This window comes from Kordia sp. SMS9 (assembly GCF_003352465.1).
GTDB lineage: Bacteria > Bacteroidota > Bacteroidia > Flavobacteriales > Flavobacteriaceae > Kordia.
On the sequence record NZ_CP031153.1, the window covers coordinates 2,268,500 to 2,383,842 of the forward strand.

The following is a 115,343-nucleotide window of genomic DNA, read 5'->3' on the forward strand; positions in this document are numbered from 1 at the left end:
ATCACCTACAGAAACAATTTCAAAAGCTGAATCAGCTACCGAAGACAACACAGAAACAACCAATACCAGTGCTCCAAAACCATCGGAACCCAAAAAAGAACGCAAGTCGATCTTTGAAAAATGGGCCGATAAGTTGAAAGATTTTTTAGATAACGCAGAATAATAAAAAAACAGTTTTAAGAATTATGAGTAGCAACACAGAATTCGGAAACATTTCATTTGATTTACCAAAAAATCAATCAAATGTAATTAAAGTGATCGGTGTAGGTGGCGGTGGAAGTAACGCTATCAACCACATGTTCCAGCAAGGAATAAAAGGTGTAGACTTTGTGATTTGTAATACAGATTCACAAGCACTACAAAACAGTCCCGTGCCTAATAAAATACAATTAGGAGTTTCGTTGACGGAAGGATTGGGCGCAGGAGCCAACCCAGACGTTGGTGAAAAAGCGGCTTTAGAAAGTATTGATGATATTGGTACAATGCTCGATACGAATACGAAAATGGTATTCATTACGGCAGGAATGGGCGGTGGAACTGGAACCGGAGCGGCGCCAGTCATTGCAAAATTAGCCAAAGACAGAGACATATTAACCGTTGGTATTGTAACGATTCCTTTTAAGTTTGAAGGAAGAATGCGAAATACACAAGCGCGTGTTGGTGTGGAAAAATTACGTTCGCATGTAGATTCGCTCATTGTGATCAATAACGATAAACTACGAGAAGTATACGGAAACTTAGGTTTTAAGGCAGGATTCTCCAAAGCAGATGAAGTTTTATCGACAGCTTCAAGAGGAATTGCAGAAGTTATTACGCATCACTACACGCAAAATATTGACTTGCGCGATGCAAAAACGGTGTTATCTAATAGTGGAACCGCCATCATGGGATCTTCGAATGCTTCTGGTGCAAACAGAGCGAGCGAAGCCATTATGAAAGCCTTAGATTCTCCATTATTGAATGACAATAAAATTTCAGGAGCTAAAAACGTACTGTTGCTTATCGTTTCTGGTTCTGAAGAAATCACGATTGATGAAATCGGTGAAATCAACGATCATATTCAAAATGAAGCTGGTGGAAGCGCCAATATCATTATGGGAGTTGGAGAAGATGAAACCTTGGAAGATGCAATTTCGGTAACGATTATCGCCACGGGTTTTGATGTAGATCAGCAGGATGAAATCGTGAATACAGAATCAAAAAAAGTAATTCACACGTTAGAAGATGAACAACCAGCCGTACAAGATTTAACACCAAAATCGACAGCTGTAGTTACTCCAACTATTCCTCAAAAACCTTCAGAAGATCTAAAACCAGAAGCGAAAAAAGTAATTCGTCATACCTTGGTGGATGATACTGTGGAATTCAATTTAATTCCGACGACGGAAATCATCAAAAACATGTCTGTCATTTATGAAGAAGTAAAGGCGACAAATATTCAAGACGAATTCATTATTACGAATATATCGGATGAAATTAAAGACATTGAGGTAAATGATCCGGAATTTGTGGTAGCTCAACCAAAAGAAGATGAAGAGAACCAAATTTCTTTTACTTTTGACATGCCATTAGCAAATCCTGCAAAGGAAGAAACGCAGATGCAAGAGGAAAATATTACACGATTCGATTTGTCGGAAGATGTAAGTTCTATTGAAGTGAATGATCATGTGGAAGTGATTCCTGTGACAGAAGTGCATGACAAAGGTGTTACGCGTTACAGTTTGGACGACTATATGGACGAAGAATCCACTTCTGAAAAAAATAGTGCGCAAGCAGCCGAAGATGGTATAGTTTTTGAAAAGAAAACTGTGGAAAGTCCAGCGGATGAAACTCCAACTACAGATACTGTTGATCCAGTGAATTGTACAATTGAAGAGAGTTTAAAAAGCAGAACGGACGAACGAAAGCGAAAGTTAAAAGAGTTTAATTATAAATTCAATAACAATAATGTCAATCGTATTGAAGAAATTGAGAAGCAACCTGCTTATAAAAGAGCAGGAATTGAGCTCAATGATGCTAAAGCGACAGACAATAAAGCTTCCCGAACCAGTTTAGGTACGGATAGCAATGATGATATGCAACTGAGAAACAATAATTCTTTTTTGCACGATAACGTTGACTAATTTGATTTAGTACTATTATATATGTTTTTTTAAACCCGGAAATTGCTGTTCGATTTTCGGGTTTAATTTTTTATCTTCGCGTATTCAAAAAATAAAGACCATGGGATTACAACAAGATATAATGACGGCAATGAAAACGGCAATGAAAGCAAAAGACCAAACGGCTTTGGCGGCATTACGTGCGGTAAAATCTGAACTTTTGTTAGCAAAAACGAGTGGATCAGGTGAGGAGTTGACGGAAGCAGATGAAATTAAGATTTTGCAAAAATTGGTAAAGCAACGTAAAGATAGTGCTGCCATTTATTTAGAACAAGACAGAAAAGATTTGGCGCTTCCTGAGATCGATCAAGCAGAAGTCATCAGTCAATTTTTACCAGAAGCGTTGAGTGAAGAAGAAATAGAAAAAGTAGTTGTCATGACTATTGACGACATTGGTGCTTCAGGCATGAAAGACATGGGAAAAGTAATGGGAATCGTTTCCAAAGAATTGGCAGGACAAGCAGATGGAAAAACCATTTCTACCATTGTAAAGGCAAAATTATCGAATTAACATAATAGGATTCCCGATTTCGCGGGAATTCACTTGGCCTCGTGGCGCAACTGAATAGCGCACTGGATTTCGGCTCCAGCGGTTGCAGGTTTGAATCCTGCCGGGGTCACAAAAATTGCAAAAACCTGTAATTTAAAGCATTACAGGTTTTTTGTTTTTATACCCGGGCGGACGGATTTTTATAAATATTTGAATTTTAAAAAAATCTAAAAGTTAGATTACTTACAATATTTACAAGAGTATAGTAAGTAAATTCCCCTAATTTTAAAAAGAAATCAAATTCTTATGGCTACTTCTTAGTACTTTCATAAAGTAAACCATAAATTATAATCTCTATGAAACGTATTATGCTCTTAAACTTCATTTTTATTATTTGTAATTTTTCAAACTTATATGCACAAGATTTTGACATAGAACTCAAGAAATTAGCAGAAACCATTGCTGCTAAATTAAATGGAAAAGAAAAAAAGAAAATTGCTGTTTGGGGATTTGTTACCGAAAATGGGGAACGGACTTCTTTAGGGAATTATATTACCGAAGACTTTTCAATTTATATTACCAATGCAGGAGAGCAATTTGAAGTGATAGATCGCAATCACTTGGACACGCTTTTAAAAGAACACAAACTCAACTCAGAAGGATATATAGATGATGCAACAGCCAAAAAACTGGGAAAAATTATTGCGGTAGATGCTGTTATTACAGGAACTTATAGCGTTTTGGACAAAAATATAAAAGTCCGTGTAAAAGTACTAGACACCGAAACAGCTTTACAATTTGCAGCAGCCATTTCAAAATTAGCCATCAATGAAGATGTAGCATCTTATCTTGGTGTTAATGTCAATGGAAGCAATACAAAAAATAAAGGCTTTAACAGACCGTTAGCTTCGGGTGAATCGGTTAACAATCCTGAAACTGTAGATCCAAAATGTAGAGAAGGGAAATTTGGCGATCTGTGTTTTTATAATTCTACAAATAAAAAAGTGATAGTAGTTGTAAAGTGTCATATTTCAAAAAATACGTTCAATCCTACAATTAAAAACTTTTTTTTACAACCTAAGGAAACTAAGTGTGTATACGGACTCAAAAGTATAGAGTCTCAGTTTTTTATAGCTACTTGGACTAAATTTAATAAGGAAATCAGAGGAAATGTACGTTATCTTACCAATGATAGATATAGAAAATACCTAAAAGATTTCGGCGAACTCAAAGTAGAAACTTGTAAATCGAAGACTTACACGATAAAATAATCAACGTTAGAGTTTAAGAATGGTATTCGCTTGCGCTTCTTTCTTGGTAAACCCATGAGCACGTATATTTTGTGTATTTGAAAGTTTTGAAAGAAAGTTTCCTTCGTTATCATACGTAGTATACTGTAATTGAAGCTCACATATTATGAGTTGCGTATTTGTTTCTGCCTGTCTAAAGTTATAGGAAACCGTACCAATACAATAATAATGTGAGCTTTTATTTTTGATACTATTGATATCTCCCTGTTGCAACTTTTGTAATGTAACTGCATTTATATTTGAAAGCTGTATGAATGTAATCTTGTAATTTTTAAAGAGGTTTTCTTGTAATTTTCTAGTTATGTTTAAGTCTAAACTACCATTGTGAAAAATTCCTAATTTCACTGATTGTTCAATTATTTTTTCTTCCTGTTTTTTTACTTGCTCAGTCAACTTAGAACTATCTTTTTTTATTTCTGATGTTACATTTTTTGTAGTGTCAATTCCTGTTTCATTGTTATTGTAGTTAATATTGTAATTATTCCATACAATAGTGATTCCTGATGTAAAAAAAAAGATTCCAAAAATGATATAAATCATTTTCCTTGTTCGCCTATTTTTCTGCGGTAACTCATCTTCATTTTTAGAAATCACAGAAGAGTTTGTATTTAAATAATCTTGATAATTTTCATATCCTAAATACATACATAATAAATCTACAGTTACAATTCCAGGTGTAGAAACTTCTTCTTTTTGGTAGATATATTTATCAAACATTCTTGAAATAGTCTTAACACTTAGTTGCTCATTGTATTTTTCATCTAGAACTTCATGAACGTGTTTAGCAAATCTAGTTTTGTTATCTCTTAAACAATTCTGTTCTGCTTTTAGATAAACTTCTTCCACTATTTTTTTAATATTTTCTTCTGAAAAACTCATGTATTGTTCAAATTTTAATTGTTTTCTATAGATTTAAAATAGCTGTAATCCTTTGTCCTTATTGGTGTCTACAACTTGTCCAAAAGTTGTCGATGTCTTGTCTACACATTTCTACACTTCTCATTGTTCATTTGTACCAAGCATAGAAATCGTGGTGTATAGCTAACACTGCTTGTACAGTTTGTATGCTTCGGAAATCACTTTGTGTTTGACGTATAGAAATTGGGAACTCCGTACTTCATCACATTTTGATTTCCATTTCCCAACTAAGGAGTACTCCTAACTCTAAAGCATGTCAATTTTTAAAACTGACAGCGCACATTCAATAATTAAAAAAAGAAACAATGAGAACATTTATATTTTATATACTTATTACAATATGGTTTACAAGTAGTATTTCTTGTACTCCAGAAGCGTTGGATTGTGAAACTTCTGCGGATGATACTTTACAAGCGCAAGTAGATCCTCAAACAGAAGAAGAAGACGATGAACTTGAACCATCAAAATAATTCATTTAATGCGAGCGTACTTTTAAGGTATGCTCGCATGATTATTTCTTAAAAGGTGCCGTAGTATCATCTATATTCTCACGAGTGGCACTTTTATAACGAATATATTTGGTAATAAGCTCTACTGAATTTTTCACTTCATGTCGCTTACATAAATTCCTGATATGATTTTCAACTGTTCGCGCAGCTATAAATAATTTTACTCCAATTTCTTTTTGTGTGAGTCCTTCCGCCAATAATTGAATAACATCTTTTTCTCTAGGAGAAATGTCCATCCATCGTCCAATAGTTAGCATTTTGGAAATATTAGCATCAATATATTTTTCATGTTTTAACACTTTATCAATAGCAATAAATGTTTCCTCTATACTCAATTGTTTATCCAAATACGCATCCACATTACATTCATCAAATAGTGTTTCATAATGATCAATTTGTGCATATTGTGTAAGTACCATGATTTTTATTTTTGGATATAATTTTTTTATTTTTTTGGCGATTACAAAGCCATCATATTTTACGGTGTCAAAGTTTAAATCTAACAAAACGATGTCAACAGCATTCGATTGTAAATACTGCATGGTTAACTCGTATGTATGTTTTAAAGTGATGTTTTCTATGCGCTTGTGTTGTGTTAGAAGCATTTGTAAACCCTCAGCAAACATGATAGAATCGTCTACTATTAATACATTTATTTTTGATTTCATAGCATATTTTGTGTGTAGTTTAATGGAAATTGTATTTCAGTAGTCAATCCTTTCTCTGTAGATTGAAAAGAAATCGTTCCTTGCAATAATTTTATACGCTGTTTCATATTTAAAATACCAATACCTTCAACGCTTTTTTCTTGTATTCCAATTCCGTTGTCTTGTACTTGTAAGAGATAAGTTTTGGGATTGATTATTTTATTTTCAATACAGACCTCTGTAGCCTGAGAATGTTTTGAAATATTATTCAGTAACTCCAAAAAGATTCCATAAAAATTGGTTTGATCGTCTAAAGAAATCTGATTTAGTTCCTGTGAGAAAGGTGTCTTCAAAGTCACATGGATATTACCAAACAATTGAAATTCTGATAAACGTGCTCTAATAATCTCCGTGAGTTTATATTTTTTTATTTTATCATCTAAAGGAGATAATCTATGAGAGATGAGTCGTACTTGTTGATTTAACTCTATAATTTCTTCGGATATATGATTTGCTATTTTTTTTGTTTTAACATCATACATTCCCAATGAAAGTACTTTGAGACGAAGTCCGTCAAATCCTGAAGCGATGATGTCATGAATGTCTTTTCCTATCTGCTTTCTTATCACTTCTTGTCCATCAAAAATTGCTTTCAAATTTTGTAAGGCTACTTCCTTTTTTTGTGCTTTTTGACGTAATCTTAAAAAGAAGTACGTTCCAATAAATGCGAGAAATAGAATTAAAAAAATCAATATGTACAGATTTTTCTCTTTTATTTTTTTTGTTTGATTTAGAATTGTATTCTCTTGTTTTACTGTTTTTAAAGAAAGTTTTAAAATATCATTTTGTTTTTGCTCGGTTTCATATTTTTCTTGTGCATTGAAGATGCGTTCTGCTTGCTCCTCATCATATAAATTGGTGTAGATATCTTGATATATTAACTGCTTTTCGTAAGCTTTTTTATATTGTTGTAGCTTTACATGATACAGCGTTTGTAATTTTAAATTCCGCAATTGAAATACTTTATCATTACCAGTATTAAATATAGATTGTGTTGCGGCAATATATTTTTTCGCGATAGGTAATCTATTTTCATCCAGAGCAATCGCTAATAATTCATTATGTGTATATCCAATAGAAAGCGAATCTTTAAAGCGTTTTTTATTTTCTAAAGCTTCCAAATACGTTTTTTTTGCTAGCGTAACATTTCCTTTTTTATAATAACTAATTCCAATATTATGAAGTGTAATACCATATGATTTTGAAGTTCTTTTTTTAAGTTTTAGCGCCTTTTTGTAGTAATTAATTGCACTATCAAAATCATTGATTTCTTTGTGAAAATTGCCGAGATTATTAAAACTTTTGGCAATACTAGCGGTATCTTTTAGTTGCTTTCTTAGTTGTAGTGCTTCGGTATAGTAATCCCTAGCTTTTTCAATATTACCTAATTCCCGTTGTATTTCAGCAATGGCATTTTTAGTAGCAGCTAACTTTTTATAATCTTTCAAAACCTCAAATCCCGATGCAGCTTTGAGTAAATTTTGGGTTGCCTTGTCGTAGTGTTGTTTGTTTTTATAGATAATTCCAGCATTCAAAAATGAGTTGAATGTTTCTTTCTCATACGGAAATCGCTCATACAATTGTAATCCCTTTTCAATATTGGGAAGAATACTATCTCCATTTTTTAACTTTCTATGAACTAACCCCAACGCACTATAAGCATTAGCTGAAGCATAACTTATTGGATGAAGTTGAAGTGTTTTTTTATATGCTATTTTTGCAGTTTCATACTTTTTTAAAAAATAATAAATAGCACCTATCTTATTGTGAATTAACGCGGAAGTTCCATTATTGTTACTCTTTTCTGTAATTGAGAGTGCTTTTTTATAATAATCCAGTGCCTTTTGATATTGTTTTACTTTTTTTAAACTATCTCCTTTAGAAACTAATACATCAAACTCACTATTCTCAGCATGAACAAAAACTGAAAATAGCATACACAAGCAACAAAAGCATTTTACAAATAAATATTTCACATTATGTTTGTTAGTTGCTCTAAATTAATCATTTATAAAGTACTCTCATAATGCTCTTTCTATTATTGAGGGAATTTACCTATTGATTTAAGTCTTTTTTACGGATAGTTTTACAATTGAACATCAGCATTGTGATTTCAAAAAAGTAGTGCAAAAATAGAAGAGAGTTTTTTTATTCTAAAAACACAAAATATTATTTGTTTGGATCAATATAATCATACTGCTCATTATTTTTTAACATTCAATTTATTCTAATTAAATCTTATAAGTATGAAAAAAGTAACCGTATTCATGATGATGCTATCATTTTTAATTACCAGTTGTGGTTCTATAGAGAGCGATGCTGAAAAATTAGCTAAGCTAAAGTGCAAAGCTGTAAAGCTACAACAAAAGGCAATGTCTGGAGATTCATCATTGCTTTCCGAAAGTAAAGAACTAGCTCAAGAGGTGGCAACTTTGGCGATGGAGTTTACCCAAAAATACAACTCCAAAGACGATGCGTTAAAGTTTCAAGCAGCATTACAAAAAGCATCACAAAATATAAATTGCAACTAATATAAAAGGATCATGAAAAAAATATTAATCTTGATGTTATTGACTTTAATTAGTTGTGATTCTGGGAATTTAACCAATTCAAAAGCACAAAAAATCATTGAACTATGTTTGGAGAAAAAACCATTACAACGAACTGTTCAACTTCAGATAAATAAAACACGGTTTTACAAATCTCAAATAAAGGAATTACTCCCAAAGTATGAAAAGCTCCAAGAAAAGGGTCTTTTAGAAATAAAGTCTTTAGAAAAAAACAAAAGAAAGTTCGAAGTGACTATCACAGAATCAGGAAAAAAGCTTATTGAAGAACTTCGAGAAGGAAGTAATTTTGTCCTTATGAGAAGTCATAAATATGAGGTTGATGAAGTTTTAGAGGTCATAGAAAATCCTATGCAAAATACAGCAGTAGTTAAAGTTCAGTATAAAGCAATAGATATTACACCTTTTTCTATTCTGAATAGAAGCGATATGAATGAATTCATCATACAAGATATAAAAATGATTAAGACTTCAAATGGATGGAAGTATTGTGATAACTATTAATAAAAAAACTTGAAAAACAATATCCTATGAGTTTAAAAAAATTAGATTACGGACAAATATTATTAAAAGTGTTGAGGCTAGTTATTTTAGAGCCTTTACTATTACCTTTTAATATTTATAAAAATGCGCTAGTAAAACTTTCAAATAGCAAAGCAGAAGATTCAGAAGAACGTAACCTTTCAGACGATTTTCCTTTGTATATATGGTTTCTTGGGATCTTTAATGCTATTATCGTACTCACATATCCTTTAGGAATTATTTTGGCAATTATTACAGCTATTTATGCCTATGGAAATGGATTTTCTATTTTCCTAATTATTATAATTTACACATATTTTGCACCTTTATTTTATGGATTGATTCGAGAAATTTATATGATTCCTCTGAAGGGAATCTTATATTTAAAACTCATTTCTAAAAAATAAATTCTTAATATACTCTTGATTAATAAGTGTTTAATAATACGAAATGGTCATTAACAAACAACCCAATCTCCCGCAAATCCTCCACCAAAAAGTTCGAACGTTGAAGGTTCGGGGTCACAAAAATTATAAAAACCTGTAATCTTTTAAATTACAGGTTTTTTGTTTTTATATCTAAGAGCACAAGTAATGACATATTGCCATTGCTATTCACTATTATTTTGAGATGGTAATTTTAAATCGTCCTTCGGTAATTTCTACTGTATCAGCACTGTCGTCTTCATTATATAATTTTGCTGAAAACTCACCTTCAATCAATTGACTTTGCGTGATTAAATTCCCCAATAAAAACGTATTGGTATCTTGAGAACTTGTAATTGAAAATGAATTGCTTGAGTCAAGTACACCATAAGATTGGTAATATGAATCACCCGTAGCAATTGGTGCATAGTTAATCCCTATTTGTCTCATGGTTCCAGACGATGCGTCATCCATAGCAAATTCATAACTACCTAACGCAAATAAATCATTAAAAACCTCGGTGGAACTTTGTGGATCAGAACATCTGTAAAATCGTACAAGTTCAATTCCAAAAGTTGGTTGCGTATCTTCGTTGTCAAAATTTGGATACACTGAAGAGCCATAACTCACCTTATAATCCAATCCTTGATCTAAACTAGCCGCGCAAGTTGCAGCTTCTAAAGGGATACTATATACCGTTTGATAATTAAGCACGGTGTCGTCAAAGCGCTGTCCGTAAAAAAAACTTTCACCATTAACTTTTCCAGAAATAAAATAGATATACTCAGAACTGTCAAAATTTGAACTTTGATCAGAATCAGCAGCATCATCACTGCTACATCCAAATCCAAGGCTTGATAAAATTAATACGACTAATAATTGACTTTTTTTGATCATTTTTTGTTTTGTTTAATTGTTGGTAACGTTATTTGTGTATGGTATTTACACGATGAAGCGGCTAATTTACCAAACTAAAACGAACTAAAGAGAATTTTGAAAGAATATTGTAATACCAATTTTATAGTTTAATTGGTATAAATATATATTTAGTAAGGCAACAATAGAAGTTGTTGAATCGTATTTTATGTTAGGAAGTATAGTTATAAAACTATTGACACCGAAAAGAAGCTTACTTTTTAAGTTTCTACGAAGTTGGACTTATTTTTCTCGAATTCATTCTACTTTCAATATCATATTGCAAAACAGGAAGCATAACGTGTGCGGAAACTTATTTACATATCAGTTCGTGTCATCTATTAAAGTTAACAATTCGGCTTTTGAATATTTCATTTCCTTTTTCAAAGCTTGCAAAGCCGTAACTGTACAACCATCGCAAATGGCTCTGTTTTGAATACCTCCAGCAATAAGTGCTTTGACAAGTTTTTTATTTTTACCACAAATAACACAATGGTCGTGATGCAAACGTTTTGTTATAGAGCCGCTTTCTCGCATCAGTTGAACTCCATCAAATTCACCAAAAATGACTGTTTCAAAATCTTTTACATAATTAATTCCAAAACCTTGCCTTTTGTTATTAGACCATTCGCCAACATAATAGTCGCCCGATTCCCATTTATACATGCCAATTCCTTCTCTCTTTCTATTTTTAAAATAGCCCAAGTACACGTCTCCACTTTCAAATATCGCTTCTCCAAATCCATTAGGTTCATCATTTTTCTGTTCACCTCTAAACACAAAAGATTCCCCGTCTTGATCCGTTAATTTGATTTCTTTTTCTAAGTTAAACGCTGAATTGATATCAGCATCTTTTCGTTTGGTAAAAAGTCTTTTAATAGCGTTGCTTAGATTCATAATAATAGGTGAATTTGATATTAAATATAAGAAACATATATGTAATGAGAACTTTTACTATTTCTGTACTAACAAAAATTAAATAATCAATCCAGCATTCTTCAAAAACTGTCAAAAAATCTAAATTATATGACCAAAATCATTTTTTAAGAACTATTTCTGTTACGGTAACCAAAGTAACTTTTAAATAGTTGATTGTTAACTAATTTTATGTCTATAATCTTAAATCTACCGAAAAATGAAAATAGAACAAATTTATACAGGATGTTTAGCACACGCCGCTTATTATATTGAAAGTAATGGTGTTGCAGCAGTTTTTGACCCGCTAAGAGAAGTGCAGTCGTACCTAGATCGCGCCGCAAAAGACAATGCCAAAATTAAGTATGTTTTTGAAACACATTTTCATGCAGATTTTGTCAGTGGTCATTTAGACCTTCAGAAAAAAGCAAATGCAGAAATTGTTTTTGGACCGAATGCAAAACCAGCGTACAAAGCTACAATTGCAGAAGACGGACAACTATTTGAAGTGGGCGATTACAAAGTCAAAGCAATTCATACGCCAGGACATACCATGGAAAGTACCACCTATTTACTAATTGACGAAAACGGAAAAGAACACGGAATCATTACAGGAGATACTTTATTCATTGGCGATGTTGGGCGTCCAGATTTAGCACAACACGTAGTTTCTGAATTAACGGAAGAAAAACTTGCGGGTTTATTATATGATTCTTTACGAAACAAAATCATGCCTTTATCTGATGATCTCATTGTATATCCAAATCATGGTGCAGGTTCGGCGTGTGGAAAAAAAATGAGCAAAGAAACTACAGACACACTTGGCAATCAGAAGAAAACAAATTATGCCTTGCAAGACATGACAAAAGCAGCATTCATCAAAGCATTGCTTACAGGATTGACCGCGCCTCCAGGATATTTTCCACAAAATGTACTCATGAATATCAAAGGATATGAAAGTCTAGACACCGTGATGGAAAGAGGAACAAAAGCCTTAAATCCAACCGAATTTGAAGTAGTTGCTAATGAAACAGGTGCGTTGCTTTTAGATACGCGTACTGCTTCCGACTTTGCCAAGGGATTCATCCCGAACAGTATCAACATTGGATTAAGCGGTAATTTTGCCCAATGGGTTGGAGAAATGATTCCGGATGTAAAACAGCAAATATTACTCATTACAGAAGCTGGTAAAGAAGAAGAAGCCATTACCCGATTATCTCGTGTAGGATATGATTATGCAATCGGATATTTACAAGGAGGATTTGCTGCATGGAAAGAAAGTGGAAAAGACATCGAAACGATTGATCGTATTTCTGCAACCGAATTTGAAAAAGTATATGCTTCCGAAAAGCCACTCGTGATTGATGTGCGTAAAAAAAGTGAATTTGACTCCGAGCATGTCATTGGCGCTACCAACATTCCACTCAATCAAATAAATCAACATATAGCGGAAATTCCGAAAGACCAATCGTTCATAATTCATTGTGCTGGTGGCTATAGAAGTATGATTGCCGCTTCCATTTTAAAACAACGCGGCTGGAATGATTTTGTCGATGTGACCAGCGGTTTCAAAGGAATTGCAGAAACTAATACTCCAACATCCGATTATGTATGTCCGACGACATTGCTCTAAAAATTTGAAATAAAACAGGAATTTAAAAAGCTGTTTATCTTTAAGAGTTGTCCTGGAAAGAACAACGGTTTCTAGTGTTTCATTTCAGGACAACAGATCCTTTCAAGAATTAATTTCGTAAAACAACACTAAAATGAGAACTTCAATTATCATACAAAATCTAAAATGTGGTGGTTGTGTCAAAACCATCATTACAAAACTGGCAGAGTTGCCTACTATTTCAGAAATAGAAATTAATACTAAAACTTCAACAGTGTCTTTTACAACTACAAATACAGATGACGCTTTGGAAGTAAAGGCAAAATTAAAAGCACTAGGATATCCTTCTATTGAAGATGCCAATAGTATTTTAACCAAAGCAAAATCCTTTGTGAGTTGTGCTTCTGGAAGAATGAAATAAGCAACGAAGCTATAAAGATTTTTTACCATTCAAGTGATTGTTTGTAGTGTGAAAACAACATTCCAAATAAAAGCTTGCAAAACAGCTTGTGTCTTTTTGAAAAATAATAATCATGAATAATATTCTGTAAATCAGGCGATTAACGTTGAAAACAAAAAAATGAACGAGTTTATAAACATCATTTTATGTGTAAATTGGTATAAGAATAAAGAAAAAAACGATAACTAAAATCTATAAAAAATGAATACAGAAAACCCAGTACAAGAACAGGTAATTTCCATGCCTAGAATTGGAGATGACGCTCCAGATTTTGAAGCAATTACCACCAAAGGAACCATTAAAATGTCTGAATTCGCCAAAGGGAAATGGACGGTTATGTTTTCACATCCAGCAGATTTTACGCCCGTATGTACTACCGAAATGAGTGGTTTTGCCGAGCGAAAAGCAGAATTTGAAGCACTCAATACAAAACTGCTAGGACTAAGCATTGATAGCATTCACGCGCATTTAGGTTGGGTGCAAAATGTGCGAGAAAATACAGGCGTATATTTTGACTTTCCTATCATTGCCGATTTGGATATGAAAGTGTCCAAACTATACGGAATGTTACAACCCAACGAAAGCGAAACCGCAGCTGTCCGTGCCGTATTTTTTATTGATCCAGCTAAAAAAATTCGCTTAATTATGTATTATCCGCTCAATGTAGGACGTAATATGGACGAAATTCTTCGTGTGTTAGATGCTTTACAGGTTTCCGATGAACACAAAGTAGCGATGCCATTAAATTGGAAAAGAGGCGACAAAGTTATCTGTCCACCACCAAAATCGTTAGATGCACTCAATGAAAGACTCGCAGATGATTCTGTAGAAAAAGTAACGTGGTATTTGGCGAAGAAGAATATTTAAAATAATAAAAATTGCTGTCTGAAAAGCGTTGAGAAACGTCATTTTGAACTTGTTTCAATGTCAAGTTTGGTTTGGCAAAATTTTACGCTTTTCAGACAGCTTTTTTGTGTAAATTGGTATCAGCTATTCTCTCAACAAACTAAAAGCCCCTTTTGTTAAAAATTGCGTTCCCGAAAAGCGTTCAACATCTTTTACAATGGTATATCCATTACTACTTTCTCCAATTTGTAATTCTCGTTGTTCAAAATGGTAAATATCAGCTTCTTTCTTTACCAATATCAATACGTATGCTTTCTCGTCAACCACAACGATTGCTTCATCAGGTACTGCTTTTGCTCTCGATGAATTTGTAATAATAAACGCTTCCACAAACATACCTGTTAAGAAACGGTGATCGGTTTCATTTTCAATATGCGCATGCACTTTAATCGTTCTATTTTCTTCAATTGAGCTTCCAACCAAATGCACTTTTGCAGTAAAATTTTCAGTACTAGCTTCTGGAATGTTGAATTTAATTTTCTGCCCTTTTTTCACACTCATAATATCTTTTTCAAACACGGAAAGTTCCAAGTGAATGTGACTATTATCAACGATTTCTACAATGGGATTTGCTGGCGAAACATACGATCCTTTAGTTACATTGACTTTGGTAATACTTCCCGAAATGGGCGCATAGATAGGCGCAACCGCCGTAATAATTCCTTTTTCAACGGAAGTTGGCGAAATATGCAACAGCTTCAATTGCGCTTGCAAACCGTTGTAGGTTGCCAAAGCTGTTTTGTATTCACTTTCGGCTTTTAAAAAGCTTTTTTGCGAAGTAATTTTTTCTGCAACCATCGTTTTTTGGCGTTCATATTCTGATTTCAAAAACGTAAGTCGCTCGTGTATTTCTGAATAGTTTTGCTGTAATGTGACAAACTCAGGATTTTCAATAGTAAGCAAGCGTTGCCCTTTTTTAATAAGATCACCTTCCAAAAAAGGCATGCTTTTCACATAACCGCCCATGGAAGCATTGACAACAGCTTTATTTTCGGGTGGCACATCTACGATTCCGCTGACTTGAATGGTATTTGGAAATAATTTTTCTTCCAAAACACCTAAGTGCATTTGGTTGGTTTCGAATTGTGTTTGCGAAATCTGAATGGTATTTCCTGGATGTTCATCAGATGGAACTACAGTTTTTTCACGTTCGTTTTTTCCACAATTGTAAAAAGAAAAAAGAACGCTTAAAAGTATGATTTTATAGTATGTACGTTGCATAACGTGGTGTTTATAAAGTTAAATAATTAATGGCAATTACGGTTTGATTGTACTGTTCAAGTTTGTCCAAATAGTCTAACTTTACCTCGTACGCGCTTTCCAAACTTTGTATATATTGATAAAAGTCAATTTCTCCATTTTTGAAACTTCCGTTGGCTGTTTTTAAAATTTCATCTGAAAGTTTAGCACCTTCTTCATCAAAATAAGTCAAGCTTTTTTCCAATTGAAGCAACTGTAAATCAAGCGTTTTATATGTGGCTTTTAACTGTGTTTCGTATTCAATAGCTTCTTCATTAGCAATATCTTCAGCAATGCGAGCCGCTTTTATTTTGGCAGACTGTCCGCCAAAAAGCAACGGAATTTTCAAGCCAAATTGATAACCATACAAATTGTCATTCAATTGCGGATTTGATCCTTGAAAGTAATTAACAGAAATATCGGGTAATAACTTTTGTTTCTCAAAACTCCGTTTGGCTTTTGACAAAGTAATACGTTGTTGATAATACGCTATTTCAGCACTTTTATTTAGGGAAATAGAAGTTCGGGCAACTTTTAAAAACGGTATTTTTTGGATGTGTAAACTATCTTCTGTTTGTACAAATTTCAGCAAATTTTCATACGCTTGTTGTGCATTTTTCAGTGCATCCGCATACGCGAGATGAATTCTTTTTTGCTTAGATGCTGCTGTAATTTTTTCTAAATAATTCGTTTCACCCAATTCGAAGCGTCTTGCTGCTATTTTTGAAAAATCAGTATACAAACTGTCTAACTCTTCATATAAAATGGCTTTTTCATTTGCAATTAGATAGCTGTAGAAACTAGCCGTCACATTTCGCGTCAGAGCTTTTTCTTCAACCGCGAACTTACTTAAAATCAACGCTTTTTCTGCATTTCGCACTTTCTTCTCAGAAAAATATACCGTTGGGAAACGAACATCTTGCTGTATGCCAAAAACTCGCAAGGGTTTATTATTTGCCGCTAAATTGTTTTGATCTAACGAATAATACACATACGTTTTATCAAACGTAAACGCCGTTTTTACATTCGTTTCTGCTTGCTGAATTTCTAGTGAATTCGCTTTAAGTCCCGAATTATTTTCTTTCGCTAATACGATCAAATCATCCAAAGTGACTTCTTTTACTTCTTGACTAAAAACACTAAACGTGCAACATAGCAACACAACGCTGATTCCTTTTTTAGACATGGTTTTGTTCTTTTTTTTGTTCGTTTGAGAACGATGAAACATCGCGTATAAAACAGGCAATACTACTAATGTGAGTAAGGTTGCTGTGACCAATCCGCCAATAACGACAGTTGCCAACGGACGTTGTACTTCTGCACCCGCATTTGTGGATATCGCCATCGGTAAAAAACCTAAAGCTGCCGCAGAAGCTGTCAACAACACAGCTCTCAATCGGTCTTTGGTTCCTTGTTTTATCAATGTTTCCATAGTATCAAATCCTTGTTTTTTTAATTCTTTAAAATGTTCTATCAACACAATTCCGTTGAGAACTGCAATTCCGAATAGTGCAATAAATCCTACACCTGCCGAAATGCTAAAAGGTAAATCGCGCAACCATAGCAATAACACGCCGCCAACCGCCGCAAGTGGAATGGCTGAATAAATGAGCAAGGCTTCTTTGACAGATTTGAACGCAAAATAGAGCAATACAAATATTAAGATCAATGCAATAGGTACGGCAAGCAACAATCGTGATTTGGCGCTTTGTAAATTTTCAAACTGTCCGCCATAGGTAATAGAATAGCCAACAGGCAACTTTATATTGTTTTCAATTAAATGTTGTACATCATCCACAACGGATTGCAAATCGCGATTACGCACATTAATTCCAACTACAATTCTTCTGCGTGTATCATCACGGGAGATTTTGGCAGCTCCTTTTTGGTAACTAACCGTTGCCAATTCCCGCAAAGGCACTTTTCCGCCAGCAGGCACATCTACATATAAATTTTGAAGATTTTCAATGTCTTGACGTTTCTGTCGGTCCAAACGAACGACCAAATCAAAACGTTTTTCACCTTCAAAAATATGTCCCACCATTTTTCCCGCAAACCCCATGGAAATCATCTCATTCAAGTCTTGAATATTCAATCCGTAGCGCGCAATTTGTGAACGATTGTATTGAATGTTCATTTCTGGTAATCCCGCAATTTTTTCCACAGAAATATCTGCGGCTCCTGAAACGTTTTGTATCAAATTGCCAATTTCGTTTCCTTTTTTCGCTAAAATTTCTAAATCTTCTCCAAAAATTTTAATTGCAATATCTGCACGAACACCAGTAATCAATTCGTTAAATCGCATTTCGATAGGTTGGGTAAATTCTACTTCCATGCCTGGAATTACAGCGAGAGCTTCTTTAAATTTATCTGCCAATTCGTCTTTAGAAGTTGCCGAAGTCCATTCACTTTTAGGTTTTAGCACAATAATCACATCACTTTCTTCCATCGACATAGGATCTGTCGGAACTTCTGCGGCGCCAATTCGCGTGACAACTTGTTTTACTTCTGGAAATTCTGCTAACAGAATTTTTTCAATTTTTGTGGTAATTGCAACGGTGTTTTTTAACGATGTTCCTGTTTTCAATACAGGTTGAATCACAAAATCACCTTCATCGAGCGTAGGCACAAATTCGCCGCCCATAGTACTATAAATGTATCCAGAAACGACTAGTAAACCAATTGCAATTGCTAGAATCAATTTTTTGCTTTGCAACGCAAAATCAATTACGGGTTCGTATAGTTTGTGAATCCATTTCATTAGACGAACAGATATGTTTTTATCACTTGCTTTCGTAGGTTTTAAAAATAACGATGCTACCACAGGAACATAGGTAAAACAGAAAATCATGGCACCAATCAGGGCAAAACTGAACGTGAGTGCCATTGGTTTAAACATTTTTCCTTCTACGCCACTCAGTGATAAAATAGGAATGAAAACAATCAAAATAATCAATTGTCCAAAAATGGCAGAATTCATCATTATGGAAGCTCCTGTAAATGTTATTTTGTCTTTAAAATGTTGCTGTTCGATTTTTGATAAAGTTTGAATTTCTTCACTTTTCTGCGTGATGTTGAATGCGATAAATTCTACAATAATCACAGCGCCATCAATGATAATTCCGAAGTCAATTGCACCCAAACTCATCAAGTTTGCATCCACACCAAAAATATACATTAAAGACAAGGCAAAAAGTAAACACAACGGAATTACAGAAGCAACGACCAATCCCGAGCGCAGATTTCCTAATAGTAAGACTACAATAAAAATAACGATCAAACAGCCTAAGATTAAATTTTCTGTGACAGTAAACGTGGTTTTGGCGATTAATTCGCTTCGGTCCAGAAATGCATTGATGTACACACCTTCCGGTAAGGATTTTGAAATAGAAGCAACACGCTCTTTTACGGCTTCGATCACTTTTTTTGAGTTCGCATTTTTGAGCATCATTACTTGTCCCAATACTTTTTCGCCTTCACCATTTCCTGTAATGGCTCCAAAACGCATGGCACTTCCAAAACCAACAGAAGCAACATCTTTTACATAAATTGGCAGTCCGTTTTTATTTGCAACGACTACATTTTTAATATCGTCTACGGATGCTATCAAACCTTCGCCTCGAATAAAATATGCTTGATTTACTTTTTCAATATAACCTCCGCCAGCGATATTATTATTCGTTTCCAACGCTGTAAAAATTTCCTTTGCCGTGATATTCATAGCATTCAATTTTTCAGTCTTGATGGCAACTTCATACTGTTTTAAAAAACCGCCCCAAGTATTTACTTCAACCACGCCAGGAATTCCTGAAAGTTGCCGTTTTACAATCCAATCTTGAATCGTACGCAGTTCTTGTGCATCGTATTTGTGTTTGAATTCGGGTTTTACATCCAAAATGTATTGATAAATTTCTCCCAAACCAGTGGTAATCGGTCCCATCTCGGGCGTTCCAAACCTTTTTGGTATTTTTTCGGAAGCAGATTTTATTTTTTCGGCAATCAATTGACGCGGCAAATACGTGCCCATCTCGTCGTCAAAAACAATGGTCACTACCGAGAGTCCAAATTTAGAAACAGAACGAATTTCCTGTACGCCAGGCAAGTTTGCCATTTCTAATTCAACAGGATAGGTGATAAATTGTTCCATATCTTGCGTAGACAAGTTTCGAGAAGTCGTGATGACTTGTACTTGGTTATTGGTCACATCTGGAACGGCTCCAATAGGAATTTGCGAAAGTGAATACAATCCAAATCCGACGATAAAAACGGTCGCTAAAAGAACAACAAATTTATTCTTTAAACTGAAATTAATAATATGTGATAACATGTTTGTCTAAAATAATCATAGTGAGTATGCTTCTGAATGAATGATCAGAAGAATGAAAATAAATGAAGTCAGATTATTTATGAAAGCCGTGGAGGCTGAATAAGCTTTTGTGAATGTAAAGAAGATTCACTTGGCTTGTAGTGAAAGTTGCCATTGCGCGACTCTAAAAATTCAATGAAATTCAAGGATATTTCAGTAGCGTTTAGTATAAAAATAGTGATAGTAGTCACTTGAGAAGTCTGTTGAAACGGTAGTTTTTCATGATCTTTCCGTTCTTCCTGATGTTCTTGGTCATGCGCAACTTTTAATGCTCCGTAATGTTTGGAAACAAATTCAAAAAAAGTATCGCCATATTGCTCATTGTGATAGCTTGCATGTTCGATGAATTCACCAAGCTGCAACATATCAGTACCTTTAAAGCCTATGCTTTGTAGTAACATGACAAACGCTAATATGATTGAAAAAAATATACGCATGTACGTAAAGATACGTATTTGCTGAGATCTTTTTGTGACCTAAGTTACATCACTTCAATTTTAATAAAAAAAATAATGTTATGTGATTTTTGTCACATTCAGAATTAAATTTTCATATTACTTTTGCCCGTGATGAAAATTACACGCCTTGCCATACCATATTTGTTGGGATGTATCGTTTTTATAAGTACGATAAAAACAGCATTGGTGTATTCGTATTATTTTGTAAATCCGGATAATTTCATTGCGCTTTTTTGTGAAAACACAGATAAACCTGAACTGGAATGTGATGGAAAGTGCTATTTGAAAAAAGTAAGTCTCAATCAGCTTGAAACGACTCAAAATGACAACTTGCCCAAAGTCAACATTGACCTAGAAAATATTCTCTTGTATGTAGATACATTGGCAGATTGGCAGTTGACTTCCCTAGAAACTACACAGAAGAAAGCCTCTTTTTTCTACCAAAATTTATACACTTCAGAGGTGAGTTTTGCTATTTTTCATCCACCAAATCATCGTTTTAATTCTATAATATAAATTCCTTTCGAATGCTTTGTGGACTTTCTTCAAAGTAATCTTCTTATGGAAAAAATAAAATTTTAAAGAGCAGTTTTTACAATTGCTCTCATACCATTTGTTGTTTGAATTTATTGAAAAAGAAAACAATGATTTTTTTCTTTATTCGAACTAAAAAACGAAAGCATAGCCTTAGTTACGGTTTCTTTTTTTGGTAAAGTAGAAAGGAAAAAAGGGTGTTTTATTCCAATAAATTCAAATGATGAAAGGTATTATTTAACTATTGCAATAAAACGACAATGAAAAAAATGATTTTAGTGCTTTTGTGCACTAGTGTTGGCTACATGAGTTATGGGCAAGAAAAAACACCGACTCAAAAAGATTCAACAAAAACGAAAACGATCAAATTAAACGAAGTTTTCATCCAAGGAAATCCAAAAAGAGATCCTGTACTTACGATGATAAAAACAGAAACAGAGAAAAATATTGTTCAACCTAAAAACATCGCAGATTTATTTAGTTATCTCAACGGTTTTTCATTAATTAAACGTGGAAATTATGCCATTGATCCTTCTTTTAGAGCTTCACAATACGAACAACTCAACATTCAGTTTGATGGTGGAACGAAAGCTATGCACGCGTGTCCAAACCGAATGGATCCAATTACAACACACGTTATTCCTGAAGAAATTGAAAAGATTGAAGTCATCAAAGGACCGTATTCAGTACGTTATGGCGCAACCTATGCTGGTGTTGTAAACTTGGTAACTCAAAAAACGAATCTTCAAGAAAAAGGCTGGCATGGAGCTGTAAGTTCAGGATATGAAACCAATGGAAATTCGTTGGTGACGAGTGGAAAACTTCAATATATCACCGACAAATATGACATTACGGCAAATGGTGGTTATCGCGATTTTGGAAACTATGAAGATGGCGCAGGATTGGAGATTCCTGCTGCTTTTAGAAGTACTGATTATGGTGTAAAAGTAGGTTTCAATCCAAACGAAAATCAACGGTTGCAATTGCATTGGCGACAATCCTTTGGACGCGATGTGTTGCATGCAGGTTTGCCAATGGATACCGATGAAGACAACAGTAGTATTGTTTCCCTTGATTATAAAATACGTCCAGCATCCAAACTTTTAGATGAGTTTAATGCAAAAGCCTATTATTCGTATGTAGATCATATCATGACCAACAGAAGACGTCCAAATTTTATGATGACAGAAGCTATTTCTACAATTGACGCGCGTACTGCTGGTGGAAAAGTAGAAATGACGTTAACGCCCTCAAAAGAGGTCACGATTTTTACAGGAATTGATGCTTTTTTGGTTGCTAGAGATGGAAGCAGAAACCGTTTGGTAAAACTCAATATGATGGGAATGGAATTGCCACAACCTATGAATTTTACGGATAAAATTTGGCAAGATTCCTATGTAAACGACTTTGGTGTATTTACCGAAGCAAAATACGCTTTGAACGCTTCCACAATTTTTACGGCTGGATTGCGATATGATTTGGTCGTTTCGGACATAAACGATCCTGAAAATGATTTTGCTGCCTTGTATGATTTGGAGAAGCGAAATGAACACAATATTGCAGGAACGGTTTCGGTGAAAAAGTATCTTTCTGATCAAACGATTTTGGAAGTTGCATATGGTCGTGGTGTGCGATCGGCAAATATGATTGAACGTTTTATCAATCATTTTACGGTGGGACAAGATCCTTTTGAATATGTGGGGAATCCAAATTTAAAAGCTGAGGTCAACAATCAGTTTGAAATTGGCTTGAAAGGAAAAGCTAAACTTTCAGAAAATGCAACAGATGTTAATTATTCATTTTCTGGATTTTATTCAGATGTAAACAATACCATTGTAGCTGTGGTAGATCCGAATCTTTCACGAAAATTCATGCCAAATGCACAACCGCAAGAGGTCAAGCGCTTTACAAATATTGAAAATACTTATAAAACAGGTTTTGAAGCCAGTGTAGGTGTTGATATTGTACACGATCTTACGTTTACAACAGATGTAGCGTATGTGTATAGTAAAAATGAAGATTTAAACGAAAGTTTACCATTGACGCCGCCATTGACAAGCAATTTTGAACTCTTGTTTGAAAAAGAAGAGTATTGGATTCGTGCAAATTACAGCATCACTTCTCGACAAGATCATATTTCACCTTCTTTTAGAGAACAAGAAACACCTGGCTATAATGTTTTTGACGTGCGTTTGGGCGTAAAACCGATAAAAAATGTCACACTAGGATTGGCAGCTTTGAACATTTTTGATGCTGCTTATAACAATCACTTGAATTTTGCTTTTCGAAATTTAGCAGGTTTTACCAATGAACCGATCAATGATCCTGGACGGAATTTTTCAGCTTATATTAAATACAGATTTTAACGATAACGTATAGCATTTACATTAAAAGACCATTACAAAAACTAAGAAACTACGTCAATTGATGTGGTTTCTTAGTTTTAAATATCTTTCTACGATCTACCGTATGTTGTTGCAGTTATTATGCTTCTTTTTGTTTCTTTACTTTAGGGTATTTTCAAAACCTTAAAAAACGCAGGTGAAAATGGAAACTCATCTTTCCAAACATGCGATCATTTTCGTTGTAGAACTACATTTGAATGCCATATTGTTCTGGAATTGGCGCTGGAATTTCGGCTTCGTCGTCTTCAATCATTTGTCGGATGTCAATTTCAATGCCGCGTGCCATGGTGGTAATAGGGACATCGTTGGCAATGCCTTCAAACGGATTTTCAGAGACTTCTCCAATGCGTTCCATGGTGTGAAAGATCCAAGAAATGATCACGCTAAACGGAATGGTAAACCATACAAAGTTGGCACCAATCCATTCAATAATATAGTGAAATCCGCCTTCAGGATACGGTTTCCAAGTTTGTGCTAAGGCAACTACTTCTTGTCCAATTTTGTCAAACTCATGCATCATTCCGTACGGCAATAAAATGACAAAAATCCAGATGAAAAAGCGGTTTAACGTCGCAAATTGTCTCGGATATGGGAAGTTTTTAATGCGTTCTACTTTTCCTTGTAAGGTGAAAAATTCCACCATCATTTCTTCCATTTGTAAAAAAGAAAATTCCCAAATATGACCACTTTCTTTCAATGATCGCAATTGTTTAGATTGTAAGTTGATACAGGCCGTTTGTTTGTTCTTTTTGCTTAAAATATATTGCTTTTCTTCTTCACTCACATAGCCTTCTAGTTGATCTGATAGTGAAAAAGCACGTTCATGAATGTGAATTTTTTTCATGTATTCTCTATCTGATTTGTTTTTATGCGAATATTCCCAAGGCTTTGTCACTCGGAGTGCATGTCGCAATGAAGTCATCCACGCCACATGACGCATGATGAGTTGTTTTCGCACTCGAAATAATTCTTCATCAGCATATTTTTCTTTGGCACGTTCGTTTGTAATAAAATCATTCACCATAATGGTAAACGAGCGTGAAGCATTCACGATACCGCCCCAAATTTTACGCGCTTCCCACAAGCGATCATACGAAGCATTATTTTTAAATGAAATGATAAACGCCAACGCCGTACCAACCAACCCAATAGGAAGCCAGGGCAAGTGCAACCAATACCATCTAAAAACCGCATATAATAGCACAGGAATGAGCGATAGAATGATGAAAACTAAGACGTAACGCCTTGTCCAACTAAACATTTCTCTGATGGAGTAGTTTCTTCGTGTAAGCATGATGTGAAAGTGTATGGTGTATTTACTTGGTATTAAATGTACTACTTTTAATTGAAATTAACTGATATTGGCTTCTTCGGCGTCTTTGAATTGTTGATAGAGTAGTGGATAATAATTTTTAAAGGTTTCTTTGATGAAATTTACGGGAACACTACCACGCAAAGTAGATTTGATATTAGTATAGAAGTTGAGGAGGTATTGTTACCTATTTTGAGCTAACAGGGAGAATGTTTACAACTAGTTTTATCAATGCTGAGTTTAAAAAATGTTGGATTTAGCATTTGTAGTTTAGTACATTAAAATCAAATAACGAAAAATAACTAAGGTTAGGTTTTAAACTTCAAAACCATATGTGTCTTTTAGATATTTTATGACTTCTGGAGTTGGCTTTTCTCCATATGAACTAGCGACAACAGCTCCATAATTTTCTAAGTCGATTGTACCATCGCCTTGTATTGCTTTCAAAAACGCCTCTTCCATTTCATTTTCTACATATACAAAATAATATGCCCACCTTCCAGTAGTATCTTTTGCTTTGAGTTTATGTATAAGATGTCCTTTTCTTTTTATGTGTAAGTTGTTAATTTTTTTAAGAAGAATATTCATTTGTGTTCCTTTTAAACTACTCATGCTTTTAGAATATTTTCGTTCTTCTTTTAGCAGATTTATATCAATTCCAGAAATTACAATATTATTAATATAGTTTAATCTATCGGTTGTATTAAAATATAATAAGCAGACTAATAAGTAAAGTTGAACTTCTTCAGAAAGATTTTCACCCTCGTTGTTCAAAAAATCACTTAGTAATTTATATGCTTCTGGAATCCTACTTTTGGCAAGTCGAATTATAATTTCTAAGCGTAGTTTATCTGTAGTTTTACTATCAGCTAAAATTTCCTTAATATTTTTCTTCATGTCGGAATTCCAAACATCTATTTTTATGAATAATGATGTAAGTTTCCTTTTGTATAAGTTTGGTAGTGTAGGCTTTTTATAGAGCTTTAGTAGATTTTGTTCATTTTCTTTTTGTATTAGTTTTGTTGGAGAATTATATTGAAAGTCTGTTCTGAAGCCTTGGGGAGCTTCTGCAAACCATGATAAAATTTCAAAATCTTTATATATGGTTTTGTACAATACTCCAATTGTAAGGCATAAGGAATCAAAGACAGTTTTATTTTGTGTTTTTTTTAATAATATATTTATAAGTATAGCTCCATATTGTTTGCGAATTTCTGTTGTTTTTGCAGTGTTCGTAATCACTTTTACAATCCAACGAAAAGCAGATGAACCAGCTAGTACATAAGAATTTGAGGTAGATTGTATGAGTTCTATTAAACGGATTAATATATCGGGATGATTCCCTATGGTATTGTATTTTGGAGTCCAACAACTATGTATTATCATAAAACAACTGTAAATTACCTTTGTAGGCTCAGGAGATTTTAGATAATCTGATACAACGTTTACAAACCTTTCTTCGTCTAAAATACGAATGCTACCAATAGGATATATTTCATTTTTTGCAGCTATTGACTTTTTCTTGATTGTACTTTTCAATTCATCGGAACCAATAAAAATGTCGATAAGTGAAGCCCAATAAAATCTTGTATTTTTTGTAATTGGAGTATTGATATGGATTTCTTGAAGGTATTCTGACCAGCCATCAAACGGCATATTTTTATGAAAACAAAACGTAATAATGTTTCTGTATACTTCGTCACTTTGATTTTCATTAAGCAATAGACAGTTAGCACATATTGTAGCTCTTATCTTTGCAAGTTGATTAAATTTATTATTGATTGACTGAGATGGCATTTCTGAGATCAAAGTATGAAACAATATCTCTAAAACATTCGCTTTGTTTGAAAATTTGAATTTGTCACCTATGATTAGTTGAAAAATGTCGGCAGATAAATTAGATTTATTGTGCAGACTACTTTCCTCTCTCCACATATTTGTCAAACGCGCTAAAACACTATCAGGAAAGCGAGAAACAACTTCTTGTAAGAGTTGGTTTTGATCACTTTTTGTTAAGTAATTTGTAAGTCCTGCATAAATTATCTCAAAAGCAAAAAGATCTGGTTCTAAGGCTGGAATATAATCATTCAGATATTCTTTAGACCTAGAGAATAATTCTGAAAGTTTACTTATGTTATTTGTTGTTGGTGCAATTTTAGCTCTTTCAAAATCAGTTATAGTACCAGCTAAAGCGGTCGTAATTAGAAGACGTATTCCATCATTTCCAAATAAAATAGCTGCTTTTTTTAGCTTGTCATCTGCATAACTAGCTAATTTATTTCTCCAATCTTTTCTGTATTTTCCTGCTAAAGCAATAAATGCAGGTCTGCCATCACATTGCTCAATCAATTTTTCTTTGTCAGATACTGTAATGCTTTCAATAGACGCAACTGAAGTCAAATCAAATAACCTACTTTTTTCTTCATTATCAGCTATCGGATGTATTTTTAGACCTAGTATTTTCCTTTTATTCGTGTATGGATCTATATATAACTTATGGGTTAACTTTTCTAAAACTTTATTAATTGATGAATTTATAGAATTTGGTTGAAGATTGACATGTGATACGAGAAGAATCTTTATCTGTACCTCTCTTTCCTTCCATTCCGAATAAATATTGTATAAAAACTCCCAAATATATGAATCATGACTCCATACATTATCAATTACAAGTGCCGTGTTTTTATCAGGAATATATTCGGTAATTTTTTGAAGTTGATTTGGTATATATTCCACAAAACCAGTAGCCCAATCTTTTTCTTTTTCTAATTCTTTTAACCATTCTATTGCCAATCTTGATTTTCCAACACCGTGTCCTCCATGAATTGTATACCATACCATATTTTTATCTGTAGCTACTTTAGGAAATGCAAAGTCTCGTAATGAATCTAATTCTTTTTTTCGTCCTACAAGTTCAACTAAATTAAAGAAGTCGCTCCATGCATTTACATCATAGGTAAGTGTAGTAAGGTAGTGGCTTAGTGAGTTTTCAGAAGGAAAAGCTTTCTGAGTAAGCTTCAGTTTTTCTGCGGCATTATTGTTTTTCTGTGGTATTAATGATTGAATAAAACGGGTTAAATCTTCATATTTCTCACCGTATGAAACAACTTTTATATGTTCCTCAACTTTGTGTTCAGTGCGATAATTAGTAACTTCTGAAGCTATAGCCAAGCGATAATGCTTGACTCTAGGATTTTTAAATATTGTACTAGCCCATTGCCTAAAATTTTCAAAATTAGGATCTGCAATACCTTCACCAACTCCAATGAAAATAATAGTTTTTAGCGACCAAATTGCTTTGAGGAATGTTTGAATTTTAGGATCATTCACTACTTTTGAATAGGACTCTAGTCCCATAATTACTGACTCTGGTTTGTCAAAATACCCATGAAGGTGAATAATATGATTCTTAAAGTAATCGGTTTGTTGTTTTAAGATAGAACCGATATTTTCAGAATCTCTCCAAGTAGCGTGATTGTATCCTGATACTTTTTCAAGTAGGTAGTCATAATTAGTGGTGATGATTGGGGCATTCAAATTAAGAATTGCTTTAATTAGCAAATCATCTTTGACTTTTAGATCGCCAAGAGCAGCATTAAGCCAACTAGAAAATAGATCATGCCGTTTAAGAATGCGTTCAATTTTTGAAGCAACAGCTAACAAATCATCAATATCGTCAGACTCTAATTCAGCAAGGATTCTTATACTCCATTCATAGTCATATTTCCCCGCTATTTCTTCAATAATATAATCAATACTGTGTAAAAAAAGACCTTTCCAGCTGGTGACACTATTTCCTTTGGTAGTCGCAATTGATACTCCAGCACCAATAAAGATCACAACTTCATTTTTTTCAATAGCAGTTTGTAATTCATGTAGGGTATATACCATAATGAGATCATTTCTGGGTTCAGAAATTTAATAAACGTATAAATGTTGTATGAAAGTTACTCCAAAATTCTCTTATAAAAAAACTTGTGTGAGCAGTATTATGAAAAAAATTAGATTATATTTTTGGAATTTTATAAGTATAAGATACTTAATTTTGATGTGATAATGTTTGTTGATTCATAAACAAAAAAATCCCTACGAACGTAAGTTGGTAAGGATTTTAAAATTTGTAGGTGTCTATATTTCTCGTTGAAAATTTAATTTAAAATGTGTGATGCACACTAAACTGGAGTTGCCCTTTTTGCCAGTTGTTAGTAGTTTGTTCCATCCAACCGAGTTGCACTCTGAGTTTATTGCTAATGGCATATCCCAATCCTAAATATGTACGATTTCGATCAAAAAATTGCACGCTTCTTCCGTCTCCAATGTCACGTTGTCCATTTAGGAAAATTTCATTGTAAAAGGCAAAATAGTAGGTGTTTTTAACGAGTTTCGTATTGTTAAAAGGAACATTGATAAAGAGATTGTAACGGTAGCGCGTTCTAAAATCTTGATCTTCTACCCAACGTTGCTCATAACGAAAACGATGCGTTAATAACACTCTTTTTAAGATGGTATTGGAAATTAGAGCTTCTTGATAGATACGATTTTCTGAAATAGGATTGTCAATATCGTTGCCAAATTGTCCTGTCGTAATATTGGCAAATCCGAAGGTGAATTTTACACCAGCATCTTTTGGCGTATACGTTATTCCTGAACGTAACAGTAATTGTTCTCGATCTCCAAGACCGCGCCAATCACGATATTGAAAGTCTCCTTGAATTCCCCAATTGGATTCTTTAAAATTTGCACTGTAAAAATACATGTACCAAGCGCCTAATTGATCTTCATCAGGTGATTGCGCATGACTAGTTCCTAAAAAAGTAACGAGAAGCGTAAGTAGTAGCAGTATTTTTTTCATAATGGTTGTTTGTTGATGATATTCGCCGTAAAAATAAGCAAATATTATATAGGAAAAATTTACGCGAGTGTAAGTATTGTTTTTAATTTTCTGGCAACTGTTCCATAATTTGATAGGTGCTGAAGTTTAAAAAAGTTGAGCTGCTATTTTTACATTTTATTCCAAGGATATTTTTCTTTTTTCATAATTACGAATATGGACTGGTTCGTAGGATAACGTATTTTATACAAGGTTGTTTTTGTTTGTGAAGTTGTATGAATCAAATTTCAAGATTAAAATGACAGTATCAACTCCAAATGCTATTGAGTCTAAACTGTCTAAAACTTCATTCATACTTCAGTATGCGTCATTCACATCATATTTTTAAGCGTTGACTACATTTTATTATAGAAAAATGTTTTATTTATAAATATTAGATTCATTTAAAGAAAATTCTTCTTTAATGATGAGATTGTATTCTTATTTTTTTAGAAGATATATCTTTAAGATGTAAAACTGTCATTCATTATACTTGAATTAGATTATCATTATTTAGACTTTTCAAAACCTACCAAATGCGTACAATCAATGTCTTTCTAGTTAAAGAAAAAGATGAGAAAGTAACAATATTAAAAAAGCTATTAGACTCGCATTCATATCATGTAATTGGAATCGCTAATAGCTATCAAGAAGCACTACTACTGTATCCGAGATTTCTGGTAGATATTATCATTACAGATATTATGCTTAACGGAAAACCTGATGGAATAGCTTTTATTGAAAACCTTTTATTTTCAAAGGAAAAATTATGTCCCTTTATTTACTTAACAGGTTTTGAAAACCGACATTTATACCAACGTGCCAAGCTTACAAAACCTTTTGCTATTTTGCATAAACCTTTCAATGAAATTGCTATGCTTTACACATTGGAGAATGTTATTGAAAAATTACAAACACGCACGGATGATCATCTAAAAAGTTATCTCACCTCAAAAATAGATGAACATAGTTTCTTTATCAAGAAGAAAAATACATTGCATAAGGTATTGCTAAAAAATATCATTTATATAGAAGTAGAAAATCGGTATTGTAACATTGTAACGCAAAAGGAAAAGTTTGTCGTACTCATTTCATTGGGTAAGATAAAAGAGTTTCTAGATGCATCAGTATTTCTACAAATCCATCGTAAATATATCATCAATAGTTCGGCTATCGAACAAATTATTCCGAAAGATAATTTAATCATCCTAAAAGGAAATCATAGTGTTACGCTAGGTGTTAAGTACAAAACAATCCTTAGACAATTGGTTATTATAAAGTAAGATATATCTTGAAAAAGTGGTTTTTTAGTTCACTACAGTAAAAAGTGAATTGGCAACATAAAAAGGAACTATTGGCATCATTTTTTCCATCTGCTGTTTCGTTCATTCATAGTTTAGTATAAGAAAATTAATAAATGTAAAGAGTTAAAGTACTCTTTTTTAATTAAGATTTTAAAGCTAAAAATGAATAACTCATCTAACATTATCACCATGCTTCCAGGAATTGAAGCACTCTGGAAAAATACCAAAGGCGATCCTACTATTAAAATTGCAGTTTTAGATGGTCCTGTCGATTTACAACACCCAACTTTAAAAGAAACTCATATCCGATCATTGGATGTCCCTACACGCAAAAATGTACGCTCTACACATGGAACGTTTGTGAGCAGTTTAATTTTTGCGAATCATAACAGTGGTATTTTAGGCATAGCTCCAAATTGTTCAGGTTTGGTAAAAAGTATTTATCAAGAAGATGAAAATGGCAAGTTGCTCAGTAGTTCACAATCAGATATTGAACAAGGAATTCGTATGGCTTTGGAGCATGATGCAGATATCATCAACATTAGTGGTGGAGAAAAATTAAATAAAGGTGATAACATCATTTCTTCCTTAGCAGCAGCGTTGGAATTATGCGAAAAGAAAGGTGTGTTGGTAATTGCTGCTACAGGGAATGAAGGTAATAATAGCATACACGTACCTGCTAATTATCCGACAGTATTGGCCGTTGGCTCTATAAAACCCGATGGAGTTGCATCTAACTTTAGCAATTGGAGTACATTATTTCCTGAAAAAGGATTGGTTGCTCCTGGCGAAAATATCATTGGAGCTATTCCCAGTGGAGATAACCAAAAAGCAATTGCGAACGGAACTAGTTTTTCAACGGCTTTAGTAAGCGGAATTGCTGGGCTCCTGGCAAGTCTACAAAAGAAAAAAGGGATGCCAAAAGACCTTCTGGCCATACGTCAAATTTTATTGAATAGTGTGACACCTTGTACAGTTGACGAAAATATAAACTGTGATCCAATTATGGTAGGACGCTTACATATTGGCAATGCCATCCAACATATCTTAAAAGCAGGTATAAAACCGCAAAATTTTTTAACTCTAAATAATACAAACATGCAAAACGAACCAGAAGTAATGCCGTTATCGGCAAACAATGACCAAACCGATGCAGTAATACCACAAGAAGCATCGACACCAGTGGCAGAAGTTACGCCATCAGAAACAGCAATGCCTGTAGCTACGCCAACAGTAACTACGGCAGCTACTGCAGAAGTAGCACCTTCCGCTTGTGGGTGTGCAGGAAATGTAACACCATCTCAAGCACCAACTATGTATAATCCTGCTATAAATCCGGGAGGTTATCCTACTTTTAGAAATACGCAATTAGTGAATGCTATAGGGCAACCGTCTTATGATTTTGGGACACAAAATAATTTAGATACGTTTAGAGCATTAATGAAAACGTGGTATGACAATCTTCCTAAAGAATTACAAGATGAACTGACTGATTCTCCTCACGACCATAAAGCGATGGCAGCATTTTTATTGTTCAAAGAAGGAGGAAGTTACCAAAATATCTTTATGTCAAGTCAATTAATTTGGTTGTTGAATATCAACTCAACACCAATATATTCAATTAGTCCAAGACTTTCGACTTTCAGTGATCCAATTTATTTGTTTATGGCTCAATTTCTAGGAGACAATACAGAAATTAATCATGATAAATATTCGCAGCATACAGCTAATTTAAGGACTTCAGAAATATCACTAGATGAAATTTTTGGAAAAGAAGAAGAAGAAGAAAAAAGCAAAAAGAAACCTGATGTGATGCGAATGGTATTGCCTGGGTTTGTTTCAGGAGAATCAAAGTTAATGAACGGGAATTATGTGGAGGCTGTTACACCAGTTGCTTATGGACTAAGAGACTGGACCTTAGAAGCCTTGCTGAAATCTATGGAAATTAATAACTCTGAATTTAAAGAGCAATTAATTTCAGTTTTAAATCGTTTGTATGTGACTACGCTGAACAGAGGAAAAACGCCAGAAGATCGTGCCTTAAATTATTCGTTATACAATATTTTAGAACTATCAGATATTGTGAAGGAAGCAACTAAGAAAAAACTTCAATTGAGCAGTCACAGAGTATTACCTTCAAAAATAGAAAGACAAAATTCAATTGTAAGAGAAGTACAATTAACATTCTTTGATCCAGAAAATACTAATAAAGCATCCACTACATATTCAATGCAAGTAGATGTAAGTGGTGTAACGCCAATCATTATTGGTGACAGAGAAGAATGGTATGCTCCAGTAAGTGTAACTATTGCAAGCTAATCACTTTTCTTTTTACACATAAAAAAAATAAATCAAGATAAGTAAGTAGTTTTCAGTACTACTTCCTAGGATTACTTTCTTGATTTCATATGAAAGCTTTAATAGGTTAGGCCAAAGTCATAGCACTGATTGCTTTTTTAAAAATAACATGCTTTTAACTCTCATTAAAGTGAGTCAACAGGGAATCAATATTCCCAACATATTTAATTATTAACATCTAATTTTTTTATTATGAAATTACCAAATCAAACAAAAGCAGTAGAACGTAAAACGTATAACCCGAACGCTGTTGCAGTAGGAGCAAATGCTTCATTCTCTTTTGGAAACTTGCTAAAAGGAGCTATTGGAGGCGCGTTAAGTTCTATTTAATTTTTAAACACAAATCTTGGATAGGGATTATTTCCCTATTCAAGGTTCTAATATTTTTTTATTATGAAATTACCAAATCAAACAAAAGCAGTAGAGCGTAAAACATATAACGCAAATGCTTTTACTATTGGAGCAAATGCTTCCGCAGCTTTGACACCAATGATAACTCGAACATTATTCCCAGGAATGAATTTTTAGAAATCTTTTTTAAGATTAACTACAATTAAACGTCAATATGTAGGGCAGATTCGACGTAGGTTTGGAGACTGCTACAAATGAGTAGTGGTCTCCTTTTTTAACACAAGTGCTTTAAAAAAAGTATCAAACTACACAATCATTTCAATCATCATTAATAGTATGGGACAAAGTGGATATCTAACCTTAGTCAATAGTACTGATACAGCTTGGAGAAAAACGTATCAACATTCGTATCAAATGAATATATGGGATTTTCCGAATGTCATTGCAGCACAAACCAGTATCAGTGTCTATATTGAGTGGAATCAACATTTTTTTAACGATTCTTCAGATGATGCAGGAGAAGTTGTCTACTCATTAGAAGGCACCAGTGATTTTTTTGAAATCCAGGCGAGTGCCACAAGTGGATTTGACATAAAGGTATATTTTGCGAATTTAAAAATATATTCCAATCAAAATGAAGCATTATTCTCTTTAGGATGGCAGCGTAAAGGATATGTATCTTTTATTCTTTCAGGAATGCAAGGAAAATATTCATCAACAAACCTAAATGGATCTTCATGGATGCAAGACAATATTTCGATTCTTGGAACAAAAGAATTGAGTGAAATTTGTATGCTAGGTGCGCGTCACGCTGGAATGAATGTTCGTACAAGTAATACCTTCGGCGCGAGTGATTGCAACGTGATAACACAGACTAGAAATATACGAGAGCAGCTTCAATTGGGTGTTCGATATTTAGATATTCAACCAGTATTAAGAAATGGTGATTTTTTTACAGGAAATTATCATAAAATAGAAGCAATTTCTATGTGGAGAGGTGCTACAGGTCAATCTATAGATCATGTAATAGAAGATGTCAATACATTTATTGCGGTTCGTAAAGAACTTGTAATAATAAAGCTATCCAATTCATTACATACCTACACTGACAATGGAAACTACAGAGCGTTTAATAAGAGTGAGTGGAATAGCTTATTAAAAAAAATGTCAGGAATCAACTATTTATATTGTTCGTTACCTACTATTGACTTGGCGGTAAAAACGGTGCATGACTTTATTTCAGAAAGACCAGCAGTCTTCATCCTTGTGGAAGGAGTAAATAATTTAGGATCCTTTGACGGAAAGGGCTTCTTTAAGGAATCATGTTTCAATATGTACAAGAAGCAATCCAATACCAACAACACACTAAAAATGGCCATTGATCAGCTGCAAAGCATGCGTGCCTACAAAGATGAATATTTTTTACTGTCGTGGATCGTAAAACAAAATGCTGTACAAGCTGCTATGTGTTTTTTAGAAGTAGCTTCAGGCATAAAAAAACTTGCCAATAAAGCAAACCAACAACTGCCTAATTTGATGTACTCCAAAATTACACATTCAACATTTCCAAATATGATAATACTAGATAATATTTTAACCTCAGAGGCAGCAGCATTTGCCATGGCAATCAATTGGAAAATACATACTGTCAAAAAAACAAATGACACATTCAACAATGTAGAAAAAATAACAAATTAACTTTTTATCATGATTGAATTTAATTGGTTGCTTTTTACTGAGTGCTATTTGACTGTAATGAAATAGCGATACAAAACTCGTGTACTACTGCTTGGATAGCACTCATGCAATTAATAATTGTTCACAGTTCAAAATTAGGTTATGTAAAACAAACATCAATTTCTAAGACAGATTTGAGGTAGGTTTTGAAGACTATTACACTGGAGTGTGATAGTCTTTTTTTCGATTTTAAAATAAAAAAAGCCAGATGGTATCATCTAGCTTTTCTGTGAGTGCTATTTCAAATTTATGGTAGGAGTGGAGCTAACACTTCTAAATAGCGATTGGCAATAAAACTGGCACCAGCTTCGCTATAATGTACATCGTCCGCCAAATACGCGTCAATAAAATTTGTAGACATATCAACCGTTAAAACGGAAGAAGTTGCTGTGGTTTTATTGGTAGCTACTTGCGGAAGTGTATTTAATGCTTGATTGTAAAAAGCTAGAAACTCTGGAGTCTGTTCACTGGTCATAGCTGGCGCAGGCAACTCTAAAAATATGGTAACGTTTGGGTTTCTGGCTTGAAAAATATCAATAATGGCGTTGACGTTAGCTACAGTTTGATTCAAATCGGTAAAACCATCATTTCCGCCTGGCGAGCTAAACAAAACAATATCAGGTATATTCGTTAGATCGTTTAGCCAAATATCAAGTTCAGCCAAAATTTCACCAGAAGTAATTCCACCACGACCTTCATGATCTCTATCAAAACTTTGACCGTTGTACATAGGATAGTCGGCAGGATCAGTTTCTGTTCCAATAAAATCAAAATCATAATTCCCGTCAAGGAGTAATTTCCAAAGTTCATATCGGTAACTTTCATATAACGGTCTTGCGCCAGCGACTCTTGACGCTCCTAACGGCATAATTTTGGTAGCTGTGCCACTTGGGTTTGTTGGTGTTGTTGGATTGGGCGTAGTTCCATTATCATCAGAACTGCAAGCAATAAAAACAACGATTATCATAGCAATTGTTGCTAGACTAAAAATATTTTTGAAGAATTTCATACTCATAAATAATTAAATGTTAAAGGTATTTATGGTAAGAGTACGAAGATTTCAGCGTCTTAGTATACAGTGCTGAGGTCAATAATAGCAGTAGATGTCCGAGATTCTTCTATTTAAAATATTACAGGACAACATTTACTTTTTTTTGAAGGTTCCCGGCGAAACCCCAACTTCTTTTTTGAAAGTTTCATAAAAGGTGCTTCTTGATTTAAAACCAACTTCTTTCCCAATAGCTTCCAACGAAAAAACATGAAAACGTACATCGGTTAGCATTTCTTTGGCTAACTGAATTCGGTACTGATTGATGAAATCCTTACAACTAATCTGCCCTTCTTCTTTCAAAATTCTAGTGACAGAACTGACGCTTAATCCTAATTTTTCGGCTAAAAGTGTTCTATTTAAAGAAGGATCTCTGAAAAGTTCTTCGTCACGCATCAACAACTGCATATGTTCAAAATGATTCAGTGTTACATTATTTTTTACGGCTGTGGTAGATTTTTTAGAATTTGAATATATCTTCTGAATCGCTTTTTGATCTTGTTGAATCTGTAATTTTTGAATACCAGTATATGAAATTCTCACAAAAAACAAAGACATAATCACACCAAAAGAACCCCAAAGCTCAACGTCAAACAATAATTCAATCACTTCTAAAATTAAAAAGAAAAGCATCACAACAATCAAACTCCAAGAAATAGCAAACAACCATTTCCTTACATCAAACTCCGCATTGCTTCTATAAATTTTTATCATAGCTAAGGTTACAACAAGGACATTAAACGTAATAATAATATATGTTTCAAAAACCTCAAAGCCTTCCAAAAAGGTTTCAAGCGAACTATTTTCAACAGCAATACTGCCAATATAAAGTGACGAAAGCAGCATAAAAGGGCTGAGAAATAGTATAAAAGTTGTTTTTGATATCTTTTCTTTTATGACTTCACAAACGTACATGTACAGAAAAACTGAAAACAAATACTCAATTCTCAAAAAACATAAAATTTCAAAAAAAAGGGTTTCTTCAAATATCGCATTGATACGGAGCATCAACAGGGAAAGTGTAATTAAGCAAGCTGTTAATAAGTGATTGGCACGACTTTTATATCGTTTCGATGTAAGTAATACTGTTGCAAAAAACAACACAATTATAATCCCAATACTACTGATAAAATGATCGGTTTCCATCCTTAAAAATAAGGCTACATTTTCTATTAAATCTATTTTTAGTAAAATATTTTTTAGCAAGCAATTTGTAAGTCTCATACGATCAATTTGATACTCAAAACAATGGTATTTGTATGTTTATTGCTAAATTGATATATTTATGCTAAATTACTATATATGAAAATAGACTTATGTCCAAACTGCGGTTCAGATCAATACATAAAAAGCGGAATTGTCAATAATAGGCAACGTTACAAGTGCAAAAAGTGTAGCTATTTTTTCTCTGTAAACAAGCTAGGGAAAAAGATTGATGACTATTACGTCAATAAATCACTTCAGTTGTATTTAGAAGGATTAACCTATCGTGAAATAGAACGTATTTTAGGAATTTCACACGTTAGTATCATGAATTGGGTAAAAAAATACAACATCAAACGCCCGTATAACTCTAGTTATCATCCTACCTACAAAATCTTAAATGCAGACGAACTCGGAACGTACTTTCAAAATGCGGAAAACATCAAAGGTGCTGGTGTGATTGTAACAGAATTAGGCGATAAGTTTATGTTGATAAAATGGGAACGCTTTAAAGATTAATATAACAAATTAGCAAAAAAATATAGTAGTTTTTATTTATCTCACTGTTTTTTGGAGTTTAGTACTGCACACAAAACCAATGTAACACCAACTAACCTTTTTACAACAATGAGAAAACAAATTCTTTTATTGGTAGGAATATTTTTAATAACTTTCCAATATACAAACGCCCAAGGCGCGCCAGATTACAATGGCGGAATGAAAGTAAAACTCAATGAAGATGGTTCTAAATACTTCCGAATCATCTCATGGGCGCAAATATGGGCACAACACAATTCAGACAGACCTTTAGACGCAAACGGAAACGAACAAAGCGATCTCAATTTTAGTTTGCGTAGGGCACGTGTACTCATGTATGCACAAATCAACAAGCGTTTCCTAATTCTCACACACTTCGGACTCAACAGTCTAAACGGAGACAACTTATCACCTACAGGGAAAGGAGACAGTTCACAACTCTTCTTTCACGATGTTTGGGGACAATTTACGCTGACAGACGATCACGCAATCGGTGGTGGTTTGCACTATTGGAACGGAATTTCCAGAGCCAACAACCAAAGTACGCTGAACATGATGACGCTCGACAACCAACGTCAAGCGTGGGCAACCATTGGACTTTCCGATCAATTTGCACGTCACATGGGCGTATACCTCAAAGGAAAATTTGGAAAACTACAATACCGCGTCTCTATCAATGATGCTGTGACAAACAATTTGCAAGAAGCTGTAACGCCGACACCTGACGGATCAGCTGTATACGCAGGGAGACGTTTGTTAGGGTCCAAAGATGCTGGAAGAACGTACGCAGGATATTTTGACTATAATTTTTTAGACCAAGAATCGAACTTCTTACCGTACAAAGTAGGAAGCTATTTAGGCGGAAAAAAAGTATTCAACATTGGCGCAGGTTTCTTCTTCCATCCAAAAGGATCGGTTATCGCAAATACTGCGGGCGAGTTGGCAGGAGAAGACGTATCTATCTTTGCAGTAGATGCCTTTTACGATGCACCAATTGGGAAAAAAGGAGCTTCCTTAACAGCGTATGCACTGGCACAATTCAGTGATTATGGAAAAGATTTTACCTTAGGAAGAACTTATGAAACAGGTTCTTTACTGCACGGACACGTTGGATATGTGCTTCCAACAGAAAAAGCGACAAAATTTCAGCCATATATACAATTCGACACCAGACAAATTGATGCCATTGATGACAATGCCACTTCTTTTGGTGTCGGAATAAATACATACCTTAGTGGACATCATTCCAAACTAAGTTTAGAATATTTCAATACAAAATATGGGAATGCTGATGCTGTGGGAACACTCACGCTTCAAGCCATGATTTACCTGTAAAAACCAACCAACTATGAGTGAAAAACAAAAACACGCAACAGCGTACTGGAAAGAAAATCTCAAATACCTTGTTATCTTACTATCAATATGGTTTATCGTTTCCTACGGATGCGGAATCTTATTCAGAGAAGAACTCAACCAATTTAGACTTGGTGGATTCAAACTAGGATTCTGGTTTGCACAACAAGGATCTATCTACGTATTCGTAATTCTTATCTTCGTATACGTACGATTAATGAACAAATTAGACAAAAAATACGGTTTCGACGAGTAACCCTAACTAAAAAAATATAAATTATTATGAGTGTACAAACGTGGACTTGGATCTTAGTAGGGATAACTTTTGCCCTATATTTTGGAATAGCAATTTGGGCGCGAGCAGGCTCAACAAAAGAATTTTACGTTGCTGGTGGAGGTGTTTCTCCATTAGCCAACGGAATGGCAACAGCCGCCGATTGGATGAGTGCCGCCTCTTTTATCAGTATGGCAGGTATTATCTCCTTTGCAGGATATGACGGTTCTGTATATTTAATGGGCTGGACAGGCGGATATGTATTACTAGCATTATTATTAGCGCCGTATCTGCGGAAATTTGGAAAATTTACCGTGCCCGATTTTATTGGAGATCGCTATTATTCAAACGCGGCAAGAACCGTAGCAGTGATCTGTGCGTTGATCGTATCATTTACCTATGTAGCAGGACAAATGCGTGGTGTGGGAATTGTATTTTCTCAATTCTTGCAAGTAGATATCAATACAGGAGTAGTTATTGGAATGGCAGTGGTATTAACGTTTGCTTTTTTAGGAGGAATGAAAGGAATCACGTATACGCAAGTAGCACAATACTGTGTACTCATCTTTGCGTTCATGGTACCAGCATTTTTTATCTCCATGCAAATGACAGGAAACATCATTCCACAAATTGGAATGGGCGGAGAAATCGCAGAAGGCGTACCATTACTTGATCATTTAGATCAATTACACACCAAACTCGGATTTAACGAATATACCAGCGGAACCAAATCTACGTGGGATGTATTTGCAATTACCTTAGCATTAATGGTAGGAACTGCAGGATTACCACACGTAATTGTACGTTTCTTTACGGTGCCAAAAGTAAAAGATGCGCGTAAATCTGCAGGATATGCACTATTGCTCATCGCTATTTTATATACAACAGCACCTGCAATTGCAGTTTTTTCAAGAACGAATTTAATTGAAACCGTAAGTGAAAAACAATATTCGGAAATTCCACAATGGTTTAAAAATTGGGAAGACACAGGATTAATCGCTTGGGCTGATAAAAATGGTGATGGAAAAATTCAATACGTTGCAGGAGATGCATTAAAAGGAAAACCTAAGTACACTGAGGAAAGAGGCGCACATGGAGAACGTTTGGTTTCTAATGCAAAAGCGACTGAGATGAACGAGTTATATGTAGATAGAGATATCATGGTATTGGCAAATCCAGAAATTGCAAACTTGCCAAATTGGGTCATTGCTTTAGTAGCAGCTGGTGGATTGGCAGCAGCGTTATCAACCGCAGCAGGATTATTATTGGTAATATCTACGTCGATCTCTCACGATTTAATCAAAAAACAAATCAATCCAAATATCTCTGACAAAGGCGAATTAAAGTGGGCACGAATCTCTATTGTAATTGCAGTAGTAATTGCTGGACTCTTCGGAATTTACCCGCCAGGATTTGTCGCCGCCGTTGTCGCCTTGGCATTCGGGTTGGCAGCCGCCTCGTTTTTCCCAGCCATTATTTTGGGAATTTTTGATAAGCGAATGAACAAACAAGGTGCGATAGCAGGAATGGTTGTCGGAATCGTATTAATGTTATTCTACATGATTCGCTACAAAACAGGACTTATTGGTGTCATGGATCCATTACCAAAAAGTGAATGGTGGTTTGGAACCTCACCAGAAGGTTTCGGAACGATTGCTATGATTGTAAACGTAGTAGTGTCGGTTGTCGTTTCAAGATTAACACCAGTGCCACCAAGCGATGTACAAGAAATGGTGGAAAGTATCAGAATTCCTTCTGGAGCAGGAGAAGCTTCCAGTCATTAACATATTTTTAGATTAAAAACAATTAAAACGAAAAAAGAGGCTGTCTAAAGAACCGAAATTTTGTCAAATTGAATTTGATTCAGATTGACGCTTTCAAAAGCTTTCCAGACCGTCTCTTTTTTTCTGTCTTACGGAATATATTAATTCAATAACTTATTCCCTTTAACTTGATCTCCAAATTTGGATTGGAATATTTTAGCATCGTTTTGCAACATCTTTAATAAACGTGCATCATCAATTGGAGTACTTAATTCTCTTCCTTTGTAAGAAGTATAATTTTTTCCATTCAAATGATAAATGTTCACATTCAAGTTAGGAACATACACAATTTTTAAATTACGATATTCTTCACGCTTCATGCTATTTGGTAATTGGTTTAAGGCTTTGTGATACTGATGGTCAATAAGTTCAATAACTTTAAATTTACCTTCTTTTTCTTGTTTTGCCACACCTATAGTAGTGATCAATTTGGTATCTTTAATGAGTGGAATTATTTTTTTAATTTCTGCATTTAACAAATCCTCCATCTTTCTGGAATCGTTGTAGTTTAAAAGCTTTTCAAAATTCATTTCATAGTAGTTCAAAGGAGAAGCAATACGTGCGTTTTTTACATCGTTTGCATCAATTCCAAAATTAAACTGATCTCCTGTTTCTGTTAAGATTTGTACTAAATCAGCTTTCCCTTTTTCAGCAACTTCACGAATTTCTTTTGATTGATTTTGACTGTTCATGCTCATCGTCACTAAAATTACGCACAAACTCATGTATATATTTAAATGTTTCATAATTTACTATTTTAGTATATTAAATGTAATCAATTATTTTTTACTTGTTTTATACCAAGTTGTCCAATGAGTTCTTGGCCCAGATGGATCTAAATACTCAGCATACGTTATAACACGTTCAGAGCCTGTACAAGGAGACCAAGGATCGTTTAGCACAACATAATCTGTGCCGCCAATACTGAAATATCCTTTTACAACTACCACATGTCCTACAACTCCTGGCGTACCATACGCATATCCCAATACATCTTTGGAACAATAAATACTTTTTCTTAGCTGTGCCAATGAGAGTCCAGCATTAGATGTTGAAAAATTAACACCTGCAAAATCTAGTTCTAGCCAACCTGGAGTTCTGCAATCGTTTGTTTTTGGACAACTCTGTCCTGCATTTTCAAAATCACAACAGTTTGTTTTACCAAAACGATGATTTGCTAAGTCGCATTGTGTTACAAATTGTCCTTCATTTTCAGCGATCATTTGCGTTACCGCTGCCCAACACCATTGACTGGTTTCTTGCGGGCGCAGTATATTATTGACATTACCAATTACTGTACTTGGTGTACAACAACTTTGTATGATAATAGTCAAAAAGACTAATTTTAGAAATAATAAAAATTTTGTTTTCATGTTTTGTATATTTAATGGTTAGTAGTTGACTTTTGAGTAGTAAAACAAGTATAACTTTACACTTCTCTTTTACAGTATCATCAGTACGGTACAAAAATCTATGTATTTACTAGAAGTTTCAAGGGTTAAAAAAAGGTATGTGAATAGGTTTTTTCCTATTTTATACATAGTGTTTTACTTCTAATATGCAGTCAACCAAAAAATCAACCAATAATGATGAATTTGAAAAGGATCAACCAACCAACGAATCTCTACTTTGTAAAGGGTATTTTTTTTCTTAATTTTAAAAACACCAAACTAAGTCAATGAAAAAACGACACGAACAAAAACTGATTGTCCTTGCCATTGCGTTGTTTTTAATATTCAATGTGCCTTTTGTACTTACGTTCAGTGTAGATGGTGCTTTCTTGGGAATTCCGACATTTTACTTTTCTATCTTTTCGGTTTGGTTGCTCTCCATCATCATTTCGTACATTGTTTTAAAACGTTATTATGAATAATTACACGCTCGTTTTTATCATCATAAGTTACCTCGCAGTGCTTTTTTATGTAGCGTTTTTGGCGGAAAAAAGGCGACAAAGCAAATGGGTGAACAATCCGTATGTATATACTTTTTCACTCGCAGTGTACTGTTCAGCGTGGACGTATTACGGAAGTATTGGAATTGCTGCCAATTCAGGTATCAACTTTTTACCAATCTACCTCGGGCCAGTCATTGCAGCCCCTTTGTGGATTATCGTGTTGCGGAAAATCATTCGGATTTCCAAACAACACAAAATATCTTCCATTGCCGATTTTATTTCTCTTCGCTATGGAAACAACCGATTTTTAGGCGCGTTAGTCACGATTGTTTGTTTATTGGGAACCTTGCCATACATTTCGTTACAACTAAAAGCGGTTTCGGAAACCTTTGAAATTATGGCAGATGAAACCAGTTATATTTCCACCTCTGTTTTTGACGATTCTACGTTTTATGTGGCGTTACTTTTGGCGATTTTTGCAACCTTTTTCGGAACACAAAATACCGATGCGTCGGAAAAGCACAAAGGAATCATTGCCTCTGTAGCGTTTGAATCTATTATAAAACTAGTGTTCTTTTTGATCATTGGCGTGTATATTACATTTTATTTGTTTGATGGAACCACAGATATCTACAACCAAATGTCTGCCAGCATGGAAAACTTTCAAGAATTGGTGACTCTGGGAAGTGTGGAAAATGGATTTGATTGGTTTTTTATGATTGCACTCGCATTCATCGCCATCTTTTTATTGCCACGACAATTTCAAGTTTCCGTCTTAGAAAATACACGTGAAAAACATTTAAAAAAAGCCATTTGGTTATTTCCATTGTACTTATTGCTCTTTAATTTCTTTGTCATTTTTATCGCTTGGGCGGGAAAACTCACGTTTGGCAACACACAAAATGCCGAATATTACACCTTGTTACTTCCGTTGGAAAATGGCAACTCATTCTTAGCAACCTTGGTATTTTTAGGAGGATTTTCTGCTGTGATTTCTATGGTGATTGTTTCTACCTTAGCGTTATCGACCATGGTAAGTAACAACTTGATCATTCCGTATGGCTTCTTAGATAAATTCATCAAAAATCAAACAGAGCGAAACTCAAAATACATCAAAAATATTCGTAGAATTTCCATCTTTCTCATCATCATTGGCGCATATTTCTTTTATGTGTCGTTTTCCAAAGAACTCTCGTTGTATTCTATCGGACTCATTTCTTTTGTAATCATTGCACAATTAGCGCCTTCATTTTTCATCGGATTATTTTGGAATCGTGGCGCTTCAAAAGCAGCGATTATCGGAATCATTGTCGGAACACTAATTGCAATGTATACGCTCATATTACCATTCATACTACAAGCATATACAGGAACAGACGATTTTATTCAGTATGGACTCAACGGAATTTCAATGTTAAAACCGTATGCGTTGTTCGGAATCGACTTTTTAAGTCCGCCAGCACATGCATTCTTTTGGAGTATGAGTTGTAACATTCTCTGTTATTTGGTGTTTTCACTCGTCTCAAAAGGAAATTACCGCGAACGAAATTATGCGGAAATGTTTGTAGACAGTCGCAACTTCACCACCTTGCAAGACAGTGCATTGGTTTGGAAAGGAGAAGCCTATGTGGCAGATATCAAAAATGTATTGGTGCGTTTCTTGGGAGAACAACGCGCAACACGTGCCTTAAAAATCTTCTTCACCAAATACAATCTATCACCCAATACACAATTAGCCGATGCACGATTGATCAACTTTTCAGAAAAACTTCTAACGGGAAGTATTGGTGGTGCTTCCGCGAAAATTCTCATTGCCAGTGTGGTGAAAGAAGAACAAATCAGTTTGGTAGAAGTGTTGAAAATATTAGAAGAATCGAAAGAAAATATCGTCAACAACAAAGTACTTCGCGAAAAATCTGAAGAACTCTCGCAACTTTCATCCAAACTTAAAAATGCAAATAAAGAACTCATCACCAAAGACAAACAAAAAGATGAATTTTTAGACACAGTTGCGCATGAATTAAAAACACCAATTACAGGAATTCGTGCGGCAACAGAATTATTGATGGATGATGAAGATGACATGCCGAAAGACCTGAAAAATCAATTTCTAAAAAACATTCTACAAGATTCTGATCGCTTGGCGCGATTGATCAATAATATTTTGGATTTTGAAAAACTAGAAACAGGTCGTTTACACTTGAACATGCAGACGAACGATCTTCAAAAAACCATTGCAAAAGCGGTCGGAAGCATTCAGCAAATCGCTTCCAAAAAAAATATAAAAATCAATAACAAAACGGCACATGCTATCACCATTATCTATGATGAAGATCGCATTCTGCAGGTATTGACCAATTTACTATCAAATGCAATCAAATTCTGCCCAAAAGAAAACGGAAAAGTCACCATTGATTACAAGCTTGGAAATGGGGAAGTTGAGGTATTTGTAAAGGACAATGGAAAAGGAATTCCAACAGAAGATCACGACTATATTTTTGACAAATTTTATCAATCAAAACACCAAAACATCATCAAGCCACAAGGCAGTGGATTAGGGCTCGCCATTACAAAACAAATTGTGGAAAAACACGGCGGAAAAATATGGGCAAAAAAAGGGAGAAAAAATGGTGCAACACTTGTTTTTACGCTACCTTTTGACTAAATTGGTGTCAGTTTAAAAATAATGAAGAAAATTTTAATTGTCGACGATGAACCTAACATCGTAATGTCGTTGGAATATGCTTTTAAAAAGCAACAATTTGAGGTGTTTATTGCACGTGATGGAAGTGAAGCCTTAGAGATTTTACAGCACCAAATTCCAGACGTTGTTTTGTTAGACATCATGATGACAAATGTAGACGGATATCAAACGTTGACACAAATTAAGGAAAATGACAGTTTGCAACACACAAAAGTGGTGTTTTTAACTGCTAAAAATAAAGCTTCAGACGTTGAAAAAGGATTAAAACTTGGAGCAGATAAATATTTAACAAAACCTTTTTCAGTAAAAAAAATAGTTTCAGAAATTCTGGAATTAGTCACTTAGAAATAGTCTTCTAAGTCTTATTAAATGTTGGTTTTGTGTGCAAACAAACAATATTTAATTAAAGTTTTGAAGACATGAAATTACGTATCAATCCATTAGCGTCAGATATTATCATAACGATGTACGCTGTCGTAACACTTTTTCTTCGGTTTAAGTTTGAAAACGAAGCATCTGTTAGTACTATGAACTCTCTTGTAATGGGCATTTGTTTTGTCGTGATTATTTGGGCTTTGATAAAGCTTAAAGTATTGAATCCGAATTGGTTCGGGCTGTTCAATTCCAAAAAGTCAAAGTCATGAACTATCAAGAATTCTATCAAAAAAGCATAGCTTATCCCGAAGTTTTTTGGCGTGAACAAGCAAGTACTTTAGACTGGCATACACTGCCAAAAACAATCCTTTCCAAAGATCAAAACAACTATTATCAATGGTTTGAAGATGGCAAACTCAACTTGAGTTATTTGTGTATTGACAAGCATATTTTAGCTGGTTTTGGAACGCAAAATGCGATCATTTACGATTCGCCCGTCACAGAAAAAAAGCAATACATTAGCTTTAACGAATTGCATGCTGAAGTCGCCAAATTAGCAGGCGCTTTGCAGCAATTAGGACTTCAAAAAGGCGATACATGTATCATCTACATGCCAATGATTCCACAAGCGATCTATGCCATGTTAGCGTGTGTCCGAATTGGCGTAATTCATTCGGTAGTTTTCGGCGGATTTGCACCACACGAACTCGCCATTCGTATAGATGATTGCAAACCAAAAGCAATCATTACCGCTTCTAACGGAATTGAAATACAACGGATCATTCCTTACAAACCTTTTGTAGATGAAGCGATTGAAAAAGCACAACACAAACCAAAAAATGTGATCGTTTTTGATCGAAAATTAGGTGTAAAAATTCCACAAAAAGTCTATGATATTGACTATGCTACTTTGGTTGAAAATGCGGAATCTGTAGAAGCAATTCCGCTAGAAGCCACACATCCATCGTACATTCTATACACTTCCGGAACCACGGGAACTCCAAAAGGAATCATTCGCGATACAGGCGGTTATGCAACAGCCTTAAAATTCTCCATGAAATATGTATATGGTGTGGATGAAGGCGACACGTATTGGGCGGCGAGTGACGTCGGTTGGGTTGTAGGACATAGTTACATTGTATACGGACCTTTATTAAATAGAAATACAACAATTTTATTTGAAGGAAAACCGATCAAAACGCCAGATGCTTCTACGTTTTGGCGTGTGATTAGTGAACACAATGTAAAAGTGATGTTTACGGCACCAACAGCTATTAGAGCCATCAAAAAAGAAGATCCTAATGGAAATCTAGCAAAGCAATTTGATTTGTCTTGCTTAAAGTATCAATTTTTAGCAGGCGAACGTTGTGATGTTGCAACGCTGAATTGGACGAAAGAAAAACTCAACGTTCCCGTAATTGATCATTGGTGGCAAACCGAAAGTGGCTGGCCCATGTTGGCAAATATGGCTGGCGTAGGATTGCAACCGATCAAAGCGGGTTCGGCAAGTTTTCCCGTGTGCGGATATGACATTCACATCGTAAATGAAGCAGGCGAGAAGGTTTCTGCTAACACAGAAGGCTATGTGGTAGCCAAATTACCATTGCCACCAGGAACGTTACAGAATCTTTGGGGAAATACAGAACGATTCCGAAAAGGATATTTAGAACGTTTTCCAAACTATTATTTTTCGGGCGATGGCGGATACAAAGATGAAGATGGTTATGTGTTCATCACAGGTCGCGTAGACGATATTATCAACGTAGCAGGACATCGTTTGTCTACGGCTGAAATGGAAGAAGTGGTCGCATCTCACAAATCTGTTGCGGAATGCGCCGTTTTTGGTGTGCATTGCGACATAAAAGGTCAAAAACCATTGGGTTTGGTCGTTTTAAAATCTGGCGAAAGCCTTACAGAGACACACATTCAAAAAGAAATCGTTCAAGACGTACGTCAAGAAATTGGTGCAGTAGCATCGTTCAAAGATGTATTGGTCGTCAATCGTTTGCCAAAAACACGCAGCGGAAAAATTCTACGGAAGTTACTGCGAAATATTGCTGACAAAAACGAATATAAAATTCCATCTACCATAGATGATACTACTATAATCAACGAAATACAAGCCATTTACAAAAATCACCGTATTGGCATTCACAAATAAAAAATGAAACAATCATGAGTAATTATCACATAAAACACCTAGAAGAATATTACCAAGTTTATCGTAAATCTGTCCGAAATCCTGAAGTTTTTTGGGAAGAAATCGCCGAAGAACATTTCATGTGGCGTAAAAAGTGGGACAATGTATTGAGTTGGGACTTTACCAAACCAGAAGTCAAATGGTTTGAAGGTGCGCAACTCAATATCACCGAAAACTGTATTGATCGTCATTTGCACATTCGTGGCGATAAAACCGCGATTATTTTTGAGCCAAACAGTCCCACAGAAGAAGCACAACACATTTCATACCGTCAGTTGCACGACAAAGTATGTCGTTTTGCAAATGTTTTAAAAGAAAAAGGCATTCAAAAAGGCGATCGTGTGTGTATTTATTTACCGATGATTCCTGAATTGGCAATTTCAGTACTCGCTTGTGCGCGAATTGGAGCAATTCATTCTGTAGTTTTTGCAGGATTTTCATCCACAGCATTATCTACTAGAATCAACGACGCCACCTGTAAAATGGTTATTACGAGCGATGGTTCGTATCGTGGAGCCAAAACGATTGATTTAAAAGGAATTGTAGACGAAGCGTTGAAAGATTGTGCATGTGTAGAAAGTGTGTTGGTTGCGAAAAGAATCAACACGGAGATTCACATGGAAGAAGGACGTGATCATTGGCTGCAACCATTACTGGACGAAGCCTATCACGATTGTGTACCAGAAGTCATGGATGCGGAAGATCCATTGTTTATTCTGTACACTTCAGGTTCTACAGGAAAACCAAAAGGAATGGTGCATTCTACCGCAGGATATATGGTGTACAGTGCGTATACGTTTAAAAATGTATTCCAATATCAGGAAAAAGATGTGTATTGGTGTACGGCAGATATCGGTTGGATTACAGGACATAGTTATATTGTGTACGGTCCGTTGTGTAACGGCGCAACCACCGTGATGTTTGAAGGTGTGCCAAGTTATCCCGATTTTGGACGTTTTTGGGAAATTGTCGAAAAACACAAAGTGAATCAATTTTACACGGCGCCAACTGCCATTCGTGCATTGGCAAAAGAAGGAATAGATCATATTGAAAAGCATGATTTATCTTCGTTAAAAGTATTGGGAACCGTTGGCGAACCAATCAACGAAGAAGCATGGCATTGGTACGATGATAATGTTGGGAAACGAAAAGCGCCAATTGTAGATACATGGTGGCAAACTGAAACAGGTGGCATTATGATTACGCCAATTCCGTTTGCAACACCTACAAAACCAACGTATGCAACCTTGCCGTTTATCGGAATTCAACCTGCGTTGATGGACGAAAACGGAAAAGAAATCAAAGGAAATCAAGTAGATGGACGTTTGTGTATTAAATTTCCTTGGCCAAGCATGGCACGAACGATTTGGGGAAATCACCAGCGGTATAAAGACACGTATTTTTCAGCATACGAAAATAAATATTTTACGGGTGATGGTGCGTTGCGCGATGAAGTTGGTTATTACCGAATTACGGGTAGAGTAGACGATGTCATTATTGTTTCTGGTCATAACTTAGGAACCGCACCGATTGAAGATGCCATCAACGAACATCCTGCGGTGGCGGAATCTGCCATTGTAGGTTTTCCACACGATATCAAAGGAAATGCCTTGTACGGTTATGTAACGTTGAAAGAAACAGGCGAAGGAAGAAATCACGATAATTTACGCAAAGAGATCAATCAGATTATTACGGAGCAAATTGGTCCGATTGCGAAGTTGGATAAAGTACAATTCACCAACGGATTGCCAAAAACACGTTCGGGGAAAATCATGCGTCGTATTTTAAGAAAAATTGCAGGAAAAGATACGAGCAATTTAGGAGATACAAGTACGTTGTTAAATCCAGAAGTTGTACAGGATATTATGGATAATGCGTTGTAGGAAGTGTTTTTATGAAAAAAATATGTGCAAAGTCGGGAGACTTTGCACTGCTGTTATTAACTTTACATTGTCAATTCAATAGTTAGTCATTTAGTAAAGACTTCGATTGTGCTAAAATGTCTTGTTGGCTATCTTGTGTGAATCCGCTATGTTCCGCTTTTTCTAGTTTTGCACGAATCAAGTCAATTTTTTTCTGCTGTTTTCGTATTCGTTTTGTCAAATCATCCATAAATAAAAATTAAAAAATCACCCAAAAACCAAACTACTCCGCACATTCACATCCAACAAAACCTTCCGCAAAATACGCTGTACATCTACATTGTCTTTTTGCTTGATGAGATGATTTTCCAATTCGTCCGTGTGACTGATTTGCAAATCGTGATCTACAAAACCATAACCGAGATACAAACCGTTTTTAACCAAGACAAACGCTTCTTCATCTACGTTTCTGCCTGTTTGTTTGATGACCAAATTTTGAGAAGATTCTCTGCTATGATCAATGGCTTGTTGTACACGTTCGTTATAACTTTCTACTGCTTCTTCGCTTTTGCAAATTCCTTGACAAGATTGAATCATAAAGTGCGAACATTCTGAAACGTTTTCCTGCAAATGACAGTATTTCGGACACAACTCAAATTGCATGCACAAACGCTCCAAGTAGGTTCTGCAATCGCGAATGTTGTAGAAAATAATTAAGGGATTTTGAATGATTTTCGCATCATTAATCGCTAAATGACACACACCACGACGATCAGCATATTCGAAAATAGCAAAACGCTTTGGCATACGTTTTGAAGCCACATTGTAGCGCGGATAATAATGTTTGATTGCCGCATCTTCCATCAACAAGGCAATGAGTTCACTGCCTGATAATTCGTGATCTATATCCGCAGTTTCTCTGCACAAATCGAGTTCTTTTTTAGATTTGTTATAAAAATGTCCCAACACCCGTTTTTGAATGTTTTTTGCCTTTCCGACATAGATTACTTTTCCACGTTTGTTTTTAAAATAATAAATACCAGGTTTGTTGGGCAATTCATCAAAAATCTTGCTTGGCAAATGTGGCGGCAAAGTAGCTTCTTTCGATTCTTTTTTTAAAAATTGCTTGAATGTTTCTTTGGCGGCTTCTTTCGTAAATAACAATTGAAATAAAACGACCGTTGCAGCGGCATCACCACGTGCGCGATGTCGGTCTGAAATATGAATGTTAAGCGATTTACACAATTTCCCCAAACTATACGAGCGCAATCCTGGAATTAATGCGCGTGATAAACGAACCGTACAGAGTTTTTTCCGACGAAAGTCAACAGCAAGTTCTTTAAATTCATTGCGAATTACGTTGTAATCAAAATTAACGTTGTGCGCAACAAACGTACTGTCTTTCGTAATACTGAGGATTTCTTCGGCAATTTCTGCAAATGTGGGCGCGTTCGCAACCATCGCATTGTCAATTCCTGTCAAAGCGGTAATGTGTGTCGGAATTAACGCATTCGGATTCACCAACGAGGTAAATTCATCCACAATCGTATTTCTGTCCAAACGAAAAATAGAAATCTCTGTGATTTTATTCGTTCTTCCCGTCGTTTCAACGTCAATAATAGTATATACTTGATTTTCTGGCATATTTATGACATTCGTTGAACAGCTTCCAATTCTACTTGCAATTCCCGAAACATCGCCATAATACTACTAAGTTTCAGCTCTTTTTCGTCATATTCTTGTGTGTTGATGCAACAGGTAAATTCCCAAAGTTCTAACACATCTTCTAGCTGTACATGAAATGGCGCATATGCTTTGTTGTCGCTGCTTAGCAGTAAACCTTGTCCTGTAAAATGTTTGGACACACGTTTGTATACCAAACCGTCATTTTTGGTCAACACAATATAGGTGCGTCCATCTTTTACATCCTTGATATCCTCCACAAATTTTGCTACAATGTACGAACCATCTTTTACTGGCAACATAGAATCGCCTTTTATCGGAAACGCTCGGTGCGTTCCTGTGGGTAAAAACGGTAATTTTATTTTTTGTAATTGTTCAATATATTCTGGATCGGCATACCCAGCCAAATAACCTGCCGATGCTTTTGTTGGAATAATATCAATGAGTTCTTCATCATTTTCATTTACCGTAATCGGGAAGAGCAAACGCTGATTTCCCACTTGCATAAACGAACTGTCTTTGGCTTGTGTGAGATCGTTTTTTACCAAAATATCAATCGGTAATTTAAAGTAATCGGACAAATCAATGAGACGATCAATCGGTGGTTCGGAACGTCCTTCTTCATAAGAACCCACCATAGAGCGCGACCAACCTAAGGCTTCCGCAAAACGTTCTTGAGAGAAGCTTTTGAGCGTACGTAAATGTTTAATGTTTTTCTGAATATTTCGCATGAGACCACAATTAAAAATTCCTATTGCTACAAATATAAGTAATTGTTGCTACAAATTGAGGTGATTCATGGAAACTACAGGTTTTTAACAACCTTTACTTTATAAAATGAAGGTTATTGTTCTTGTTTTCAACAGTTTACAGATTTAATTTTATGTTATTATTAATCTTAAAATCATTTCATTATGAAAAAGAGAAATCTTAAAACATTACGTCTTAACAAGAAATTGGTTTCTAAAATTAGTGAACTTGCAAAAGGCGGAAGAGATTATCCAACGTATTTATCTTTACCATATTCAGATTGCTGGTGTTGGAGCAAAGATGAAGATACGCAACCTTAAATTGATGAGGTCTAAAAAGTATGAATTTTGTCAACCCGAACTTGATTCGGTTTCTTATAAAGATTGAAAATCAGGATAATGAGATGCTGGATTATGTCCAAAATGACGTTTCAAAACACTTTTTAGACCTTCTTTTTACTGTTCTTGCAATAGTTCTAAAAAATCTAATAAATAAATTGTGCGTTCCCGATATTGTTGTTTTTCATGAGAAGCGGTAGCTGCCATTGTCATAGTGCCACCTTCATATTGTTTGTGATAAAAAGCCGCATAAAATGCCAAATCTGCTTTTTGAAATTTGAGCCAATGCGTTTGCGAATCCATCAATAATTTAACAGATACTTTTTCAGGAGTTGCTTTTAATTGTCCTAAAATTTCCTCCATAAGTTTTTTCCAAGAAGCCAATGCTTCTTTTTCACATTTTACACTGCTAATGGTTGCAGGAATGGAGTTTTCATGACATTTTCGGTTTTCTTCATCTATTTTTTCAACAGTGTTTTGACCAAAACTGAGTTGTATGGTGATGAATGCAATAAAGAGAACTATTTTTTTCATGTTGAAAAGATACTATTTTTTAATGAATCCATAAATATGCTGAAACGCAACTGCATTTAAGTAGATTTCGATATAATTTTTCTTCATTTCATTACAAAAAATCACTCAATATGACGATTTAAATTCAGTTGTCAGTCTAGCGTGTATAGGAACTCATTACAGAACTGCTACATTATCGACGCTTTTTTTTGTTGCGAAGATTGTAATTTTTATCACCTCTCGTTTTCGGTTTTTTATATTTTTTTACAATTTCTCTTCGATAGGAACCTCCTTGATTGGTTTTTTTATTTTTTTCCTTCTTTTCGTGAAAACCAGCATCCAAACCTTCCGTTTTGAGAGGATTGTTTCGCTCGCGAATATGTGTTTGTTCTTCTGGTGCTAATTCGGTAGAGATGACAACTTCTTCAGGAATTTCCAATGAAGGAATTTCATAGTTCATCAAGTTTTCAATCGCTTCTTTGAATTCTTTTTCTTTTTCGGTGTAGAATAAAATTGCGTTTCCTTTGGCTTCTGCACGACCTGCGCGACCAATTCGGTGCATGTAATTTTCTGGATAGTTTGGTGTGTTAAAGTTGAATACATGCGTAATCATATTTAAATCCAAACCGCGCGCCATGACATCAGTTGCGACTAGAATTCGATTTTCGCCTGCATTGAAATTTTCAATGGAACGAATACGGTAATTTTGTGTTTTGTTGGAATGAATCACCGCAACTTCTTCGCCAAAATCACGTTTTAAAGATTCAAAGAGTCTGTCTGCCAAACGTTTATTCGTGATAAAAACCAACACTTTGCTGAAGGTTTCTGCATCTTTCAGTAAGTGCGTCAACAAATTTGCTTTTGTATAAAAGTTGGGAACAGCGTAACAACTTTGTGAAATATTATCTAGCGGTGTTCCACTAACAGCAATAGAAATGGTATGCGGAGAAACAAAGAAATCATCAATCAATATTTTTACATCATCGGTCATGGTTGCCGAAAACATGATATTTTGTCGTTGATCTGGTAGCAATTCAAAGATATTGGTAATCTGAAAGCGAAATCCTAAATCCAACATCACATCTACTTCATCAATCACTAACTTTTTGATGGCTTTTAGTTGCAATGCTCTGCTTAATACCAAATCGTACAAACGTCCAGGCGTTGCTACGACAATATCCGCGCCTTGTTGCAAACTTTGTGCTTGCGTATTCATATTGACGCCACCATACACACCAACGATGCGCACATTGATATATTTGGCAAATGCTTCAATTTGTTCTACGACCTGAATGACCAATTCGCGTGTTGGGACTATGACTAAAATTCGCGGATTGACTTGTGTTGAGAATTTTAAATCGCGCAAAAGTGGCAACATATAGGCAAACGTTTTTCCTGTACCTGTTTGTGCAATTCCGACCACATCTTTTCCACCACGAATTACGGAAAATGATTCCTGTTGAATTGGTGTTGGCGTTGTAAAGCCTAAATCTTCAATTGCAAAATGCAACTGTTTTGATAAGTCAAGATCTTGAAAAGTAGCCATAAGGTGTAAATTTTGCGCAAATGTAGTGTATTTCATCGCTTTAGCGTGATGAAAGTGTATTTTTTAAGATACGACTTGCTAATCTATACACTCAATATACGAAGATGTTCCGCCAGATAGATCACCATTCAACCATTGCCAATCGAAATTGAGGAGCAATCTACCATCTGCAGCTGTTGAGATGCTTCCTGTAGAAACGCCAGCTTTTAAATCGCCATGAATGGTAATGCATTGAAATAATAATTCAATACGATCTTCGGAAATTTGTTTTCCCACGACAAAACCTTCTTTGATTTCGCCACCTTTGTAAGTGCCCGTAATAGTCTTTCCTTCATGAAAATAATGAAAGATTGTTTCCGTTGAGGAAAGTCCGTTTTTATTTTCAGTAGTACTAAACTTTTTATTGTGTAGATTCAAGAGGTGTAGCGTTATTTTTCATCCTAAAATACGCATAAAAACTTAAAGCAATAGCTGCACCTGAAACGATGGTCATGACGGTTCCAGGAGCAAATTTTACAAATCCGCCTATATCTAAAAAGATAAAATAGCCTAAATCTGTCAAACCGCCTGTAATAGCTGCTAAGAAGATGGCATTTTTATTTCCTTTCCAAATAAAGAAAGCACATAAAAAAGTGACAAGTCCAACCCAACATAGGTTAAATCCGTGTTGTCCAATGATAGCACCAGCCGCCGCAGGATAGTCCATTTGTACCGTACTTGGATCAATGGCATCGGCAATTCCTGAAATGGCGCTTGAAATGTCTCCAGAAATGATAAAATACATAGTGATTCCGCCTGCAAATACATGTACCAATCCCCAAATGATCCATAAAATAGCAGCAATTTTTAATAGAATGCTTGTGTTTTTCATTGTGTGTTGTGTTAGGTTTTGAACGCAAAAATGAAAAACGAAATTGAATTGTGCATTAATGTAGATTAAGATACACTTATTTTTGATTTTTGATCGTACTTAAAGCTTCTGGCGTGATACCTAGATAAGACGCAATCATTTTTTGTGGTACTCGTTGTAGTATGTTCGGATAGGTTTCTATAAAATGTTGGTAGCGTTCTTTGGCAGAATAACTCATAAGCATGATGACTCTTTTTTGTAAGACCGCCAAGCGTTTTATGATCGGTTTTACGTTATCTTTTTCATCATCTACATTTTTTTGCATGACTATAACTGTAGAATCTTCCAAAGCATCAATAAAAAGTTCGCACGGAATTTCTGGAGGATTTGAATCGGCAATGGTCCAATTTTCAGGGGCAAAAATAAAAATATGTTCTTTGCCTTTTTTGTCAATCGTATACCCACGCAACAACCCACTTTTTACATGGTAAATTTTTGAATTTAACGTGCCGCTGTGCTGAATGATTTCTCCTTTTTTTACAGTAATTGTGGTCATGGTTGCTTTTTCTCGGGGGAAGTTTTAGAAGCTTTTTTCGTATCTTTTTCTTGCGATTTGTACAAGGCTGGTGATAATTTTTTGATGCCTTCAGTGGTCAAATATTTGGTTAAAATTCCACCTTTAATATTGTTTACGTCAAATTCAATGATGAACGCATTTGAATCAATTTTTTCTATGAGATTGTAGGTTCTGCGAATGTCAATTCGATTGACAACCGTGTGAATGATGTCTTTTTCCGTTTGCGAACCGCGTTTCCCATAGCCACGCGCCGATTTGTACAAGGTCATTCCTGTACCAACCACTTGGATGAGTTCTTCTTCGATTTCTATATATTTTTCGGAAACAATCATCATCCCGACATAATCTTCAAAGCCTTCAATCATTAAGTCGATGATTTTCGCTGTGACTAAAAAAGTGAGAATGGAATACATGGCAATTTCTACCGAAAGGAGCAATGCTGTTAGGCTAAATAAGATCGCATTAAAGCCTAGAATGACTTTTCCAATACTGATGCCCAAACGATCGTTGATAAAGATTCCTAATATTTCAGAACCGTCTAATACAGCACCATTTTTAATACTTAATCCAATGCCGGCACCGAGAAACAATCCGCCAAATATGGCAATTAGTAGTTTGTCATCTGTCACTGCCGAAAAATTTTCAAAGTGAATAAAAACGGCCAATCCAACAATGGCAAAAATGGATTTTAGAAAGATGCGTTTTGTTAAGGTAAACCACGCTAACGCCAAAAAAGGGATACTTACAATTAGTAAAACAACTGAAATATTTACAGGGAATAATTCACTTAACAAAATGGCAATTCCAGTAACTCCGCCATCTAAAAAACCGTTGGGAAGTAGAAACATTTTCAAGCCAATACTCGCCAATATGATTCCTATAAAAATTTGAAAAATTTCTGAAATGAGTCGTTTCATAAGTGTGTAAATATGAATTTATGGAATTGTTTTCAAGATACACAAACTTCAAACGATTTATGTACAATAGCCGCAGCTTTTTATCTTTTTTTATGAGGTGTCAATTCGTAGTATTTTTTCTTTCAATCAAACAAAAAAAAGCCATTTACAAATTGTGCAAATGGCTTCTGTAGTGTTGCTTGTATGTACTAATTATTGTCTGCTAAGCGCAATTGGCCCGTCTGTAACGGCATTGCGATGCAATAATCGTTTTTCAGCTTCGTGTAGTTTTTTAGCCAATTCATCTCGTATTGCTTTATATTCGGGATTGTACGCTAAATTTTCCATTTCGTTATCTTCATCGTCGGTTAGTTTGTATAATTCATATACCGTTGGATAACTTCCTAATGCATGAAAGTAATAGGCAAATTTCCATTCTTTGGTACGAATGCATCGAATACGATTTGCCGCTAATACCGCCGAAGGATGATCTGCCGAACTCGCTTTGGTGTCATCAAATGTAAACATGATTTCATCTTGAACGCCAGTGCCATCATTAATAATTGGCAATAAATTATTTCCTTGAAGTGCTTTTGATGGTTTCTGTATATTTGCAATTGCTGCCATGGTTGGCATGATATCAATTAAGGTTGCAAGTTCGTCTGAGGAACGTTGCGGAATCGGATTTCCGTTTTTATCTTTACTTGGAAACAATTTAGGGTTTGAAAAAACCATCGGAACATTCAACGTTTCTTCATATACATTGAATGCTTTTTGACGCATACCGCCATGAGCTAAGCCCATTTCTCCATGATCAGAAATACGAATCACTAATGCTTCATCGGCCATGCGGTTTCCTGTGTCACTTACATGATACAATTCATCAATAAATTCGCCAATTTGCTTATCAATTTTTGTGAGCGTATGTGCGTAGAAGTTGATATAGTTTAGTTTTTTCTCATCATTAGGTAATGCACCTAATAAGAGGTTTGCCGATTGTACAATTTGAAATTGCGCCATCGGTTTTTTATTTTTTAATAAATCTTCATTGACCGAATATGGCAATCCAACGCTTCTGCCCAACCAATCTTTTTCTGAATACCCAAAATCAACACCATTTGGATACGCCAATACATCGTGTGGATTTACCAAAGAAAGTACCAAACAAAACGGAACACGTGGAGCGCCACTTTCACGTTCGGTACGTACTTGCTGCAAAAAGTCAATTCCTTGTTGAATGTACATTTCGTCATGATTGGCATAGCCGCCACCAAAATTTTGCGGCTTTACATCTTCTCCGGCATCAGGCGCAATCCAACCTCTAAAACCTGTGAGTGCAATTTCAGAAGCTGTCAATCCGTTTTCTGTTTCGCCTTTGCTCAAGTGCCATTTTCCACGATATTGCACATCATATCCATCGCCAGAAAGCATACGTGCCATGTTGTATATTTTAGGATCAAGTTGTGTTTCTGCGTCGGAATAGCGTCCGCCAAAAGTAAGTGTTTGTGTTACGCCATGTTGCGAAGGATATACTCCAGTGAATAGTGTAGTTCTGCTTGGTGAACACATACACGAATTGCAAAATGCTTTGTTGAATGTAAAACCATTGTCTTTTAAAAATGTCATGGTTTTTAAGTTATCACTTTCCCAACCTTCCGGGAAATTTTGCGTGGCGCGCTCTTGATCAGTAATGATTAGAATAAGATCTGGTTTTTCAGGTAACTCTGCTCTTTGCTTGGAGAAATTCATAAGAAATTGTTTTTAGTTTATACAAACAATATCGCGTTATTTTTATGATTTTGTAAGCGTAAAAATACGTAGTTATAAAAGTTAGTAAAAGTTCTTGTAGCAGCTAGTTTTTGTCTTTTTTAATGATGTCTTCGTCTTTGATAAAGTCGTACAGCGTTAGTTTTCGGAGTTCATAGTAGAGTTCCCAGTATTCGCGGAGACTTTGGTAGTAGTTATAGATGGCAGTGTCTTTTTCGCTTTGCGCGATGTTTAAGTTTGTGATGGAAACTTTCCCAATAGCAAAGCGTCTTTTGGAGGCATCGTACCGTTTTACAGCAATTTCGGAAGCTCTTTTGGTGATTTTTACCGAGAGTTCTATTTGTTGCCATTCTAAGTATTTTAAGCTCAATTCGCGGCGTGCAGTTAAGATTTCTTGCGCGTTGGTACTTCGAATTAAATCCAAGTTGGCTCTGGCAATTTTTCGTTCTGCTTTTCGTTTTCCCCAAGAAAATATGGGCGCGCTAAAGGTCAATGCAAAGTTTTGCTGTACGAGTAAGTCAGCGTATACACGACGTACTAGTTCGTCTTGTTGTGTGAGCCCAAAGTTTCCAATGACTCCTAAAGTAAAACCTTCACTTTTTGTTTTGGCAATTTCTTGTTCTGCTTCTGCAATTCTTCGCTGATGTTCTATCCGTAGTTTTCGGTTTTCAAAGGCTTTTTCAAAGAGTTGTAAGGAATCAATTTTAACGAAAATGAGTTCTTCAGGAATGATTAATTCGATGTTAGATTCGCCCTGAATTCCAAGTTGATCTAACAGTGCTTGCTTGGTGAGTTTTAATTCGTTTTTGGAAATGATCAATTCTTTTTCAGCATTTAGCAAGCTTAATTCCGATTGCAATAAATCATTTTCATAGAGCTTTCCAATATTGAACCGTCCTTCTGATATTTTATAGATGGTATCTTGACTTTTTTTGTTGATCGTGGCATTGTTCGATTTGATTTTCGCCAAGATGTAATCGAAAAAGCGGCTTGTGGTATTGTATGAGATGTCTTCTAAGCGCTCTACAAGTTCTCGTTTAGATTCTTCAAAAATGAGCGGTTGAATTTTCTTTTCCCATCGAAAAGGATTGTAAAATAAAGATTCTTGAAAGTAGCTAATTGTTAGTGGTGTAGATGAATAGGTTGTGAAGTTTGGATCTGAAAAAATATCAATTCGATTCAAAGATGAGGAAATGCTAAATTCTCCACCGGTAAACGGCACAATTTGATTCACATCTAAAGAAATAGAAGAAAACGCCTGATTTTGTCCAATGAAAATATCGGTTCCGTCATCGGCAGTAATTCGGTTGATGGAACGCTGATAGTTGGGCAATATTCCGTTGATATTTAACGAAGGGAAAAATCCCGCTTCATACGATTGGTATTGCCAATAGTTGACTTCTGCATTGTTTTTTGCGGTTAAATATTCAATGGATTTACTTTTTGAAAGTTCAATAGCATCTTCTAGCGTAAGCATTATTTTTTTGTCTGTATTCGTTTCTTGTGCCACAAGTTGCCAACATGCACAAAAGAAAAGTAGGTATGTAATGTGTTTTTTCATGATGTTTTTTGTTTTGTGAGTAGCCAATACAGTATTGGTACGATGTAGAGACTGACAAAGGTTCCAATACACATAGCAATGATGACGACAAACGCTAAGGGTTTTTGTAAATCGGCGCCAATTCCTGAAGTGAAAAGTACTGGAGTCATGGCTAAAATGGTGGTAAAACTTGTCATTAAAATAGCATTTATTCGTCTGTTTCCAGCATGATGAATGGCTTCTAGAAGTGTATTGTTGCCTTCGTTTCTTAGTTTGTTAATGGTGTCTATTTTGAGAATAGAATCGTTGATGACAATTCCGAGCATGATAATCATTCCGATCATAGACATGATATTGAGCGAAATGCCAAAAAGATACATGACAATGATGCTGCCACCGACAGTGATTGGAATTTCACAAAGAATGATGAGCGGTTGTACTAAGGATTCAAATTGTGCAGCTAAGACAAAGTATAGGAGTAACACTACAATGAGCATGATAATGAGTAACTCCTTGATGAATGTTTTTTGTTCAAAATAGGTGCCGTCAAACGTAATTTCTTCTTGCCTATTGGTGTTGATAAAATTGATGATGGCTTCATGATTGTTTGTCGTAATGTTGATGGGAATGTAGTTTTCATCCAAATCGGCATAGATGTTCTCAAAATCGCTCGCTTCTTTTGTGTTGATGAGGTTTGCAATTGGAATTCGGATGTTGTCTTTGTTGGTCATGAACGATTTGTTGATGATCGTAGAAAAGTCTTCATTCGTTTTTTTAAGCACAATTGGAAGGTATTCATTGGTGCTTTTTAAAATGCTAATTTGATTAGCGTTGAATATGGATTTTAAGGTTTGAATTAATGCGCTGTTGTCAATTTTATAGGTTGCTAATTTACGTTGATCAATTTCTAGCTGTAGTACTTGTTTTTGCTTTTCAACAGTGACCAAGCTTTTTGGAAATTGTGTGGCGATTTTTTTTGCAATTGTTTGTGTTTGAGCAGCATGTTTTATAGGAACTTTCAGATAGAAATCTGCTTCGGTTGAGGAAAATAATTGTTCAAATAGGTTTTCAGATTTTTGTATGGAAAACACTGCGTTTGGAAATTGTTGTTTTGTGTACAAAAGTAGTTTCTGCGCGTATTGTTCTGCTTCTTTAGGCGTTGTTGTTTGCACATATAGTTTTACGCCCGTTTTTGCAATTTTTCGTTTGGATCGTAAAAAATCTTGCTCGCCAACAGATGCGCTAAATAGTGTGTTTTTAAGTTGCTTTTCCAAGATGGAAGTTCTGCGTTCACTTTCCGCCAAAGCGATATTTTCATTCCAATTGATGACAAAGTTAAAGTCATTGTAGCGAATTTCAGGAAGTTTTTCTGTATCAATTTTCGTCACTACAAATCCGCCAAGAATAACAATTGCAATTCCAATAATTGAAAGGAGTATTTTTCCCTTGAATAGAAAATTGAAGGAACGCGTGTAGCTGTTTGTTAGCCAGTTTTTTTGTGATTTTTCTTTGATTTTTATGTTGAATGCAACATAGAGTGTCGGCAGTAAAATGATAGAAACGATATACGAAATGCTCAAACTGATAATGATTGCCAATGCTTGATCGAAAAATAGAATTCCGGCAATACCACTGAGGTAAATTAGCGGAATGAAAACCGCACAAGTAGTGAGTAATGAAGATAGTAACGGACGCAAAATTTCATAAGTTCCTTTTGCACAAGCTTCTACAATTGTGTCTCCTTTGATGCGATATTGCGAAATGTTATCAATGACAATGATGGAGTTGTCAATCATCATTCCAATTCCGACAATTAAACCTGAAAGCGATACAATATTAATGGAAATTCCTAAGAGGTATAAAAAGAGAAAACTTATGATTAATGAAAACGGAATTACCAAGGCAATGATGAAGGCTACTTTGTAGTTTCGGATGAAAAGATACACCATAAAAATGGCAAGTAACGCACCGATGAGTAAGCTGTTTTGTAAGTTGTTGATGGCAATGTGCAACAAATCTGATTGATCTTGCTGAATTGTAAACGAAATGGTAGCGTTGTCTTTTTGAAGTTGGTGAAGATAACTGAGAATTTCTGCTTTTACCGTTGCTACTTTTGCATCCGCTTTGCTGACAATTGCCAAGCTGATGGCTTTTTCTCCTTGGTTTAAAAATACACCTTTTTGTGCTTTACGAACCAAGGAAATTTCTGCAATATCTTTGATTTGAATGCGCGTGTCGTTTGTGGTTAGATACAAATTGTTAAGATCGTCTACGGTTTGTAAAGAAGGCTCGAACAACACATCGTAGATATAATGTCCGTTTTTGATTTTAAAGTTTCCAATTTGTGTATTGTTACTTTTGATCGCGTTTTCAATGTCTGAAATACTCAAGTTTAGTTGTGCCAATTTGTTTGTGTTGAGTGCAATGCTGATTTCGGGAGAAATGCTTCCAGTCATGTCTACAAAGGCTACAGATTCATTTTGTTCCAAGCGCTTTCGGACGGTATTTTTGATATAGTTTGAAAACGCTATTTGCGAACTGTTTTTTGGATACGGAATGTGTACGTAACACAGCGGAATGTCTGATGGATTCGATTTTATAAGTTTTGGGCGATTGATTTCTTTTGGCAACACAGAAAGGATGCGATCTATTTTTTCATTGACTTCAATAAAGGCGTACGCTACATCAGTGCCGTATTCAAAATACAAGTCGATAACAGCATTTCCGTTTTGCGTTGTGCTCTGAATGTCTTTTAGGTTTCCAACTTGTAATAATTGCCTTCGGATTGGTTGTATGACGAGCTTTTCGAGTTCTTTTGCGGTGTAATTCGGTTCATCAAGTTGCACTTTTAGGTATGGAACTTCAATTTCGGGCATTAACGAAACTGGCATTAAATTTAAAGATGTAATCCCTAAAAGCACAAAGGCTAAAAATGTCATAAAGACGGCTATAGGACGTTTTACTAAAAATTCAACCATGACGTTTCAATTTTAGAGGTATACACAAAGGTAATAACAGCACAAGAACAAGTATTGAAAATAACAATCCGCCAATGTTTCCATACGCAAAAGACGTCCAAAAAAAGTCGTTTCCAGCAACCATTACAAAAGGCAGTAATCCTAAAACCGTAGATAGAATAGTCAGCATGATGGGAATGATTTTTGCGTTGTACGCTTTTATATAAGTAGCCAAATCATCGGGACGCTTTGTTTCTTGATTGTTGTATTGATTGATGATGTAAATTGCTGCATTTACCACAATTCCACTCAGCATGATAAACGAAGCCAATCCGCCTTGGTCAAACGGAAGATCAAACCAACTGAAGGTGAGAAAGATGCCGATAAAAGAAGCTGGAATCATTACAATTACCGCAATGGGTTGTAGGAATGATTCAAACAAAATGGCACAGATAAAGTAAATGATCAACATGATAATCAGCGCTATTTTTACGATCAGATATTCTTCTTTTTCATACTCATAATCAGCATCTGGATGCATGGCGCGAAAACCTACGGGCAATTCTGCGTTTATTTTTTGGACTAATTCTTTGAAGATGATTTTATTGTTTTGAAACGTTCCTGCAAAACTGTAATCTAGAAAAAGTTCGTATTCACTATTTTTTTTTACCACATTGTTGACTACGTTTTGTTTTTTGATAGCCATGATATTGTTTGTACTGAAACTGGTAGAATCAATGGTAATTTTTTGATGTTGCAACTTCCATTCAGTCACTGCATCTTTTCGTTCTTTCACAACCACAGGAAGTGTGTTAAAACGTGCTACATAGTTCTCATTTCCCGACAACCATTGCAGTGTTTCCAACAATTTGAATTTGCCAATACTGGCAATCGCAGCACTATTTTCAATATTCAATGCGTATTCAAATTTGTCTTTCAAAATCCACGAACGTTCACTATTTATTTTTACGTTAGAAATTTTTTTGTGTTGTAATAAGATGTTTTCTCGGATGTTTTCAGCATGTGCTAATACTTTGTCCAAATTGTAACCAATGAGCTTTATGGAAGCATCTGACATGGTGTTTCCGCTGTTGCTATACGGTTGTCCAACGCCCGAAATAACACAATCAATTCCACCAATTTTGGTCGCTAACGATTCTAGGTTGCTTTTAAGCGTATATGGAACATCTGAATTTTCTGTCGCTTCTGTAAAGTAGATCTGAATTAGGCCATTATTTGCATTGAAAATTTGTGCGTGAAACATTTCTACATCAGTATTATTTTTGAGGAAATTTTCAAAATTTTGAACCGCCGCATCAAGTTGTGCAATCGTGGCGCCTTCCGGATTGAACAAACGTATTGTCAATGAAGTACGTGCTGGCGAACTGATAAACGAGCCTTTTTCAATGCTTTTTAAAAACGATTGTAACGAACCGCCAACATAGGCAAACGTAGGTTGAATGTTGTTTTGGTAAAATTCACTTTCCAATACGGAATTGATGAGTTTTTTCCCAACAAAATCGCCTGTAGCTTTTTTGGGAATGAGAAATAACGGCAATCCAAATAGCATGATAAATATAAAAAACACAAGTTTTTTTCGCTTGATGAAGATGCTTAAAATTTTGTAATATATGTTGGAAAATCGAACAATGGTACGTCTTCTTCGGAACGAAGGTTTTTTGAATTTTTTAGAGAAGTTGAGTTTGTCGTTTAGCGCAGGAATCAAGAAAAACGTAATGAACAATGAAACGGTGAGATTGATGCAAATAATCCATGAAAAATCTAGTAAATACAATTGATATGCTCTTTTGATGAAGAAAATAATCGAAAGGGAACCAATAGTTGTCAAGGTCGCTGCCAAAATGGAAATGAATACTTTTTTGTTTTGATGATGACGTAAATGATCAATCATAATGATGGAATTGTCCATGATGATTCCCAAAGAAATTGTCAATCCTGCAAAAGAGTAGATGTGTAAATCGACTGAAAAAGTATAGTAGAAGATAACGGCTAAGAGTACATTTAGCAACAGCGAAATAAAAATTAATAGCACATATTTAAAACTTCTACTGATGATGATGATAAACACAAATAAAACAACGACTGAAAACAACACTCTGTATGAAACTTTTAACAATTCTTCTTTGAGTTTTAGTGTCGCATCATACAAGGTGTTGATCGTGATGTTTTGTAAACTGGGTGTTTGTTTGCATTCTTCTAAGATTTGATATACATTTTGAATGACATCCAATTGATTTTTGTCTTTTTCGGCAGTGATTACTAAAGAAACCGCATTGGAACCGTTGAAGCGTTTGTACCCTTGCACCTGTTCTTCTGCTAGTTCAATATGGATAATGTCTTTTAGAGAAATTACGTTGTTTTCGGCAGTTATAATGGGTGTTTTGAAAAGTATTTCTTTAAGCGAACTGTTTTCTTCTGTATATAAAATAAGGTCTTTTTTGGAGTTGTGAATGCGTGTGGTTCCGAAGCTATGATTGGACAATGCGTTGCTGATGGCTGATTTTACAGTTTTAAGTTCAACTTTATAGCGTTTCAACATGGCATCATTGCAGATAATGACATACTTGTACGTTGGCACGCCCATCAATTGTACATCGCTGACACCTTTGATGCGCGCAAGTTTTGGTTGAATGATTTCCGTTGCTTTTTGTTGTAAGGTTGCTACCGATGTTTTACTGCTCAATGCTAAGGAAATTAAGACTTCTGTACGATCATTGTCAATTCCATGCGCGGTTACGGTAGGATAGGAGACACCTTTTGGGAAATTGCCATACAACTGTCGCAAAATTGTGTGAATGTACAGTTGACTTTTGTCAAGATTGGTTTTTTCTGAAAATTCTAGTTTAATTTTTCCCGAACCTTTGGAAGAAACCGAACTGATATTCAGCAATCCATTCATCGTTGCTAATGATTGTTCTATAGGATTTGTAACTTCACTTTCCAGAATTCTGGGATTGGCATTTTGCCAAGAATATTGCACGGTAATGACTGGAATGTGTTGTTTGGGTTTTAAGCGAATCGAAAGCGAAAAGATACACGCAATGCCAATAATACCAAAAAGTACAAAAATGATGATTTTTGTAAATGAAGACACTATTTTTTTGTCGCCATTCATCTTATTCTCCTTTGGTTACCGAAGAATTGTGAGCCAAATTGATATTGCCTTCGTAAATGACCAAATCTCCTTTCTTTAAGCCTTTTTCTATGACAATATGATCTGAGTTTTCGAATGAAGTTTTTACATAGTTCCAGAATGCTTTGCCGTTTGTATAGGTAAAAACTACTTGTTTATTATCGCGCAGCACCACACTTTCTTTGGGAACAAACAATGTATTGGGCACTACTTTTTTGATGGTTACATTTACGTTCATTCCATCTAAAATACCAGCATCACTGTTGGCAAATGTGCCGCGTACTTTGATCAATCCGTTTTCATCTACGGTAGGATTGATTTCTGTAATTTCTCCATCAAATGTGGTGTCTGAAAAGTTTGTTGAAATTTCGATCGCTTGTCCTTTTTGCAGAAAAATAAAATTTTCTTCCAACACACTAAATTCCACTTGAAAAACACTCGTATTGATAATGGTACAGAATGGTTTTGTCGTATCGGGATAACTGTATTTTTTTGTGTCTAAGTTTGCAATAACTCCACTAATAGGCGCGCGCAACGTTGTGGAAGTCAATGCCGTTTTTGCGTCGTTTAGATCAGAAATAGACGTGTTGTAATTTCCTCTATTCTTCGCCATGTTTAAGGTAGTTTTCGGAATCTTAGCAGAATCTTTCAAACTGTAATTAAATCCAATAAGAATATCTTCTACATCAATTTTTGCGCGTTCTAGCTGTTCTGTTGCTTTGATGACTTTATTGCGATAGCTTTCATTGTTTTGACTTGCAATTACTTGTCCTTTGCGCACTTTTTGTCCGTTTTTTACACGAATGGAATTGATTTTTTCATTCAAGATGAATTTTACTATTGCTTTTTGTTTAGCAAAGGCTTTTCCTGAGGTTTGTAATTCTAGATTAAAATCGCCTGTATTGATAGGTGCGTATCTTACCTTTTCCGCAGATTCTGTATTTACAACGGTTGTATTCTCTTTCTTTTCTAAGGTGGTCGATGGCGTTTTCTCATCACAAGAAATCACCATCATGCCTACTAGAAAAATGATGGTAAAAAATAGGTGTATGTGTCCGATTTTCAAGATTGGTTTCATTTAAGATTCTCTAATAATATTGGAGAACCTATATCTACTATTTTTTTATCTTTTAGTTGAAATGAATGATATGCTTTGTAATACGGCAACTCATTGGTTTGATTGAAAGCATCATATTCATCATAAAAAACAGGATGTTTAAAAAATAACACGTCGTTTATCATGTAATCAACTTTTAGTTGTTCAGAACCTGAAATAATAAATACCGCTTTTTTTTTGGTATCTGTTAAGTATGTGTCCCACGATTTTAAGTCTTCCACACAAACGGAGCAGTCAGAGTCTAAATAATTTACAGTGAGCGTTTCTTTGGTGTTCATTAAGGTTTTGAACTCTTCGTTAGTATTAATGGGAATTAACTCACTGGGATAGATAAGTTGTTTATCAATCCATGTGGATCGCATTTCTGTATCAATCTTTGATAATTGTTCAGAAAGGGTATCTTTTGAATTGTAATGCTTCAAAATTAATAGTACGCAGGTACCAATGAGAAAGAAAGAAATCAATATGGTGTATATATGCTTCTTCATTATTTGAGTGAGTGATTTAAAGTTTATATTGAACTACGTTGGCGTTTCCAAATTCAATGACAAATAAATTTTTATCATCTGTGTCGATTTCAATAGCAATGGACTCTTTTTCGAGTTCGATAACGTCTAGTAACGTACCTTTCCAATCAAACACATGAATCGTTTTTCCAAAAGCAAATGGGCTTACAGCTCTAGTTTTTCCTGAAAATAAAGCATATATTTTGGCGTCAGAAACACACATATCTATATATCCAAATTTGGTATCTCCACCTTGTCCCATAACGGTTTGGTATCCATTATTTGCCAATTCGTACTTAGGCAGAAAGTCTAAATTGGTCTTTACTTTTACAACATCACTTCCGTCTTTATTGTAAATTTCGATCAAGTCAGCGTATAAATTGGCTAAAGCTATTTTGTTTTTGTCAGGTTTTACTTTTAGCGTCGCCATGAATGATTGTTTGTGAATGGAAATAGGAATATTGTTTTTCGGTAATGGAGGCAACGAACCTTTATTCGTTATTTGTTTTGTAGTTATATTGTAAAATAAAAGTCTATTATTTGCTTCCGAAACATCCAATCCAACAATAGTTTCTGCATCGAGCCAACCCAATTCATAGAACATTACTTTTGAATCAAAAAAGAGTTCATTTTCTGTGGGTTTGTAATCATTGGAACCAATACTGTCTTGTTGAAAGCCTAGATATTTATTAAGCGTGCCATCAAAAATCCAAACTTTATCATTGTGAAAATCTAACGAACCAAACGGAGATAGAATTTCTCCAGGTCCTTTTCCTTTCATGCCAAAACTGCCTATATAGGTGTCATCGGTAGTAAAAGCCTTGATCACTTTATTAGATTTTGAATCTATAATAAATAATTTAGCACCTAGTTTTTTTAGTTTTTCAGGATTCGATAAACTATCTGATGATTTCAAGGTAGCTACTTTGTTAATTTTTGTAGTTGTAGTTAGATTTACTTTTTCATACCAATCAACTTTCGTTTTTGTACATGAAATTGCTATGAAAAACACCAACAAAATTGCAAGTAGGTTACGTATACTTTTCATAATAGTATTTTAAATAATTAAGAGAGTCATGAATAATAATCACAACTCTCTTGGTTACATTTTAATGCTATAATAGATTTATACTTTTACTGGTTCAGCAGCAGCAGCATCAGCTACGTCAAAAGCTGCTCCACATGGTTTACCGTCTGAACGCCACCATCCTCGTACAGGGTCATGATTTGGTGGATAACAAGTACCAGAGCCTGAGCAGCAGGTACCTCCGCTAACTGCAACTGCAGTAGCGTCAGCTTGTTGTGCACTCGTGGTAGTGTTAAAAGACATTAAAGCGATTGAGAATACAAGTGCAGAAGCACTTAAAAGAACTTTTTTCATAATGTTAAAGGTTTTTGTGGTTATTGATTACAAACATGAAGAATAGTTGCGCGCAGGTGTGTTTTCTTCATATTTGTCTTATTTAAATGTAGGGCAAATAGAATTATCATCAAAAAATCTTACGATCAAATTTTAAATAACTGACAATTAGTATGTTAAATTAATACTATAAGTAAGGTGAACCCGTAATTTGTTGTAGTTTTATGATGATATTTGTCTATAATAATTCGAATAACCCTCTTTTTGGCGGATTTCCATAATATATCCGCGCATTTTCAAAAATGGAAATCGTTGCTTTTTAGGGAGAAGATACTGCTGAAATAGCAATCATTCTAGCAACGATGATATTTAAAAATATAGAGCATTTTAAGTGCAACCATTTTGAAGCAATCTACTTTTTAGCAACCGCAGCCACCAAAAATATTAATAGTTGTGTTCACCTTACCATCTTTAGAAGTCAAATGTGCCGTTCCTGCATATTGTGTTCCACCACCATCATCTGTTCCGTCTTTTGTTAAGGTAAATTTCAAATCGTAAGCGTCGTTGTAATAGTGTTTGTGAATTTCGCCAAGTTTGTGATTTGGATTTTCAGGTTTTTTACTGTTTAGCATCACTAGTTTTCCATTGATTTGAATAACGGCTTTGGCTTTTGGTGCATCTTGAAACGTACCAAAAACAAGCATCGTGTCGAAGTCTTTAGGATGTGTGCGGAAGGAACAGTTACAGCCATCACTAAATTCGTTTGGCAATCCTTTGAGCGAGTTAATCACTTCCATGGGTTTTGCAAAAGCTGTTTTTTGGGCTAAGGGAGTTTCTTCAGTTGTGGCTGCTTTTTCGGTAGGAATTAATTCAGCTTCTTCCCATGTGCCATTTACCATTTGTGGACGCGCATTGAGTTGCATAAAATGCTCGCTCAATGTTTGCGTACGTGTATATTCTTTTTTTGAAATAAAATCTTTTACGGTTTCTGTCAACTCCATTTTTGGTTTGGAATCGCCTGCATCTGCATTAAAACTAAAAGTACGTTCTTTTAAAAGCTTTCTTTTTGCATCCATAAGTCGGTACGTATGGTAATATCCATATTCGCCAACATCTGTTTTTTCTATTTCTATGATTTGATTGCCTTTTAAATAACTATTTGTTACCGTTTCTGCATCGCCACCTTCACGTCTAGTAATGCCTAAATCAGTCCATGAGGAAACGTCAAATTTGCCAAAATGGTTAAAGTCAAATTTGTCTTTGGTGATGATGTCATTTCCTTTAGTGTCGCCTTTTTGGTGAACAGCGCCGCCGTATACCCAACCTACTTTGTTGTCTTTTGTGGTGATTTTTAACCAATAATCGTCATACGCAACACCGCGCAATACAATAATTTCTTTACTGTCCGATTTCGTGCCTGAAAATTCCAAAGCATCTTCCGAAGTATATGTGCCAATTACTTTTCCTTTGGTACTTGCCGCATCGCGCACGTTTATATTGTCTACCCAAGCATAAAACGTATTGTTTGCTTTTGGAGTTTCCGTAATTTTTTCAGTCTCGTTGGAGGTTGTAGGAGTTGTTTTCGTTTTTTCTTTGGTGTCGCTTCCGCAAGAAATCATCATCAGTATAGCACAAAGAATACATAGTTTTAAGAGAAGAGAATTGTTTTTCATTTACTATTTGATTCGTTAAAAAATAGGATTTTCAATTTACTAAATATTCAACTTTATTAAGATTAATTGTTTAAAAATGTTTTACATCACAGAAGAAATCATTCACTATATAAAAATGGCTATTCACTCATCTTTTTTCTTTTTGGATTGCAAATCTGTCAAGTTTGTAAAATATTAAACAATGTAAACTTATATATTATGAATTATTCAAAAAAAAATCCTGAAACAGTAGCATTTTTAAAGGTAACAGAACCATCTGAAGAGATTAAAAAGCAACTCCACAATGAAGCTTTGTTAGATTTAACAGCAAAGGAACAAGTAATTCAAACACTTGTGGCAACACATAAAAAAGCAACTCCTTTGGTGTCCAAGACAAAGATAAAATGCACGGGACAATTAGCAGTGGCGTATGCTTTTGTGTATAATACTTTAAACCTTCAAACGATGAATTTTCCAGGGTATAAGAAGAATTATAGCTTCTCAGGCAAAGGATATGGTGTAGGTGTTGGCGGCGGTGTTGCTTGGTATACAGGCTCATTTACGCTCACACCCAAACAATTAGTCAAAGCAGGAACTGTTGATTATAGCATTGTAGGAACTGGCATAGGAATATTGATTACTTTTTCGAAAAACGGCAAAGTTATAGGAACTGTGGCAGCAGCAGGAATAACAGTGGGTTCAGGAGGATTTTTAGGGAAAGGAAAATTCTATTAATCTGTTTCTTACTATTTAGAAAATAGCTATCAAGTAAAATCTACTGGTAAAAAGGTAGATTTTTACTTTCCCCAAAAACCATACACTTTGCTTTTAGAATAGCTATGAAGAATTAAACGAATAATAATCAATAGCTTATCTTAATTTTTGCTAAATTGAAAACATTGAAAATTCATTTCATATATCGCAAATAATTAGGGTGTATTTTAAACTAACAAATTATGTTAATCACATCGTCAACCAATACCACAAAAAAAATATCTTTTACTGTTCAAACAAAATTGCTTTTAGAAGCTATTAAATACACGGATATTGCATTAGGAACTTCCGCTAAACCCATACCAATAGATAGTTTTGTATCTATAAATGACTCAGAATTACATGAGTTTTTGAGTGGAGAAACCATTGCTTTTCAATTGGCTCCGAATAACGATTCAGAAGATTTAGAGTTAGAATTAGTCGCTTGTAATATTCACAATGTAGGTCAAGATTTTAACAATAAATTTGTCACAGTTCCGCATCCATGGAAAAATATTTTGGATGTTGATAAAGAATCTATTTTAGAACTTCCCGATGGTTCGCTAAGTATAAAACCCGAAAATGGAATTTGTTCTATTGAAGTTTCGAAAGGTTTGGACGATAAAAAGTTAGAAGCATATTTGTCATATAAAGTTATTTTTAAAACAACAATTTCAATTAAGAACAGAAGTGGAAAAGAGATGTTGCGAACTTTTTATTTTGTAATAGATCCATTAATTAAAGTGACTTCGGGCGGAAAACGTGGAGGTTTTGGTATTCCTCCAGTTACTAAATATAAATAGGAATCTATGATTTTTCTCCAACGCACGCTCTTTTTTATCATTTTCTTATTTGGAAATAGTATCTGCTTGTCTCAAAATGCACAAAAAGTAGCAGATTTGATTGCGGATTTGGAAACGAAAAATTTGTCTAAAAAAGAGCGTGTACAGTTATTGGCTAGCATTGCATACAATCATCCCGAATTAGATCAGGCGATTTACTACGCAAAACAATCCTTAACAATTGCCAAAGAAATGAATGATTTGGTGTTGCAAGCAGAAGCATGGGAAGAAATTGGCGCGATTGAACAACGTTTGGGAAATAAAAATAATGCCTTAGAAAGTGCATTCAAGGCATTACAATTGTATGATTCTTTAAATTTAAAAGAAAAGCAAGCCGCTTCGTACGTGCAAATAGCCACACATCATATTTTAGAAACAGAGTATGATGTAGGAATTGATTATTTGAAAAAATCTCAAAAAATATATGAAGAAGTTGAAGATGATATAAATTTAACAAAGACGTTGATCAATTTAGGAGAAGCCTATTATTATTCAAACCAGCTTAACAACGCAGAAGAAACCAATACAAAAGCACTAGCATTAAGTACGTCACTCAAAGATAAATCGATCAGTGGATACGCTATCGGGAACATGGGAATGGTATATCGTGCACAAAATAGGTTATTACAAGCAAAACGCAATTTAGAAGAAGCTATTAACATTCTAAAACCTTTAGGAGATGCATATTCCGTATCAATATACATATCAGAATTAGGAAAAGTCTTTGAAAAAGAAGGCAATATTGCTTTGGCAGAAACACAATTTTTGTCTGCTTTTACCATGGTAGAAGAAGCTGGTTTAAAAGAACAAATTCGCGATTTTAGCAGTTTGCTTACCAATTTTTATGAAACACAAAACGATTATAAAAAAGCATTTGAATTTCAAAAAATATATCAACAATACCAAGATAGTTTGGTCAATAGAGAAAACATTCAAAAAAATGAACAAATCAAAGCTGATTATGAAGTTTCAAAGCGAGAGTCAGAAATTACACTTCTCAATATACTTAACTCCAATCAAAAAAAGTGGGTTTTAGGCTTGGTTGTTGGACTTTTCATATTGATTGCATTTGCGTATTTACTGTATCGTGTCAATCAAAAAGTAAAGAAAACAAACGAAATACTATCCGATCAAAAAGAATTGATTAGCAAGCGCGAACAGGAAAAAGCCTTATTGTTGCAAGAATTAAATCATCGCGTAAAAAACAATTTGCAAATGGTGGCAAGTCTGCTCAGTTTACAAAGTAGAGAATTGACAAATCACCCAGCGCAAGAAGCGATTTTGTCAGGAAAACACAGAGTAGAAGCCTTGTCATTAGTACATCGGAAATTGTACCAAGAAGGCGTAGATACCAAAATTCCACTCAAAGATTACATTCAAGAATTGGTATTGGGATTATTTGAAGGCTACAATGCAAAATTTGCTCCGAGTTTTTCTATTGCGGATATTAGTATTGGGATTGATGTGGCAATTCCGCTGGCATTAATCATCAACGAAATGGTCATTAACTCGCTTAAATATGCGTATGATGGAATTGAAGAACCTTTATTGAAAATCGTCATCATGCAAGAAACGACAGAAGATTTACACCTTCAAGTCATTGATAATGGTGTCGGATTTACAAATGCAGACAATGAAAAAACAAATTCCTTTGGCTTAAAATTGATTAGTTCGCTCATCGAACAATTGGAAGGCACCATGGAGCAAATCAACACGAAAGGAACACATTGGGAACTAAAAATTAAACTTTCGTAACTATAACAATTTAGAAAAAAGATATGACAACCACCATAAAAGTTTTAATTGTTGAAGATGAAATCATCTTGGCACACGATATTCGTCATCGGTTGCGAGATATGAACTATGAAGTTGTCGGAATTGCACCTTCGGTTGCAAAAGCAGTTACGATTTTAGAAGCAGAAACCGTTGATATTGTCATGATTGATATTATCTTAAAAGGCGATAAAGATGGCATTGAATTGGCTGAAATTATCAACGAAGCATATCAAATTCCGTTTATCTTTCTAACGTCTCATGCAGATGCTTCCTTAATTGAACGCGCCAAAAAAGTACGTCCGTATGCGTATATTTTAAAACCCTTTAACGATCGACAAGTAAAGATTGCTATTGAATTGGCGTTGATAAACTTTTCCAATCAAACACCAGGGAAAGATGTGTTTGAAGACAAGGAAACTATTTTAGAAGAATCGCAGGTATTGCAAATAAAAGACAGCTTATTCCTCAAAAAAAACCAACACTTTGTGCGTGTTCCGCTTACAGATATTCTATTCATAGAAGCTGACAATAACTACTGTACTGTACACACAAAATCTGAACGCTTTGTGTATGCCATGGTGATGAAAAAAATTGAACAGCAATTGCCAACTAGCAATTTCATGAGAACACATCGCAGTTATATTGTCAATATCTATCAAGTAAGTGGTTTTGAAGGAAACTTGTTATTTGTAGGAATGCATAAAATTCCTGTGAGCAAATCGCAAAAAGAACAAGTGTTCAAGCGTTTCAAAACGATTTAGAATAAGATGTACTACCTAAACAAAGAATCCATACTGGACTCGTTGGTCACAAATTCAAAAGTCGCCAAAAGGAGCACAAGGATTGCAATAAAGTAGCAAAGGTGTTTTGAGGAAAGTTTCATCTATAAAAAAGCTATTCCACCCGATTTGCATACGTTTCCAACGCTTTTCTAAGGATCTTTCCAGCTTCTTTGGTCGGTTCCCATGAAAAATCAATGTCACGAACTTTACAAAAACGTTCAAAATTTCCATACAAAACATCGTTGGCTCTTTGATCAAACTTTTCATTAGGGGCAAAATCAAAACTTTGCTTTAAAATCTTCCCATCTTTCAGATAATACGTAGTTTCATAATTTTGTGGTTTTCTCTTCAAAGCTACATCAATATAATTGGTGCTTTCTTCAATAACCACCACAATACTATCGTTTTCAGAAACTACTTTTTTAATTTTTGTTACCGAACTCATTTCTTTTGCCCAATCTTGATTTGCTAAAAGTTGTTCTTGACTTTTGACTTCTGCAAAATCATTTTTAAACAATTCCTGATACGTTGGTGTTGTTAATTCGCGCAATTTTTCAGTATCAAAACTATTTCTAGCGGTTACAAAAGATGTCACCATGGCAACACTTTCACCACTTTTTGAATTCGATTTGCTGTTTGTATTTGATTTCTTTTCTGAGCAAGAAATCATTGCAAAAACACTAAACACGACGATGAAAATAGACTTGAACTTCATAAATTAATTTTTAAAAATATGCGGTTTCTAAAGTAGAAAACTTTACAAACCTATGCTATAAAAAAGTGAACTATTTTTAGGATTTTATAGATTTTCCTATGAGAATAAAAAGAGTAATTGTCAGTTAGCGAGAATGTCTTTTTCTTGAATAAATTCTGCCACATCTTTCGCCCAAATTTGATATGCCAATTCTGACGGATGCACGCCATCGCTGAAAAAATCTTCGGGTGACGCATCTAAGTTCATACGATTGATCAACTCTTCATATTTCAATTCTTTAGCATTGTAGAAAACATTGTCATAATCTTTCACCACTTTTTCAAGTTCTTCTCCAAGCAGAATCACCAAATTTCCAATAACAAACTTAAACGTGCCTGTAAACGCTGTAAACTCCTTAATTGGTGGCATGTTGGTAAACACAATCGGCGTTTTTGGATAACTCTCACGAATTGTATCAATCAAGGCGCGGACATCTTTGTTCCATCTTTTTGGAGTACTTAGTTTAAAACTATCATTTCCGCCAAGTCCAATCACAATCAAATCAGCAGTTTGTTCCGTTATTTCTGGAATGATCTTTTGATGGACACATTTCGCCGTATAGCCACTTTTTGCATATACTTTCCATGAAACATTGGCTGAAATTTGTGCCGTCAATTCTTTGGCGAGCGTTCCTGTAAATCCAGATTCATGTGTAGATGCGCCAACTCCAGCAATGGTACTTTCGCCAATGGCAAGCATTTGAAACGATTGATCGCTTTCGGTGGTAGACATTCCTTCTACATCGGTAGCTTCTGGCAAATCGGGAATGGTTCTCCGAATTTTTTGTCCTTGAAAATACAAAATGGGCAACAACGGAACGGAAACAATCGCGCCAAGCGTATATTTAATATTCATAATCATTTCAAATTAGCGTTTAAATATACAATTTTGAAGCTTATAATTAATTTTGTTTAATCATTTTGTATCTTTGTTAAACAAAAATACCTCATGAAGAAAACACACTTACCTACAAAAGTCTGCAAAGTATGCGAAAAATCTTTTACTTGGCGTAAAAAGTGGGAACGTGTGTGGGACGAAGTTCAATACTGTAGCGAACGTTGTCGAAGAAATAAAAATAAGAAGCAAAATGACTAAAACAGGATTGGTTTGGTTTCGAAATGATTTGCGTATACACGATCAAATTTCGTTGGTAAAGGCGGCAAAAGAAAACAGTTTTGTCATGGCTGTGTATTGTTTTGATCCGCGACATTTTGAAAAAGACCGTTTCGGATTTGTCAAAACAGGAAACTATCGCGCACAATTTTTAATAGAAACGGTAAACGATTTGCAAGATCTGTTGAACGCGTTGAACATTCCGTTATTTGTTCATATAGAAAAGCCTGAAAAAACAATTGCTGACTATGTAAAGATTCACAAAGTAACTTCTGTATATTCACAAAAAGAATGGACATCCGAAGAAGTAAGGGTTGCCGAAAACGTACAAAAAGAACTTCCTAGCGAAGTACATTGGGTAGAAAGTTACGATCAGTTTTTGTATCATCCTGAGGACATTCCGATGGCAATCGACAACATTCCACAAGTATTCACGGCATTTCGAAAAAAGTGTGAAAAATATGCCAGCATTCGCAAATTGGAAACGATTGCAAAAATGCCAGAAAAAAACCGCATTCCGCATCTGACGAAAGTCCCAACATTACAAGATTTAGGATTGTCAAGTTTTGAACAAGATGCAAGAACCGCATTTCCGTTTACAGGTGGCGAAACCGCAGGATTACAACGTTTGCAAGACTATGCTTGGAACACGAAAAAATTATCTTATTACAAAAAAACACGCAACGGATTGGTAGGAACGGATTACAGTTCTAAATTTTCAGCATGGTTGGCGAATGGAAGTTTATCGCCGCGAAAAATTTACCATGAAGTTAAAAAATACGAATCCGAAATTATCAAAAATCAATCTACCTATTGGATGATTTTTGAATTGATTTGGCGCGATTTTTTCAAATACATTTCCCTAAAACACGGAAGTAATATCTTTAAACTAGAAGGTATTTTGCAGCAACCGTACGAATGGAGTCAAGATGCGCGATTCATTCAACAATGGATTGATGGCGAAACGGCCGAACCTTTTGTCAATGCAAACATGCTCGAACTCAAACATACAGGTTGGATGAGCAATCGCGGACGGCAAAATGTAGCTTCGTATTTTGCCAGAACCTTGCAACTCGATTGGCGTATTGGCGCCGCGTATTTTGAATCGTTATTGCTTGATTATGATGTGCATAGCAATTATGGAAATTGGCTCTATGTTTCAGGCGTTGGAAACGATCCGCGCAATCGAACCTTTAATGTGCAATTGCAAGCCGAACGCTACGATGGCAATAACAAATTTCAAAATCTCTGGTTACAAACAAGTTTATTTTAAATGAAAACGTTACGATTAATTTTAGGCGATCAGCTCAATCAGCAACATTCGTGGTATGATGATACCAATGATGAAATTGTGTATTTTATGGCGGAAATGCGTCAAGAAACCGATTATGTAAAACATCACATTCAAAAAGTGGTGGCGTTTTTTAAAAGTATGCGTTCGTTTGCAGCTTGGCTAGAAAAGGAACAACACGAAGTTGTGTATTATACTTTGGATGACAAAAACAATCAACAGGATTTAGTAGCGAATTTGAAGCAACTCATTACGGAACACAACATAGAAAAGTTTGACTACCAATTGCCTGACGAATACCGTTTGGATGAACAGTTAAAAGCTTTTTGTGACGAATTGGAGATTGAAACAGAAGCTTTTGATACAGAACATTTTTTAACGTCACGAACCGATTTTACAGACTTTTTTGAAGGAAAGAAACAACTAGTGATGGAATATTTTTATCGCAATATGCGAAAGAAGTATGATATTATGATGCTGAATGAAAAAGATCCGGAAGGAGGCAAATGGAATTTTGATCAAAGCAATCGAAAAAAGTGGAAAGGCGAACCTGAAATTCCGCAAGAAAAACAAATAGAAAATTCGGTGGAAGAAATCTACGAAATGATTCAAGCTGCGAAAGTAGAAACGATAGGAACTATTGATATTGACAACTTTCATTGGCCAACCGATCGTGAATCGTGTTTGGACGTTTTGAATTATTTTTGTGAGAACTTACTCGTTCATTTCGGAGATTACCAAGATGCGATGCATACGGAAGAACATTTCCTATTTCACAGTCGTTTGTCCTTTGCGATGAATTCTAAAATGTTGCATCCGAAAGAAGTGATAGAAACTGTCATTTCGTATTGGCGCGATCATAAAGATGCGATTGACATTTCGCAAGTTGAAGGTTTTGTGCGACAAATTTTGGGCTGGCGCGAATATATGCGCGGAATGTATTGGAAAGAAATGCCAAATTACAGAACTTTGAACAAATTGAACAATTCTAATAAACTTCCTGACTTTTTCTGGACGGGAAATACGAAAATGAATTGTTTGAAGCATGCCATTTCGCAAAGTTTAGAGCATTCGTATGCGCATCACATTCAACGATTGATGATTACGGGGAATTTTGCTTTGCTCACGCAGACTGATCCTGACGAAGTGGATCAATGGTATTTGGGCATTTATATTGATGCGATTGAGTGGGTTGAAATTACCAACACACGCGGAATGAGTCAGTTTGCCGATGGCGGATTGGTAGCTACAAAACCGTATGTTTCTAGCGGAAGCTATATCAATAAAATGAGCAATTATTGTAAAGATTGTGTATATAAAGTGTCTAAAAAAGAAACCGAAGATGCGTGTCCGTTTAACTCGCTATATTGGAATTTTTTAGATGATAAACGTGAACATTTCAAAGACAATAATCGCATGAATATGATGATGAGTTTGTTGAATAAAATGGACAGAGAAAAATTAACAGCGCTGAAAGAACGCGCGCAAGATGTAATTGCAAATCCTGATAAGTATTAAATGAAAGTAGAAATTGAAGTTATGCAAGAAGAAGAAGACAAAAGACCTGATAATGTGGTGTTTGATGAAGAAAGCAACAGCTATAATGCGGCGTTAAAACCGTATGCAACCAATGTTGGCGCGCCTATAATTACGACACCAGACACCGTAACTTGGAAAAACGTAAACATTGATAAAGTCAACAAGCAAGTCAAAGCGCGTTACGACGAACTCAAAGCGGAATACGATGCATTGATGGAGAAGTTTGAATACAACAACTTGATTTACAGCGCAAAATTCAACTTTGAACCGATTGTTGGCGAAATCTATCATTTATATCGCGATAAAAATCAACAGCCATTTTTGTCCATCATTGCGCCAAGTCAATGTAATTTTGACTTTGTAGAAACCTTTCGTTTGAATGCGGATAAAATGTGGGAAGTGGTGGAAGAGTAATTTTTTAATGAATCAATTTGATAATTTGAAGATGTGTCAATGTTGTTTCAAAAGAAATTATATGTTTTACTAGAAACAGTTCGTTTCTGTTTTTTGCCACGAATACACAAATTATTTTTTGTCTTACGGATCGTCACTTCGAGTGATTTTGAGGCACGAAAAATTGTATCGAGAAGTACTTTGAATATACTTATTTTGATGTAATAAATTAGTGTTTTTCTATGATAGGATATTCTATTTTTTTTTCCGTCTCAATTAATGATATGAATTTGGTTAATCTTTTTTTAAAAAAAAGTCTAACTTGAGTTATTAACAAGTTCGTGATTTTTATGATCACTTTAAAAATCACTTATTCCGCTTTCTCATAGGCTTCTTGCAACCAAGCTTTCAACTCAGCATCAACTTGATTAATTTCTGTCAATCGTACTCTGTGTGTACACATGGTGCCAAAAGGACCTGAGTTTTCCAAGCGCTCTGTAGTTTCTTTGCCTTTAAGCTTTAAACCTAAATCAATACGAGATTTGGTAGCGGGTTTGATGACCGCAAATTTTCGTTTTCTATCTAAGCTTACTTCTGTTTTCTTTGGAGTAATTCTTACATCATCCCCAAATTCTTTTACCATAGCCACCAATTGCTCGTAAATAGGAACTAAAACTTCTTTTCCTTTGTATTGATTTGTCACTAAATCTTCTGGTGTATTTTTTTCTTCTTTGGATAAGTTCACAATCGTATTGGCAAAACCATGCGTAACACTGTGTTCTTTCTTTAAATAATTTACAGCTTCAGCATGTTTGGTAAATGACTTTGTTTTTAGAATTGCTTTCCATTCCGTTAGTGACTTGCCTGTTTTTTCAGGCATATTATCAATCATTGTTTGTAATGCTTTTTCCATATTTTAAATATTTTACTCGATAATCGAGATTAAAAATGTTCCGATCTTTGTGTCGAAATGTTGTTAACTGTTTTCTTTGAATATTTACCAGTCTTTACCTCAATATTTGTTGCTAGGTTTTCCTGTTTCCAAATACGAAATCAAATTCAGATACGATTGTTCATTTCCTTTGATAAAAAACTGCATCAAAGACCTGTATTTCTCTGTGTATTTATAACCAATTCCAAACGAAGTGACTTTGGTTTTTGTGGGACTTATTTTTTCAAAAAGGATGACATTGTATAAATCTTTTTCGTCTTCCTTCATGAATTCAGGGAAATTTTTAGTGAGTTCTGCTTGTAATGTCAACATTGTTTTTGGAACATAATTGACAATATGGAGCGTAATTGTAGCAGCATCACCAATTTTTCCATCTTTATTATAATTGGTTTGTATTGTTCCATTAATTTTAAAGTCGATTTCAGCAATTGAAGTCGCCCAATTTTCCCAACCCTTTTTAGTTGTGTACGCATTCCAAACAGAATCTACAGCAACGTTTACAATAAAAGTTTGTTTTAAAACCATATTTTTTGTGTCTGAAGAATCGATTACAGAAACGATCCTAGTTGAAGGATTCGTTTGTGCAAAAGACACTACTGAAATACAAATCATTACAAAGGAAAGGAGATTTTTGGTCATAATTTTTAAGATTACTGTGTTGCAATGTACACATTTCAAATACTTGTATGATAGTAAAAAATTAACCTTTTCGATCTAACGGGAAAAAATTAGGTTCATCATTATGAAAATCTGCATTGATAAACTCTTGTGGATTAAACCCTGAAAACTCTTTAAATTCTTTGATAAAATGTGATTGGTCCGTATAGCCAAATTCATACGTAATATCAGTCCATTTAAGTTGTTGCTTGTTTTGAATATGTTTTAAGATTTCATTGAATCGAAAGATTCTGTGAAATACTTTTGGCGTGAGTCCAAAATACTTTTTAAACTGATGAATTAAATGTTTTTGTGAATTTGGATACGAATCAATAATAGCTTTGCTTTCTGAAATTGGTTTGGCTTGTATCTGTTCAAGAATCGCTAAGGCTTCTTTTGGAGCAGATTTGCTACTTTCAAATCTTTTCAATAACCAGTTTTCTGCATGTTCAAATTTTTTCTGAGGAACTTCAGTATGTAATAGTTGAGTTCGCAATGCTAAAATTTCATCTCCGAAAAGTTGTTCCGCAGTAATGACTTTGTTGTTTAGTTCATGAATTGGAATTTTCACAAAAGGATATGCGCCCTTGGTTTTGAATTGAATCACAAACATTTCAGAATCTTGATGCGCCGAAATCGAAAGGTAATTTTTGTGCATTCCGGAAACCCAAACATTTCGATACCTTCCATTAGGTTTTAAGGTTGTATTATCAAAGGTATTCCGTTCCAAACCATCCAATTCAACTATGATAAAAAGATGTCCCGTAGGAACGACACGTTCGATAGAATGATCTGGTTTGAATCCTTTAAAATAAAAAATGGATTCAATGTAAGCTTTCAAAGGAGCTTTTAAACTATGAGTTTCAAATTGCAATAGTTTTTGGTTTAGTTATACTTAAAACTACAATATTCTTTAGCAATGTCAAAGTTGTACCATTAGAAAATCAACTATTTTTTGAGGCTAAAGATCAATATATTTTTTAAAATCAGTAGGTTTGTCTATGTGCAACGCAATCTTAGGGAACGTCATTTTTGTACCAAATAAACCGCGTAGTGTGTGTTCGTGATGCGTTTCAATAAGTACATTATGACCTTCCAATTCGCCTAATAAAGAAAGTCTAGCAATGTTTTCTTCTTTGTCAAATTCTGTGCTTGTCAGTGTAATATTTTTGATGTTTTCAATCGAGATTTCCGCTTCTTGCATGATTCCATAACGTAACAATACTTGATCATTTTCGATAGCAATCGGGCGTTTCATTAAGGATTTTGCATATCGAATTTTTTTGAATCGGCTTCGCTAAATAGGTCTGATGTACGTTTTTCTTTTATATAGTTTAATTGGAAATTAAATCAAGTAGCATCAATTAATAAAAAAAGACAACTTTGATTAAGTTGCCTTCATGAAATATATAGTATTTTAATGGAATGTTTTACAAGCCAAAACTCGCCAATACCGGATCGTCTACTTCATGATCATAGGCTCGCCAAAAGAACGAACCTTCGCCGCCATTGTAACGCCAAACCACTTCTTTGTCAGGAGTGACTTCCCAAAAACCAAAATCGCCCTCGCAGATAAGCGTATTTCCATTGTCTAAACGTTCTGCACCCGAAATTTTGCTGGAAAAAATTGCCTCATTGCTATACGACCAAACTACATTCGGTTCGTTGTCTGTATTTGGCAATAGGGAATAGGTAGCTGGCATTTCCAATTCGTATACGGTAGAAAAACCTGCGGCAAATCCGTTGACATATAATAACATGTTTCCTTCGCCAGGTACGCCATCTTCTAATAAATTTGGATAGTGATTGCGATCGCCGCGAACTTCTCCCATCATATTGTCATACGCTCTTGGATTGCCAAAACGATACACCAAATCGCCACCAAATCCATAATTCCCGCCTGAATTTGTAGCAGCTTCAGCAGTAGTTGTGCTGTGATCAATAACCCAAACTTCACTAAAAAAGTTTACACTTAGGTAGATAACATCTTTGGTTGAATCATAATCAAAACCGTTGGCATGCATGATGTCGCCATTGGCAATTGGGTTGTAATTGATGTTCACTTTACGTGGATTATCAGCCACAATACCGTAGTTTGGAAGTGATGGATCATCGTCTTGAACAATATGATCGTAACTTCTCCATTGCCATACTACTGCATTGGTATTTCTGTCAATTTCCATAAGTGTTTCAGGATAAATATCACCAGGATTTGCAGATCCTTGTGCGGCTGCATCCACTTCTGCAATGCGTTCCCAAACTAAAAGCAACACATTTCCATTTGGCAACATTTCTACATCATGATGCACAATAAAATCCGAGTTGCTTAGTGTATATTCCCATTCCACATTGCCGTTGGGATTTATAATTTTTACAATACCGCCATATCCACCAAATTCAATTTGTGCATTTGGATCTTTAAAAACTCCTAATAAATTTCCGTTTGGTAGTATCTGTAAGTCGTTCCCTAAAGGCTCATCAAAAGTAAATTCATGAACTTTTTGACCTGTTTTGCTCAATAAAAAAGCAGAATTTTTTCCTGCATTTACAACGAATGTCAGATTGTTGTGAATTTTTGCTGCGTCATAGACTTCAACTTCAGTTGTTAAAACTATTGGATCCGGATCTGGATCACTACTTTCTGGTGTAATAATATTTGTATCGTCATCACTACAGCTTGCAAAGGTAAAAAGGAATGCGCAAGCTAGGTACCGTAAGATTTGTATGTGTTTCATTATTGCTTCAATTGTTAGGCTAAAAATATATAATTCTGAAATAAATACATCACGAAAACACATAAGTTTTCTTGTTTTTCCGCTGTTTTGCAGTCAATTTTAACAGTTAAGAATCATTTCATAGCTTTTTTTGTCTTTTTTACGGTGAAAATGAAAGTGGTAAATATTTTAGGTCATGTTATTTTTTATCTGATGAGAATATGTATTTTAGCAAGCAAATTGAATCAGAACCGATACCCAATGTAGTAATTGCTACACGTATTCTTTAAATTACTGCCATTGCCACTAGATTATTTTAAAGCATTTTTTTACAGAAGAACTAATTTGTACCGTTTTGTGCTTTTTTCGGATAAGTTTACGGAAAGACAGCGCATGTTAGTTGCGAAAGAAATTCCTTTTTATACAAAATTGAACCTCAAAGAAAAACGTGTATTTGAGCACAGAGTGTTGAGTTTTATCAACGCGCACACCTTTGTAGGTCGTGAAGATTTATTGGTTACAGAGCGCATGCAATTGCTTATTGCTGCTACGGCAGTGATGATTACGTTTGGTTTTAGGCGTTATTTGCTTTCGCGATTTGAAACGATTTTGGTATATCCACAACATTATTTTTCTAATATTACACAGCAATATCACAAAGGAGAAGCCAATCCGAAATACAAAACATTAGTATTTTCGTGGGAAGATTTTGAAGAAGGTATTAAGATTGAAGACGACAATTTAAATCTTGGTATTCACGAACTTACGCATGCATTGCATTTTAGTTTTTTAACTGAAAGCAGTTACAACGCACGCATGTTTTTGCGACACTACAAATTGTTGCTTGCTTCTTTGATAGATAAAGATGCGCAAAAACGCTTGATTAAAATCAATTATTTACGCGATTATGCTTTTGAAAATCAGTATGAGTTTTTGTCTGTTTTGATAGAACATTTCTTTGAAACGCCCGAAGAATTCCGAGCGAAATTGCCCAATATTTACAACAGAGTCAAGCTGATGTTAAACATACACGTCGCAGATTTTTAAATTTGAATTAATGGAATTCGAAGACAGCTTTGTGTTCCCGCTACAGTGCCTGTAGTATTGCGTAAGGTGCGAACATCCAACAGTTTCTTTTTACTCTCCGAGCCATTGATGATTTTTAAGCGTTCGTTAATATTCTCCAGTGAAATTCCTGAACCTTCATTCAATTCTTCTGCTGTTTTTGTAATGCCATCACCGTTATCGGTAATGCACACGTACAATTGTTCTTCTTCTAGTTTGATAGAAATTTTCAATTCTCCTTTTCCAGTACGTTTCATACCTTTCAAACCATGAACAATGGCATTTTCTATTAAAGGTTGTAAAATAAGCGGTGGAACTTTGGTAAATTCTAAATCGGCTTTCAATGCTTCGTCAATTACAATTGTATAGACAAATCCTTTTTCAAAAAGATCGCGTTGCAATTCAATATATAACGTTGAAATTTTAATTTCGTCTTGTAAATCAATCAATTTACTTTTGGTCGATTTTTGAACCAATCGGTACAAATGTGAAAGTCTATTAAGCCAGTTGATCGACTGATTCACATTTCCTTTGGTCATTGCGTTACAGATACTTTGGATTGCATTATTAATAAAGTGCGGATTCATTTGAGAATTCAAAAGATCGTACCGTAACGATAATTCATTTAATGACATTCAATACATTTTTTTAGAGTTAACATTTGTTATGCTGGCTTTAGGGATAGATTATAAAATTGGTATACGTAAATGTACGATTGTTACACGCAAAAGGCAACAGGGTTTTGCCCCATTTCGCGAAAACAGGCTCTATATTCACGGAAAATAGAAAGTGTATTAAGAGGTTAAGTTTTTGTTTTTTAGTGTTTTAAGGTGTGCTTTGTAAAAAATATTACAAAGAGAGGAAAATTCTCGAAAAACGACATAAAAAACATACTTTTTTGTCTTAAAAAAGATGTTTTAAAGAAGGTTTTTCAGAATAGAAACATCAAATAACACCGCTTTTTTCAAAAAAATCATTATAAAAAAACTAGAATTGTTAGTTATTTATAGATTTTCTTTTAATTTAGAGGATATTGCATTTTTACTTCTCTCCCAGCCTCAACTAGTAAAAATAGTGTAAAGTATTGGTTACATTTAAAAAGTTGCCAATACATTTTTATTACAAAAAAAACATACTTTCTATGATAAAAAACATACTATATTTCGTCGTATTAACTGGCGTTGTTTGTCAATCTTATGGTCAAAGTTTGGTCAATGATGGCGCAGAAATCATGCTGCAAGAGTCTGCTGTGGTATTCAGTACTGAGAGTTTTGTAAATAGGAATAATGGACAAATTAAAGGCGATGGCACCATGGATTTTGCGGAAGCCATGAATTTTGCGGTGATCAATCCTGGAGTCGTTATTGGCGATTTAAGTTTTGATTCTTCATTAATCAACAGTTCGGCTGCTGGTTTTATGCTGGACATCCAGGGAAATGCAGGGATTGGCATTGAAAATGGACACGATCATGTATTTGTAGATGGCGATTTGGTGATGAATGGAATTTTAGACATTGCTACCATTGACGGTTTTGTACCTGCCACAACCGATTCGTTCACCATCATATCGTATACAGGAAATATTTCTGGACAATTTACCGCGGTAACTTTAGGAGGCAATCTTACGGGTTTTGCTGTTGATTATACCTTGCCTGGACAAATACGATTGGTGCATGAAAGTATTTTAAGTGTGCAAGAAGCTACCATTGAATCTTTACAAGTGTTTCCAAACCCAACCAATGACTTTATCTACATTCGATCGTTGGATAAAATTGACAGAGTAGAAGTCTATAATTTAATAGGAAAGCAAGTATTAGTTACTACCAAAACAGATAAAGTTGATTTGGGCAGACTTGCTAAAGGAATGTATCTCGTAAAAATCTACAGTGAGCAAAAGTTCAATGTGAAGAAAATTAAAGTTCAATAATTATATATACTATAGAATGAAAAAAATATACATAACAATTTTATGTTGCTTTGGATTGCTGAGCATATCTGCGCAAAATTGTGGTTATTATACGGTAAATTTATATACGCAATCTAGTGTTGATAATTTTGTAGCTACGTATGCTACAACAGGTTGTAATAGATTGCCTATTTCATTGATCATAGGACAATCAAACCCTGGAACAATTAATGACATTGTAGACATTTCTGGATTATCTTTTATTGAAGAAATAGCATCTTCATTGATCATTAGAAATACAAGTCTCACTACATTAAATGGTCTTCAAAATCTTACAACACTTGGTGCAGCTGATGGTTACTCAGAAACATTAGAAATAACAAATAACCCTAATTTAACATCCATCAGTAGTTTGCAAAATTTGAATACTCCAGACGGAATCCGAGAATTACGCATTACTGACAGTCCATTACTTCAAAGTTTAAATGGAGTTTCACATCTTGAGGCTCAAAATAAAGTGATTGTCACCAATACAGGAATCACTGATTTTCAAGCTACAGTAAGAAGCTTCATTAATACTTTTAGTGTGAGAGACAATCCAAATTTGACATCGTTTTCAGGACTTATAATTAACACTAACGGTACGTACCCTGGTACTGAAGTTACCATTAGAGATAATCCATCTCTAACTAGTATTGACGGTATGCAAGCCTTTACAGATATACGCAATTTAAGAATTATTGATACTGGACTTACATCTCTTACAGGTTTAGATAATGCAGCCATTCGTAATTCTTGTACCATCGTTAATAATCCAGCATTAACATCCATCGATGCAATAAACGGTTCTGGTACTCCATCAAGTTATATAGATATACAATATAATGGAGCCTTGACATCAATTAATGGATTTAATGGAATGACTTCCCATTCAGGGAATCTCACCATCAGAAACAACAGTTCTTTAAATACGATTAGTGGTTTTACTAATTTAAATTCTTTTTCAGGAGAATTTTTAATTGAATTAAACGCTTCTTTAACCGCGATTGATGGCTTTTCAAGCTTGAGTACAATTAATGGTACAATGACTATTAATAATAATACTTCACTATCCTCACTAAGCGGATTAAGTGCTTTAAATTCCGTTACCAGCGCAATCACAATAAGTGATAATAACAGTTTACCAAACGTAGATGACTTGAGTAGTTTATCATCTTTTGGATTTATTTTTCGCATACTAAATTGTGATCAATTACAAAACATAACCCTTTCTGGATTAGGAACCGATTTGAACGCTTTAGAAATTAAGGAAAATGATGCGTTACAATCTGTATCAATTTCAGATAACTCTCAACTTTCATTCACTAGATTAGAATTGAAAAACAATCAAGCTTTAACTGATATTCAATTTCAGATGGCAAATTATATAGCTTCCTCTTCTGACGTTGGTGTTATAGTAGAAGGGAATCCTGCATTGACTTCATTGCAATTTTTGAGTACGCTAACTAATTTTCGAAAAGGAATTTCAATTGTAAATAATGCAAGTATAAGCAACCTAAACGACCTTCGTTTTTTGGCACGTTCAGGCGATTTAACCATTAGTGACAATCCTTCCTTGACAAATTTAAATGATTTAGGAAAAAATATTGAGGTCTTTGGAGATTTACAAATCTCAGGAAATCAAAATTTGACAGACATAAGTTACTTGGATGATTTGGTAAAAGTACATGAAAATATGAGATTGATTAACAATCCAAATTTAGATGAATGCTGTATTCTGGATCGCTTTTACAACCAAGGAACCGTAACAGGAAGCTTCACACTGTACGGGAACAATACAAATTGCAATTCCATTCACGATATTTTTGATAATTGTGGTGAAGACGGCGTGATTTCCAATGACAATTGCCAAGATGTCAGCAATCCAGATCAATTAGATACAGACAGTGACGGCGTTGGTGATGCATGTGACAATTGCCCAACAGTCGCTAATAACAATCAATTAGATACGGACGGAAACGGCGTTGGCGATGCATGTCAGGCTGAAGCTGGAGCAGATACAGGTTTTGTGGGAATCAGCACAAATACACCATTAAGCAAATTACACATTGAAGATGGCGACGTATTTATTAGCAATATCAACCGTGGAATTATCATGAAAACGGCTTCGGGAAAATGTTTCCGCTACAAGCCTAATGAACAAGGAATATTAGTAGGACAAGAAATTATTTGTCCACAATAAAATATATACTAAAATGAAAAAAAAAATATACGTATCAATCTTATGTTTACTTGGAATACTTACTTTACATGCTCAGAATTGCAGTTCTGGAAGTGTCACTTTAGCAAACCAGTTTCAAGTAGATAACTTTGTTGCTACCCATGCGAGTACAGGTTGTAATACTATTCCTTTTAACTTATATATAGGAAATAGCACGAATAATAATATAACAGATATATCTGGACTCTCATTCATTACGAATGTTGGAGGGATTTTAGGTATTTTTGGTACGAATTTGACAGATCTAACTGGATTGGAAAATATTGTTGATATTGGCTATGCAACAGGTACTCAGAAGTATTTATACATTCACAATAACTCAAACCTATCCTCAACCGCTACGCTACAAAATTTACAACCTAACCAAGGCATTTTCTTGATGTCGATTAAAAACAATCCTTCGTTAACAAGTCTTAATGGTCTTACCCAAATGAAGGTGACACAAGATGTCATTGTTGAAAATACCAGCATATCAAATTTATCATTAACGCTTACCCGTAGTGTCAATTCTATTGAAATTTTAAACAATCCAAATTTAACTAGCTTTTCAGGGTTAAATGTTTTAAACGAAAATACGCATACAGGACTGGCATTATTTTTAAGAGACAATCCTTCATTGTCTTCCATTGCAGGTCTTGATGCTTTTACAAACATCCTGACTTTAGTAGTAGACAATACAGGATTAAGTTCTTTGAATGAATTGAACAATATAGCAAGTATTCAAAATTTTTTGAGTGTTGTTGATAATGCGTCACTACTCAATTTAGATGGACTTTCGAATGTAAGTAATTTGCAAAACCTCTACATTTTGAACAATCCAACATTAACGTCAATCAATGGACTTAGTGGATTGACTGCTGTGCAAGGACAATGCACGTTGATAAACAATCCTAGTTTGCAGTCTTTACAAGGTTTAAATGGAGTTTCAACTGTTCAGCAAAATTTAGAAATAAATGGAAATTCCTCTCTTTCTTCAACGGATGGCTTACAAAGTTTAACTTCTGTCGGAGGTGAATTTAGAATTTTGAATAATTCAGGACTCACATCTTTAACAGGATTAAATAGCTTAAATGACATATCTCTAGATTTAAAAGTGACAAATAATACTTCTCTGGTCTCCATGAATGGAATAAATTCACTAAATACCGTAGGTAGAAATGTAGTGATAAGCAATAATTCTAGTTTGCAAAATACGGACGGTTTAAGTGGCTTATCATCTTTTGGGGAAGAGTTTTTAGTGTCTAATTGTAATCAACTTCAAACTATTGTGGTTCCAAGTTTAGGAAACGATTTGGCAAAATTTGAAGTAAATGGTAATAATGCACTTCAATCCATATCTCTGGGAAGTAATTCTAATATGACTTTTGAGTCTTTAAGAATTATAAACAACCAAAGCTTTACCGATTTTTTATATACACTTGGAAATATAAATACTGATTCATCAAGTGATTCCATAGTAATTCAAGGAAACGCATCCTTAACCAACCTAAGCTTATTTAATTCAGTGACTTCATTTAGAAAAAATATTTCAATCATAAATAACGCTGGTTTGACCGATTTATCAGATTTAGGCACTATCGAAAATTTTAATGATATTACCATTCAAAACAATGCATCTTTAGATAATATAGACGGACTTGGAAATAATTTAACAGTATACGGAAATTTGACAATCGATGGCAATCAATCTTTAACGAACATAACACACATTGATGAAGTACTCAAAATTTTTGGAGGCTTAAACTTAACAAATAATTCAAGTCTTGACGAATGTTGTCCTTTGGAAAGATTGTACAACAATGGCGCGGTTGAAGGTGTTATAAGTATAACTGGGAATAATACCAATTGTGATGCTACTTCTGACATTTTAGATGGCTGTGGTGAAGATGGCGTCATTGCCAATGACAACTGCCAAGATCTTAGCAATCCAGATCAAACCGATACTGATAATGATGGCATTGGCGATCCGTGCGATAACTGCCCAACAGTAGCTAATAACAATCAATTAGATGCTGACAATGACGGAATTGGCGATGCATGTCAAGGCGATGCAGGTGCAAATACAGGTTTCGTAGGAATTAGTACAAACAATCCGCTTGCTAAATTTCATGTGGAAGATGGCGATGTATTTATAAGTAATATTAACCGTGGCATCATCATGAAAACCGCAGATGGAAAATGCTTTCGTTACCAACCTGATACCAATGGGAAATTAGTAGGGACGGAAATAATTTGTCCACAATAACAATAAAAGTGATGAAAAAAATTATATTAATATGGGTGTTTTTTACAGCCAGTCTACACCAAGCAGTAGCCCAACCGTGTGCTAGTAATAGCACTGTGTATTTAGCTAACCAACAATCAATCGACGATTTTGTGGCTACCTATGCAGGTACGTGTACTTCGGTAAATAATCTTTACATCGGGAGTTTCCTCGATCCCAATGCTGTTCTCGATCTCTCTGGACTTTCCTTTCTCACAGAAGTCACGGGTTTTTTATATATAGAAATACAACAAAGCCTTCCCTCGTTGGCAGGATTAGAAAATATTCAAACGATAACAGGCGATTTAAGAATTGTAAATTGTGATCTTTTAACCGCAATTTCACTACCAAGTCTAACAGGTGTAGTGACAAATATTGAAATCAGTAATAATGATAATCTACAATCAATTATTTTAGGAGATGGAACTTCAAATATTGGTACACGAAGTGGTCCTAAAATGAAAAATAACGCACAACTATCTAACTTAAATTTCAAATTATCGTACACACCTACGGCGTCAGGAGTCACTGAAATACTCAATAATGATAGTCTCACGTCCATAGCATTTTTAGGGAATTGGTCTAATAATGATGATCCCATACATATAGAAGGAAATGCATCTTTAACAAGTTTAAGTGATGTGCTATTAGGAACAACAATACACGACGTAAAATTTATCAACAACCCGATACAAAATCTAGATGGTTTAAATAGTATAACGATCATAGAAGATCTTGAAATTAAACAAAGTGCCCTTACTAATATACTTGGGCTCCAAAATGTGCAGGAAATCAATTCATTCATTATCGAAGATTCCAATCTTACCAGTGTAGATGGTTTGGAAAATCTCACAGATATAGGCGTTATGGAAATTAGGCAAAGTAACCTAACAAATTTACTTGGATTTCAAAATGTATTAGATATCAATACGCTTATTATTGAAGACTCGGATTTAACAAACCTGCAAGGATTAGAAAATATACGTGATGTGAGTACTAAAATTGAATTGACGTCTAATCCATTACTAACTAGTATCTCAGGATTGCATGTAGATCGTTTTAATTTTGGATTAGAATTAAGAAGCAATCCAGTGTTGACAGACATTTTGGCTTTACGAGAAATGAACCTAGCAGGATTGGATTTAGTGATTGAAAACAATCCGTTACTAGATGAATGTTGTGTACTACAGGTGCTTTTAAATAGAGGTATAGAACCTTCTGAAATTACCTTGGCGAATAATGGAGCTACTTGTTCCGATCTAACAATAGCCACTTCAAACTGTACTGATGACGGACTTTCTACTGCTGTAGATAATTGTGATGACATTCAAAACCCAGACCAATTGGATGACGATAATGATGGTGTAGGAAATCCATGTGATAATTGTCGCTATGTTGCCAATAACAATCAATTAGATACAGATAATAATGGTATCGGAGACGCGTGTCAGTCGCAAGCAGGAGCAGAAATAGGTTTTGTTGGAATTGGAACCAACACTCCCCAAACCAAACTTCAAGTAGAAAATGGAGATATTTATGTGAGTAATATTTATCGGGGAATCATCTTAAAATCTACTGATGGGAAATGTTTTCGTTACAAGCCTAATACAAATGGCTCTTTAATTCGAGAGCAAATTACCTGTCCTGAAAATAACTAATACAATTAATTTCAAAAAGAAAAGCGGTTGTGCTTAAAACAGAACCGCTTTTGTAAAAGTAATTTTTTGTTCTCAAGAAACTAGCTGTTTCAAATTCTGAATCGTCTGCGTCGGGTTCTCTGAACGAAATACAAAACTTCCCGCAACCAACACATCTGCACCAGCATCAACCAATGCTTTGGCGTTTTTATCATTGACACCACCATCAATTTCAATTTCGGTAGCAGCACCTTTTTTAACAATCAAATCTTTCAACTTTTTGACCTTGTCATAGGTATTCTCAATAAACGATTGTCCGCCAAAACCAGGATTCACACTCATAATGCATACCAAATCAATATCCTGTATTACGTCTTCTAAGAGACTTACATTTGTATGCGGATTCAATGCTACACCAGCTTTCATTCCTGCCGCTTTAATCGCTTGTAGCGTTCTGTGTAAATGTGTGCACGCTTCATAATGTACGGTTAATACATTCGCGCCCAAATCAGCAAACGTTTCAATATACCGATCAGGATCAACAATCATTAAATGGACATCAATAGTTTTTGTAGCATGTTTGTTAATCGCTTTCAAAACTGGCATTCCAAAGGAAATATTCGGCACAAAAACGCCGTCCATAATATCAATATGAAACCAATCGGCTTCACTTGCGTTTACTAGTTCAATATCGCGTTGTAAGTTGGCAAAATCTGCAGCCAAGATGGAAGGCGCAATTCGTTTTGTAGACATAATTTGTAGAGTGTTGTTGTTTGCCGACAAAAGTACTATAAAATAAACGCTCTCGCAATGCGAGAGCGTCATTCATCAATCAAAAAACGAACAGTTATGTTATAAAAACTAAACTGCTGTATTGTTAGTAGGAATTTATCCTAAATATGTTTTCAATATTTTACTTCGTGAAGTATGCTTTAAACGACGAATCGCTTTTTCCTTAATCTGACGTACACGCTCACGAGTTAAGTCGAACGTTTCACCAATTTCTTCCAAAGTCATTGGATGTTGGTTTCCTAATCCGAAATACAAACGAATAACGTCTGCTTCTCTTGGCGTCAAAGTTTCTAGCGCACGCTCAATTTCCGTCTTTAAAGATTCATGTAATAATTCTTTATCAGGATTTGGCGATTCACCAGAATTCAATACGTCATACAAGTTCGAATCTTCTCCTTCCACTAACGGCGCATCCATAGATACGTGGCGTCCAGAGTTTTTCATCGACTCTTTTACATCATTCACAGTCATGTCTAATTCCTTCGCAATTTCTTCCGCAGAAGGGATACGTTCATGACTTTGCTCAAGATACGCAAAAGTTTTATTAATCTTATTAATAGAACCAATTTTGTTCAAAGGTAAACGAACAATACGCGATTGTTCAGCCAATGCTTGAAGAATAGATTGTCTAATCCACCATACGGCATACGAAATAAATTTAAAACCACGCGTTTCATCAAAACGTTGTGCGGCTTTAATAAGTCCCAAATTCCCTTCATTGATCAAATCAGGAAGTGTCAATCCTTGATTTTGATACTGTTTTGCAACCGATACTACGAAACGAAGGTTAGCTTTTGTTAATTTTTCTAGCGCTATTTGATCGCCAGCCTTGATTCTCTGAGCTAATTCTACTTCCTCGTCTGCTGTAATAAGGTCAACTTTACCGATTTCTTGAAGATATTTGTCTAATGACGCGGTTTCCCTATTGGTAACCTGCTTGGTAATTTTAAGTTGTCTCATGTAATGTACTTGGGATTTTATTTTTTGTGCTTACGCAATTAGTTATACGTACAAAATGACAAAAATGTTACAAAAAGCTAAGAATTATTTGAAATAAAGTTTATTTGAAAGGTGCAATTATTTCATAATTAATGAATTACACACCTCTTTTATCGCCATAAATATGTACGTGCAAACGATCGGTATAGTGAAATTGGTACTTTTTACAGACTTCTATCAACCATTGTTGCTTTTGTTGCAATGCTTCTGGGTTGGTGCCTTCGGGCATTAAATATACCTTTTGGTTGGGAATTTTATAGGTGTTGCATATTTCTAACACTTCCGTGAGATCGTTCTCAGACGAAATTACAAACTTAAAAACAGCCTTTTCGTTGGTAGCAAAATACGAGTAAACTGCTGGTTTTTCGCGTAATTTCTTTGGATTGTTAGAATTTTCTAATTTGGGTGAAACATTATATTGATCTATCAACGCTTCAAAAGTGGCATCTGGTAAAATAGTACCGTTGGTTTCGATTTCAAAAAAATAATCGGCTGCTTTTGTATTGAAAAATTTGATCAATGCAGAAAGTTCTTCGAGTTGCATCATCGGTTCGCCGCCAGTTAAGACGATATTTTTACAACCCGTTTTTGCGACTTCCACATAGATTTCTTCCAGCGTAAGCGAAACAATCATTTCTTCCATTTTAAACTTTCTATACGTAGGATCGGCGTCTTTTACATGCGCAAAACGCGTTTTCTCCCAATTCCATGTATAATCGGTATCGCACCAAACACAATGCAAATTGCACAGCGATGTTCTAATAAACACGCTTGGTTGTCCCATGTTTTTTCCTTCTCCTTGAATGGAATGAAAAATTTCGGGCTTGCCATTCAAATTTGCAAGTTTCAATTTGGTCATAAATACTGCTTCAAAATAGACTGCAAAATTAACGCATTCCGAATTGAGTGACAAAACAATGTGTTATAGAATTGTATTTGTATTAAAATTTGCGAAAAACGCAAAAAATAAATTGAGTATTTGTATCAAGTATCATTTTAAATGTGATTTTTACAATACATTTGAGTATAAGCAAACTGAAAACTTATGGAAATACCGATTATACCAGGCAGAGGACTCGTAACGGGCACTGCCACCAACATGCGATTGGACTTTCTCGAAAGAGAAAATATCAATACCAACATCATTGCACAATCGCGCTTGGAGTTTCAAGACATTCGCGGAAACATAGAATCCTATATTGGAAGCACCGAAATCCCTTTGGGAATCGTCGGTCCGCTACTTTTTAGCAATGGAGAAAACCAAGAATTAACCTATTGTCCCGCAGGAACTTTAGAAGGCGCGCTCATTGCGAGTATGAATCGCGGTGCAAAAGTCATTAGTAAAAGCAATGGTTTTTCTGCGGAGGTCAAATGGCAAAAAATGACGCGTGCGCCGATGTTTATTTTTCAAGATGAACACGAAGCAGCTCGTTTTAAGCAATTTGTGGACGATTCGTTTCATGATATCAAAAAAGCAGCAGCAGCACATTCCAACCATGGAAAATTGATTCAGATTGAAAGCATACAACAAGCACACATTATTCACACCAAATTTACCTACACAACTGGCGATGCTTCGGGACAAAACATGACAACAACCTGCACGTGGCATGCGATGTTGTATTTGGTAGACGCGTTTATAAATGCCACAGGAATTACGCCAGTAGATTTTATTATTGAAGGAAATGGTGCGTGTGATAAAAAGGTTTCACAATACAATATGGAATCGGGAAGAGGCATTCATGTCGTGGCAGAATGTACGATTCCCGAAGAAATTATTACAAAAATATTACGAACGACTTCAGATAAGTTGTTGCGTTGCTTTCATCCGTCAAAAAAATTGGCTAAAAAAGATGGAATGATTGGGTATAATATCAATGTAGCCAACGCGATTGCGGCAATTTTTGTGGCAACAGGACAAGATTTGGCGTCCATTCACGAATCGAGTGTAGGAGAGTTGCAGTTGGAAAAAAAAGACAATGGATTGTTTCTGCAATTGACCTTACCCAATTTAGTCATTGGAAGCGTTGGCGGAGGAACTTCCTTGCCGAGACAAGCGCAAGCCTTGGAAATTATGGATTGTTACGGTACTGGAAAAGTAGAGCGATTTGCTAAGTTGATTGCAGGTTTTGCGTTGGGATTGGAAATTTCGACGTATGCTGCAATTGTCAGTGGTGAATTCGCAAAAGCACATGAAAAATTGGGTAGAAATAAACCTGTACACTGGTTGTTGCCATCCGAATTGACGTCCAATTTTGTACAATCGAGTTTGAATGGTTTTTTTGAAGATAAGCAAATTCAAGACATTCAATCGAAATCACACGAATTATTGGAGAATGGAATTTTGACGAATATCGCTTCCAAAGTCAATAAAAAAATCATTGGTTTTTTACCGTTTCAAATAGATTATACACAGCCCAACGGAATTGCCAAATCGAAAGATGTGCTTATAAAATCAAAACCGTTGGATGATGAGATTGTCAAGGGTTTGCATACCATTGCGGCGTCGATCAATCCTGCATTGTCGGATGCGTTGAAGCAATCCAAACGACATTTGGAATACCACAATTGTCATTTAAAAGAAATTGAAGTCTATTCGTATTTACACAAAATCGGTTTTGAATTCATGCCAAAATATTTTGGAAAACACGTCAATCCGAAACGCGAGATTTTTATGCTGATTCAAGAGTTTTTGCCTGTTGAGGAGATGAAAATTATGAACTCTGAGAATCATCCAGAACACTGGAATCCGACCACAATTTGTGCTGTGATGAAAGTAATTACACAATTTCATCAAAATGTACCCATGGAAGATTTTAGACATGTACAAGAATTTCAACCCTGGAAATCCACAGCATTGTACAAACAACTGATGCAGATTTTAATTTCGGAATGTGCGGATGACAAAGACAAATTCGTATTGCAAAAATTATATAACGAAATTGACGATTTACAAACACAAGAAAGTCAAATTTCAGTTGAAAAAACCATCATTCACAACGATTTTAATCCGCGAAATATTGCCGTTCGAAATAATGGAATTCCTGCAATTTACGATTGGGAATTGGCAGTAATTGACTATCCGCAGCGCGATATTGTAGAGTTTCTGAGTTTTACCTTGCTGCCAAATTTCAAAAAAGACGAATTTTATTTTTATCTCAAAACACACTATCAGTTATCTCAAGATAAGGATTGGGAAACGTGGTTGCAAGCGTACACATATTCACTAAAAGTATACATTGTGACGCGACTTTCCTTTTACGAAGTTTCTAGCATTTTGGTAGCGTATGATTTTTCAAAGCGCGTATTACAAACAGCATTGCGAATGCTTCAATTTTTGGAAGAAGATGTATAGTTTTTTGCAACATATTTATATTGTTTTGGTGCCTTTAATCTTATCGAATGTGCTGCATATACTCGTGATTAAGAAGGATGTGTTTCCTGTATTGAAACAACCGATTTCAAAGAAATTATTCGGAAAAAACAAAACATGGCGCGGTTTTGTATTTGTATCGCTCGTCAATGGATTGCTGTTGTTTTTGTTGAATTTCACCTTCGATTTTCAAATACCATTATCATTTTTTACAGGATTTGTACTTGGTTTTGCCTATATGTTGTTTGAATTGCCAAATTCATTCATGAAGCGAAAACTGGGAATTCAACCAGGAACGCAGGCTTCTTCTAACAAATTTTTGTTCATGCTGATTGACAAAATGGATTCTGCTTTTGGCGTGAGTTTCGTGTATTTTTTGATGGGAAACATTTCGTTGCAAAATGCAATGTTGCTCTTTTGTATCAGCAGTGCTACACACATCATTATCAGTCAACTTTTAGTGCAATTTCACCTTAAAAAATCATTTTAACATGCAAAAAACAGAAAATATATACAACGTTCCCAACTTTTTAAGTTTTTATAGATTGCTCACATTTCCGCTGATTTTGTGGTTTATTTACGCAGGAAAAGAAAATTTATTCGCCATCTTTTTATGTGTGAATCTTGTCACAGATATTTTAGATGGATTGATTGCGCGAAGTTTCAATTTGCAAACGGAATTTGGCGCAAAATTAGATTCACTAGCAGACAACGGAACGTTCATTGCGGCTTTTATCGGAATTTTTACATTTAAATTGGATGAAATGGCCAATTCCATTTGGATGCTTTGGCTGTTTATTGGCTTTTTTGTGTTTGGTCTGATCGTTTCTTTTATCAAATTCAAACAATATCCAAGTCTGCATTTATACACCACAAAAATTGGCGGATACGTACAAGGTTTCTTTATTTTTGTATTATTTGCGTGGAGTTACAACGAATATTTGTTTTACGCAGCAATGCTTATCGGCTACATTTCACATATCGAAGAACTTATTATTTTGTTCATTTCCGATACAATGCAAACCGATGCGAAAGGTTTGTATTGGGTTTTGAAAGAACGAAGAAGATTAGTTACTCAATAAGAATGCTGATGTCAAATCGAGCGCAGTCGAGATTTCTTTGGAGAAATAGTGGTTCTGTGCCTTCTCGACTGCGCTCGAAGTGACAATTAACTTAAAATTCTAACGATAATCGTAACTTTTTATCAAGCATGATTTTCAATTTTTACAAACAATCCGAAACGTTTCGAATGCTGATCATTGCTGTGATTGGCGCAGTTTTAGGATTTGTTACGTACGAAATTGTGTATTACTTCAATCCGTTTTCGCCTAGAGCGACTATAAGTTGGATTTTTGCTTTCATTATTGGAATTGCACGGCAACACGCGTTGCACAGACAGTTTACATTTTCACACAAAACGTCGTATTTTAAAAGTTTGTATAGAGCGTATGTTGTAGATATTGGTGCGCTGGTTTTTAGCACGGGACTCAATTGGTTGTTGGCTGAAGCTTTGCATTTGAATCATCGGTTGGTTTGGGGAATTTGTCTAGCGTCAACAGCATTGATCAGTTTGGTATTTTTAAAAAAATATATTTTCAAGCCAATTGTAAATTAAAGATAATTTAGCACTTACAACTAGGTAACAAAAAGGAAGTTTTGTAACTGTTCAGTATAGTTTATGGGAAATCACTGTATGAAATAAAAGTAAAAAAATATTTCAATTTTAAGTTGAGTTTCCTACTTTCACAACAAAGAAAAATTAATGAGCGCTAATTTTTTTAATTTTTTATTGATTGCTGGAGCTGTTCAAGGTTTCATTTTCAATGGATTCACTTTATTTTCTAAAAAGAAAGTCAGTAAGGTGATTATTTTTTTGAATCTGACGGTTTTCTTTTTGTCGCTCAACAACTTGCAAGCATGGTTAATTGCCAAAGATTTTCGTTTCGATTTCTTCTTTTTACGACAGTTTTTAGTGCCTTGGTATATGTTCATTATGCCGATGTTTTATATGTTTTTTATTTATTATTTAAACATTCAAGGTAAAGTTCGGAGTTTTTTAAAAGTTGCGATCGTATTGTTTGTGTTGGAATTGATTTTGCGAAGTGTTTTTATTTTAAATGCTTCGGAAACGAATATTTATTCCGTAAAAATGTACACGTACATTGAGGAAATGGTGAATGCTGCTTTTTCTATTTTTCTTTTTTATAAATGTCTTCGAATTGTTTTTGGAGAAAGTAAATTGCTCGATTTTATTGCAAATTATGACGATATTAAGTGGTTGAAAATCTTTTTAATTTTGGGTGGATTCGTTCTCGGATTTTGGATTTTAGCCATTGTATTGAATACGTATTATGATGATGATTATCGCTCGTATTATCCGTTACGCTTGGCAACTTCAGTATTGTTGTATTGGATTGGATATCAAGGAACTTCACGATATACGTTATTGCATGATCGAATTCTATTGCGTGGAAAGTTGGCTGTATTAAAGTTGGAAACTACTGAGAAAGTTGCGGCAGAAGCAAAAAAGGATTTGTCAGAAAAGCATCAGCAAGAGTTTGAAACCATTGCGCGTTATATTGTTTCAGAACAACGATTTTTAGATGCAAAATTGAGTTTGGAGCCATTGGCAGAAGAACTTGAAATTAGTGCGGGACATTTGTCAAAATTGATCAATACGTGTAGTGAGTATAACTTTTCAGATTACATCAATTCACTGCGCGTAGCACAAGCCAAAGAATTATTGAAAGATGACGATTTTGATAATTACACGATTGTTGCCATCGGGTTGGAATGTGGTTTTAATTCGCGTTCTACCTTTTATACAGCGTTTAAGAAGTTTACCGATTTGACACCTTCCGAATATCGAAAAAAGTACTGATATGTCCTAAATTTTCATCCAAAAGAAGATTTCGGACATTTTAAAAGCAATTTATTTTCAAACAATTACATGACAATATTGCTACTGAAAACAGCAGTTAAACTTTTGTAAAGAAAATTTCCAAAAAAAGATAAAAGTTCAGTCTTTCTAAGGAGTTTCAAGCATTTTGCTATGGTGATTTTCTGTGAAGTAGTAACTTTTCTTGTGTACGTTCTCACGAAAGTGGTATTAAAAAAAGCATCCGAATATTCCCTTCAATGCGTATTTCGGATGCACAAAATACGTTTCAAAACTACATTCGTTTCATGTAAATCTTAAAATCAGATGATTATGAAAAAACAGTTTATCATTTTACTACTGTTACCGCTGGTAATTTTTTCGCAAGAAAATAGCAATTTCAAATTTAAATCAATTTCTGTAAGTCCATTGGCTGCTTTTACTGGTGGAAATCATGGAGGTTTTGTCATTGGTGGCGATTTGGGAATTGCGTATAAGGAGAATATTTTTTTATTGTCAGCGCAATTCGGACAAGAATTTGTCGTACTGAGTTCGTATCGTGATTCTTTTTCTACATTGAGTTTGTCTTGGGGAAGAATATTTGAATGGACTAGTTGGCTTCAATGGGATGCTTTTGCGGGTTTGTCATACTTTTATTATAAAGAAAAAAACGTTGCAATTCGTGGATACGATCGTACTTCAACGATAGGTTTTCCAATAACCTCTTCTCTCAAATTCATGATTGGCGATTATTTTTCAATAGGACCACAAGTTCGTGTTCATCTAAATTCGATTCAATCAATTCTTACAATGGGAATTAACTTCCAAGTAACTTTTTAAAAAGAAACATCATGAAATACTTTATAAAATATTCGAAAATCGGAACCGCAATTTTTACAGTATTGCTGTTGTTTCAAAGCTGTATCATCTATAATTTTAAAACGTATACTTTAGACGAGGCTGTTGCGAGTGAGAAGCGAACTAAGATAGTGTCGAAATCTGGAAAACGTTTTAGGTACAAGAAAATCATCCAAATTGATAGTGCGTATTATGGATTGAAAAGAAAAGATAGTGTGCTATTGATACCTTCAGAAATTAGGAAAATTAAGCTTAAAAATAATACAGCATCTTTAATTACATCACTTACGGGAATTAGTGTTATTTTATTTCTAGTTATTGGTATTGCTACATTTGAAACGAGTACACCAGATGTTACCTTTCAGCTGCCTCAATAAATTAGACATATAAAAAACGCCTCGAATTTCGAGGCGCTTTTTAAATATATAGGATAAAATATTATTTATCTTCTCTCGGTTTGCGATTGTCACGTCCGCGATTATCTCTACCTCGGTTGTTATCACGTCCACCTCTATTATTGTCTCTTGGTGGTCTTGCAACATAGCCTTCTGGTTTTGGTAAAATTGCTTTGCGCGACACTTTTTCTTTACGTGTTTTTGGATCTGTTCCAAAATACTTCACGTCTAAAATATCGCCCATTTTTACAATGTCACTCACATTGTCAGTACGTTCCCAAGCCAATTCAGAAATGTGTAATAATACTTCGTTTCCTGGGGCTTCTGTATATTCTACAACCGCTCCGAAATCTAGCATTTTAATTACTTTTACTTCGTAAATACTTCCTTTTTCTGGTTTGAACGTAATCGAATCAATTTTCGCTAATACTGCATCAATTCCATCTTGGTCTGTACCTAAAATTTCAACAATTCCTTCTTCTGTTACAGGATCTTCGTTGATTACAATCGTAGTTCCCGTCGCTTTTTGTAATTCTTGAATTACTTTTCCTCCAGGTCCAATCAACGCGCCAATATAATCTCCAGGAATTGTTTTGGTGATCATTTTTGGTGCATGTGCTTTTACGTCATCGTTTGGTGCCGCAATCGTATCTGTCAATTTCTCTAAAATATGTAAACGTCCGTCACGTGCTTGTTGCAAAGCATTTACAAGAATTTCGTATGACAATCCTTTTACTTTAATATCCATCTGACACGCAGTAATTCCGTCCGCAGTTCCTGTTACTTTAAAGTCCATATCTCCTAAGTGATCTTCATCCCCTAAAATATCAGATAAAACTGCATACTTTCCAGAATCTGCATCAGAAATTAATCCCATTGCAATTCCAGAAACAGGTTTCTTTAATTGTACACCTGCGTCCATTAATGCCATGGTTCCTGAACAAACAGTTGCCATTGATGATGAACCGTTAGATTCTAATACTTCCGAAACGACACGTACAGTGTACGGGCAATCGTCTGGTACCATTCCTTTTAAAGCACGTTGTGCTAAATTTCCATGTCCAACTTCACGACGCGATGTTCCACGAATTGGTCGTGCTTCACCAGTTGAAAAAGGAGGGAAGTTATAATGTAAATAGAAACGCTCTTCACCTTCGTGTGATGGCATGTCTATTTGGTTAGCTTCTCTTGAAGTTCCTAATGTTACCGTTGCTAACGCCTGAGTTTCTCCACGCGTAAAGATTGCTGAACCGTGTGTTGACGGTAAATAATCTATTTCACACCAAATTGGTCTAATTTCGTCCGTTTTACGACCATCCAAACGCAATCCTTCATTTAACGTTAAGTCACGAACGGCTGCTTTTTCAGCCTTGCGGTAATATTTAGATACTAAATCACCGAAATCTTCCAATTCTTCTTCTGAGAATGTTTCTTTGATTTCTTCTTTAATTTCTCCGAAAGCAGTACTTCTTTCATGTTTAGCAGAACCAGCTTTTGCTACAGCATATACTTTATCATACGCCATGTCATACACTTTTTTCTCTAAATCTGCGTCTTCTCTTTCCGGATCGTACTCACGTACTTCTTTCTTTCCGAAAGCTTCTGCTAAACGAAGTTGTGCTGCACATTGCTCTTTGATGGCTTCGTGTGCAAACTTGATTGCTTCGGTCATTTCTTCTTCAGAAATCTCATCCATTTCACCTTCTACCATCATGACAGAATCAGCAGAAGCTCCAATCATCATATCGATGTCAGATTCTTCTAACTGTGCTCTTGTTGGGTTGATGATAAATTCTCCGTTGATACGCCCAACTCTTGCTTCAGAGATAGCACATTCAAATGGGAAATCTGACAACTGAATTGCTGCTGATGCTGCTAAACCAGCCATTGCATCAGGCATTACATCTTCGTCATGAGACATCAACTGAATCATCACCTGTGTTTCTGCGTGATAATCTTTTGGGAATAATGGACGTAAAACACGGTCTACCAAACGCATTGTTAACACTTCACCGTCACTTGGTCTTGCTTCTCTTTTGAAAAAACCACCAGGATAACGACCTGCTGCTGCAAATTTTTCGCGGTAATCAACGGTTAAAGGTAAAAAGTCAACATCGCTTTGTTTGTAGTTAGAAACTACGGTACATAACAACATACATTTTCCTGACTGCACTACAACGCTACCATGCGCTTGCTTAGCCAACTTTCCGGTTTCGATAGAAATTTCTCTACCGTCGCCAAGGTCAATGACCTCTCTAAAAACTTTTGGAATCATAAATTTTTTTTAATTCTAATTAAACAAAGGTCGTTGTGTTGTTGTGTGTAGTTGTTGTGTGACCCAATGAAAAACCAGTAATTATAGCTTTTTAATACTTCCAACAAAGGTTAGAAGCGTACTTATGTAAATTAAAAAAAGAGGCACGAAGCCTCTTTCTTTTTATTTTCTTAATCCTAATTCTTTTACGATTGCACGATATCTGTTGATATCTTTCTTCTTTAGATAGTCTAGTAAGCTTCTTCTTTTACCTACCAACTTTACTAGCGAACGCTCTGTGTTAAAATCTTTACGATTTTTCTTTAAGTGCTCCGTTAAGTGATTAATTCTGTGCGTAAATAACGCAATTTGACCTTCTGAGGAACCTGTGTCTGTTGCAGACTGTCCGTGTTTTGCGAAGATCTCTTCTTTAACTTCTTTAGTTAAGTACATGCCAATATTGTTTTAATAATTTTTATGTATCGATACGGTTATCATATCAAGCCGCAAATATACTACTATTTTTTAGAATCCAAATTATTATTGTAAGAGAAAAAAGAGAGAATGTTTTGAGGTCAAAAATTAAACGTACTTAAATATTTTTTTAACCCTAATTAAACCTTTTTATGTGTGATAAGTCTTAGGTACATGAATTGTTAAAAAACGTTAATTGCACAATGCATAACGGGCAATTGGTTGGTACCAAACTGATTAGACTACAGGTGAATTCCATCTGAAAACATTAAAAACTTTAAAAAACGAAGAAAAGATGAAAACCACATTCAAAAAGCAACGAGGAATTTTATTAGTATTGATGAGTCTCTTTGTAATGATCGCTTGTCAAGACGACAACGAAACTAGTATTACAGAAGACGAAGTAGCCTTAGATGATGAATTGGCGCAACGCAGTGCTGAAATTGATTTAATTTCCGATGATATCGGATTAATTGTCGATGATGCCGCACAAGAATTTGAATCCGCAGTATCATTTTTGCCAGCATGTGTTACCATTTCTACGCAAGTAAGTGGCGGATTTAGTCAGCTTACGCTAGATTTTGGTGATGGCTGCGAATTGCCAAACGGAAATATTGTCAGCGGAATCATTATGATGAGTCAAGATGTAAATGCTCAATTGGCAAGTAGAATCATTCAAGTTACTTTTAGCAACTTTACCCGAAACGGCGTATTGGTTGAAGGCACACGTAGCGTTACTCGCGTGTTGAGTAACGATGCGGGAAATCCACAATCGACTGCCGCAGTAGATATGCAAGTCACTTGGCCAAATGGCGCTACGTATACACGTCAAGGAACAAGAACACGCGAATGGATTGAAGGTGTCAACAATGGTACTTGGACAGATAACGTATTTTCCATCACAGGAAGTGGCACTACGACAGGCGTATTAGGAAATACACATTCGGCAACCATTACCACAGCCTTACGAAGAGAAGCAACTTGCGCTTTTATTGTAAGTGGCGTAGTAGAATTGTCACGTAATAGCAACACAGGAATTTTAGCCTACGGAGATGGAACTTGCGATGGCGAAGCAACTTGGACAGGTCCGAATGGAAATACGATTGCTATATTTTTAGATTAGTAAATTGAGTAGTTTTAGAAAACAAAAAAGGCTTCCAAATATGGAGGCCTTTTTTGTTATTTTATGATGAAAGTAGTATGGTTATTCTGTAGGTGCAATAGTCCATGTGTTATCGGCATTTAATATTGCGGTCATGCTATATACATTTACGGGGAAATCAATAGAAGCAGTTTGATACAATTTGTTAGGATCAATAACTTCTCCTTGCGTAAAGTTTCCGAATGTAATTTTATAAGAAGATCGCGTGTCTAACCCATACATCAAATTTGGTGCTGCTTGTGCTACAAAGGTGGCACTGCCAGCCATACCAATGCCCACAGAAGCTTGATTTAAAGGTATGGTATTGTCACATATAATATACAATTTACCATCAACATTTTTACCTGTTTCTAAATTGATGAATTGAAAAGCTCCATCTTTTTTCGTAAATGTAATTGTATTGTTTTCTTCTATTTCAGCTTTTACTACTTGAGAAGACGAAAAAGTAATTCCAGAAACCAATTCGCCAGTTTCACACCACACAAAACAAGGATCTGCATCCCAAGTAAAAGTATCCGTTACATCTGGATTTGTTTTTTTTGCAATCCAAGCTAACGTCATAAAGTTTGGATCGTTGATATTAGGATATTCTTGAAATATACAGACGTCTCCAAGATATGAACTGTTATTAATAAAAATCACTTCGTACTTAGTAGTCATACTATTAGTTTTTAGGTAAAACAATAGAAAATTATTTTACAAGTTATCTGACGAAAATACTTATTTTCCATAAAAAATTTTAGCGTACTAATACTCGTTTTTAAGTACGGATGTATTTCTGTAAACGAAAAAAGACCTCCGTAATTGGAAGTCTTTTCTATTAAATGTATGTTGTAACCAAAGCTACGCGCGTATCGGTTGATTCTGAATCAAGTCAATATACAAGTTGATTTTGTTTTTGAGTTCTTTTCTGTGCGAGATAAAATCTAAGAATCCATGTTCTAGTAAGAATTCTGAAGTTTGGAAACCTTCTGGTAAATCTTTTCCTGTAGTATCGCGAACAACTCTTGGTCCTGCAAAACCAATTAAGGCGCCTGGCTCCGCAATGTTGATGTCTCCCAACATTGCAAACGAAGCAGTGGTTCCTCCTGTAGTTGGATCTGTACATAATGAAATGTATGGAATTCCTGCGTCTGCTAATTGTGCTAGTTTTGCCGACGTTTTTGCCAATTGCATTAATGATAAGGCAGCTTCCATCATTCGTGCACCACCAGATTTTGAGATGATCATGAATGGAAGATTGTTTTTCAAGGAATAGTCTGCCGCGCGTGCAATTTTTTCACCCACAACACTTCCCATAGAACCTCCAATAAATTTGAAATCCATACAAGCAATGACCAAATCTTTTCCTTTCGATTTTCCAACGGCGGTACGAACAGCGTCTTTCAACCCTGTTTTTTCTTTGGCAGCTTTCAGTCTGTCAACGTATTTTTTGTTGTCCTCAAACTTTAATGGATCTTTTGAGGTTAAGTTTTTATCGAGTTCTTTAAATTTTCCTTCGTCGAAAAGTATTTCAAAATATTCTTTGCTTCCAATGCGAACGTGGTATCCGTCTTCAGGACTTACATAGAAGTTTTTTGCCAATTCTTCCGAATCAACAATTTTTCCTGTGGGCGATTTGTACCAAAGTCCTTTGGGCGTATCTCTTTTCTCTTCTGTAGAGGTTTGGATACCTTTTTCTTTTCTTTTAAACCAAGCCATAATGATTTGTGAATTACGATTTACAATGTTAGACAATTTGTTACCGTCTGTATCGTACGATCAAATTAGTTAGTTTTCTTTTTAGTTAGTGGACAAAATTACTGTTTTTATTAGTGAAACTCAAAATTTGATTTGGCTATCTGCTAAATAGTTTGAAGAAGTTGCGTTTTTTTTTGAATTTAATTTTAATAATGGTGAAGATGAATAGGTTTTAGTTGTTGATAGTCAGTATTTTATTGTTAGAGTTCAATGGCTTTCCATTTTCCTTTTTGGAAATACATATTGTGAAATTTTGGCGATCTAAAAACAAGGAAAAAGTCGCCAACTTGTCTGTAGATTGTTGGATTGGTAGTAAGTATATGATGCGAAGGCTTTATTGTTTTAATAACAAGTCGTGCAGAAGAATACGGTGTTACTGTCGTAATTGTTCCTTTGTGCGTATTTAGAATTTCTTCTTTGTCAGTAACATAAAAGTAGATGCTGTCATTTTCTTTAATTTCAAACCGGAAGGTATTGTACTGCCAATCGGCTTGTTTTCCCTGAAAGTAAGTACGATCAATAACATACGTTCCGTAATAGTCAGATTTGTTAAGTACTATTGGTTTAAAAAGTGGGCGAAGCAGCACAATGAGTACTAAAAGTGCTATGATTCCTATTGGGATGAAAAGGAAAACCTTTTGTTTTGTTAGCAACCACACAATAACAAACACTATTATAATAGGAACAATAATGAATATGAATCCGAGACCTACCATTGATACTGTTTTTTGTATGTAGAAGTATATTATAAAGATAAAAAAAACCTCGTTACTACATTGTTTTTGTTGTAACGAGGTTGGTGTTTTTTCCACTTTCGTGGAGATTCCCAATTTCTCGGGAACTTCTGCGTTAGGGATTGAGGCTTTGTTGGAGCTCTTTTGAAATCTGGATTCCTGCCTACACAGGAATGACAGTTTTCAAAAAGCGACTGCCGAAAGCCCGACCAGAAGAAGCTTGAGGTTCTCAAAAGCTTCTTTTGGAAACGCCCAACTATTATAAGGTATTAACGTTGTTTAAATCTTCAAAAGCTTGCTTTAAACGTGTTTTGAATGTCAATTCACCTTCGCGCAACCATTTTCTTGGATCATAGAATTTTTTGTTTGGAATGTCGTCTCCATCAGGATTTCCAATTTGCAGCATTAGATAGTCTTGTTTTCCGATCATGTAATCGCGAATTCCAGACATGAACGCAAATTGTAAGTCCGTATCAATGTTCATTTTGATCACACCGTAGCCAATTGCTTCTCTGATTTCTTCTAAGGTAGAACCTGATCCACCGTGAAAAACAAAGTCAATATGATTGTGTCCAACATTGAATTTTTCAGAAATATATTCTTGCGAATTTTTTAAGATTTTTGGCGTCAGTTTTACATTTCCTGGCTTGTATACACCATGCACGTTTCCGAAAGCAGCTGCCACAGTAAATTTTGGACTTACTTTCATCAATTCTTCATACGCATACGCAACTTCTGCTGGCTGAGTGTATAGTTTAGAATCGTCTACATCGCTGTTATCTACTCCGTCTTCTTCACCACCTGTGATTCCTAATTCAATTTCAAGCGTCATGTCCATTTTGCTCATGCGCGCTAAGTATTCTTTGCAAATTTCGATGTTTTCTTCGATAGGTTCTTCCGAAAGATCGATCATGTGTGAGCTGTATAACGGTTTTCCAGTTTCGGCAAAATGCTTTTCGCTGGCGTCTAACAAACCGTCAATCCAAGGCAATAATTTTTTTGCACAGTGGTCGGTATGTAAAATTACAGGAACGCCGTACGCTTCTGCCATTTCATGAACGTGTTTTGCACCTGCAACTGAACCTGCAATGGCTGCTTTTTGACCTTCGTTACTTAATCCTTTCCCGGCGTTGAATTGTGCGCCTCCATTTGAAAATTGGATGATGACAGGAGCATTGAGTTCTGCAGCCGTTTCCAACACTCCATTGATAGAGTTAGAACCTACCACATTGACGGCTGGTAAGGCAAAGCCTTTTTCTTTGGCTAGTTTGAAAATTTCTTGTACTTCGTCTCCAGTAGCAACTCCTGGTTTTATGTTATGACTCATCGTCTTTGTTTTTTGGTTTGATTACAAAAGTAATAAAAATGTAAAGAGTTTTTACGTAGTTCCTAATTTAAGGTGAAAAGCCAAAGTCACTTTTGCGAATTTGATAATTTCAAGTGTTTTTATGTGTGTTTGACTGTGAAAATTTTGATGATTTTAAAGAAACGTTGCTTTGTTTTTGATAGAAATAAATGGCTGTTTTGTAATGGTTTGAAAGCGCAAACGTTTTAGTGTTTTTGAATTACAAATGTTGAATGCTAAATTTTAAATTAGAAAGTGTTTGTGATTTAGCTTTTAGATATTAGTATTGAGTATTGAGTATTGAGAATTGAGAAGTTTCAAAGAACAATTTAAAATTCAGAATTTAACATTCAACATCAGACTGAAATAAATGTAAAACGCTAAATATAAAATGAAAAAGTAATTTTCAACACCCAACACCTAGAAAGGATAATTGATTCCAATGTTATACACTGCATTTCCGAAGTTGTAATCGTTGAACCAACGATTGTTAATTGGATACGCAGGATCGTACGTTTTGAAACCAATATCAAAACGCAATACGAAGAAGCTAAAGTCGTAACGCAACCCAAAACCTGTTCCAAGGGCAATGTCTTTGAGCGATTCGAAACCGTTGAATTTTCGATCTGTATCTTCAATGTCGTCAAAAACATTCCAAATATTTCCTGCATCTGCAAATAACGCGCCTTTAAAGCTTCCGAATAAATCAAAACGATATTCAATATTAGAGGTAAATTTTAAATTGGCTTCGTTAAAATCTAAAATACTTGCCGAGCGTCCTGGACCTAATTGATACGCCGCCCAAGCTCGGTTGTCATTAGATCCACCACCAAAATAACTTCGCGCAAACGGAATGTTGTCTGAGTTTCCATACGGAATCGCAATCCCGAAAAAGGTTCGGAAAGCCAATACATCTTGTTTGCTGCCCGACAGTTCCCAATGTTTTATATAATCGAATTCAGTTTTTACATATTGCGTGTACGGAACACCAAAGAGTTTTTTGTTGCCTCTAGAATCTTTTTCCAAATTCGCAACACTGGCAATGGCTGATAAAAAGTTTCCTGCGAGTTCCAATTCGGTTCTAAATTGAAAAAAGGTATTGTCGGCAATGCTTTCTTTGCTATTGTGTAAAAAGTTGATTTTGGATGCGGCAATCAAGTTGTCTTGTGTCAGTCGAAATTGTCGTTGCGCTACACTTAATACTGTGGAAAACTCACTAGGCGTAACTTCAAAATTATTGACAACTACATCTTCTATAAATTGATCGGGTTGCCCAGCAGCAATGTTTAATGATTCGTCATTACTCACATAATTGGAGCTTTGTGCCACAGTATTTAAACGATCGTACGAGCTTGTATATACATTAAAATAGTTGCTTGTATTTAGGTTTCGAATGAATTGCAGATTGAACAATTCTAGGTTAAACGTATTTTTTTTGCTCGGTTGCCAATTGTAGCGAATGAATCCTGTAAAGGTTTGTCTGTCCAACCCGATATTCTGCTGCACGCTGGTTCCAAGTGATAAAACTGTGGTGGGCAACATGTATTTCGGAATGATTTTCTCCGTGTTGAACGGAAAGAAAAAGCGTGGAAAATTCAATCGCACATCCACACCAATTTCAGAAATATTAAAGAATTGATCTTCCGAATCGGCAACATCTCTGGAAGCGCCTAAAGTGCCTCTAGCTGCAATTTCCAAGGTTTCCGCACCGCGAAAAACATTTCTGCTAATCAGCGAAGTACTGAATGAAAAACCGTAATCTTGAATGTTGGAATGCGTGATGTCGATATCAAAACCTAATGAAAACCGTTTTCGAGGTTGCAAATAAATGTTGGCAATTAAATCGGTCAAACTGTCATTGGCATATTCATACCGAATGTTCGGATATTTGAATGTTCGCAAGTTGCTAACGTGTTTGTAAGTCAACGAACGATCTCTATCGCGATACACATCATCTGCATGAATAAAAATAGCATCTGTAATGGCTTTTGGGCGAAAACGCAATTTATCATTGGAGTAAATCGTAAAATCTTCATATTGTACCGAATCTACATATTTTGACCGCGAATTGGCAAACGTATAATCGGTAAAAATATTTACTTTTTTAATGCGATGCACTTTGTATTCGGTTTGTACAATGCTATCGCCTTTGCGTTCGTTTAAGTTGTTGATTCTAAGTAAGACAGGAAGTTTGTAATCGCCTTTGCTGGAATCTTTTCGCACGGAATCAATCCCTACCGTGGGTTTGATGGAACTTAGCTGAAAGTTATAAATTCCCGAATTTCGAAACAAAACCGTCAATCGTTCACGCTCGTCGTAAAAATCGCCTGTATTGTATTGTTTCCCTTGTTTTAAAACCGATTTGTCTTTGTGTAAATTGTAAATAGAGTCCAAATCGGGTGATTTAATCGCGACTTGAATGCTGTCTAAAAAATACGGATTTCCTGTGTTTACATTGTATTGAATTCCTGCTCTGCGTTCTTTTTCATCAGGCACAATTTCATAATTTGCTTCCGCATTAAAAAAACCTTTGTTTTGATAATATACTTTTAAGCGATTGGTGGTTTTCCGCGTTTTCTTCTTATCAATAATTACAGGTGCTTCTCCTGTCTTTTTTAGCCAATTATTAAAACCTGTTTTGTAATTTCCCAATTCTCGAACTTGCTTTTCAGACAATCTTTTGTACAAACGGTCGCGGCGTTTTGGATTTCGATCTAACCAAGCTTGATAGGTAGAATCTGAATCTTCTTCCGAAAGGTTGTAAATGTGCAATCGCAACGGGAAACTCAACAAACGACTGTTGGGTTTTTGGTACATTTGACTCAATGCGTCTGGATCGTTTGACACTTCTCCATTCACCTTTAATTCATTCTCCATCAAAAGCAATTCGTCATCTTTTACATATTTGATGGAATTACAGGAATGAAGAAATGCGCCAATTATAATAAATAATGATATTTTTGCTAAAAAGGATTTCAATAAGAGGTGTTTTTCAAATTCAAAATTAAACTATTTGGATGATTAGCAAAAGACAAATAAAAATAATAACGAGTCTACATCAAAAAAAGTACCGAAAATCAACCGGACTGTTTGTTGCGGAAGGAAAAAAGGTAATTCAAGAGTTTCTAAATTCTAATTTTGAACTAGATACACTATTTACTACGGATGAAAGTTTGTTTGCTTTCAACCCAAAAGTAACATTAATTTCGGAAGCGGAATTAAAAAAGATCAGTTTCTTAAAAACACCCAACAAAACCTTGGCACTTTTTAAAATTTCGGAGGTCGCTGCGGCGGAAACGGAAGGTTTGATCGTTGCTTTGGATGCCATTCGCGATCCTGGAAACTTAGGCACGATTATTCGATTGTGCGATTGGTTTGGCGTGAAACAACTCGTATGTTCTGAAACTACTGTTGATTGCTACAACCCAAAAGTAATTCAAGCTACGATGGGCTCGCTGACACGCGTGAACGTTCTCTATACAAATTTGTCAACCTATCTTTCAAAAACCAACTTACCTGTTTTTGGAGCGTTTATGGATGGCGAAAATGTATACAAAGCCAATTTGCCAAAAGATGGAATTCTCGTGATGGGCAACGAAGCCAATGGTGTTTCTGACGAAATTTCAAATTTGATTACAGAAAAAATTGCGATTCCACGTTTTGGAGACATGCAACAAACAGAAAGCTTAAATGTAGCCATGGCAACAGGAATTTTGCTGAATGAGTTTAAGCGTGTAGATTTTTAATGAATCAATTTGATACTTTGAAAATGTACCAATGTTTACTTTTT

The 115,343-nt window shown here is 35.1% G+C and carries 101 protein-coding genes and 1 tRNA gene (1 of these 102 cut by a window edge); 51 read left to right on the forward strand and 51 right to left on the reverse strand.

Going from position 1 to position 115,343, the window contains the following annotated elements; genetic code table 11:
• The 5 genes from ftsA to KORDIASMS9_RS09885 form a co-directional block, all read left to right on the forward strand.
• On the forward strand, positions 1-163 hold the end of the coding sequence (ftsA, locus tag KORDIASMS9_RS09865; RefSeq protein ID WP_114902686.1) for a cell division protein FtsA. It extends 1,196 nt beyond the left edge of the window; the window shows 163 of its 1,359 coding nt (coding positions 1,197-1,359); the start codon falls outside the window, past its left edge; its stop codon occupies positions 161-163.
• Between the two features lie 22 nt (positions 164-185).
• Positions 186-2,123: a cell division protein FtsZ gene (gene ftsZ, locus KORDIASMS9_RS09870; RefSeq protein ID WP_114902687.1), complete on the forward strand. Its 1,938-nt coding sequence runs from the start codon at positions 186-188 to the stop codon at positions 2,121-2,123.
• Between the two features lie 100 nt (positions 2,124-2,223).
• A complete protein-coding gene (locus KORDIASMS9_RS09875; protein WP_114902688.1) occupies positions 2,224-2,673 on the forward strand; it encodes a GatB/YqeY domain-containing protein in 450 nt (149 codons plus the stop codon).
• Between the two features lie 35 nt (positions 2,674-2,708).
• Positions 2,709-2,782 (forward strand) — tRNA-Arg (locus KORDIASMS9_RS09880).
• Positions 2,783-3,008: 226 nt separating this feature from the next.
• Positions 3,009-3,923, forward strand: coding sequence for a FlgO family outer membrane protein (locus KORDIASMS9_RS09885; protein ID WP_114902689.1), 915 nt, complete (start codon positions 3,009-3,011; stop codon positions 3,921-3,923).
• A gap of 6 nt (positions 3,924-3,929) precedes the next feature.
• Here KORDIASMS9_RS09885 and KORDIASMS9_RS09890 read toward each other — a convergent pair whose 3' ends face one another.
• A complete protein-coding gene (locus KORDIASMS9_RS09890) occupies positions 3,930-4,841 on the reverse strand; it encodes a hypothetical protein (protein WP_114902690.1) in 912 nt (303 codons plus the stop codon).
• Positions 4,842-5,185: 344 nt separating this feature from the next.
• Here KORDIASMS9_RS09890 and KORDIASMS9_RS23195 point away from each other — a divergent pair, with 344 nt between their 5' ends.
• Complete coding sequence (locus KORDIASMS9_RS23195) at positions 5,186-5,350, forward strand: hypothetical protein (RefSeq protein ID WP_162819860.1); 165 nt, start codon at positions 5,186-5,188, stop codon at positions 5,348-5,350.
• A gap of 41 nt (positions 5,351-5,391) precedes the next feature.
• On the opposite strand, the gene KORDIASMS9_RS09895 is transcribed toward KORDIASMS9_RS23195, so the two are convergent.
• Together KORDIASMS9_RS09895 and KORDIASMS9_RS09900 are read right to left on the reverse strand one after the other, a co-directional pair.
• Complete coding sequence (locus KORDIASMS9_RS09895) at positions 5,392-6,057, reverse strand: LuxR C-terminal-related transcriptional regulator (protein WP_114902691.1); 666 nt, start codon at positions 6,055-6,057, stop codon at positions 5,392-5,394.
• On the reverse strand, positions 6,054-8,072 hold the full coding sequence (locus KORDIASMS9_RS09900; RefSeq protein ID WP_162819861.1) for a tetratricopeptide repeat-containing sensor histidine kinase: 2,019 nt from the start codon (positions 8,070-8,072) through the stop codon (positions 6,054-6,056). Before KORDIASMS9_RS09900 ends, KORDIASMS9_RS09895 begins: the two co-directional genes overlap by 4 nt.
• Before the next feature lie 270 nt (positions 8,073-8,342).
• Between KORDIASMS9_RS09900 and KORDIASMS9_RS09905 the strand changes: the two genes are divergently transcribed.
• From KORDIASMS9_RS09905 to KORDIASMS9_RS09915, 3 genes are read left to right on the forward strand one after another with little or no spacing between them, the layout of a single operon-like run.
• Positions 8,343-8,627: a hypothetical protein gene (locus tag KORDIASMS9_RS09905; RefSeq protein ID WP_114902693.1), complete on the forward strand. Its 285-nt coding sequence runs from the start codon at positions 8,343-8,345 to the stop codon at positions 8,625-8,627.
• 12 nt (positions 8,628-8,639) lie between these two features.
• Positions 8,640-9,167 (forward strand): hypothetical protein, encoded by a 528-nt coding sequence (locus tag KORDIASMS9_RS09910; protein ID WP_114902694.1) that lies wholly within the window; start codon positions 8,640-8,642, stop codon positions 9,165-9,167.
• 26 nt (positions 9,168-9,193) lie between these two features.
• Positions 9,194-9,592: a hypothetical protein gene (locus tag KORDIASMS9_RS09915; RefSeq protein ID WP_114902695.1), complete on the forward strand. Its 399-nt coding sequence runs from the start codon at positions 9,194-9,196 to the stop codon at positions 9,590-9,592.
• 213 nt (positions 9,593-9,805) lie between these two features.
• On the opposite strand, the gene KORDIASMS9_RS09920 is transcribed toward KORDIASMS9_RS09915, so the two are convergent.
• Together KORDIASMS9_RS09920 and KORDIASMS9_RS09925 are read right to left on the reverse strand one after the other, a co-directional pair.
• Positions 9,806-10,507 carry a hypothetical protein gene (locus tag KORDIASMS9_RS09920; protein ID WP_114902696.1) on the reverse strand — a complete coding sequence of 234 codons (702 nt, stop codon included), beginning with the start codon at positions 10,505-10,507 and terminating at the stop codon, positions 9,806-9,808.
• A gap of 342 nt (positions 10,508-10,849) precedes the next feature.
• Complete coding sequence (locus KORDIASMS9_RS09925; RefSeq protein WP_114902697.1) at positions 10,850-11,422, reverse strand: ClpX C4-type zinc finger protein; 573 nt, start codon at positions 11,420-11,422, stop codon at positions 10,850-10,852.
• A gap of 238 nt (positions 11,423-11,660) precedes the next feature.
• Here KORDIASMS9_RS09925 and KORDIASMS9_RS09930 point away from each other — a divergent pair, with 238 nt between their 5' ends.
• The 3 genes from KORDIASMS9_RS09930 to KORDIASMS9_RS09940 all read left to right on the forward strand — a co-directional run bounded on the left by KORDIASMS9_RS09930 (position 11,661) and on the right by KORDIASMS9_RS09940 (position 14,379).
• Positions 11,661-13,073, forward strand: coding sequence for a rhodanese-like domain-containing protein (locus KORDIASMS9_RS09930; RefSeq protein WP_114902698.1), 1,413 nt, complete (start codon positions 11,661-11,663; stop codon positions 13,071-13,073).
• Between the two features lie 133 nt (positions 13,074-13,206).
• On the forward strand, positions 13,207-13,473 hold the full coding sequence (locus KORDIASMS9_RS09935) for a heavy-metal-associated domain-containing protein (RefSeq protein WP_114902699.1): 267 nt from the start codon (positions 13,207-13,209) through the stop codon (positions 13,471-13,473).
• Positions 13,474-13,713: 240 nt separating this feature from the next.
• Positions 13,714-14,379 carry a peroxiredoxin gene (locus KORDIASMS9_RS09940; protein ID WP_114902700.1) on the forward strand — a complete coding sequence of 222 codons (666 nt, stop codon included), beginning with the start codon at positions 13,714-13,716 and terminating at the stop codon, positions 14,377-14,379.
• Between the two features lie 123 nt (positions 14,380-14,502).
• Here KORDIASMS9_RS09940 and KORDIASMS9_RS09945 read toward each other — a convergent pair whose 3' ends face one another.
• From KORDIASMS9_RS09945 to KORDIASMS9_RS09955, 3 genes are all read right to left on the reverse strand, one after another.
• A complete protein-coding gene (locus KORDIASMS9_RS09945; RefSeq protein WP_114902701.1) occupies positions 14,503-15,639 on the reverse strand; it encodes an efflux RND transporter periplasmic adaptor subunit in 1,137 nt (378 codons plus the stop codon).
• A gap of 10 nt (positions 15,640-15,649) precedes the next feature.
• Positions 15,650-19,984, reverse strand: a complete 4,335-nt coding sequence (locus tag KORDIASMS9_RS09950; RefSeq protein WP_114902702.1) for a CusA/CzcA family heavy metal efflux RND transporter — start codon at positions 19,982-19,984, stop codon at positions 15,650-15,652.
• A 77-nt stretch (positions 19,985-20,061) separates the two neighbouring features.
• Complete coding sequence (locus tag KORDIASMS9_RS09955) at positions 20,062-20,424, reverse strand: hypothetical protein (RefSeq protein ID WP_240321166.1); 363 nt, start codon at positions 20,422-20,424, stop codon at positions 20,062-20,064.
• A 168-nt stretch (positions 20,425-20,592) separates the two neighbouring features.
• Here KORDIASMS9_RS09955 and KORDIASMS9_RS09960 point away from each other — a divergent pair, with 168 nt between their 5' ends.
• Positions 20,593-20,997, forward strand: a complete 405-nt coding sequence (locus KORDIASMS9_RS09960) for a hypothetical protein (protein ID WP_114902704.1) — start codon at positions 20,593-20,595, stop codon at positions 20,995-20,997.
• 278 nt (positions 20,998-21,275) lie between these two features.
• A complete protein-coding gene (locus tag KORDIASMS9_RS09965) occupies positions 21,276-23,381 on the forward strand; it encodes a TonB-dependent receptor domain-containing protein (RefSeq protein ID WP_114902705.1) in 2,106 nt (701 codons plus the stop codon).
• A gap of 226 nt (positions 23,382-23,607) precedes the next feature.
• Here the strand turns inward: KORDIASMS9_RS09965 and KORDIASMS9_RS09970 are convergent, their stop codons facing one another.
• The 3 genes from KORDIASMS9_RS09970 to KORDIASMS9_RS09980 all read right to left on the reverse strand — a co-directional run bounded on the left by KORDIASMS9_RS09970 (position 23,608) and on the right by KORDIASMS9_RS09980 (position 29,584).
• Positions 23,608-24,714 (reverse strand): bestrophin family protein, encoded by a 1,107-nt coding sequence (locus KORDIASMS9_RS09970; protein WP_114902706.1) that lies wholly within the window; start codon positions 24,712-24,714, stop codon positions 23,608-23,610.
• Positions 24,715-25,047: 333 nt separating this feature from the next.
• Positions 25,048-28,623 carry an SIR2 family protein gene (locus KORDIASMS9_RS09975; protein ID WP_114902707.1) on the reverse strand — a complete coding sequence of 1,192 codons (3,576 nt, stop codon included), beginning with the start codon at positions 28,621-28,623 and terminating at the stop codon, positions 25,048-25,050.
• 262 nt (positions 28,624-28,885) lie between these two features.
• The gene (locus KORDIASMS9_RS09980; RefSeq protein WP_114902708.1) at positions 28,886-29,584 is read right to left on the reverse strand and encodes a DUF2490 domain-containing protein; all 699 of its coding nucleotides are present in this window, start codon (positions 29,582-29,584) and stop codon (positions 28,886-28,888) included.
• A gap of 554 nt (positions 29,585-30,138) precedes the next feature.
• Here KORDIASMS9_RS09980 and KORDIASMS9_RS09985 point away from each other — a divergent pair.
• The 5 genes from KORDIASMS9_RS09985 (at position 30,139) to KORDIASMS9_RS09995 (ending at position 35,313) form a co-directional block, all read left to right on the forward strand.
• Positions 30,139-30,885, forward strand: a complete 747-nt coding sequence (locus KORDIASMS9_RS09985) for a LytTR family DNA-binding domain-containing protein (RefSeq protein ID WP_114902709.1) — start codon at positions 30,139-30,141, stop codon at positions 30,883-30,885.
• 183 nt (positions 30,886-31,068) lie between these two features.
• Positions 31,069-33,225 carry a S8 family serine peptidase gene (locus tag KORDIASMS9_RS09990; RefSeq protein WP_114902710.1) on the forward strand — a complete coding sequence of 719 codons (2,157 nt, stop codon included), beginning with the start codon at positions 31,069-31,071 and terminating at the stop codon, positions 33,223-33,225.
• 231 nt (positions 33,226-33,456) lie between these two features.
• On the forward strand, positions 33,457-33,594 hold the full coding sequence (locus tag KORDIASMS9_RS23200) for a hypothetical protein (protein ID WP_162819862.1): 138 nt from the start codon (positions 33,457-33,459) through the stop codon (positions 33,592-33,594).
• 63 nt (positions 33,595-33,657) lie between these two features.
• Complete coding sequence (locus tag KORDIASMS9_RS23930; protein ID WP_256387007.1) at positions 33,658-33,792, forward strand: hypothetical protein; 135 nt, start codon at positions 33,658-33,660, stop codon at positions 33,790-33,792.
• Between the two features lie 159 nt (positions 33,793-33,951).
• Positions 33,952-35,313: a hypothetical protein gene (locus tag KORDIASMS9_RS09995; RefSeq protein WP_114902711.1), complete on the forward strand. Its 1,362-nt coding sequence runs from the start codon at positions 33,952-33,954 to the stop codon at positions 35,311-35,313.
• Between the two features lie 286 nt (positions 35,314-35,599).
• On the opposite strand, the gene KORDIASMS9_RS10000 is transcribed toward KORDIASMS9_RS09995, so the two are convergent.
• Complete coding sequence (locus KORDIASMS9_RS10000; RefSeq protein ID WP_162819863.1) at positions 35,600-36,319, reverse strand: hypothetical protein; 720 nt, start codon at positions 36,317-36,319, stop codon at positions 35,600-35,602.
• 177 nt (positions 36,320-36,496) lie between these two features.
• The gene (locus KORDIASMS9_RS10005; protein WP_162819864.1) at positions 36,497-37,606 is read right to left on the reverse strand and encodes a helix-turn-helix transcriptional regulator; all 1,110 of its coding nucleotides are present in this window, start codon (positions 37,604-37,606) and stop codon (positions 36,497-36,499) included.
• Positions 37,607-37,702: 96 nt separating this feature from the next.
• On the opposite strand from KORDIASMS9_RS10005, the gene KORDIASMS9_RS10010 reads away from it, so the two are divergent.
• From KORDIASMS9_RS10010 to KORDIASMS9_RS10025, 4 genes are all read left to right on the forward strand, one after another.
• Positions 37,703-38,122 (forward strand): helix-turn-helix domain-containing protein, encoded by a 420-nt coding sequence (locus KORDIASMS9_RS10010; RefSeq protein WP_114902714.1) that lies wholly within the window; start codon positions 37,703-37,705, stop codon positions 38,120-38,122.
• A 108-nt stretch (positions 38,123-38,230) separates the two neighbouring features.
• Positions 38,231-39,475 carry a hypothetical protein gene (locus tag KORDIASMS9_RS10015; protein WP_114905201.1) on the forward strand — a complete coding sequence of 415 codons (1,245 nt, stop codon included), beginning with the start codon at positions 38,231-38,233 and terminating at the stop codon, positions 39,473-39,475.
• A 13-nt stretch (positions 39,476-39,488) separates the two neighbouring features.
• Positions 39,489-39,749, forward strand: coding sequence for a DUF4212 domain-containing protein (locus KORDIASMS9_RS10020; protein WP_114902715.1), 261 nt, complete (start codon positions 39,489-39,491; stop codon positions 39,747-39,749).
• Between the two features lie 26 nt (positions 39,750-39,775).
• Positions 39,776-41,551: a sodium:solute symporter family protein gene (locus KORDIASMS9_RS10025; protein ID WP_114902716.1), complete on the forward strand. Its 1,776-nt coding sequence runs from the start codon at positions 39,776-39,778 to the stop codon at positions 41,549-41,551.
• Positions 41,552-41,691: 140 nt separating this feature from the next.
• Here KORDIASMS9_RS10025 and KORDIASMS9_RS10030 read toward each other — a convergent pair whose 3' ends face one another.
• Positions 41,692-42,336 (reverse strand): hypothetical protein, encoded by a 645-nt coding sequence (locus KORDIASMS9_RS10030; RefSeq protein ID WP_162819865.1) that lies wholly within the window; start codon positions 42,334-42,336, stop codon positions 41,692-41,694.
• A gap of 33 nt (positions 42,337-42,369) precedes the next feature.
• Positions 42,370-42,963, reverse strand: a complete 594-nt coding sequence (locus KORDIASMS9_RS10035) for a papain-like cysteine protease family protein (protein WP_162819866.1) — start codon at positions 42,961-42,963, stop codon at positions 42,370-42,372.
• A gap of 305 nt (positions 42,964-43,268) precedes the next feature.
• Between KORDIASMS9_RS10035 and KORDIASMS9_RS10040 the strand changes: the two genes are divergently transcribed.
• The 5 genes from KORDIASMS9_RS10040 (at position 43,269) to acs (ending at position 50,646) form a co-directional block, all read left to right on the forward strand.
• Positions 43,269-43,463: a hypothetical protein gene (locus KORDIASMS9_RS10040; protein ID WP_114902719.1), complete on the forward strand. Its 195-nt coding sequence runs from the start codon at positions 43,269-43,271 to the stop codon at positions 43,461-43,463.
• Positions 43,456-46,149: an ATP-binding protein gene (locus tag KORDIASMS9_RS10045; RefSeq protein WP_114902720.1), complete on the forward strand. Its 2,694-nt coding sequence runs from the start codon at positions 43,456-43,458 to the stop codon at positions 46,147-46,149. The genes KORDIASMS9_RS10040 and KORDIASMS9_RS10045 overlap by 8 nt, the downstream gene beginning before the upstream one ends.
• Positions 46,150-46,170: 21 nt before the next feature.
• Complete coding sequence (locus KORDIASMS9_RS10050) at positions 46,171-46,533, forward strand: response regulator transcription factor (RefSeq protein WP_114902721.1); 363 nt, start codon at positions 46,171-46,173, stop codon at positions 46,531-46,533.
• 295 nt (positions 46,534-46,828) lie between these two features.
• Positions 46,829-48,724, forward strand: coding sequence for an acetate--CoA ligase (locus tag KORDIASMS9_RS10060; RefSeq protein ID WP_114902723.1), 1,896 nt, complete (start codon positions 46,829-46,831; stop codon positions 48,722-48,724).
• Between the two features lie 14 nt (positions 48,725-48,738).
• Complete coding sequence (gene acs, locus KORDIASMS9_RS10065) at positions 48,739-50,646, forward strand: acetate--CoA ligase (RefSeq protein WP_114902724.1); 1,908 nt, start codon at positions 48,739-48,741, stop codon at positions 50,644-50,646.
• Between the two features lie 82 nt (positions 50,647-50,728).
• On the opposite strand, the gene KORDIASMS9_RS23205 is transcribed toward acs, so the two are convergent.
• Genes KORDIASMS9_RS23205 through KORDIASMS9_RS10075 form a run of 3 tightly spaced genes read right to left on the reverse strand, consistent with a single transcriptional unit; the run spans position 50,729 to position 53,039 of the window.
• On the reverse strand, positions 50,729-50,875 hold the full coding sequence (locus KORDIASMS9_RS23205; RefSeq protein WP_162819867.1) for a hypothetical protein: 147 nt from the start codon (positions 50,873-50,875) through the stop codon (positions 50,729-50,731).
• 17 nt (positions 50,876-50,892) lie between these two features.
• On the reverse strand, positions 50,893-52,269 hold the full coding sequence (locus KORDIASMS9_RS10070; protein ID WP_114902725.1) for an exonuclease domain-containing protein: 1,377 nt from the start codon (positions 52,267-52,269) through the stop codon (positions 50,893-50,895).
• Between the two features lie 2 nt (positions 52,270-52,271).
• Positions 52,272-53,039 carry a LexA family transcriptional regulator gene (locus KORDIASMS9_RS10075; protein WP_114902726.1) on the reverse strand — a complete coding sequence of 256 codons (768 nt, stop codon included), beginning with the start codon at positions 53,037-53,039 and terminating at the stop codon, positions 52,272-52,274.
• A gap of 183 nt (positions 53,040-53,222) precedes the next feature.
• Between KORDIASMS9_RS10075 and KORDIASMS9_RS23210 the strand changes: the two genes are divergently transcribed.
• A complete protein-coding gene (locus tag KORDIASMS9_RS23210) occupies positions 53,223-53,378 on the forward strand; it encodes a hypothetical protein (RefSeq protein ID WP_162819868.1) in 156 nt (51 codons plus the stop codon).
• Positions 53,379-53,513: 135 nt separating this feature from the next.
• On the opposite strand, the gene KORDIASMS9_RS10080 is transcribed toward KORDIASMS9_RS23210, so the two are convergent.
• The 15 genes from KORDIASMS9_RS10080 to KORDIASMS9_RS10150 form a co-directional block, all read right to left on the reverse strand.
• Positions 53,514-53,930, reverse strand: coding sequence for a lysozyme inhibitor LprI family protein (locus KORDIASMS9_RS10080; RefSeq protein ID WP_114902727.1), 417 nt, complete (start codon positions 53,928-53,930; stop codon positions 53,514-53,516).
• Between the two features lie 172 nt (positions 53,931-54,102).
• Positions 54,103-55,455 (reverse strand): DEAD/DEAH box helicase, encoded by a 1,353-nt coding sequence (locus KORDIASMS9_RS10085; protein WP_114905202.1) that lies wholly within the window; start codon positions 55,453-55,455, stop codon positions 54,103-54,105.
• Between the two features lie 78 nt (positions 55,456-55,533).
• On the reverse strand, positions 55,534-55,872 hold the full coding sequence (locus tag KORDIASMS9_RS10090; RefSeq protein WP_114902728.1) for a hypothetical protein: 339 nt from the start codon (positions 55,870-55,872) through the stop codon (positions 55,534-55,536).
• Positions 55,856-56,326, reverse strand: a complete 471-nt coding sequence (locus tag KORDIASMS9_RS10095) for a hypothetical protein (protein ID WP_114902729.1) — start codon at positions 56,324-56,326, stop codon at positions 55,856-55,858. Before KORDIASMS9_RS10095 ends, KORDIASMS9_RS10090 begins: the two co-directional genes overlap by 17 nt.
• A gap of 76 nt (positions 56,327-56,402) precedes the next feature.
• Positions 56,403-56,861, reverse strand: a complete 459-nt coding sequence (locus KORDIASMS9_RS10100) for a Crp/Fnr family transcriptional regulator (protein ID WP_114902730.1) — start codon at positions 56,859-56,861, stop codon at positions 56,403-56,405.
• Positions 56,858-57,799, reverse strand: coding sequence for a YitT family protein (locus KORDIASMS9_RS10105; protein ID WP_114902731.1), 942 nt, complete (start codon positions 57,797-57,799; stop codon positions 56,858-56,860). Before KORDIASMS9_RS10105 ends, KORDIASMS9_RS10100 begins: the two co-directional genes overlap by 4 nt.
• A 192-nt stretch (positions 57,800-57,991) precedes the next feature.
• Positions 57,992-59,527 (reverse strand): sulfatase-like hydrolase/transferase, encoded by a 1,536-nt coding sequence (locus KORDIASMS9_RS10110; RefSeq protein ID WP_114902732.1) that lies wholly within the window; start codon positions 59,525-59,527, stop codon positions 57,992-57,994.
• A 103-nt stretch (positions 59,528-59,630) separates the two neighbouring features.
• A complete protein-coding gene (locus tag KORDIASMS9_RS10115) occupies positions 59,631-61,106 on the reverse strand; it encodes a TolC family protein (protein WP_162819869.1) in 1,476 nt (491 codons plus the stop codon).
• Entirely contained in the window at positions 61,103-64,063 is a 2,961-nt protein-coding gene (locus KORDIASMS9_RS10120; protein WP_114902734.1) for an efflux RND transporter permease subunit, read from the reverse strand. Before KORDIASMS9_RS10120 ends, KORDIASMS9_RS10115 begins: the two co-directional genes overlap by 4 nt.
• Positions 64,056-67,178, reverse strand: coding sequence for an efflux RND transporter permease subunit (locus KORDIASMS9_RS10125; RefSeq protein WP_114902735.1), 3,123 nt, complete (start codon positions 67,176-67,178; stop codon positions 64,056-64,058). The genes KORDIASMS9_RS10120 and KORDIASMS9_RS10125 overlap by 8 nt, the downstream gene beginning before the upstream one ends.
• 1 nt (position 67,179) lies before the next feature.
• Positions 67,180-68,274, reverse strand: coding sequence for an efflux RND transporter periplasmic adaptor subunit (locus KORDIASMS9_RS10130; protein ID WP_114902736.1), 1,095 nt, complete (start codon positions 68,272-68,274; stop codon positions 67,180-67,182).
• Positions 68,271-68,801, reverse strand: coding sequence for a hypothetical protein (locus tag KORDIASMS9_RS10135; protein WP_114902737.1), 531 nt, complete (start codon positions 68,799-68,801; stop codon positions 68,271-68,273). The genes KORDIASMS9_RS10130 and KORDIASMS9_RS10135 overlap by 4 nt, the downstream gene beginning before the upstream one ends.
• Positions 68,802-68,817: 16 nt before the next feature.
• Positions 68,818-69,867, reverse strand: coding sequence for a BF3164 family lipoprotein (locus KORDIASMS9_RS10140; protein ID WP_114902738.1), 1,050 nt, complete (start codon positions 69,865-69,867; stop codon positions 68,818-68,820).
• A 78-nt stretch (positions 69,868-69,945) separates the two neighbouring features.
• Positions 69,946-70,149: a hypothetical protein gene (locus KORDIASMS9_RS10145; RefSeq protein WP_162819870.1), complete on the reverse strand. Its 204-nt coding sequence runs from the start codon at positions 70,147-70,149 to the stop codon at positions 69,946-69,948.
• Between the two features lie 449 nt (positions 70,150-70,598).
• The gene (locus tag KORDIASMS9_RS10150; RefSeq protein ID WP_114902740.1) at positions 70,599-71,852 is read right to left on the reverse strand and encodes an SH3 domain-containing protein; all 1,254 of its coding nucleotides are present in this window, start codon (positions 71,850-71,852) and stop codon (positions 70,599-70,601) included.
• Positions 71,853-72,050: 198 nt separating this feature from the next.
• Between KORDIASMS9_RS10150 and KORDIASMS9_RS10155 the strand changes: the two genes are divergently transcribed.
• From KORDIASMS9_RS10155 to KORDIASMS9_RS10170, 4 genes are all read left to right on the forward strand, one after another.
• Positions 72,051-72,566, forward strand: coding sequence for a hypothetical protein (locus KORDIASMS9_RS10155; protein WP_114902741.1), 516 nt, complete (start codon positions 72,051-72,053; stop codon positions 72,564-72,566).
• A 221-nt stretch (positions 72,567-72,787) separates the two neighbouring features.
• The gene (locus KORDIASMS9_RS10160; RefSeq protein WP_114902742.1) at positions 72,788-73,387 is read left to right on the forward strand and encodes a hypothetical protein; all 600 of its coding nucleotides are present in this window, start codon (positions 72,788-72,790) and stop codon (positions 73,385-73,387) included.
• Between the two features lie 6 nt (positions 73,388-73,393).
• The gene (locus tag KORDIASMS9_RS10165) at positions 73,394-75,181 is read left to right on the forward strand and encodes a sensor histidine kinase (protein ID WP_114902743.1); all 1,788 of its coding nucleotides are present in this window, start codon (positions 73,394-73,396) and stop codon (positions 75,179-75,181) included.
• Positions 75,182-75,204: 23 nt separating this feature from the next.
• Positions 75,205-75,963, forward strand: coding sequence for a LytTR family DNA-binding domain-containing protein (locus KORDIASMS9_RS10170; protein WP_114902744.1), 759 nt, complete (start codon positions 75,205-75,207; stop codon positions 75,961-75,963).
• Positions 75,964-76,096: 133 nt separating this feature from the next.
• On the opposite strand, the gene KORDIASMS9_RS10175 is transcribed toward KORDIASMS9_RS10170, so the two are convergent.
• Both KORDIASMS9_RS10175 and KORDIASMS9_RS10180 read right to left on the reverse strand, forming a co-directional pair.
• Complete coding sequence (locus KORDIASMS9_RS10175) at positions 76,097-76,699, reverse strand: hypothetical protein (RefSeq protein WP_162819871.1); 603 nt, start codon at positions 76,697-76,699, stop codon at positions 76,097-76,099.
• Positions 76,700-76,819: 120 nt separating this feature from the next.
• Positions 76,820-77,593 (reverse strand): SGNH/GDSL hydrolase family protein, encoded by a 774-nt coding sequence (locus KORDIASMS9_RS10180; RefSeq protein ID WP_114905203.1) that lies wholly within the window; start codon positions 77,591-77,593, stop codon positions 76,820-76,822.
• A 93-nt stretch (positions 77,594-77,686) separates the two neighbouring features.
• On the opposite strand from KORDIASMS9_RS10180, the gene KORDIASMS9_RS10185 reads away from it, so the two are divergent.
• Genes KORDIASMS9_RS10185 through KORDIASMS9_RS10200 form a run of 4 tightly spaced genes read left to right on the forward strand, consistent with a single transcriptional unit; the run spans position 77,687 to position 81,095 of the window.
• Positions 77,687-77,833: a DUF2256 domain-containing protein gene (locus KORDIASMS9_RS10185; RefSeq protein ID WP_114902746.1), complete on the forward strand. Its 147-nt coding sequence runs from the start codon at positions 77,687-77,689 to the stop codon at positions 77,831-77,833.
• Positions 77,826-79,124, forward strand: a complete 1,299-nt coding sequence (locus tag KORDIASMS9_RS10190; protein WP_114902747.1) for a DASH family cryptochrome — start codon at positions 77,826-77,828, stop codon at positions 79,122-79,124. Before KORDIASMS9_RS10185 ends, KORDIASMS9_RS10190 begins: the two co-directional genes overlap by 8 nt.
• Positions 79,125-80,660: a cryptochrome/photolyase family protein gene (locus KORDIASMS9_RS10195; protein WP_114902748.1), complete on the forward strand. Its 1,536-nt coding sequence runs from the start codon at positions 79,125-79,127 to the stop codon at positions 80,658-80,660. It abuts the gene before it with no gap.
• On the forward strand, positions 80,661-81,095 hold the full coding sequence (locus KORDIASMS9_RS10200; protein WP_240321167.1) for a DUF2452 domain-containing protein: 435 nt from the start codon (positions 80,661-80,663) through the stop codon (positions 81,093-81,095). It begins immediately after the preceding gene.
• Positions 81,096-81,444: 349 nt separating this feature from the next.
• Here the strand turns inward: KORDIASMS9_RS10200 and KORDIASMS9_RS10205 are convergent, their stop codons facing one another.
• From KORDIASMS9_RS10205 to KORDIASMS9_RS10225, 5 genes are all read right to left on the reverse strand, one after another.
• Positions 81,445-81,987, reverse strand: coding sequence for a DUF4287 domain-containing protein (locus KORDIASMS9_RS10205; RefSeq protein ID WP_114902749.1), 543 nt, complete (start codon positions 81,985-81,987; stop codon positions 81,445-81,447).
• A gap of 99 nt (positions 81,988-82,086) precedes the next feature.
• Positions 82,087-82,665: an SRPBCC domain-containing protein gene (locus tag KORDIASMS9_RS10210; protein WP_114902750.1), complete on the reverse strand. Its 579-nt coding sequence runs from the start codon at positions 82,663-82,665 to the stop codon at positions 82,087-82,089.
• Between the two features lie 61 nt (positions 82,666-82,726).
• Positions 82,727-83,524: a helix-turn-helix domain-containing protein gene (locus KORDIASMS9_RS10215; RefSeq protein WP_240321168.1), complete on the reverse strand. Its 798-nt coding sequence runs from the start codon at positions 83,522-83,524 to the stop codon at positions 82,727-82,729.
• A gap of 120 nt (positions 83,525-83,644) precedes the next feature.
• Positions 83,645-83,941 carry a hypothetical protein gene (locus KORDIASMS9_RS10220; protein ID WP_114902751.1) on the reverse strand — a complete coding sequence of 99 codons (297 nt, stop codon included), beginning with the start codon at positions 83,939-83,941 and terminating at the stop codon, positions 83,645-83,647.
• A 172-nt stretch (positions 83,942-84,113) separates the two neighbouring features.
• Positions 84,114-85,418, reverse strand: a complete 1,305-nt coding sequence (locus KORDIASMS9_RS10225; RefSeq protein WP_114902752.1) for an aryl-sulfate sulfotransferase — start codon at positions 85,416-85,418, stop codon at positions 84,114-84,116.
• A 279-nt stretch (positions 85,419-85,697) separates the two neighbouring features.
• Between KORDIASMS9_RS10225 and KORDIASMS9_RS10230 the strand changes: the two genes are divergently transcribed.
• Positions 85,698-86,444, forward strand: a complete 747-nt coding sequence (locus tag KORDIASMS9_RS10230; protein WP_162819872.1) for a zinc-dependent peptidase — start codon at positions 85,698-85,700, stop codon at positions 86,442-86,444.
• Here KORDIASMS9_RS10230 and KORDIASMS9_RS10235 read toward each other — a convergent pair.
• Positions 86,441-87,097 (reverse strand): sensor histidine kinase, encoded by a 657-nt coding sequence (locus tag KORDIASMS9_RS10235; protein ID WP_114902754.1) that lies wholly within the window; start codon positions 87,095-87,097, stop codon positions 86,441-86,443. The two genes, KORDIASMS9_RS10230 and KORDIASMS9_RS10235, sit on opposite strands and share 4 nt — an antisense overlap.
• Before the next feature lie 506 nt (positions 87,098-87,603).
• Here KORDIASMS9_RS10235 and KORDIASMS9_RS10240 point away from each other — a divergent pair.
• Genes KORDIASMS9_RS10240 through KORDIASMS9_RS10255 form a run of 4 tightly spaced genes read left to right on the forward strand, consistent with a single transcriptional unit; the run spans position 87,604 to position 94,570 of the window.
• On the forward strand, positions 87,604-88,389 hold the full coding sequence (locus KORDIASMS9_RS10240; protein ID WP_114902755.1) for a T9SS type A sorting domain-containing protein: 786 nt from the start codon (positions 87,604-87,606) through the stop codon (positions 88,387-88,389).
• Positions 88,390-88,405: 16 nt separating this feature from the next.
• Positions 88,406-90,610: a thrombospondin type 3 repeat-containing protein gene (locus KORDIASMS9_RS10245; RefSeq protein WP_114902756.1), complete on the forward strand. Its 2,205-nt coding sequence runs from the start codon at positions 88,406-88,408 to the stop codon at positions 90,608-90,610.
• Between the two features lie 13 nt (positions 90,611-90,623).
• Entirely contained in the window at positions 90,624-92,894 is a 2,271-nt protein-coding gene (locus KORDIASMS9_RS10250; RefSeq protein WP_114902757.1) for an S-layer family protein, read from the forward strand.
• Between the two features lie 11 nt (positions 92,895-92,905).
• The gene (locus tag KORDIASMS9_RS10255) at positions 92,906-94,570 is read left to right on the forward strand and encodes a hypothetical protein (protein WP_114902758.1); all 1,665 of its coding nucleotides are present in this window, start codon (positions 92,906-92,908) and stop codon (positions 94,568-94,570) included.
• Positions 94,571-94,642: 72 nt separating this feature from the next.
• Here the strand turns inward: KORDIASMS9_RS10255 and rpe are convergent, their stop codons facing one another.
• From rpe to KORDIASMS9_RS10270, 3 genes are all read right to left on the reverse strand, one after another.
• Positions 94,643-95,302 (reverse strand): ribulose-phosphate 3-epimerase, encoded by a 660-nt coding sequence (gene rpe / locus KORDIASMS9_RS10260; protein ID WP_114902759.1) that lies wholly within the window; start codon positions 95,300-95,302, stop codon positions 94,643-94,645.
• A 135-nt stretch (positions 95,303-95,437) separates the two neighbouring features.
• Positions 95,438-96,301 (reverse strand): RNA polymerase sigma factor RpoD/SigA, encoded by an 864-nt coding sequence (locus KORDIASMS9_RS10265; protein ID WP_007096854.1) that lies wholly within the window; start codon positions 96,299-96,301, stop codon positions 95,438-95,440.
• Between the two features lie 136 nt (positions 96,302-96,437).
• Entirely contained in the window at positions 96,438-97,199 is a 762-nt protein-coding gene (locus KORDIASMS9_RS10270) for a 7-carboxy-7-deazaguanine synthase QueE (protein WP_114902760.1), read from the reverse strand.
• Between the two features lie 186 nt (positions 97,200-97,385).
• On the opposite strand from KORDIASMS9_RS10270, the gene KORDIASMS9_RS10275 reads away from it, so the two are divergent.
• From KORDIASMS9_RS10275 to KORDIASMS9_RS10305, 7 genes are all read left to right on the forward strand, one after another.
• The gene (locus KORDIASMS9_RS10275; protein WP_114902761.1) at positions 97,386-99,695 is read left to right on the forward strand and encodes a phosphotransferase; all 2,310 of its coding nucleotides are present in this window, start codon (positions 97,386-97,388) and stop codon (positions 99,693-99,695) included.
• Positions 99,688-100,203: a CDP-archaeol synthase gene (locus tag KORDIASMS9_RS10280; RefSeq protein WP_256387008.1), complete on the forward strand. Its 516-nt coding sequence runs from the start codon at positions 99,688-99,690 to the stop codon at positions 100,201-100,203. The genes KORDIASMS9_RS10275 and KORDIASMS9_RS10280 overlap by 8 nt, the downstream gene beginning before the upstream one ends.
• A 1-nt stretch (position 100,204) precedes the next feature.
• Entirely contained in the window at positions 100,205-100,795 is a 591-nt protein-coding gene (locus KORDIASMS9_RS10285; protein ID WP_114902763.1) for a CDP-alcohol phosphatidyltransferase family protein, read from the forward strand.
• Positions 100,796-100,923: 128 nt separating this feature from the next.
• Positions 100,924-101,328 (forward strand): GtrA family protein, encoded by a 405-nt coding sequence (locus KORDIASMS9_RS10290; protein ID WP_114902764.1) that lies wholly within the window; start codon positions 100,924-100,926, stop codon positions 101,326-101,328.
• A 147-nt stretch (positions 101,329-101,475) separates the two neighbouring features.
• On the forward strand, positions 101,476-102,594 hold the full coding sequence (locus tag KORDIASMS9_RS10295) for an AraC family transcriptional regulator (RefSeq protein WP_114902765.1): 1,119 nt from the start codon (positions 101,476-101,478) through the stop codon (positions 102,592-102,594).
• Between the two features lie 330 nt (positions 102,595-102,924).
• The gene (locus tag KORDIASMS9_RS10300; protein ID WP_114902766.1) at positions 102,925-103,431 is read left to right on the forward strand and encodes a hypothetical protein; all 507 of its coding nucleotides are present in this window, start codon (positions 102,925-102,927) and stop codon (positions 103,429-103,431) included.
• Positions 103,432-103,442: 11 nt separating this feature from the next.
• Positions 103,443-103,826 carry a hypothetical protein gene (locus KORDIASMS9_RS10305; RefSeq protein ID WP_114902767.1) on the forward strand — a complete coding sequence of 128 codons (384 nt, stop codon included), beginning with the start codon at positions 103,443-103,445 and terminating at the stop codon, positions 103,824-103,826.
• Positions 103,827-103,887: 61 nt separating this feature from the next.
• Here KORDIASMS9_RS10305 and KORDIASMS9_RS10310 read toward each other — a convergent pair whose 3' ends face one another.
• Both KORDIASMS9_RS10310 and rpsO read right to left on the reverse strand, forming a co-directional pair.
• On the reverse strand, positions 103,888-106,119 hold the full coding sequence (locus KORDIASMS9_RS10310; protein ID WP_114902768.1) for a polyribonucleotide nucleotidyltransferase: 2,232 nt from the start codon (positions 106,117-106,119) through the stop codon (positions 103,888-103,890).
• A gap of 162 nt (positions 106,120-106,281) precedes the next feature.
• Positions 106,282-106,551, reverse strand: coding sequence for a 30S ribosomal protein S15 (gene rpsO, locus KORDIASMS9_RS10315; protein WP_114902769.1), 270 nt, complete (start codon positions 106,549-106,551; stop codon positions 106,282-106,284).
• Between the two features lie 316 nt (positions 106,552-106,867).
• On the opposite strand from rpsO, the gene KORDIASMS9_RS10320 reads away from it, so the two are divergent.
• Positions 106,868-107,695 carry a hypothetical protein gene (locus tag KORDIASMS9_RS10320; RefSeq protein WP_114902770.1) on the forward strand — a complete coding sequence of 276 codons (828 nt, stop codon included), beginning with the start codon at positions 106,868-106,870 and terminating at the stop codon, positions 107,693-107,695.
• Between the two features lie 81 nt (positions 107,696-107,776).
• On the opposite strand, the gene KORDIASMS9_RS10325 is transcribed toward KORDIASMS9_RS10320, so the two are convergent.
• From KORDIASMS9_RS10325 to KORDIASMS9_RS10345, 5 genes are all read right to left on the reverse strand, one after another.
• Positions 107,777-108,394 (reverse strand): protein rhiA, encoded by a 618-nt coding sequence (locus KORDIASMS9_RS10325; RefSeq protein ID WP_114902771.1) that lies wholly within the window; start codon positions 108,392-108,394, stop codon positions 107,777-107,779.
• 183 nt (positions 108,395-108,577) lie between these two features.
• On the reverse strand, positions 108,578-109,435 hold the full coding sequence (accD, locus tag KORDIASMS9_RS10330) for an acetyl-CoA carboxylase, carboxyltransferase subunit beta (RefSeq protein ID WP_114902772.1): 858 nt from the start codon (positions 109,433-109,435) through the stop codon (positions 108,578-108,580).
• Between the two features lie 239 nt (positions 109,436-109,674).
• Positions 109,675-110,190, reverse strand: a complete 516-nt coding sequence (locus tag KORDIASMS9_RS10335) for a hypothetical protein (RefSeq protein ID WP_114902773.1) — start codon at positions 110,188-110,190, stop codon at positions 109,675-109,677.
• A 277-nt stretch (positions 110,191-110,467) separates the two neighbouring features.
• Positions 110,468-111,535, reverse strand: a complete 1,068-nt coding sequence (gene fbaA, locus KORDIASMS9_RS10340) for a class II fructose-bisphosphate aldolase (protein WP_114902774.1) — start codon at positions 111,533-111,535, stop codon at positions 110,468-110,470.
• Positions 111,536-111,973: 438 nt separating this feature from the next.
• The gene (locus KORDIASMS9_RS10345; protein ID WP_114902775.1) at positions 111,974-114,532 is read right to left on the reverse strand and encodes a BamA/TamA family outer membrane protein; all 2,559 of its coding nucleotides are present in this window, start codon (positions 114,530-114,532) and stop codon (positions 111,974-111,976) included.
• Between the two features lie 38 nt (positions 114,533-114,570).
• Here KORDIASMS9_RS10345 and KORDIASMS9_RS10350 point away from each other — a divergent pair, with 38 nt between their 5' ends.
• Complete coding sequence (locus KORDIASMS9_RS10350) at positions 114,571-115,299, forward strand: RNA methyltransferase (protein WP_114902776.1); 729 nt, start codon at positions 114,571-114,573, stop codon at positions 115,297-115,299.
• Positions 115,300-115,343: the final 44 nt, after the last annotated feature.

Bases quoted from the DNA above. Each gene is read 5' to 3' on its own strand.
- KORDIASMS9_RS10140 (WP_114902738.1), bottom strand. From the start codon at position 69,867: ATGAAAAGTATACGTAACCTACTTGCAATTTTGTTGGTGTTTTTCATA.
- KORDIASMS9_RS10305 (WP_114902767.1), top strand. From the start codon at position 103,443: ATGAAATACTTTATAAAATATTCGAAAATCGGAACCGCAATTTTTACA.
- KORDIASMS9_RS09970 (WP_114902706.1), bottom strand. From the start codon at position 24,714: ATGCTTACACGAAGAAACTACTCCATCAGAGAAATGTTTAGTTGGACA.
- KORDIASMS9_RS10190 (WP_114902747.1), top strand. From the start codon at position 77,826: ATGACTAAAACAGGATTGGTTTGGTTTCGAAATGATTTGCGTATACAC.
- KORDIASMS9_RS09965 (WP_114902705.1), top strand. From the start codon at position 21,276: ATGAAAAAAATGATTTTAGTGCTTTTGTGCACTAGTGTTGGCTACATG.
- KORDIASMS9_RS10165 (WP_114902743.1), top strand. From the start codon at position 73,394: ATGATTTTTCTCCAACGCACGCTCTTTTTTATCATTTTCTTATTTGGA.
- rpe (WP_114902759.1), bottom strand. From the start codon at position 95,302: ATGTCTACAAAACGAATTGCGCCTTCCATCTTGGCTGCAGATTTTGCC.
- KORDIASMS9_RS10015 (WP_114905201.1), top strand. From the start codon at position 38,231: ATGAGAAAACAAATTCTTTTATTGGTAGGAATATTTTTAATAACTTTC.
- KORDIASMS9_RS10100 (WP_114902730.1), bottom strand. From the start codon at position 56,861: ATGACCACAATTACTGTAAAAAAAGGAGAAATCATTCAGCACAGCGGC.
- KORDIASMS9_RS09950 (WP_114902702.1), bottom strand. From the start codon at position 19,984: ATGTTATCACATATTATTAATTTCAGTTTAAAGAATAAATTTGTTGTT.
- KORDIASMS9_RS10270 (WP_114902760.1), bottom strand. From the start codon at position 97,199: ATGACCAAATTGAAACTTGCAAATTTGAATGGCAAGCCCGAAATTTTT.
- KORDIASMS9_RS10120 (WP_114902734.1), bottom strand. From the start codon at position 64,063: ATGGTTGAATTTTTAGTAAAACGTCCTATAGCCGTCTTTATGACATTT.
- KORDIASMS9_RS10235 (WP_114902754.1), bottom strand. From the start codon at position 87,097: ATGTCATTAAATGAATTATCGTTACGGTACGATCTTTTGAATTCTCAA.
- KORDIASMS9_RS09890 (WP_114902690.1), bottom strand. From the start codon at position 4,841: ATGAGTTTTTCAGAAGAAAATATTAAAAAAATAGTGGAAGAAGTTTAT.
- KORDIASMS9_RS09885 (WP_114902689.1), top strand. From the start codon at position 3,009: ATGAAACGTATTATGCTCTTAAACTTCATTTTTATTATTTGTAATTTT.
- KORDIASMS9_RS09980 (WP_114902708.1), bottom strand. From the start codon at position 29,584: ATGAAAAAAATACTGCTACTACTTACGCTTCTCGTTACTTTTTTAGGA.
- KORDIASMS9_RS10150 (WP_114902740.1), bottom strand. From the start codon at position 71,852: ATGAAAAACAATTCTCTTCTCTTAAAACTATGTATTCTTTGTGCTATA.
- KORDIASMS9_RS10000 (WP_162819863.1), bottom strand. From the start codon at position 36,319: ATGATAATCGTTGTTTTTATTGCTTGCAGTTCTGATGATAATGGAACT.
- KORDIASMS9_RS09935 (WP_114902699.1), top strand. From the start codon at position 13,207: ATGAGAACTTCAATTATCATACAAAATCTAAAATGTGGTGGTTGTGTC.
- KORDIASMS9_RS10295 (WP_114902765.1), top strand. From the start codon at position 101,476: ATGAGCGCTAATTTTTTTAATTTTTTATTGATTGCTGGAGCTGTTCAA.
- KORDIASMS9_RS10335 (WP_114902773.1), bottom strand. From the start codon at position 110,190: ATGGTAGGTCTCGGATTCATATTCATTATTGTTCCTATTATAATAGTG.
- KORDIASMS9_RS23200 (WP_162819862.1), top strand. From the start codon at position 33,457: ATGAAATTACCAAATCAAACAAAAGCAGTAGAACGTAAAACGTATAAC.
- KORDIASMS9_RS10245 (WP_114902756.1), top strand. From the start codon at position 88,406: ATGAAAAAAATATACATAACAATTTTATGTTGCTTTGGATTGCTGAGC.
- KORDIASMS9_RS10095 (WP_114902729.1), bottom strand. From the start codon at position 56,326: ATGAAAAACACAAGCATTCTATTAAAAATTGCTGCTATTTTATGGATC.
- KORDIASMS9_RS10210 (WP_114902750.1), bottom strand. From the start codon at position 82,665: ATGACCAAAAATCTCCTTTCCTTTGTAATGATTTGTATTTCAGTAGTG.
- KORDIASMS9_RS10175 (WP_162819871.1), bottom strand. From the start codon at position 76,699: ATGAAGTTCAAGTCTATTTTCATCGTCGTGTTTAGTGTTTTTGCAATG.
- KORDIASMS9_RS09910 (WP_114902694.1), top strand. From the start codon at position 8,640: ATGAAAAAAATATTAATCTTGATGTTATTGACTTTAATTAGTTGTGAT.
- KORDIASMS9_RS09875 (WP_114902688.1), top strand. From the start codon at position 2,224: ATGGGATTACAACAAGATATAATGACGGCAATGAAAACGGCAATGAAA.
- KORDIASMS9_RS10195 (WP_114902748.1), top strand. From the start codon at position 79,125: ATGAAAACGTTACGATTAATTTTAGGCGATCAGCTCAATCAGCAACAT.
- KORDIASMS9_RS09930 (WP_114902698.1), top strand. From the start codon at position 11,661: ATGAAAATAGAACAAATTTATACAGGATGTTTAGCACACGCCGCTTAT.
- KORDIASMS9_RS10155 (WP_114902741.1), top strand. From the start codon at position 72,051: ATGAATTATTCAAAAAAAAATCCTGAAACAGTAGCATTTTTAAAGGTA.
- KORDIASMS9_RS10220 (WP_114902751.1), bottom strand. From the start codon at position 83,941: ATGAAACGCCCGATTGCTATCGAAAATGATCAAGTATTGTTACGTTAT.
- fbaA (WP_114902774.1), bottom strand. From the start codon at position 111,535: ATGAGTCATAACATAAAACCAGGAGTTGCTACTGGAGACGAAGTACAA.
- KORDIASMS9_RS09940 (WP_114902700.1), top strand. From the start codon at position 13,714: ATGAATACAGAAAACCCAGTACAAGAACAGGTAATTTCCATGCCTAGA.
- KORDIASMS9_RS10010 (WP_114902714.1), top strand. From the start codon at position 37,703: ATGAAAATAGACTTATGTCCAAACTGCGGTTCAGATCAATACATAAAA.
- rpsO (WP_114902769.1), bottom strand. From the start codon at position 106,551: ATGTACTTAACTAAAGAAGTTAAAGAAGAGATCTTCGCAAAACACGGA.
- KORDIASMS9_RS10075 (WP_114902726.1), bottom strand. From the start codon at position 53,039: ATGCGAAATATTCAGAAAAACATTAAACATTTACGTACGCTCAAAAGC.
- KORDIASMS9_RS09925 (WP_114902697.1), bottom strand. From the start codon at position 11,422: ATGAATCTAAGCAACGCTATTAAAAGACTTTTTACCAAACGAAAAGAT.
- KORDIASMS9_RS10310 (WP_114902768.1), bottom strand. From the start codon at position 106,119: ATGATTCCAAAAGTTTTTAGAGAGGTCATTGACCTTGGCGACGGTAGA.
- KORDIASMS9_RS10080 (WP_114902727.1), bottom strand. From the start codon at position 53,930: ATGAAAAAAATAGTTCTCTTTATTGCATTCATCACCATACAACTCAGT.
- KORDIASMS9_RS09990 (WP_114902710.1), top strand. From the start codon at position 31,069: ATGAATAACTCATCTAACATTATCACCATGCTTCCAGGAATTGAAGCA.
- KORDIASMS9_RS09975 (WP_114902707.1), bottom strand. From the start codon at position 28,623: ATGGTATATACCCTACATGAATTACAAACTGCTATTGAAAAAAATGAA.
- KORDIASMS9_RS10135 (WP_114902737.1), bottom strand. From the start codon at position 68,801: ATGAAGAAGCATATATACACCATATTGATTTCTTTCTTTCTCATTGGT.
- acs (WP_114902724.1), top strand. From the start codon at position 48,739: ATGAGTAATTATCACATAAAACACCTAGAAGAATATTACCAAGTTTAT.
- KORDIASMS9_RS10240 (WP_114902755.1), top strand. From the start codon at position 87,604: ATGATAAAAAACATACTATATTTCGTCGTATTAACTGGCGTTGTTTGT.
- KORDIASMS9_RS10285 (WP_114902763.1), top strand. From the start codon at position 100,205: ATGCAAAAAACAGAAAATATATACAACGTTCCCAACTTTTTAAGTTTT.
- KORDIASMS9_RS10040 (WP_114902719.1), top strand. From the start codon at position 43,269: ATGAAAAAACGACACGAACAAAAACTGATTGTCCTTGCCATTGCGTTG.
- KORDIASMS9_RS09955 (WP_240321166.1), bottom strand. From the start codon at position 20,424: ATGTTACTACAAAGCATAGGCTTTAAAGGTACTGATATGTTGCAGCTT.
- KORDIASMS9_RS10085 (WP_114905202.1), bottom strand. From the start codon at position 55,455: ATGGCTACTTTTCAAGATCTTGACTTATCAAAACAGTTGCATTTTGCA.
- KORDIASMS9_RS09985 (WP_114902709.1), top strand. From the start codon at position 30,139: ATGCGTACAATCAATGTCTTTCTAGTTAAAGAAAAAGATGAGAAAGTA.
- KORDIASMS9_RS10105 (WP_114902731.1), bottom strand. From the start codon at position 57,799: ATGAAACGACTCATTTCAGAAATTTTTCAAATTTTTATAGGAATCATA.
- KORDIASMS9_RS10035 (WP_162819866.1), bottom strand. From the start codon at position 42,963: ATGAAAACAAAATTTTTATTATTTCTAAAATTAGTCTTTTTGACTATT.
- KORDIASMS9_RS10160 (WP_114902742.1), top strand. From the start codon at position 72,788: ATGTTAATCACATCGTCAACCAATACCACAAAAAAAATATCTTTTACT.
- KORDIASMS9_RS10030 (WP_162819865.1), bottom strand. From the start codon at position 42,336: ATGAAACATTTAAATATATACATGAGTTTGTGCGTAATTTTAGTGACG.
- KORDIASMS9_RS10115 (WP_162819869.1), bottom strand. From the start codon at position 61,106: ATGAAAAAACACATTACATACCTACTTTTCTTTTGTGCATGTTGGCAA.
- KORDIASMS9_RS10045 (WP_114902720.1), top strand. From the start codon at position 43,456: ATGAATAATTACACGCTCGTTTTTATCATCATAAGTTACCTCGCAGTG.
- KORDIASMS9_RS09895 (WP_114902691.1), bottom strand. From the start codon at position 6,057: ATGAAATCAAAAATAAATGTATTAATAGTAGACGATTCTATCATGTTT.
- KORDIASMS9_RS10125 (WP_114902735.1), bottom strand. From the start codon at position 67,178: ATGAATGGCGACAAAAAAATAGTGTCTTCATTTACAAAAATCATCATT.
- KORDIASMS9_RS23205 (WP_162819867.1), bottom strand. From the start codon at position 50,875: ATGGATGATTTGACAAAACGAATACGAAAACAGCAGAAAAAAATTGAC.
- KORDIASMS9_RS09915 (WP_114902695.1), top strand. From the start codon at position 9,194: ATGAGTTTAAAAAAATTAGATTACGGACAAATATTATTAAAAGTGTTG.
- KORDIASMS9_RS10280 (WP_256387008.1), top strand. From the start codon at position 99,688: ATGTATAGTTTTTTGCAACATATTTATATTGTTTTGGTGCCTTTAATC.
- KORDIASMS9_RS10070 (WP_114902725.1), bottom strand. From the start codon at position 52,269: ATGCCAGAAAATCAAGTATATACTATTATTGACGTTGAAACGACGGGA.
- KORDIASMS9_RS09920 (WP_114902696.1), bottom strand. From the start codon at position 10,507: ATGATCAAAAAAAGTCAATTATTAGTCGTATTAATTTTATCAAGCCTT.
- KORDIASMS9_RS10200 (WP_240321167.1), top strand. From the start codon at position 80,661: ATGAAAGTAGAAATTGAAGTTATGCAAGAAGAAGAAGACAAAAGACCT.
- ftsZ (WP_114902687.1), top strand. From the start codon at position 186: ATGAGTAGCAACACAGAATTCGGAAACATTTCATTTGATTTACCAAAA.
- KORDIASMS9_RS10110 (WP_114902732.1), bottom strand. From the start codon at position 59,527: ATGAATTTCTCCAAGCAAAGAGCAGAGTTACCTGAAAAACCAGATCTT.
- KORDIASMS9_RS23930 (WP_256387007.1), top strand. From the start codon at position 33,658: ATGAAATTACCAAATCAAACAAAAGCAGTAGAGCGTAAAACATATAAC.
- KORDIASMS9_RS10225 (WP_114902752.1), bottom strand. From the start codon at position 85,418: ATGAAACACATACAAATCTTACGGTACCTAGCTTGCGCATTCCTTTTT.
- KORDIASMS9_RS10130 (WP_114902736.1), bottom strand. From the start codon at position 68,274: ATGAAACCAATCTTGAAAATCGGACACATACACCTATTTTTTACCATC.
- KORDIASMS9_RS10275 (WP_114902761.1), top strand. From the start codon at position 97,386: ATGGAAATACCGATTATACCAGGCAGAGGACTCGTAACGGGCACTGCC.
- KORDIASMS9_RS10205 (WP_114902749.1), bottom strand. From the start codon at position 81,987: ATGGAAAAAGCATTACAAACAATGATTGATAATATGCCTGAAAAAACA.
- KORDIASMS9_RS09905 (WP_114902693.1), top strand. From the start codon at position 8,343: ATGAAAAAAGTAACCGTATTCATGATGATGCTATCATTTTTAATTACC.
- KORDIASMS9_RS10350 (WP_114902776.1), top strand. From the start codon at position 114,571: ATGATTAGCAAAAGACAAATAAAAATAATAACGAGTCTACATCAAAAA.
- KORDIASMS9_RS09995 (WP_114902711.1), top strand. From the start codon at position 33,952: ATGGGACAAAGTGGATATCTAACCTTAGTCAATAGTACTGATACAGCT.
- KORDIASMS9_RS09945 (WP_114902701.1), bottom strand. From the start codon at position 15,639: ATGCAACGTACATACTATAAAATCATACTTTTAAGCGTTCTTTTTTCT.
- KORDIASMS9_RS10020 (WP_114902715.1), top strand. From the start codon at position 39,489: ATGAGTGAAAAACAAAAACACGCAACAGCGTACTGGAAAGAAAATCTC.
- KORDIASMS9_RS10325 (WP_114902771.1), bottom strand. From the start codon at position 108,394: ATGACTACTAAGTACGAAGTGATTTTTATTAATAACAGTTCATATCTT.
- KORDIASMS9_RS10290 (WP_114902764.1), top strand. From the start codon at position 100,924: ATGATTTTCAATTTTTACAAACAATCCGAAACGTTTCGAATGCTGATC.
- KORDIASMS9_RS10250 (WP_114902757.1), top strand. From the start codon at position 90,624: ATGAAAAAAAAAATATACGTATCAATCTTATGTTTACTTGGAATACTT.
- KORDIASMS9_RS10180 (WP_114905203.1), bottom strand. From the start codon at position 77,593: ATGAATATTAAATATACGCTTGGCGCGATTGTTTCCGTTCCGTTGTTG.
- KORDIASMS9_RS10025 (WP_114902716.1), top strand. From the start codon at position 39,776: ATGAGTGTACAAACGTGGACTTGGATCTTAGTAGGGATAACTTTTGCC.
- KORDIASMS9_RS10300 (WP_114902766.1), top strand. From the start codon at position 102,925: ATGAAAAAACAGTTTATCATTTTACTACTGTTACCGCTGGTAATTTTT.
- KORDIASMS9_RS10170 (WP_114902744.1), top strand. From the start codon at position 75,205: ATGACAACCACCATAAAAGTTTTAATTGTTGAAGATGAAATCATCTTG.
- KORDIASMS9_RS23195 (WP_162819860.1), top strand. From the start codon at position 5,186: ATGAGAACATTTATATTTTATATACTTATTACAATATGGTTTACAAGT.
- KORDIASMS9_RS09960 (WP_114902704.1), top strand. From the start codon at position 20,593: ATGAAAATTACACGCCTTGCCATACCATATTTGTTGGGATGTATCGTT.
- KORDIASMS9_RS10320 (WP_114902770.1), top strand. From the start codon at position 106,868: ATGAAAACCACATTCAAAAAGCAACGAGGAATTTTATTAGTATTGATG.
- KORDIASMS9_RS10145 (WP_162819870.1), bottom strand. From the start codon at position 70,149: ATGTCTTTTAACACTACCACGAGTGCACAACAAGCTGACGCTACTGCA.
- accD (WP_114902772.1), bottom strand. From the start codon at position 109,435: ATGGCTTGGTTTAAAAGAAAAGAAAAAGGTATCCAAACCTCTACAGAA.
- KORDIASMS9_RS10185 (WP_114902746.1), top strand. From the start codon at position 77,687: ATGAAGAAAACACACTTACCTACAAAAGTCTGCAAAGTATGCGAAAAA.
- KORDIASMS9_RS10050 (WP_114902721.1), top strand. From the start codon at position 46,171: ATGAAGAAAATTTTAATTGTCGACGATGAACCTAACATCGTAATGTCG.
- KORDIASMS9_RS23210 (WP_162819868.1), top strand. From the start codon at position 53,223: ATGAAAAAGAGAAATCTTAAAACATTACGTCTTAACAAGAAATTGGTT.
- KORDIASMS9_RS10255 (WP_114902758.1), top strand. From the start codon at position 92,906: ATGAAAAAAATTATATTAATATGGGTGTTTTTTACAGCCAGTCTACAC.
- KORDIASMS9_RS10060 (WP_114902723.1), top strand. From the start codon at position 46,829: ATGAACTATCAAGAATTCTATCAAAAAAGCATAGCTTATCCCGAAGTT.
- KORDIASMS9_RS10265 (WP_007096854.1), bottom strand. From the start codon at position 96,301: ATGAGACAACTTAAAATTACCAAGCAGGTTACCAATAGGGAAACCGCG.